Genomic DNA, 115,343 nt, shown 5'->3' with positions numbered 1-115,343 from the left:
GTGGGCTGCTTGCGGATGATCGCCGAGCCGGCCGGGTCGGTGAACTCACCCGAGGGGGACGCCTGGAGGCGGAGTTGTCCATCCGCGAGGAAGTCTGCCTTCGCCTTGAGTTCACCGGCTTCGATGGAGTAGCTGCCGTGGTCCCCGCCGAAGGAGGTCAGGTTCCCCGAGTCGGTCGTCTCCGGGAGATATGCCTTGCCGGTGAAGGAGTTGTCGGTGACGTCGTACGGCACGACGATCACGTGGTACGTACCGTCGGCCCGGGGGATCACCGTGGCCTCGGGGTCGGCCGTGCCCGCGCTGGAGGCGACCTGCTTGCCCGCGGAGTCGTAGATGTACATGTCGAAGTCCTCGGCGGGCTTCTGCCATTCGATGGAGATCGGTACACCGCCCTCCGGGTTGTCGTCCCAGTAGCCGTCGGGAGTCGACACGGTGAGGTCGAAGCGGTCGCAGACCTCGTTGTCCGGGTCCTCGGCGGCGGGCGGACAGTCGGTGGGGCCGCCGACCGTGCCCTTCGGGTAGACGGGGCTCTGCCATGTGACGCTCTTGTGGGCCTCGTCGAGCACGGCGCTCGCAGGGGTCGCGGCGTGCGCGGGTTCGGCGGGGGCGCCGAGCAGGGCGGCGGCCAGGGCGGTGGTGAGCCCCACTGCGGCGAGGGCGGGCCAACGGGAGCGGTGGTGAAGTCTTCGCACGGGATGCATCCCTTCGTACCAAGCACCGGATGTTTGCAGATGCTTGAACATGGGTCAGATCGAGCAACTTCTCGCGCGAGGATTCACCATTATGCAGGTGCATGTCAACGGTGGTTGCGGGGCCGGTGGGGGGTGTACCGAGGCGCACCTCGTGAGGGCGGGTCTCGCGCGGGTGGGCTCGGCGTGGGGGGTTCGCCCGCGCTTGTGATCAATCGTGATCGGTTGTCAGGTCTCAGTGGTCAACGATGTAACGAGAATGATCGTGATCAGCACCGGAAGATTCACCCGACATCCCTATAGTGGAGCCGCGTTGACCGTGGGAACACAACGCGAGTAGCCGCCGCCAAAGGAGTCAGCTCGATGACGCGCCCCTCACCCGCCGCGCCCGCGGAACCCCTCGGCGGTGGCTGTCCCGTCGGGCACGGCGCGACCGCCGTGCCCCTCAGTGGCCCCGAGTTCCACACCGAGCCCCAAGCGCTCTACCGCACCATGCGCCGCGATCACGGACCCGTCGTGCCCGTCGAACTGCCCGGCGGGTTCCCCGCCTGGCTGATCATCGGCTACCGGGAAGTGCACCAAGTCACCAGCGACGGCGAGCTGTTCCCCCGGGACGTCGGTCTGTGGAACCAGTGGGAGCACATTCCCGAGGACTGGCCCCTGCTCCCGATGGTCGGGCGGCCCATGCCGTCGATCTACTTCACGGCAGGCGCCGAGCACCTGCGCCATGCCGCGATGGTCGGGGCCGCCCTGGAGAGTTCCGACCCGTTCGAAATCCGCCGCCACTGCGAGGAGTTGGCCGACCGGATCATCGACGGCATCTGTACACGGGGTACGGCCGACCTTGTCGCCGAGTTCGCCGAGCCACTGCCCGTGCTGGTTCTCGCCCGGCTCGTCGGCTTCCCCGATGAGGAGGGAGCGGACATCGCCCGGGTGCTGAAGGACCTGGCCGACGGCGGCCCCGAGGCGCAGAGCGCGTACGGGCGGTTCGGGGAGCACATGCAGCGGCTGGTGGCGGCCAAGCGGGCGGCACCCGGGGACGACGTGACCTCGCGGATGATGGCGTACCACGAGCCCTTCACCGACGAGGAGTACGCCCTCGACCTGATGGCCATCACGGCTGCCGGACACCTCACCACAGCCGACTGGATCACCAACTCGCTACGGCTGATGCTCACCGACGACCAGTTCGCCGACTCGCTCTCCGGCGGCCGGCACAGCGTCGGCGAGGCGATGAACGAGGTCCTCTGGGAGGAGAGCCCGACGTCGATCCTCGCCGGCCGCTGGGCGGCCCGGGACACCCGGCTCGCCGGCCGGGACATCAAGGCCGGGGACATGCTGCTGCTCGGCCTGGGCGCGGCCAACTCCGACCCGCACGTGCGGCAGCATCTCTCCACCGGTCACCCCTCCGGCCAGGGCGGCAACAGTGCGCACCTGGCATTCAGCCACGGGGAGTACCGCTGCCCGTTCCCCGCCCAGGAGATCGCCGAGACCATCGCCCGTACCGGAATCGAGGTGCTCCTCGACCGGTTGCCCGATCTCGACCTGGCCGTGCCCGTGGAGACGCTCGTGCGGCGGCAGTCCGCCTTCCTGCGGGGGATGGAATCGCTCCCCGTCCTCTTCACCCCCGTACGTACGACAGGAGACGTCTCGTGAACTGCCCTCATGCCGCTGCCCACCAGGCCGCCGCGGCCGGTGAAACCGTCGTCATCGATCCGATGGTCCAGGACCTGGACGGCGAGACGGCGCGGCTGCGCGACGCCGGACCGCTCGCCAGGATCGAGCTACTCGGCGTTCCGGCCTGGTCCGTCACCCAGCACGCCGACGCCCGTCAACTGCTCGTCGATCCCCGCCTGGTGAAGGACATCGACGCATGGGGGCTCTGGCAGAGCGGAGAGGTGACCCATGCCTGGCCGCTGATCGGCATGATCGACGCCGGACGTTCCATGTTCACCGTGGACGGCGAGGAACACCGGCGTCTGCGCACCAAGACCTCCCAGGCGCTCACACCGCGCCGGCTCGAGGCGATACGTCCGCACATCGAGAAGTTCACCGAGGAACTGCTCGACGCTCTCGCCGAACAGGGCAAGGACGGCGTGGTCGACCTCAAGTCCGTGTTCGCGCAGCCGCTGCCGATGCGGGTGGTCGGCATGCTGATGGGCGTCGACGAAGCCGAGTACCCGATGCTGACGAAGAAGTACAAGGCCTTCTTCTCGATGCTCACTCCGCACGACGAACGTATGGCGCTGCTGGCCGAGTTGGACGTCTTCTATGCCGAACTGGTACGTGAGAAGACGGCGCGGCCGACGGACGACCTCACCAGCGCGCTCATCCTCGCCGAGGAAGGCGGGGACCCGCTCACCGAGGAAGAGGTGGTCGGCAACCTCAAGGCCATGGTGGCGGCCGGGCACGAGACGACCATCGGGCTGATCCTCAATGCGGTACGCGCGCTGCTCGCCCACCCGGACCAGCTGCGCAAGGTGCTCGACGGCGAGATCCCGTGGGAGACGGTGATCGAGGAGACGCTGCGCTGGGACACCCCCACCACCCATCTGCTCATGCGGTTCGCCACGGAGGACATTCAGGTCGGCGACGACGTGATCGCCAAGGGGGAGGGCGTGGTCATCTCCTACCGGGTCATCGGCCGTGACATCGAGCAGCACGGGCCCGATGCCGACGCCTTCGACGTCACCCGGCCGGCCCCGATCCGGCACATGACCTTCGGTCACGGCCCGCACATCTGCCCGGGAGCCGCGCTCTCGCGCGTGGAAGCGGGCGTCGCGCTTCCGGCGCTGTTCAGCCGCTTCCCCGGGCTGCAGCTCGCGGTGCCGGACAAGGAGATCCGCAAGCTGCCGGTGATGACACAGAACGACCTGGAGTCCTTCCCGGTTCTGCTGAACGGCTGAACGGCTGGATGACTGACCGGCGGCGAGGCCCCCGCCGTCCCGGCGGCGGCCTCGCACCGCCTTGCACGGGGCCCCGGCCGGGACATGGGGGTGCATGAGGGCCGTGGAGCCGGGCTTCGACCTCGTCGACCGGCTCCACGGCCTATCGTGTCAGTGCCGTCAGTACTGCGCCGGACATCGTGGAGGGCGTCCGGCGGTACCGCTCGCACGTGCCGTCCACAGGCAGTGTCGAAGCGCTTCGACACCAGCTCTGGACAGCATTTGCGAGCGGGTCTAGGCTCGCCATGTCCGTGCACGTCACAGACGGAAGAGTCGGATTCGAAGCGGATTCGAAGCGCTTCGCCCAGCCGGTCGACGAACTCCGGCAGCCGCCGTCTGCGTGCCGCCGAGCCGCTGTCGTCCTGTGATGGAGAGCCGAATGGTCACCCTTGCCGAGGTCGCCCAGCACGCCGGAGTCTCCGCAAGCACGGTGAGCTATGTCCTCAGCGGGAAGCGGTCCATCTCCCTGTCCACCCGGGAACGGGTGGAGCGAAGTATCGAACAGCTCGGGTACCACCCCAACGCGGGGGCCCGCGCGCTCGCGAGCAGCCGGACGAACATCATCGCGCTCATGGTGCCGCTGCGCACCGACATGTATGTGCCCGTGATGATGGAGATCGCCATCGCGGTGGCCACCACCGCACGCACGCACGGCTACGACGTGCTTCTCCTGACCGGGGAGGAAGGTCCGGCGGCTGTTCGGCGGATCGCGGGCAGCTCGCTCGCCGACGCCATGATCCTTATGGACGTGGAGCTGCACGACGAGCGGCTGCCGCTGCTGCGGGAGTCCGGACGGGCCGCTGTGCTGATCGGTCTGCCCGCCGACACCGACGGGCTGACGTGCGTGGACCTCGACTTCGAGGCGACCGGGGCGCTCTGCGTGGAGCACCTTGCCGGGCTGGGACACCGCGAGATCGCGGTGATCGGTGAGGCGGCCGCGGTGTACGAGCGGCACACCGGCTTCGCCGAGCGCACGGTGGACGGCGTGCGTGCGAAGGCGCAGCAGGCCGGGGTGCGGGTGCTGCACCGGCCCTGCGAGGGCGGGTACGCGGCGATGGACCGGACGCTGGCCCGGATCTACGACGAGCGGCCGGGCACCACCGGGTTCATCGTGCAGAACGAGTCGGCCGTCGAGCCGCTGCTCAACCTGCTGCGCCAGCAGGGACGAGCGGTGCCCGAGGACGTGTCGGTCGTCGCGATCTGCCCCGAGCAGGTGGCCTCCCAGGCCTCGGTGCGTCTCACCTCGGTGGCCATCCCGGCCCAGGAGATGGGGCGGCGCGCCGTCGAGCAGGTCGTCGCGAAGCTCGACGGTCGCGGGGTGGAGGAAGTCGTCCTGCTGGCACCGGAGTTGACGGTACGGGAGAGCAGCGGGCCGGCTCCGGGCTGACCGGTGCGGGGTAGGTGACCCGTTCGGGTGGCCGGTCCGCCGGAGTTGCGGGCCGCACAGGGGGCCTGTGGTGGAAAAGGAGGTCAACAGGCCTGGGAGCGAATCTGGTTGCTGCAGATTCGACGTGATAACTTCGCGATCAGTTGTGGAGGAGTACCGGCTCGGCGGGGGATGGTCGGTGGTGGCATACGTGCCGCAGAGGCCGGGCGAGGCCGATGCGTATCTGATCGGGGCACTGGTCAACGAATTATGCGCGCTGGACTGCGTGCGCGATCCTGACCAGTGCGTTCAATTCGTGGCATTCGTCGGGATGCAGCTCGGCGCGGAGATCACCTACCTGCGGAAGAGCCCGCGGGTCGACATGCTGTCTCTCGTCATGGACGTGCTGAAGCGCGACGGAGGTCTCGACGCGCTCGTCTTCGGCGTGAGCGTCGTCGCCGGCCCCGAGGACTCGGCCCGGTTGGCCCGGCTGACGGGGAGCGCATGGCCGGGTGAGCCCATTCCGGAACTGCCACCGGAATTCGACGACACCGCGGTGCAGGAGATCGGGCGGCTGCTCGCCGAGGTGCGGGGCGCCGACGACGGCCGTCTGCACGCGGTCCTCAACCACGAGCTGGGTGTCGACGTTCCCTACGGGCACTCCCCCTCCCAGTGCTTCAACTATTTGCGCGAGGTCAACACGCAGGCCGACGGATTACCCCCGGCCCTCGTCCTCGTCGAGATCCTCGCGGTCGAGCAGCAGCCGGCACTTCGCGAGAAGCTGAGGGAGTGGTCGGACCGGTGGGCGAGGGAGGCCGGCCCGGAGGCCATGAGGGCTCTGGACGCCCGCAGGCGCGCGATCGCGGCTCTACCGAGGACCGACCCGGAGGTGCCACGTTGTCTCGTCGTGATGGTGGAGCCCGCCGATGACGGTTCGGCCGATATCTACGTACGGCATTGGGTCAATGCGGCACCGGGCTACTGGGAGCCGGTCGCCGGAGATGTGGAACGCGCGACCACCGGCACCCTGGCGACGGCGGTCGAACGTGCCATCGGCCGCGGCGAGGCGCGCTGGGCAGATGTGGCGGAGATCGACAACGACGCGCCTGTGCAGGTCGAGTTCGTACTGCCGTTCCAGTTCCTCAATCACGACATGGCCCGGCTCGAACTGGGTACGCGGACTCGGGAGCCGCTGCCGATCGGTCTTCGTTACCATATTCACCTGCGGAGCCTCGAGCGCATGAGGACCCGTGACCCCGGGCAGCTGAGACGGTGGCGAGCCCGTTGGCGGCGGCTCAAAAAGGCCGGTGTAGCCGAGGCGTACCGCTGGCACGGCGAGGAGAGCGGGCAACTCGAGCGCTGGCGTGCCACGCTGGCATCGGAGCCACGTCTGACCGCGGTCATACTCGACGTTCCCGCACTGCCCGGCCACGGTCTGGAAGCACTCATCGCCGCAATCACCGAGGGAGTGGGCCTTGCAGCCTGGGACTGCAGACCGGACAGCCCCGACCTGTCGGGCGAGGTGCTGACCTTGCTGCTCGCCCACACACCGTCGCAACTGCCCGCGAAAGTAAGCCAGTTACGTAAGGAAGCTGAGGGAATGGATCGCGGCTCCCTGTTTGTGGGAAGACATCTTGCGTTTTTCTGGGACGACCCCAACCGCCTGGTCGACTGTGAGGAGTTGACGGCATGACCGAGCAGGACTCGGCATCGCGGCCGGCCACGCCGCCCTCCTGGAGGGTGTTCCACGCAACTGGGCGGGCCCCCGCAGGGGAGCTGCCGGATCTTCCGTCGCCGCCGCCCTGGAGAGTGTTCTCCGGGAGTCCTCTGCAGCAGGCCCCGCCCGACGACGCTCAGTCGGCGCTGCGCCGACTCGGTATCGTGCAGGAGGGCCCCCAGTTACGCGACGAGGAGGTCGACGCGGTCAACGCCGCGCTTCTGCTGCGTCGCCCGCTGCTGGTGACCGGGCCACCCGGGGTCGGCAAGTCGACCCTCGCCTACCTGGTCGCGCGGGAACTGGGGCTCGGCCGCGTGCTGCCCTGGAGCATCGTGAGCCGCACGACTCTGCGCGGCGGTCTGTACGAGTACGACGCCATCGGGCGGGCGCAGGCCATCGCGGCCTGGCGCGCCGGAGCGGACACGGCGGCGGACGCCCCGGGCAGTGCCCCCGAGCTCGGGGACTTCCTGACCCTCGGCCCACTGGGAACAGCGCTCCTCGCATATGCACGTCCCCGTGTCCTGCTCGTGGACGAGCTGGACAAGAGCGACATCGACCTGCCCAATGACCTGCTCCATGTGCTGGAGAACGGCAGTTACGAGATCCCGGAACTGGTACGGGCCGGTGCGGCAGACGTATCCGTCTTCACCGACGACCCCCACAGCCGGGCCGTTATCGAGTCCGGCCGGGTCGAGTGCGCGGAGTTCCCCGTCGTCGTGATCACAAGCAACGGTGAACGCGAATTCCCTGCCGCCTTCCGCCGACGCTGTCTGCCCCTGGAGATGCGGCCGCCCAGCCGCGAGCAGCTCGTCTCCATCGTCGTCAGCCATCTGCACCAACGGCCCGAAGGGATCGAAGACCTCGTGGACGACTTCGTCAGGCGCCTGGACGGCGGCGGCACGCAGTCGGTCGATCAGCTGCTGAACGCCGTGCAACTCACCACGGCTCACGGATTCCGGGCCGACAGCGACGGGCGTAAACTCATTGAGATGCTTCTTCGCGACCTCTCGAAAGGCCGCTGATGAACGGCTCGCCACGGGAACGCGCCCCGGACTCGACGGCCACGTCGAGTGGCATCGTCACCCCTGACACGGACGGCGACGCGAGCTGGCGGGACCTCGGCGACGGTCTCTGGCTGGCGGCGGCATGGCGCCGAGCGGGCCGGTCCTCCCACGGGGAGCCGGACAGCGCCTCGGAGCTCTTATCCGACGACGAGCTGCCCCTCCCCGATGTCGCGAGCGCTCCATCGGATCCGGGATCGCCGGAAGTCGTGCCCGCCGGGGGCATGGCCGGCGTGGACACCCGCGATCTCGTGCTGCGCACGATCGAGGAGACGCGGGCCGGCCTGCCGGAGGCTGTGCTCCCGAGAGGGGCGCATCCCGCGCGGCGTGTGGTGCCGCTGCACCTGGCCAAGGCCTTGCGCGGGCTCGGCCGGCGCGTCCCTTCGCGCCACCTGAGCCGTCTCGACGAGGCACGCACCGCCGAGTACGGCCTGATCGACGGATTGTGGATCCCCTACCTCGAGCCGGTCCAGGAGCGCGCCTTCGATCTGATGCTGCTCGTGGACAGCGCGCCCACCATGGCCGTATGGGGCAGTACCGTGAGCCGGCTGGCCGATGAGGCGGTGCGCAGCGGCGCGTTCCGGGACGTACGTACGGTCGATGTCTCGCTGCCCGGCGGAGCGTCGCCGGTCCTGCGCTGGCCGGGCAACCGGCAGGCCGACCCCGCGGAGCTGCTCGACGGCCGCGGGTCACGGCTCTTCCTTGTCGTCACCGACGGGCTGGCGTCCGGCTGGGCGGAGCGCGGGGCCGACGAACTGCTGGGAAGACTTTCGGCATCCGGCCCCACGGCACTCGTCCATCTGCTGCCCCCGTATCTGCGTCACCGGTCCTCGGTCTATCCCTTCCGGGCCCGGCTGGACGCAGCGGGATTCGGCGCCCTCAACCGGCATTTCCTGTGCCATCCGCCGCACGGCGTACCCGACCATGCCCGCACGCTGCCCGATACGGATGACGGATCCGTCGCCGTACCCGTCCTCAGCCTCCGCCCCGGTTCGTTCCGGGCCTGGGCCGATCTCGTCACCGGTGAACGCGGTGTACGGCGGGCGCTGCCGGTGGTCCTGGCCGGAGCCATGGCCAAGGGCGTGTCCGCACCCGGTCTGCGGGCCCCCAGGATCGACGGCCCCCGCGCGGCGGCGGACGCGGTACGGAGATTCGTCGCGCTGGCCAGTCCGCTCGCACGCCAGCTGGCCGTGCTGCTGGCCGTGGCCCCGATGCGCTTCGACGTCATCGAGGAGCTGCGTGACCGGGCCTTTCCCGAGTCCGGCCCCGACCATATGGCCGAGATCATGATGGGCGGCCTCATCGACTGGGAACGGGACGGCGAAGGCGGGCCCGACTTTGCCGACGGCGTACGCGAAGCGCTGCTGGCAACGAGCAACCGCACCCAACTCGCCCGAGCGGTAGGCCTGCTGGCGGAGTCGCGGGCCAGTCGGGCGCAGGGCATCCGGCTCCGGGCGGCCCTGCGGGACCCGGCGCAGGCGGCGCTGCCCGACCGCGAGGGCGGTCAGGCGTGGCTGCGCATCGAACTGGCCGTCCTGCGTGCACTGGGGGGTACCCCCTACCGGCGCCGGGCAGCGCGTCTGAACGGCGAGCTGCTGCACGGCGGCGCGGTCTCGGCAACGGAGGCGACAAGAGATGATAAAGAGGCATTTGATGTGAATGAGAATGCCCCCGCTCTTCGGTCGCATCCGACCGTTCCACCAGGAGGATCCGTGTCGCCCACGACACCCGTAACAGTTGACCAGGATGCCCGGAGGGCCGGCCAGAACATGGAAGTCACAGCACCGGAGCTACGATTCGTCCGCACCGGCCAGCCGAAGATCATGGGCAATGTGCCGCCCAAGAACCCCAACTTCACCGGTCGGGAGAGTCTTCTGGCGGCAGTCGAACGGCAGTTGCGGGAAGATGAGACCACAGCCGTCCTCCCGCACGCGCTGCACGGCATGGGTGGTGTCGGGAAGTCGCAGATCGCCGTGGAGTACGTCTACCGCCACAGCGGCGAGTTCAACGTCATCTGGTGGATCCCGGCGGAGCAGGAGAACCTGATCCTCGGCGCTCTTGCCGATCTGGCCCGCAGCCTGGGCCTGGAGGTGGGCCCGCAGGCCAACGCCGCGGTGCCGGCCGTGCGCGAGGCGCTCCGCACCGGCAAACCGTTCGACAACTGGCTGCTGGTCTTCGACAACGCCGAGGACATCGAGGCGGTACGGTCCTACTTTCCCAACGGCGGTCCCGGCAAGATCATCATCACCTCGCGCAACCGCGAGTGGGAACGCGTCGCCACGCCGCTGAGCGTCGACGTCTTCGACCGGGACGAGAGCGTCACCCTGCTGCAGCGCCGCGCCCGCGGCCTGAGTGCTGATGACGCGGGCCGTCTCGCCGAGGCGCTGGGCGACCTGCCGCTCGCGGTCGAGCAGGCAGGCGCCTGGCACGCCGCGACAGGTATGCCCGTGGACGAGTACCTCGCCCTGCTGGAGGAGCGCCGGCCCGAGATCTTGGAGCTCGACCCGTCCCCCGATTACCCGCTGCCGGTCGCAGCGGTCTGGGACATCTCGCTGGGACGTCTCTCGCAGGACAGTCCGGCGGCACGCCAACTCCTCGAGATCTGCGCCTGCATGGCGCCGGAACCCATCCCGCTCAACCTGTTCAGGGGCGGGCGCAACGTCGAGATCACCCCCGAGCTGGACCCCGTCCTGCGCGACCCGCTGCTGCTCGCCCGCGCCACGCGTGACCTCAGCAAACTGTCCCTGGTGAGACTGGACCACAAGACGGCCTCCCTGCAGATGCACCGGCTGATGCAGAACGTCATCGTGGCCAGGATGGATCCCGAGGAACGGGCCAGGATGACGCGGGCGGCCCACCTGCTGCTCACGACGGCCAAGCCCGGCGCCCCCGCCTCACCGGACCAGTGGCCCGCCTACCAGGCGATCCTGCCGCATGTGATCGCCTCCGGAGCGGTGGAGAGCTCCGACGCCTGGGTCCGTGACCTCATTTACGACATGGTGTTCTTCCTCTACTACTGGGGTGCGCACGAGTCGGGCGCGGCACAGACTCGACTGGCCTGGTCCGCGTGGCGGGCCCAGTCCGGGGACGAGGACCTGCACGTCATCAGGATCACCAAGCTCCTCGGCTTCTATCTGCGACTGATCGGGCGCCCCGACGAGGCGCTCGTGCACAACGAGCGCGCCCTGGCGATCTCGCGCGGTGCGCAGATCCCGGACGAGGAACTCATCGACTCCATGTGGCAGATGGCGGGTGCGCTGCGGTACAGGGGCGAAATCCAGGCGGCCTGCGATCTGGACGAGGAAGCCTTCACCCGGGCGAGTGACCTGTTCGGGCCCGAGGACCCTGCCACCCTGAGCGCGGCGAACGACTACTGTGTGTCGCTCCGGGTGGGCGGCCGGTTCGACGCTGCGAGGGCAGTCGACGAGGAGACGGCGCGCCAGCGCGAACTTCTGTACGGTCCGGTGAGCGGACTCACCCTCAACACGCTGAACGGACTGGCGATGGACATCCGCGAGGCGGGCGACTACCTCGGGGCGCGTGCGCTGCAGGAGTCCAATTACCAGGCCTATGTCAACCACTTCGGCGAGACCAACGCGTCCACCATGCGTGCAGCCCTCAATCTTGCCGTGTGCCGTCGGAGGGCGGGTGTGACCGAGGGGGGCGCCGCTCTGGCAGAGCAGACGCTGGAGCGGTTCACCACACGCTACGGTCTGAACAACACCGATGCCCTCTGCGCGGCGACCCACGCCATGGTCGAGCGACGCCTGAACGGCGACCTCGTGGGATCCCGAGAGCTGGGTGAGCGGACGCTTTCCGCGTATCGCTCGATGCTTGGTGATCACCACCCGAACACCCAGTTCGCCAGGGTGAATCTGGCTGCCACGCTGCGAGCCCAGGGAGACATCGACAAGGCCGAAGCCCTGGATGCCCAGGCGTCGCAGCTGTTGGAGAGCAACCTGGGCGAAAACCATCTCAGTACGCTCACCGCGTCCATGAGCCGGGCCAACAATCACTATGCCCGGCTGGACTTCGCGAAGGCCAGAGCTGCTGACGCGGCCATCCTTCCCAGGCTCATCGAGGCCGCGGGAGCTGACCACCCGCTCACCCTCGTCTGCACGGCCAATCTCGCACTGGACCAGCGAGGCCTGGGAGAGTCGGCAGAGGCCGACCGTCTCAACTCATCTGCAACCGAGGGGCTTTCACGCGTACTGCGGGATGGCCATCCCTGGCACACATCGGCCAGGCTGCACCAGCGCATCGAATGCGATATCGCACCGCTGCCGATCTGAATGGCAGGAGCGACGGAGGAAGAAGCCCTCGGCCCGGTCCGCAGCCTCTGGGAGGTGGTGGGCCGGCCGACGGCAACACGGCGACGGGGGCGCACACATGACCACGGTGGTCTTCACTCACGGCACAGGTGTGCGTGAACCACGCCTCACCACCCTGCTGGCACAGATCGCCTCGGGGCTTGCGACGACAGCGCCCGACGCGCACCTGGTCGCCTACCGGTGGGGTGAACAGTACGGAGCCAGGCTCGCTGCAGGTGGCCTCAGCATCCCGGAGGGACCCGGCGCCGGGACCGGCCGGAGCACCGAAGGCCCCGGCGAGCAGGGCGACGAGGCCGAGGAGTGGGCCCGGCTGTACGAGGACCCCCTGGCGGAACTGGCGACGGCGGCGGCCGGTGCGAGCGCAGGCGTCACACCGCCCGGCGCGGCCTTTCCGGATGAACGCCCCCGGGCCCTCCTCCTCGACCTTGCCGCACACGGTGAGCCCCGGGCCGAGCTGCTCGGACCGGGCTTCTCGGAAGCGGCGGCCGGGCTCGCGCGAAATCCCCTGCTACCGCCCGCTGCCGAGGCCTTGGATCAGGAGACGTTGGCGTGGGTGCTGGCCCGTGCGCTGACCGCCACCGTCATCGCCGCCGCCATCGAAGCCGACAGCCCCGTGCAGGGTGAGGGGGACGCCCGGGACGCCGCGGTTGCAGAGCTTGCCGGGCGCCTCGGCGCTGCTCCGGCAGGCACCGGCCGCGGCCCGCTGCTCCGCATGGCCGGCAAGCCGTTCGTACGCCTCGGCTCCCGCTACGTCGTGCGGCGGCGCCGTGCCCTCACCGACGCCGCCCATCCAGCTGCCGGTGACATCCTCAAGTACCTCGCCCGGGGGGAGGACATGCGCCAGGGGCTGCGGGATCTCGTCACGCGGCAGGAGCCGCCTGTGGTCCTGCTCGGCCACAGCCTCGGAGGCATCATCTCCCTCGACACCCTGATATCGGCCCCGCTGCCCGGCGTCGAACTGCTGGTCACCGTAGGTTCGCAGGGTCCCTTCCTGTACGAGACGGGCGCGCTGCCCGCGCTGGTCCACCCGGATCCGCTGCCCGCCCACGTCCCGTCGTGGCTGAATGTCTACGACCGCCGTGATCTGCTCGGCCACGCGGCGGAGCCGCTCTTCCCCGGCCGCGCCCAGGACGTCGCAACCGACAGCCGGCAGCCCTTTCCCGTCGCGCACAGCGCCTACTGGACCGATCCAGCCGTCTACCGTGCGATCGGGGAGCGCCTGCCGTGATCCGGAGACCCGTCGCACCCGACCGCGTCGTCGCCCTGGTCATCGGTATCGAGCAGTACGCGGCCGGCCCGGACTGGAACCTTCCCGGACCGGTGCGGGACGCACTGCGCTTTCGCGAATGGCTGCTCGCATGCGGCGTTCCGGACCCCAACATCCTGCTCCATCTCGCACCGCTGTCCGGCGCAGACCCGGAAGTCCCGTACCGGCCGGCCGACCACGACACGCTGCGGCGCGCCTTCGTCACCGACATCCCTGCCCGCAGTGGTGACGTGCTGTGGGTGTGGTGGGGCGGTCACGGCGTGCTGGACACGGACGAACACCTGCGGCTCTACTCGAGCGACGCCACCGTGTCCGACCGGCGCAACATCGATGTGGAATCCGCCCGCGGCGCACTCAGGAGCGACGCGGTGCGGGGCTTCGGGCGGCAGATGTGGATGATCGACGCATGTCAGACCTTCGACGAACGGCACAACTTCCCGCACTCACTGCCCGGCGAGCGGCTTCCCGCCGGGCAGAGGATCCAGGCGCACGAGCAGATCCTGATGTTCGCGGCCGGCCGGGGACAGCGGGCGGCCAACGATCCGGAGCGGCGGCTCGGAGTGTTCTCGGACATCGTTCTCAGCGAGCTTCCCGCTGATCCGCTGCCGGATCCCGATGCTCTTTTCGAGGCCGTACAGGCAAGGATGAACGCTCTGAGGACGGCGGGCCGCACCGATCAGGTACCCAGCCTCTTCCTGCACCGGCCGGGACGGACCGAGAACAGCCCGTCGCACCCGCCGGCCGCGCCCGGCCCCGGTGCCACCACGCCGGGCGGGTTGCTGGCTCGGCTCATCGAGTCACTGTTGGCGTATCCGCTGATGAGCGACCGTGACGAACGCCAGGCACTGGTCAACGAGTTGCCGGCCGCCGTCGTCGGGCGGATGCCGCGGCACACGATGCCACGTACGGATGTGATCGGGATCGTACGCACCATCCGAGCGCAGCCGGACAGGCTGTGGGAGTTGTACGACGCGGTGACACTGCTCGACGACGATCCCGGCCGGGCTGCCGAACTCAAGGCAGCTGTACAGGACTTCATTGCCGCACCCCGGCCGGAACAGTGATCAGCTGGCGTGATCACACGGGTTTCGGGAAGGGGTCTGAATCGTCATGATGGAGTAAACGGTGGCATCCTGTGTCACCGCTCGCGAAGGGGGAGCGCGCCTTGTACCAGCCGGTACCCGCCGACGACACACCTGATCACCTCGAGTCCGACCTCATGGATCTGGCCTCCGTGTGCGTCGCCGATCTGCGGCGCCTTGTTCCACTTGCAGGTCCGCGGCTGCTCGAAGAGCTACGTCGTGCCCGGACCAACGCCATGGGCAACCCCGAACCAGGACGGGCCGAATAGCTACCAGGGCCAGGAGAATCAGTCCACGACAGGAGCGATGTGTACGCCCCGATCCGTATGCCCGGCCCGTTGTTCGACGAGCTTGCCGCAGGTGGCGGCTCGCGCGAGGCTGTCGCATTTCTGGTCCGCGGGGAACGCACCCGCCGTCTCCTGTTGCTGCGTGAGCTCCTCCATCTGTTCGAATCGGATCCCGGCGTCCTCGGTCCGCTGGACGCAGGCACGGTCTGGTCCACGCTGGAGGCCGCGGCCGTGCAGGCGCCGGAGCCGGTCGAGGCTCTGCTGCTGAGCCCTCAGGTCGGCAGCTGGCTCGCCCATACCCTGCGCCGGCTGCACGGAACGGCATCCGGTCCGCCGCTGTGGGTCGACGCGGGACAGATCGCGGCCGTGGCCGCGACGGCGGCCGTGCACGCGGGTACGGACTCCGCGTTGCTCCTGCCCGCCCGGGGCGCGACCATCAGCCTGCCCGCGCTGGGGATGATCCGGCTGGCGGGCCCGGAGAACGAGGATTTCCACGCGGTACGAGCCGTGGTGTCAGGCGGGACGCTCACGGTTCGCGGTGCTCACGGGCCGGACGTGATGGTACGCCCTGTCACCGAGCCGGAGTCGGCACACTGGCTGCCGGTACACAGGCTGACCGTCGGGCCCGAAGCGCATGCCGTGCAGCTGGACGACCTCGATCCGTACCGCGATCTGGACGAACCGATCGCCCCCGGCCGTCTCGCCCCCGAGGAACTCCGTGCCTGGCAGCATCTGTTCGACGACGCCGTGTCCCTCCTGCGCCGGGGAGGCACGGGCCCCGGCGTTCTGCGGCCCGAGGAGATCAGCCGGATCGTGCCCTGGCGCGCCAAGGACGGTGGTGACGACCTCCCGGTGCCGCCCGCCGGACTGAGTGCCTCCACCGGCGACGCCTTCGCCTCCATGGTGATCGCGCGCCCCGACGACGGGCTCTCCCTCGCGGAAACCCTCGTCCATGAGTTCCAGCACAGCAAACTGGGCGCGTTGCTCCATCTCTTCCCCCTGCTCGACGACGACCGGTCCGAGCTCTACTACGCGCCGTGGCGCGCCGATCCGCGCCACCTGACCGGCCTCCTCCACGGTGCGTACGCCTTCGTCGGCGTCACCGGATTCTGGCGGGAGCGGATCGGTGACACCGCCCTCGACCCGGACGGGCGGGCGCCGTTCCTCTTTGCGCTGCGCCGACTTCAGACCCGCATGGTGCTCCGCACGCTGGCCACGCGGGCCCAGCTCACCTTGCCCGGACGACGGCTTGTCACCCGGCTGTCCGAGACCGTCGACGGCTGGCTGAGGGACGAGGTGGAGCCGGCGACCGACGCCCGGGCCCGAGCCTCGGCGGTCAGCCACCGGGTGGAATGGCGCCTGCGTAACCTGCGCTGCAGCGAGGACGAGAGGGACACGCTCATCAAGGCGCTGCGCTCGGGCGCCGACCCTGCGCCGGGTGGAGCACCGGTGGTCACCCCGCGCTCGAGCGGTGGGTACTGGCAGGACGACCGTGGCCGGCTCTACATGCTGCGTGAGCCCAGGACGGGTCCCGCGCCGACAGCCGACGAGTTGCTGGTCGCGGGTGATGCCGATGCGGCGCTCGCGAGGTACGCCGCGCAGTTGTGCGGCCCCGGCCCCGGCCCCGTCGACCGGCACGCGCTGGCGGGCTGGCTGCTGGCGTATACCGCGCTGCACCCGCAGGACCGGCGGTTGCTCGCCCGCCCCGAGCGGTTCGCTTCGCTGCTGGAGGCGTGCCGTCCGGACCGATGGGTGGAGGCCGCTCGGTGGCTGGCCGCCTCGCCGTCCCGGAGCGGTGGGCCCGGGGGCGTCTCCACCGTCGTTCCACGCTGAGGACGCGGTCCGTTCCGGCCGACGGGATCAGCCGTGCGGCGGAACGCGGGGAGTTCGCCGCCCGGCGTCGTGAACCTGATGGGTGTGGACCATGTTGGCGGAGGGTGGCTGCGCTACAAAGTCAGCCCTGAAAACTGCGCAGGGCGCGGCCCACCTACCAAGCACGCCGCGCCCCCCTCCACCTGCATGGAGGAACGCGGAATGGCACTACTGAACGCATTCATGGTCCGGAATCTCTCAGCTGAGAGCCCAGTGGCTCACACATCACCACTTCACGCGGTCGGAGTGGGCCGGTGCGCTGTGACGAGCGGACGACATGGCAGGGCTTGTTCCTTGACTCCGCTACCTCCGTCCGGCTCTACCCGATACAGACGGGCCTGAGGTGTGCGAGTCACCGAGTCCGTCAACCTGCCGCCCGTGAAGAGGGCACCGACGCCGTCCTCCACTGCCCAACCGGCCGGAAGTTCGCCGGTTGCGATGGCCGCCTGATAGGACGCTCGACGGCCCGGCTCACTGTCGTAATGGGGGCAGACCGAGCCGGACAGCAGGCCCAACCCGTCAGCGAGGTGGGTCAGCGGCCCGAAGGAGTCGGTATGCGAGCCCTCGGCCCAGCAGTTGGCGCCGGCACTGATACCGCAGAGCAGGGTCCCGCCGGCAAAGGCCTCGTGCAGTATGTGGTCAACGCCGTGCGTGCGCCACACCGCCAGCAGGTTCGCGGTGTTGCCCCCACCCACATAGACGATGTCCTGAGAGAGCAGGAACGTTCGCAGAGCGTCGTCATCGAGCTCCCGCCGGAACAACCGCAAGACACTGGGCTCGCAGGGACGTGACTGGTACGCCGCGAGAAATCGCTCGACGTAAGCGGGGGCGTCGCCACTGGCTGTCGGAACGAAGCAGACCTTGGGCCGAGGAGCACGCACCTGATCTAGCACCCAGTCATCCAGCAGGCCATCGTCATCGGTGGAGAAGCCACCTCCAAGGAGAGCCAGACGACGTTCCGGATCGACAGCCACGCGGATGCCTCCTCAGTTCATGATTCAGACGCGGACGACGCCCCGAACGATGTCAAGCCATCGGCTCCGTCCGCAATCGGATAGATCCGTCGTCCTGTCCACCCAGCACAGGACAGGGCTCACCCACGGACGGAGAACGGCTGCAGGGCGACCAGTTTCCGATCCAGTCCTTGGTCCGGAAAAAGACGGACAACACGAACGAGCCGGCCCCGAGCAGGGCCGGCTCCCTCCGTCAGCAGGTCAGCTGGACGAGACACTGAACCCGTTCGTCATGAAGTCCAGGCCGCCCGCCGACGAGGTGATCTCGTAGCCGAACTGGACGTCGCCGATGGTCTCGTTGCCCCACCAGCCCTTGGTGTCCTTGATCCACTTCAGGATCGGCAGGATGTTCACCGTGCCCGAGGTGGAGTCCGAGGTCCGCAGGAACGAGAAGACCTGGTTGGAGCCGTTGTCGCCCTTGTAGACGGTCCACGTGTGACCGCCGAGCGTCACCGTCCCCTGCGAGGTGCCGAGGGCGCCGACGGCGCCGTTGTAGTTGACCCAGAGCATCACCTCGTAGTCGTAGTCGGTGTCCCAGATGTCGTACGAGGTGTTGTAGTCACCGGCCGACGGGACGGTGACGTTGTAGTTGCTGGAGAGCGATGCCAGGGAGGTGATGGACTTGCCGACGACCTTCTTGGCGTTGGGGTAGGACTTGATGCCGCCCGTGTGCGGGTGGTCGGCCCATACGCCCCAGTTGCTGGAGGAGTTGGCCCAGATGGTCTGGGCGCCCGCGCCCGAACCCCAGATGTTGTTGTACAGGGTGTAGCCGTCGCTGGTGGTGTAGTTGCCCCACTGGTCCGAGGAGGACCAGATCGCGGCCTGGGCCGGAGCGGCGGCGAAGCCGATCAGGGCGGCCACCGCGGCCGCGGGTGCCAGTACGAACCTGCTGAGGGTGCGTCGTGCCATGGGTGTCCCTTCCATGGTGCGGGGGGGGGGTGGGTGGGGGGAAGTGCTACCGCGGTCTCAGAGCGAGGGTGCGGTCCACGCCGGCCGTCAGGTCCAGTAGAGCCACGGGAGTTCCGGCGGAGTTCTTGGTGGGGGGTTCGGTGGAGCGCCGTGTCACGGATTCGGAGAGCGTGAGCCCGTCGCCCGCGCGCACATCGACGCGGGCGTCACGGGTGGGGTGCAGGACGGCTGTGGCATGGCCGTCGTCGGACCAGGAAAGATCCAGACGGGCCCCGAACCTGGTCCGTACGCCGCGCAGTTCACCGGCCGGATATCCGGCGGGAAGAGCGGGCAGCAGGACGAGTCGGTCCGGTGCGGACTGGACGAGCATCTCGACGACCACCGCGGGCAGCGCATGGGCGGCATCCGCGTTGTAGACATTGCGGGCCGGATAGTGGGCGCTCATCAGCGAGGTGTGGAAGTAGTCGCCCGCCAGTACGGCTCCCAGCGCGTCCTGGACCCGCCGGCCGTCCCGGAGCCGGGCCGCGATCAGGGCCTGGTGCAGATGGCCGTGGGCGGAGTCGTTCTCCGATCCGCGCAGTTCAAGTGCGCGGTGTGCGGCGTGGGCCAGCTCCGGGGTGTCGTACGGGTTGATCGTGGTCAGCGGCCACACCGGGTAGAGGTGGCTGAGGTGGCGGTGGTCGTACGTCTCGTGCAGGCCGGGCCACGACCATTCGGCGAGGGCCCCGTCCTCGTTGACGAGAAACCGGGGGAGCCGGCCGGCGAGGGTGCGCCATCCGGTGGCGGCGGGGTGTCCGGGGGAGCGGTCGGCGGCTGTCGTCAGGGCGTGACGGGCTGCCGCGATGTCCATGGTGGCGTTGACCGTTCCCCAGCTCGCGTTGGCCGGGCGGTTCTCCGGTGAGTACGAGGGAACCACCACAAGGGCGCCGTCCGGGGTGTGCCGGGTGAGGAAGTCCTCGTAGAACTCGGCGACTTCGACCAGTGCATCGGTCAGAAGCGGGTCGGTGACGCCGGTGGTCTCCTCGTGTTCGAGGAGCGGTTGCAGCAGCCAGTCGGCACCCGCTGTCCACAGATGCAGCGGATAGGCGCGCTGGAAGTGGCGGGTGTGGCCGGACGCGCCGTCGGTGTGGGACGGGGCGACGATCCCCCTGGCGCCGAAGATCGCGCGCGCATTGTCCCGCCAGTCGTCCAACTGGCCGTGGACCAGACGGGCATGGGCTTCGGAGACCTCGGGAAGCGCAGCCGCTGCGGCCGATGCGATCTGCAGGTTGAGATTGGCGTTGGTGGTGAACGCGCCGGACCAGGCCGTGTCCCAGTCGCCGGTCCAGAGACCGGTCAGACGCGGTGGGAGCTCCCCGGAGGCGGAGAGCAGATGGTAGCGGCCCGCCGCGAACAGCCGCTCCAGAAGTGCGGGGCTTCCGGAGAGCCGGATCAGCTCGCTTCCGGGCAGCTCCCGTTGGCATGCGCCGGCATGCAGGGTGAGCGTGGTGCGCTCGTAGGCGGTGCGGTGCAGGGGCTGATGCCGGGCGAACAGCGTGGCGAAGTCGTCGTCCGGCAGCGCCGCCCATTCCTCGCTGAGGTCCAGGTCGCCCGCATGGCGTCGCACCCGGGTCAGCAGGAGCAGGCTCCGTGCCCCCTCGATACGGATGCCCTCGCCGGACACCGTCACCGTGCCGCTGTCCACCCGGGCCGTCGTGACGCCGGTGTAGGCGAGCTCGCTGTCCGGGTAGCCCACCCGGAGTGCCAACCGGGCACCGTCGGCGGTCAGTACGGTGCTGCGCCCGATGGCGAGATGCGGCGGTGCGCCGGGCAGCGCGTGGTCCAGGGTCACCTCCGCGGCCGGCCCGAAGCCGGCGATGCGCTGGACGACCACATCATCGGCCCGCGAGACGAAGACCTGGCTGCGCCAGTCGTCGTGCGACGCGCGGATCTCCCCGGTGGCGAAGTCGACGGTGCGGCGGTAGCGGGTCGCCCCCGCGTGGTGAGCGGCGGGGTAAGGAGTGCGGCGGACCCGGGTCTGGAACGCGGGGTGGAACGGCTGGACCCACAGCAGCGGGTGATCAGCCCCGAACCGCTCGGCCGCCGCCGTGTCCCCGGCCAGCAGAGCATCCTGCAGCTGCTTCAGCCCGTCGGCGAGCTCGGGCGGGCGGGCGTGCTCGCTGCCGTTGGGACGGACCAGGGTGTGGTGGTTGACGATGACCCGGTCGTCGACGGGATCCCCGTACACCATGGCGCCGTGCCGGCCGTTGCCGCCGAGGAAGGCGTCCTCCCAACGCACGGCGGGGCGTGGTTCCCACGTACCGTCGCGGCCCGGGACATCGGCCGCCGCACGGCTCCTCACGGTGTCGCGCCACGCAGTACGGCCACGCCGTAGCGGCCCAGCTCCACGTTGCCGTCGACGGTCTTCCCGGTCAGCAGGTCCACGTACGCGCCGGGAACCGGCACGGTGACGCTGCCACGGCCGTGGTGCAGCAGGAACAGCAGCTCGCCTCGGCGCACCGCCTCCACACCTTCGGGCAGCCCGGCCAGCACGGGCGCCGCCCCCGCCTCGGCCGCCACCCGGCCTAGCAGGGCACGCAGGGCCTGCGGCTCGGGGAGCGTGGACACGTAGTACGCGCGGTCCTTGCGCAGCACGGCGGGCAGTCCGTCCAGCTCGCCGCCCCGGTAGGCGGAGACGACCTCCGCACCCGGTTCCGCCTCCAGTTCCTCGGACCAGACCGTGGCCCGGAAGCCGTCGCACTCCACTGTCGTGTCCGCGTCGAGCGGCCACCACTCGTGGAGCGTGCGGATACCGAACAGCGTGCGCAGCCGCGCGTCCATGCCGCCCGGGCGGATCCGGTCGTCCGGGTCGGCGACCCCGGTGAAGAAGCCGCAGACCAGTGTCCCGCCGCCGCGTGCGTAGGAGACGAGGTTGTCGATCGCGGTGTCCGTCAGCAGATACAGCTGGGGTACGACCACCATCCGGAAGCGGGTCAAGTCGTCCTCGGGGCGGGCGAATCCGGTGGCGACACCGCTCTCCCACAGAGCCCGGTGCCAGCTCTGAACCGTCTGCGGGTAGTCGAGGAGGGAGGAGGGCCGACCCTCCTGGGAGCCCGCCCACCAGGAGTCCCAGTCGTGCAGGACCGCCACATCGTCCGGCACGTCCGTGCCGCTCACCGCTGTCCCTATCGTTGCCAGTTCGGCCCCGAGCTGCTTGATCTCCCGGAACGTGCGGCCGTGCTCGCCGGCGTGCGTGACCATTCCCGAGTGGAACTTCTCGGAGCCCTGACGGGACTGGCGCCACTGGAAGTAGCAGACGGCATCGGCGCCGCGCGCCACGGACTGGAGCGACCAGAGCCGGTTGAGGCCGGCCGGCTTGGGATGGTTGACGCCCCGCCAGTTCACCGCGCCCGCGGCCTGTTCCATCAGCATCCACGGCCCTGCGGCCTGCGAGCGCGTCATATCGGCGAGCATCGCGTTGTACTGGCCGCCCAACGGGTCCTTCGGGTCGGGATAGACGTCGACCGAGACGATGTCCTCCTGCGCGGACCACGCCCAGGCGTCCTGCCCCGACCACAACGGCATGAAGTTGGTCGTCACCGGAATGTGGGGGGTGTGCCGGGCCACGATGTCGCGCTCCGCCATGTAGCACTCCATCAGGGCGTCGGACGTGAACCGCTTGAAGTCCAGCACCTGCGCCGGGTTGTGCATGTACTGCGCCTTCCGCGGCGGCAGGATCTCCGCCCAGGTGTCGTAACGCTGACTCCAGAAGGCCGTTCCCCAGGCCTCGTTGAGCCCGTCGACGGAGTCGTAGCGGTCGCGCAGCCAGTCACGGAAGTGCGCGGCGGTCGCGTCGCACCAGCAGTGCGTGCAGTACTCGTTGTTGATGTGCCACACGGTCAGCGCCGGATGGCCGGCGTACCGTGCCGCCAGGTCCTCGGTGAGGGACGCCGCGTAACGCCGGTAGACCGGCGAACTCGCGCAGAACTGCTGCCGCGACCCGTACCAGACGATCGCCCCGTCCTCGGCGCGCGGCAGCGTCTCCGGGTGCTGCGCCCCCATCCACGGCGGCGGGGACGCGGTCGGTGTGGCGAGCACGACGCCGATGCCATGGGCGTGCAGCAGTTCCATCAGCCGGTCAAGCCAGCCGAACTCCCGTGCTCCGGGGCGTGGTTCGATCTTCGCCCACGAGAACACCCCGAGGGTGACGGAGTTGACCCCGGCCTCCTTCATCAGCCGGACGTCGTCCTCCCACACCTCCTCGGGCCACTGCTCGGGGTTGTAGTCGCCGCCGAAGAGAATGCGGCCACGGGCTGCGTCGCGCAGGGACGGCATGGACTTCTCGATCCTCATTCCGGGTCCGCGTACTGGATGCCGCGGCCGTTGGTGCCCAGGTAGACCCGGCCGTGGACACGGGGGTCGCCGGTGATCACTTCACCGGTCCAGCCCCACTGGTGGCTGTCGTCGTTGATCCGGACCCAGGTGACGCCCGCATCGTCCGAGCGCAGCACCGCCACCCCGTCGAAGGTTGCGGAGACCCGTCCGGTCTGGAAGACCGCCGGGTAGCAGGCGCGTGCCCCGCGGCCGGAGTGCCTGCCGGCGGCGGGCGCGGCCGCGCCGAAGCCGAGCGTGTGCGAGGCCTGGCAGCCCGGCACGGAGGTGAAGGTCATTCCGCCGTCCGTGGAGCGGAACAGGCCGTTGTCCTTCGCCGACAGCCACAGGTCGCCGCTGCGTCCGGGTGCGGCGGCGATTTTGAACTGGACGTCACCGGAAGGAAGGTGACTCGCACCCCGGGTGAAGGTGGCACCGGAGTCCGTGGAGCGGAAGACCGCGCCGGTGTCCGTGTCGTACACATAGAAGCGCGTCGGGTCGAGCGGATCGGCGACCGGTGTGCCTCCCTTGGGGAAGGTGGTCACCTCGGTCCATGTCGCGCCGTTGTCCGTGGAGCGGTGCGCCGGATACTTCGTGCCGTCCCAGTGGATGAACGACCAGAGCAGGGTGGCTCCGTCCGCCGCGACCGCGACCGGTCCGGGCGCCGAGGCCGCGATATCCGGCTGGGCGGCGAACGGCTGCCAGCTGCTGCCGCCGTCGTTCGAGTACGCTCCCGCCGCGGCCGAGCCGGACGGCCAGCCCGTCCGTACGACATAGGAGGGCTTGAGGGCGGCCAGAGCGAGACCGGTGGCCGTACCGAAGACCGGGTTCGACGCCATGCCGCGGGACGGGGACGCGGTCAGCGACTCGTGGTACATCACGCCGATGTCGCCCAGCCCGCTGAGCAGTCGGGCGCCGCCCGTCGGCGGGGCGATCAGGAACTTCACCGCGGACTCCTCCAGGCCGCGGATCTGCGGCGCCCAGTGGACGAGATCGCGGGTCCCGAAGACCGTGGCGCCGGTGCCGAACACGATGTGCCGCGAGTCGTACGGGTCGACGGCGACGGCCTGGATCCACCAGCCGAACTTGGCGGAGTCCCCGCCCCAGCGCAGATACGGCGTCTCCGACACATCCAGGACCGCCGTGTCCTTGAGGGACGTCCAGGTGGCGCCGCCGTCGGTGGAACGGAACACGGTGTCGATCTGCGACCACCGGTTGTTGGTGGTGACGACCACCGTGCCGGCCCGTCGGGCGTCGACGGCGACCCCGCCGTATCCGAAGCCGTCCCCGGAACCGGAGTCCGGCGCCACCGGAGTGACATCCGTCCAGCTGCCCGTCACTGTGTCGAGGCGGTGCACCGAGCCGTCGGACTGTCCGTTGGGTCCGGGCGCATCGGCGTACGTGACGTACAGGGCATGGGCCTTGGAGTCGTACGCCGCCCGGATCGGTACCCGGGACGCCGCGGCGCCACCGGACGGCTGACCGGGCACCGCCTCCCAGCCGCCGGAGGCATTCGTACGGTAGAGCGGGGTGCCGCCGTCGCCCCAGCCCGCGTACACCGTGCGGCCCGCGGCGACCAGGAACGTGATGCCCTGGCCGGTCGCCGACGGCGTGGCGGGGAAGTCCGCCGCCGCCCAGGTGGCACCCCGGTCCGTGGAGCGCAGCAGTCCGTCGTGACGCGTGCCGAGCCAGAGCTGCTCACTGTCGCGCGGGTCGACGAGCAGCCGCTCACCGGCGCCCCGGCCGTCCTCGTTCGCCCCGAGCCGTACGGTCAGGTCCGTGCGCACCCACGTCGTCCCCCGGTCCTCGGACCGCAGCACCGCACCCGGTCCGGCCCACGACTGGGCGTACGTACCGAGTGCGAGATACAGGCGATCGGGGTGGGCCGGGTCCACGGCCAGGGCCTCGACACCGAGCAGATTCCAGTCGTCCCAGCCCACCTGGTCGGTGAGCGGGATCCATCGGGCCTGCCGGTCGTCCCAGCGGTAGGCGCCGCCGATGTCGGTACGGGCGTACGCCAGGCCCCGGACCGTCGGGTGGAACAGCAGGCCGGTGACGAAGCCGGTGCCGCCGATCGCGGCCGTGCGCCACAGGTGGGCCTGAGCGCCCTCGGCCTTGTGCCGGTTCGCCGCAGCGGCGGGTGCCGCGACCGGCAGAGCCGCAGCCGCTGCGGCGACAGCTGCTCCGGCGAGCACGGTACGACGGCTGGGCGTGGGCGCGGACGAAACGCGCATGGCGGACACCTTCCGGTGGGGAGGGGGGAAGAGGGTGAGCTGTGCGATGCGGGGTCCGTGCTGCGGGTCAGCCCTTCACGGCGCCCGTGAGCATGCCCTTCTGGAAGTGCTTCTGGACGAACGGCGACAGCACCGCGACCGGGATCAGCGCCAGCACCATCACCGCCATCTGCACGGCAAGGCTGTTGATCTGCCCACTGCTGACCGCCGCACCCATGGCGCCCGGCGGCACCTGGTGCTGGAGGACGAGCTGACGCAGGATCATCTGGAGCGGGTACTTCTCGCTGTCCTGGATGTAGAGCATCGCGTTGAACCACTGGCTCCAGTAGCCGACCGCGTAGAAGAGCGAGATCACCGCGATCACCGCGCGGGACAGTGGCATGACGATCTGCAGCAGGATCCGCCACTCGCCCGCGCCGTCGATCCGGGCCGCGTCGATCAGTTCGGGTGCGGTGTCCATGAAGAAGCCGCGCAGCACCAGGATGTTGAAGACGCTGATCGCGCTGGGCAGGATCATCGACCAGTAGCTGTTGCTCAGTCCGATGCCCGTGACCAGCAGATAGGTGGGGATGAGCCCGGCGCCGAAGAACATCGTCGCCATCAGCGTCATCAGCAGCTTGCTGTGCGCGAAGGAGTCCCGCCGGCTCAGCCCGTAGGCGCAGAGCACCGAGATCACCATGCTGAACGCCGTACCGACGACGGTCAGGCCGACGCTCACCAGTGCGGCCCGGGTGACGGTGCCGCCGCCGAGCAGCTCCTTGTACGCGACGAAGGTGACGGTCTTCGGCCAGATGACCAGACCGCCCGCGTCGTTGATCGTCTTCGTGTCGGAGAGGCTGGTGACGATCACCACCCACAGGGGGATGAGCACCACCGCGCAGATCGCGACGAGACCGAAGCCCTTGAACGCGATGCCCGCCTTGGTGGGTTCCTCCTCCCACACGGGGCGGGGTTCGATCCGCAGCGCGCGTTGGAGGGGTGTCTCGGCGGGGGCCGTCGCGGGCCCTTCCGTACGGCCGCTGTTCTTGTCCGTTTCCAGGAGAGTCGTCATTTCTTGGAGTACACCCCCTGTTCGCCCAGCATGTGGGCGACCTTGTTCGCACCCAGCACCATGGCGACGCTGAAGAGTCCCTTGAAGATTCCGGCGGCGGCCGCGTAGCCGAAGTCGCCGGTCTTGATGCCCGTCCACCAGATGTAGGTGTCGAGGATTTCGGAGGCGCCCGGACCGACCTGGTCGCGCTGGAGCAGGATCTGTTCGAAGTCGAGATTGAGGGCGCTGCCGACCCTCAGGACGAGCAGCAGCGCGATGACCGGGCGCAGCGCGGGCAGCGTCACGTGCCACATGCGGCGCCAGCGTCCCGCACCGTCGACGGCCGCCGCCTCGTACAGATCGGTGTTGACGGCTGCGAGAGCGGCGAGGAAGACGATCACGCCCCAGCCCGCGTCCTTCCATACGGCCTGGGCGGTGACCAGGAACTTGAAGAAGCTCGCATTGGTCATCAGGTCGAAGCCCTCGTGGCCGTGTTCGCGCAGCCACTGGGCGACCAGGCCGGCCCCGCCGAACATCTGCTGGAAGACGGTGACGACGAGCACCCAGGAGAAGAAGTGCGGCAGATAGACGACGGCCTGCACCCAGGCCCGCACCCGCGCGCTCATGATCGTGTTGAGCAGCAGGGCGATGGCGATCGGGATGGGGAAGAAGAGGAGCAGCTGGGTCAGGAAGATGACCAGCGTGTTGATCAGGACTTCCCAGAAGCGGTAGTCCTGGAAGATCCGGGTGAAGTTGTCGATGCCGACGAAGGGGCTGCCGGTGATGCCCAGGTCGTACACGTCGTAGTCCTGGAAGGCCACGATGTTCCCGAGCAGCGGGATGTAGTTGAAGATCAGCAGCAGGGCGATGGCGGGCAGCGTCATCAGGATCAGGGTGCGGTCCCGGCGCAGCCGTTGCCGCCAGGTGATGCCGCCCGCGGGTGGAGTCCTCCCCGCGGCCCGCGACTTCCCTGCCTTGCCGCTCGTGGCGCCGATGTTGTCCCGGCTCCTGCTGTGCCCGCTTTCGCCGTCGCCGACCGGACCCGTCGCCCGGTCGGCCGCGCGGTCCGTTTCGGCCGCGACCATGGCCCGTGGCTTCACCGTGTGCTCCCCATGTCGTGCTCTCCGCCCTGGCCGCCGGGGATCCCTGTACCCGGCGGCCGTCCTGCTGTCGTACGTACCGGCCCGTGTCCGCCGTACGCTCAGTTGCCGGAGCCGTTCTTGTCGAGAATGTCCTGGTACCAGTCGCGCAGCTTGTCACCGCCGCTGTTCTTCCACGTCGTCACCGCGGCGTCGATGTCGCCGACCTTCTTGCGGCCGCGCCGGATGTCCTTCTGCAGGTCGTCGAAGGGCGTGTACAGGGAGGCGTACCGCTGCGGTTCGACGATCTGCATGCCGAAGAAGAGCGGCTTCTTGATGTACGGGGCCTGCCGCGCCATCCAGTCGGCGTAGTCCTTCACCAGCTGCGGCTCGTCGGGGTACGCGATGGAGGTCGGCGGCGAGGCAAGGAAGAGGAAGGTGGAGGGCTGAGCCTCCTGGACGCCCTGCGGGGTGAAGGTCGGCACCCCGTCCTTGATCGTGTAGTGGGTGTCCTGCACGCCGTAGTTGGTGAGCATGAACTCCTTGGTGCCGTATGGCGCCGCGGCGTAGTCGGCGATCGCGAGGAACTCCTCGATCTGCGCCTTGGACATCTTCTTGCTGAGGAAGGTGAAGATGCCCGCCGGGTCGTCCTGCCACAGGACCGGCTTTCCGCCGTCATGGTTGAAGAGGTCCAGCGCCTGCATGTCGAACTTCGGGTTGGCGGCGGCCTGTTCAGTGACCATTCCCTTCCAGCCGCCGGTGCCGTCGTTGTACATCAGGACGTGCCCGCCGGTGAATCGGATCTTGGAGTCGGCGTCCTTGCCGGCCTCGGCGTCCGGGTGGACATAGCCGCCATCGTGGAGCTTGCGTGCGAAGGCGAGGGCTTCCCGGTACTCCTGCGTCTCGATCTTGTGGACGAGCTTGCCGTTCTCCAGCTTCCAGTAGTGCGGGGCGTCGGGCAGCAGCCCGAAGATCTTCTGGATGCAGGTCCACAGGTCGTCGAAGGCCCAGACCTTCTTCTTCGCGTCCGTGTACTCCTTGCCGAAGGCCAGCAGATCGTCGGCGCTCGCAGGGAGGGCTCCGGAGCCGATCAGGTCCTTGCGGTAGAAGATCGCGTTGCCGATGATCGGCGTCGGCATGGGCAGACCGCGGAGCTTGCCGCCGAAGACGGAGTACTGCCAGGCGCCGGTCGGGATGTTCGCGAGGTTCGGGTACTTCTTGACCGCGTCACCCGCCAGATACGGGCTCAGGTCGGCGAACTTGGCCGTGATCGCATTACGGATCTGTCCCTGCATGTTCCAGCCGGGGATGGTCACGACATCCGGGATGTCGGAGCCGGCGAGCACCGCGCCGATCTTGTCCTGGTACGTGTTGCCGTCCTGCGGGTCGAAGTTCAGCGTCGCGCCGACCGCCTTGTTCACGGCCGTGTAGTACGGGTTGTTCTTCTTCGGGACGGTTCCCCACAGCGGGGTCATGATGCGGAACGTGGAGCCCTTGCCCGGTGTGGACTTGACCGAGGTGGCCAGCGGATCGGGCAGCTTGGTGAAGCCGGGGCTCGAACCGTTGACGCTCGCCACGTCGGGCTGGACCAGGTTCGACGGGGCGTAGTCCGGAAGGACCTTCTTGAGTGCCTTGCCCGTCGTCGTACCTTCCTTGCTCCCGGAACCGGAGCCACCGCCGCAGGCGGCGAGCAGCGGCATCCCGCCGGCCACGGCGACCGCGGCAACTGCGCCAGAGGCCAGGAAGCTTCGCCGGCTCGGGGCGGTGGAGGCGGGGGAGGAATTCGGCGTCATTGCGTCAACCCTTCGAGGCGCACCAGGACGACACGCGGCGGGCGACCGCCGTTCGGCTCCTGTGTCTGAGGTGGGGCGTTACTGGCTGGGGCCGGAGTGACCGGCGGAGCCGGACGGACCGGCCCCACCGGCCTGGACCGGCCGATGTGAAGCGGTTCAACAAGGAGGTGACACGGTGACAGGGGGTGTCGCCGTCCCGGTGATCAAGGGCGATCGGCGCCCCATCGAAACTCTGTCGAAGCGCTTCGATGTTGCAGCGAGATTAAGTGAAGGGTTCCGGAGGCACAAGACTCCGTTTCCAGATTCCTCCGACCTGTTTCCGAACCGTTTCCCGGGTCGATCAAGCCCAGTTGGCGGCGAATGGCGCCGAGCGCGGCCTTGACACCCACGGGGTTCGACGCGGAGCATCGAAGCGCTTCGAAAGATCTTCCGAGGGCTGGACGGATCCTCGGCAGGCCCCGAACAGCGCAAAACCTCCCACCTCTCCAAGGGGACCCGCACGTGACGGAACAACCGCAGCCCTTCCGCGACCCGCAACTGCCCTTCTCCCGACGCATCGACGACCTGCTGCAGCGGCTCACCCTCGACGAGCGGATCGCGATGCTGCACCAGTTCGCGCCCGCGGTGGACCGGCTCGGGATCGGCGCCTTCCGCACCGGTCAGGAGGCACTGCACGGCGTTGCCTGGATGGGCCCCGCGACCGTCTTCCCCCAGGCCGTGGGCCTGGGATCGACCTGGAACGACGAACTGGTCCGCCGGGTCGGCGAGGCCGTCGGCAACGAGGTCCGGGCCAAGCGGGCCAAGGACGACCGGGTCGGTCTCAACGTCTGGGCCCCGACCGTGAATCTGCTGCGCCATCCGCTGTGGGGGCGCGGCGAGGAGGGGTATGCGGAGGACACTGCCCTCACCTCCGCCCTGGCCGTCGCGTACACCCGGGGACTGCGCGGCGACCACCCGCACTACTGGCGTACCGCACCCGTGCTCAAGCACTGGCTCGCGCACAACAACGAGACGGACCGGGACATCTCCTCCTCGTCGGTGCGCCCCCGGGTGCTGCACGAGTACGACCTCCGGGCGTTCCGCGACGCCGTGCAGGCGGGCGCCGTGGCCGGCGTCATGCCCGCGTACAACCTGGTCAACGGGCGGCCCAACCATGTGTCCCCGCTCCTGTCCCAGCAGTTGCGGAGCTGGACCGAACAGTCGCTCGTGGTGTGCTCCGACGCCGGGGCGCCGTCCAATCTGGTCGACTCCGAGCACTACTTCGACACTCACGAACAGGCCACGGCCGCCGCCCTGAAGGCCGGAGTCGACAGTTTCACCGATCACGGCGAGGACTCCACCGTCATGATCGGCCGCATCCAGCGCGCGCTGGACCAGGGTCTGATCGACGAGACGGACATCGACACCGCTGTCCGCCGGCTGCTCGAACTGCGCTACTCGCTCGGTGAGTTCGACCCCGAACTCGACCCGTACGCCGGCACCGTCGCCTTCGACACCGCCGAACACCGGGCGCTCGCCCAGGAGGCCGCCGAACAGGCCGTCGTCCTGCTGAAGAACGACGGCCTGCTGCCGCTCGACCCCGGGGCGTCCGGGACGATCGCGGTCGTCGGCCTTCTCGCCGACTCCTGCAAACTCGACTGGTACAGCGGCACGCTGATCCACCGGTCCACCCCGCTCGACGGGCTGCGGGCACGGTTCGGCGCGGACCGTGTCACCTTCGCGGAGGGCGCCGACCTGGTCCGCCTGAAGTGCGCCGCGGGCTGGCTGCAGATCCCCGAGGCCGGCGACAGCACCGGCGCCGGGCGTGGTGCGGAAGGCGCCCTCGACCCGGCGCGGCTTGTCGGCCGCACCGACCTCCCGCCGCTGACCTGCGGCGACACCCCGTCCGAACTGGCACTTGTCGACTGGGGCGACGGCGTACTCACCCTGCGGGCCCCCGACGGCCGCTACCTGTCGGTCGCCGAGGACGGCTATGTACGCGCCTCCGCGGACGAGCCCGGCGGCTGGATCGTCCAGGAGACCTTCCGCTGGGAGGAGGTGGCAGGTCACGCCGGGGGGCACCGCCTTGTGCACATCGGAACGGGTGGGTACGTGTGTGTTGCCGCCGACGGCGTAAAGGTTGCCGCGGCGGACGAAAAAACTTCCAGCCACGGATCAGCGGGCGCCGCCACCGTCTTCGAGCAGGAGGTAGTCGAACGCGGCGAGGACGCCGTCGCCCGCGCGGCGGCCGCCGCCGACACCGTGATCGTCGTCGTCGGCAACGACCCGCACATCAACGGACGCGAGACCGAGGACCGCACCACTCTCGACCTGCCCGCCCACCAGGAACGCCTGTGGCGCGCCGCGCACGCCGCCAACCCGCGCACCGTGCTGGCGGTCACCTCCGCCTACCCGTACGCACTCACCGGCGCGGCGGCCGCACTCCCCGCCCTGCTCTGGACCGCGCACGGCGGACAGGCCGCCGGGACCGCGCTCGCCCGGATCCTGTCCGGTGACGTCTCTCCGGCCGGCCGGCTTCCGCAGACCTGGTACACCTCCGACGCCGAGCTGCCCGGCCTGCTCGACTACGACATCATCGGCTCACGGCAGACGTACCTCTACTACGACGGCACGCCGCTCTACCCGTTCGGCCACGGACTCTCGTACACCGCGTTCACGTACTCCGGACTGACGGCCGAGCGCGACGGCGACCTGCTGCGGGTGTCGGTGACCGTCACCAACGCGGGCGCCGTCGCCTCCGACGAGGTCGCCCAGCTGTACATACGCGCCGTGGCACCGTCCGTCGTCCGTCCGCTGCGCCGGCTCGTCGGCCACCGGCGCCTGCACCTGGCGCCCGGCGCCGGCCGGCGCGTCGACTTCGCGGTGCCGGTGAGCGAACTCGGTCACTGGGACGTGGCGCACGGCCGGTGGACGGTCGAGCCCGGGGCGTACGAAGTCCAGGTCGGAGCCTCCGCCGCGGACATCAGACTCATCGCCGGCGTCACGGTCGACGGCGAGCCGTCAGGGCCCCGCCCCGTCCTGGACCGCGGCCTCGAAGCGGCCGACTACGACGAGCAGTCGGCCACCGGGATCGTCGACCGTACGAAGACGGACGGCGACGCCGTCACCGCCACCGGCCCCGAGAACGCACTGCTCTTCCGGCACTGCGACTTCGCGGCCGGGGCACGTACGGTCACCCTGTCCGCGGCGGGCGAGGGCTCCGTGGAGATCACGGTCGACGGCCGCACGGCGGCCGTCGCCGTCCCCGCGACCGACGGGCCCTACGACTACCGCAGCCACGAGGCCCCGCTGACCGCCTCCGGTGTGCAGGACGTGCGCGTCACGCTGCGGGGCACGGTACGGCTCGCCCGGATCGACTTCACAGGAGTGACCGAGTGACTCCGCCGCGCACCCGTCCCGACCGTTGTCCCCGAACAGTTGTCCCTGGCAAGGAGTCCTCATGAAGTTCACCGACGGCTTCTGGCTGATGCGCGAGGGCGTCCGCGCCTGCTACGCGACCGAGATCCGTGATCTCCGGGTCGACACCGACCGGTTCACCGCCTACGCGGCGGTCAAGCAGGTCCACCAGCGCGGCGACACCCTCAACACCCCTCTCATCACCGTCGACTGCTTCTCCCCGGCGGAAGGGATCATCGGCGTACGCACCACCCATCACGCCGGCAGGGCCGGCCATGGACCGGACTTCGAGTTCCCCGGACTCGACACGGCGACCGCCGCCGCCCGCACCCGCAGGGACGGCGCGGTCACCGAACTGACCAGCGGTCCCCTGACGTTGCGCATGGACGGCGACGGGCCGTGGGGCATGACGTTCCTCGATGCCGAGGGCCACCGCCTGACGGGCGTGGACAGCAAGGGAACCGCCTTCGCCACCACCCCCGACGGCGCCCACCACATGATTGCCCAACTCGCCCTGGACGTCGGCGAGAACGTCTACGGGCTCGGCGAGCGGTTCACGCCGTACGTCAAGAACGGCCAGACCGTCGACATCTGGCAGGCGGACGGCGGCACGAGCAGCGAACAGGCCTACAAGAACATCCCGTTCTACCTCTCCTCGCGCGGCTACGGCGTCTTCGTCAACCACCCCGGCAAGGTGTCCTTCGAGATCGGCACGGAGTCGGTCGGCCAGGTGCAGTTCAGCGTCGAGGACCAGTCGCTGGAGTACTACATCGTCGCCGGCCCGACACCGAAGGAGATCCTCGCCCGCTACACCGCCCTCACCGGCCGGCCCGCGCTGCCGCCGGCTTGGTCGTTCGGACTCTGGCTGACCACGTCGTTCTGTACGTCGTACGACGAGGAGACGGTCACCTCGTTCGTCGACGGCATGGCCGAGCGGGACATCCCGCTGTCGGTCTTCCACTTCGACTGCTTCTGGATGCGCGAGTACCAGTGGTCCGACTTCCAGTGGGACCCTGACGTCTTCCCCGACCCGGTCGGCATGCTGGCCAGGCTCAAGGAACGCGGTCTGCGCATCAGCATGTGGATCAACCCGTACATCGCCCAGAAGTCGCCGCTCTTCGCCGAGGGCGCCGAGCACGGCTATCTGGTGCGACGCCCCAACGGCGACATCTGGCAGTGGGACCTGTGGCAGCCGGGCATGGCGCTCGTGGACTTCACCAACCCGGCGGCGCGCGAGTGGTACAACGCCAAACTGCGCGTCCTGCTCGACCAGGGCGTCGACTGTTTCAAGACGGACTTCGGCGAGCGGGTGCCGACGGACGTCGTCTGGCACGACGGCTCAGACCCGGAGCGGATGCACAACTACTACGCGCAGATCTACAACCGGACCGTCTTCGAACTCCTGGAGAAGGAGCGCGGACACGGCGAGGCGGTACTCTTCGCCCGCTCGGCGACGGCGGGCGGCCAGCAGTTCCCCGTCCACTGGGGCGGTGACTGCTTCGCGTCGTTCACCGCCATGGCCGAGTCGCTGCGCGGTGGCCTGTCTCTGTCGCTGTCCGGCTTCGGATTCTGGAGCCACGACATCGGAGGCTTCGAAGGCACTCCCGACCCCGCCGTGTTCAAGCGGTGGCTCGCCTTCGGCCTGCTCTCCTCGCACAGCCGGCTGCACGGCAACGTGTCGTACCGCGTGCCGTGGGCCTTCGGCGACGAGGCCGTGGACGTGGCCCGGAAGTTCACCCTCCTGAAGCACCGCCTCATGCCGTACCTGTACGGGGTGGCTGCCGAGGCCCACCGCACGGGCATCCCGATGATGCGACCGATGCTGCTGGAGTTCCCCGCGGACCCGACCACCCGGATGCTGGACCGCCAGTACATGCTCGGCCCGGACCTGCTGGTGGCCCCCGTCTTCACGGCGGATGGCCGGGTCGAGTACTACGTCCCCGAGGGCACCTGGACCCACCTCCTGACCGGCGAAACGGTCACCGGCCCGGCCTGGCGCCAGGAGACGCACGGCTTCGACAGCCTTCCGCTGCTGGTCCGCCCCGGCGCGGTGCTCCCGTGGGGCGCCGACGACCAGCGTCCGGACGGCGACTGGCTGGACGGGCTGACGCTTCGGGTGTTCGGCCCCGCGGCCGCGACGGCCGAAACGCCGGTCGTGGTGGTCGACCGGACCGGCGGCACTGCGGCGACCTTCCGGGTCGTACGGGACGGTGCCGCGGGCTCGATACGGGTGACGGCCGACGGTAGCGACCGTCCGTACCGCGTGATCGCTGAAGAGACCGGGGCGACGGGGGAGGGCACGGGGACGGTCGAGGTGCCGGTGGCCTGAGACGTGCGGTGCGCCGCCGGTGCGGACCCGGCCTCACCCCGTCCTACGGGTGCGCGGTGAGGCCGGCACACTCAGCCCAGCGCGGCCACCAGCGCCGAGTCCGCGGCGGCCGCCGACCCCAGCCACAGCGTGGTGACCGGCTCCCAGACGTGGATGCCCTGCGGCATGCCCACGGAGGCCGCCGTGAAGGTGACCCCGTAGTGCGACGGATCGGCTGACACGCTCACGCTGCCGACGAAATGCCCCTCCCTGCTCGCCGGGTCCGAGGTGCGGAAGGCGGCGTACGCCCGCTCGCCGCCGGCAAGGGTGTAGCGGCCGCTCCGGGCCGGCGGTACGGTCTGCGCGGAGCCGTCGAGCCCGGCGAAGGTGATCGTGGGCGTCCTGTCCAGGACACAGCTGCGACCGCCCTGATTCGTGACCCGGATGCGTACCTCGTTCTGCTGTTCGCCGGGCGACGCCGTCACGCTGAGGGCCTTCTCCTGACACGTACCGGGGTGGACGGCCGACGAGGCGTGTGCCGTGCCGGCCGTGGCGCAAGCGCCGGTGGCCGCCAGCATCACGGCGGTCGCGGCGGCGGCCGGGACGGTCCAGGCGGAGGTGGGTGTAAGGCGCAGGCGCATGGATCTCTCCGGGTGCTCGACGGCCTGTGGTCGGGGCTGGGGCTGGTGCGGCACGGACCTGATCAGTATCTGCCGCCCGGTTGCGACCTGCCCGTTGTGCGGGCCACGAACCTCGGGAGCACCGGCCGGCACCCGGATGGGCGCGTCGGCCGGTGCCCGCGTGACGCGTATCGGCCGACGCGCGCAGATCACCGACCGCCTCGGCGACCGGTGATCACTCCTTGTGACCGGTGATCGATCAGCGGCTGAACCGTGGCAGCCATTTCGCCTGGTAGTCGGGGTGCCCGGCGTCCTCCGCGGCCAGCTGCCGCACGACGAAGCCGAGTCCCACCGCGCGTCCGGAGGCGAAGTCGTGGTGGGGGCGGTCGGTGTCCAGGGCGGCGACCTCCTCGTACTCGTCCAGGAGGACCCTGCTCGTCTCGATGCGTCGCAGCGTGCGCGCGGGATCCTGCAGCGCGATGTGACGGTCGTAGCCATGCGTCCGCAGGCTGAACGCGATCGCGCCGGTCCGGTCGTGGATCTCGCCCGGCGATTCGGCCGGGCACCGCCACCTCTCGCCGCCGGCTGCTCGCGCGACCTGTTCCTCCTCGGCCAGGCGTGCCCGGACGAAGGCCACCATCTCGGAGTTTTCAGTCATCGGGTTCCGCATCCTCCGCCGTCAGGTCCTGATCGTTCGGCACGAGGATGCCGTACGGCGGAGGGCGACAGCACATCGCGACTGCACCCGTTCCGCCATACGGACATACGCCGGTGGGCTATCGGGCCCGCACCGTGGCCAGCACATCCCGGTCCGGCTGAAGTGTCAGCGTGGGCACGGGGTTGACGTCTCCCGGGTCCACCTCCAGTACGAACCGGCGTGCCAGCACCGCCAGGATCAGCACCGCCTCGACCATGGCGAACCGCGTGCCGAGGCAGACCCTCGGGCCGCCGCCGAACGGGAACCAGGCGTACTCCGCGATGTCGTCGCCGTTCTCGGCGTCCCAGCGTTCCGGGCGGAACGCCTCCGGTTCCGGGAACCACCGCTCATCGCGGTGCGTCGCCCACTGGCTGCTCCACACCCGGGTGCCCTCCGGCATGTCCACGCCGCCGATCCGGGCACCCTGCTTGGCGACCCCGGTCACCAGCCAGATCGTGGGGTAGAGCCGCAGCGTCTCCTTGACCACGGACTGGGCGTACGTGAGCCGCGCGTAGTCGTCGAACTCGGGTTCCCGGTCACCGAGGACACGGTCCAGCTCCTCGGTGAGTGCCGCGCGTGCCTGTGGATTGCGCGCCAGCAGATACCACGCCCAGACCAGCGTGGAGCTGGTGGTCTCGTGACCGCCGATGTAGAGGGTGACGGTCTCGTCGCGGATCTCCTTGTCCGTCAGCTGCGCGCCGTTCTCGTCCACCGCGGTCAGCAGCCGGCTCAGCAGGTCGGGACGCTCGTCGTCACCGTCACGGTGCCGGGCGACGACCCGGCCCACCTCGGCGTCGATGACCGCGGCGGCCTTCTTGATCCTGGCCCGGCCCGGCGTCGGCACCCAGTCGGGGAGCAGCGCACCGATACCGCTGAACTCCTTGCCGATCTCCTGCTGGGCGACATCCATCGCCCGGCCCATCGCCTCGGCGTCCGCCGGGGTGTCCACCCCGAAGATGGTGCGGACGGCGATCTTCTGCGTCAGCGCGGCCATCTCCCGCTTGATGTCGATGCGCTGACCGTCCGACCAGGTGTCCGCCAGCTTCACCGTGCTGCCGGCCATCGTCGCCGCGTAGGACCGGACCTGCTTCGGCCGTACCGACGGCTGCACCAGCGACCGCTTGCGCCGCCAGTCCGGACCGCGCGCCACCACCACACCGTTGCCCATCACGGTGCGGAACGCGATGCCCAGCGCCGGCTGGTCGAAGGTGCGTTCCGTCTCGGTGAGCAGCTCGCCTATGCACTCCGGATCGGCGATGAACACACAGGAGTTGGGTCCGAAGCGCCAGCGGACCATGTCCCCGTACCCGCGCAGCTTCTCGAAGAAGGCCAGCGGGTTCTTCCCGAACTGCGGCAGATTCCCGAGGAACGGCAATCCCCTGGGGCCCGGTACGGGCACGTGGCCGCTCGGCTCGGGATCGACGGCCGGGCCGGTCTCCGTGGACATGAAAGGTCTCCGCTCCCTCGTGGCGCACCCGGATCCGGTACGCGGCGACATGGCCGGACTCCACCGCCGGCCGATCGACCGTAGAACTCATCGGCCTTGTGGAGTACGTGAGTTGTCGAGGGTAACCGTGCTGAGTCACAGCTGTGCGGTCGGGCGTGCGCCGGACGTCCTACGCGGACTTCGCCGGCTGCAACCCCGCGTACACCCCGCCCCGTCCCACCAGTTCCTCATGGGTCCCCACCTCGGCTATCCGGCCCCCGTCCATCGCCACGATCCGGTCCGCCGCCCGGATCGTGGAGAGCCGGTGGGCGACGACGAAGACCGTGCGGCCATGGATCAGCCGGGCGAGTGCCTCCTGGACCAGCGCCTCCGAACGGGTGTCCAGGGCCGAGGTCGCCTCGTCCAGGATCAGTACCCGGGGGTTGCGGATCAGCGCACGGGCGATGGCCAGCCGCTGCTTCTGCCCGCCCGACAGGCGGGCCCCGCGCTCTCCGACGACCGTCGAAAGACCGTCGGGCAGGTCGTCGACGAAGCCGAGCGCGTTCGCGTCACGCAGTGCCTGACGGACCGTCTGCTCGTCCGTATCGCCCATGCCGTAGGTGACGTTGTCCCTGATCGTGCCCTCGAACAGGATGGACTCCTGCGGTACGACGGACAGGAACCTGCGGTAGCTGCGCAGATCGAGGGTGGCCATGTCGGTTCCGTCCAGCAGGATGCGGCCCGACGTCGGGCGGATGAAGCCGATCAGGAGGTTCAGCACCGTCGACTTGCCCGCCCCCGAGGCGCCGACCAGCGCGACCGTCTCGCCGGGGCGCGCCGACAGGGTGAAGTCTTCCACGGCAGGGCTGTCCACCCCCTCGTAGACGAAGCCGACCCGCTCGAAGTCGATGCGTCCCTGCACCTCGTCGACCAGGTCCTTGCCCGCGTTGCTCTCCAGGTCCGGGGCCTGAAGGACCTCGCCGGCCGACCGCACGGACTCCAGGCCCTTGCTGATGATCGGCGCGAGGCTGAGCAGTGTGGTCATCGAGCCGGTGAGCGTGGTGAAGAAGGCACTCAGCATGACCACGTCGCCCGCCGTGATCGGCAGCCAGCCGTGGTACGCGACCAGAGCCGATCCCGCCAGGCAGGCCACGCCGAGCGAGTTCAGCAGGATCCAGGCGAGCGCTCCGAAGCGGCCGTTGAGCAGATCGAGGCGCAGTCCGGCCGTGAAGACCTGACGCAGCGAGCCGTCGACGCGGCCGAGCGCGGTGCGTTCCAGGCCGTGGGCCCGGGTGATGGGAATCAGGCTGGTCATCTCGCTGACCCGGGCGGAGAGTTGCTCCACCTCCTGGCGGAAGGACTCGTTGTGGCTGCGCAGCCGCGCCCGCAGCCGCTTGACCAGCAGGGCGGCCGCCGGGACGACCACCAGGAACACCGGCAGGAACGAGGGAACACGGACGGCGATGACGGTGAGCCCGCCGATCAGCGTGATGACAGCGGCCAGCCCCATGTCGGCGGACTGCTGCACCATCTGCTCGACGCTCTCCACATCCCGGACCACCTTGGCCTGGAGCACGCCCGCGCTCGTCCGCGAGTGGTAGCCGATGGACAGCTGCTGCATGCGCCGGCAGAGCGCATCCCGCAGTGCGGTGCCCATGCGACGGACGCTGCCGCCGAGGCAGCGCACGTAGAGCAGATGCATCGGGTAGTTGAGGAGGAGCACGCACAGCAGCGCGCCCGCGTTGAACCAGAGCTCCCGTTCGGGGCGGTGCTGGACGACCACGTCGATGATGTTCGCCGTGATCAGCGGAAGCAGCCACACGGGGCTGTGCTTGACGACGAAGACGGCTGCGGCGGTCCCGATGCGCCGGCGGTCGGGGCGCAGGAGGTACCCGAGGGTGCGCACCGGGTGCTCGCCCCGGTACCGGTGATCGAGGGTGCCCGGTCGATGGGATGCGCGGTCGTACGCATGGTGGTGGGAAGACACCGTTCGCTGCATGGGATCAGCGAATCCCGGTGGACCACGCAGCACAAGCCCCTTTCCACCAGCTGGATCCGGACCGTCCCCGGGCTCGTCCGTGAGCCGGTGGAATCCTGGTCGTCCGGCCCACATGATGAGGGGCGTCCCGCCCGAGCCGACTTCCGGAGCACGTGATGCCGTCGCGCGGTCCTTCGAGGATCCTCGTCTTCACCCGTACCACCGCCTACCGGCACGACTCGATCCCCGACGCGGTCACCGCGTTCCGCGAACTGGGCGCCGAGCACGGCTTCGCCGTCGACGCGACGCAGACGCCGGACGTCTTCGAGAGCGGACTCGCGTCCTATGCCGCCGTGGTGTTCCTGTCCACCAGCGGTGACGTCCTCACCCCCGCCGGACGCACCGGACTTGAGGCGTACTGCGCGGCGGGTGGCGGGTTCATGGGCGTGCATGCCGCGGCGTGCACGGAGTACGGCTGGCCGTTCTACGGCGAACTCCTCGGCGCCAGGTTCGACCGCCATCCCGCCCTGCAGCCGGGCTCGGTGACCGTCGAGGACCACGACCACCCGGCGACCGCGCATCTGGGCGCCACCTGGGACTTCACCGACGAGTGGTACGACTTCCGCGAGAATCCGCGGGGCACCGTGCGGGTGCTCGCCTGTGCCGACGAGACCTCGTACGAAGGCGGCGGGATGGGGGCCGACCACCCCCTCGTCTGGACCCGTGAACACGCCGGCGCCCGGGTCTTCTACACCGCGCTCGGGCACAGCAGCGAGGCGTACCGGGATCCCGGATTCCGTGCGCATCTGCTCGGCGGGCTGCGCCACGTCGCCCGCATGCGCCACGGCGCCCCCGCCCCGGCGGCGGGGGACGGGGGCGCCGCGGACGGGCCCGGTGGGTGGCCGGAGGGCGGTCAGGCGCCCGGCGGGACCCTGGAAGGACGGCCGTTGCCGCGGGTCAGGGAGTAGCCGAACACGGCCGCGAGCGCGCCGAGGACGCCACCGCCGACGGTCCAGATCCAGCGGTCCGTCCACCAGCCGGAGGCCCAGCCGTCGTCCGGCTCGCTGCCGAGCGACACCCGGGTCGTGGCATCGTCGCCCGAGGCGGCGTCGTCCGACGTCTGCTGCACCGAGGACGCCCCGGGCACCAGCGGCTCGCCCAGCGTGCCGTCGACGTCGTGGGCGCCGCCCTTGTCCGCGGCCGTCACCTCCACCTCGGTCCGCACAGGCTGACCGAGGTCGGCCGCCGGCAGATCGACGACGGTGAGGCGTACGTAGTAGCTGCCGGGGAGCGGGTCGTCGGCCCACGGCTCGGACCAGGCACGGACGGTGCGCAGAACGCAGGAGAGCTCGACCGTCGACGAGTCCGCGGCGGCCTTCACGGTCTGGTGGCCGTACATGCAGGCCTGCCGGCGCCGCAGCCCGTCGTACACATCGACCTGCCAGGTCGACGCACCGTGCCGGGCGGAGTCCTCGGGCAGCGTGACCGTCGCCTTCACGGTGGGCCGCTGGCCGGCGTCGGCCGGGAACACCCAGTACAGGTAGTCGCCCGTGGACGCCCCGGCGGTGGCGCGCTGGTTCTGCTGGATCGCCGTCGCGGTCCGGAACGTGGTGCCCGCCTCGGTGGGACCCGTACTGCCGTCGGACGCGCTCGGGCTCGGGCTCGCCGACGGATCGTCGGCCGCGGCCGCCCCGGCCGAGGTCAGCAGCGCGAGCCCGGTCAGCAGGGCACCCGCGAGCACTCGTCTTGTACGCACCATCAGTTGGTCCTCCATACAGCGATGCGCCAGCGCGAGATCCAGCCGAAGAGCAGACCCGCGACCAGTCCGGTGAGGACCAGTACGCCGAGCAGCCACCAGCCACGGCCGAGACCGAACGCGGCGGCATCGGCCGCGTCGTCCGGCGCGGCCACCACGTCGACGGTCAGCTCGACCGGCATGCCCGGCGAGGTCTTGACGGAGGCGGGGGCCGAGAAGGAGTTGCTCAGCTGGAGGCAGACGGTCTCGGCGGCCGGCTGGTCCTCGCCGTCCGTGGCGTCCTGTTCGGGCTTGGGGTAGCGCAGGCCCGACGAGATCGCGTCGGTGCGACCGGTGCCGGACTCCGAGCCCCTGACGATTTCGCGGCCGTGCACGGTCACCGCGCGCAGCAGCACGCCGTAGTCGTTGTTGACGGCGCGGTCCGCCGACACGCTCACCGAGGCGCGCAGCTCCTGGCCCGGCAGCACATCCACCCGGTACCAGCGGTGTTCGCCGAACTTCTGGCGGTCCGTGTAGAGACCCGCCTTGAGCTGCGGGGCGGCGGAGCAGCTGTCCGCGCCCTCGGTCGCCACCGGGGTGACTACGGGTTCGGCCGCCCGGTCCACCAACTGGGTGACGCGGCCGGAGAGTTCATCGGTGTGCTGGACGGCCGTGTACGTGCCGCCGGTCGCCTCGGCGATACAGGTCAGCTGCTCGCGGATCTTCGCGTTCGGCACCAGGCCCAGCGTGTCGATGACGAGGTGGATGCCACGGGCCGCGATGTCGCGTGCCACCTCGCACGGGTCGAGCGGCCCGCAGGTGTCCTCGCCGTCACTGATCAGCACGATGCGGCGGGTGGAGTCGCCGCCCTCGAGGTCGTCGGCCGCGCCCAGCAGGGCGGGGCCGATCGGGGTCCAGCCGGTCGGGGCCAGGGTCGCGACCGCGGTCTTCGCCTCGGTGCGGTCGAGCGGGCCGACCGGGTAGAGCTGCTTGGTGTCCTTGCAGCCGACCTTCCGGTCGTCGCCCGGGTAGTCGGCGCCGAGGGTGCGGATGCCGAGCTGCACCTGCTCGGGCACGGCGTCCAGGACTTCGTTGAACGCCTGCTTCGCCGCGCTCATCCGGGACTGGCCGTCGATGTCACGGGTCCGCATGGAGCCGCTGACGTCGAGCACCAGCTCGACCTTGGGGGAGGCCTTGGTGGGGGATTCATCGGCGGCGGCGGGGAGGGCCGTGCCGAGCCCGGCGGTCAGGGTGGCAAGCAGGATGCCCACCCCGACCGTCAGCCTTCTTCTTATGATCATCGCCGGATACTAGTGAAGATCACATGGCATCCCCAAACCGGTGGCCGGGTCTGCCCGGTGATCCGAGGCCGCAACGCGGCCGGAGGCGGATCAATCCGGCGAACGAGCGTGCTCTCCGCGCTACTTGCCGCCGCCGAGCAGCGGCTCCGAGGCCTGCTCCAGCACCGAGACGACCCGCTCCCAGGTCTCCATGTCCCTGTCGACGGCGGGCAGCCGGGTGTCGTCGCCGGTGTTCCAGGCGGTCGCGATCGCGACCGGGTCCTCGCCGGTGGCGGCCGCCATGGCGAGCGCGGCCGCGCCCAGCGCCACCAGTTCACCGCTGCCGGGCACGATCACGGGCCGCCCGGAGAGCCGGCGAACCGTCTCCACCCAGACGTGCCCCTGTGCACCGCCGCCGATCAGCCGCAGCGGCCGGGCGGCGACCTCGGGGTCGGCCGGGTCGAGTCCGCAGGCCCGCAGCAGTTCGTCGAGGGCGCGCAGCACGGTGACGACCGCTCCTTCGTAGGCGGCGCCGAGGATCTGCTGCGGGGTGGTGTCGTGGCGGAGCCCGGTGAGCAGGCCCGAGGCCGTGGGCAGATCGGGGGTGCGCTCGCCGTCGAGATAGGGGAGCAGTACGGCCTGGCCGCCGGGTGCCGCGTCGTTGCGGTCCAGGCCGAGCAGGGTGGCGACCTTGTCCACGGCGAGCGTGCAGTTGAGCGTGCAGGCCAGCGGGAGGTACGTACCGTCCGCCGCGGCGAAGCCGGAGAGCGCCGCCGAGGCAGGCCGGGCCTGCGAGGAGGCGAAGACGGTGCCCGACGTGCCCAGGCTGAGCACGGGGTGGTCCAGCAGTCCGGCGCCGCCGAGACCGAGGCCGACCGCCGCGCTCATGTTGTCCCCGGTGCCCGCCGCCACGGCGATGCCGGCCGGCAGGCCCAGCGCCTGCGCCGCTTCATCGGTCAGTGAACCGGCCGGGGCCGCACCGGTCGTGGCCACCTCGGGCAGCAACGCGGCGTCCAGGCCCAGCAGTTCGAGCAGCTCGGGGTCGTACGCGCCGGTCGCGGTGGAGTACCAGCAGGTGCCCGAGGCGTCGCCGGGGTCGGTGACGGCCGTGCCGGTCAGCCGCTCGGTGAGGAAGTCGTGGGGGAGGCGGATCGCCGCGGTCGCGGCGGCCGTCTCCGGCTCGTTCTCCCGCAGCCACTGCCACTTCGACGCGGTCATGGCGGCCACCGGAACCGATCCGGTGCGGGCGGTCCACGCGTCGGGCCCTCCCAGCGCCGCGGTCAGGGCGGCGGCCTGCGGGGCGGAGCGGGTGTCGTTCCACAGCAGGGCGGGGCGCAGCGGGCGGCCGGCGGAGTCGAGGACGACCAGGCCGTGCTGCTGACCGGCCACCGCGATGCCGGTCACGGCCGAGGCCGGCACACCGGCCTCCTTAAGGCCGGCGGCGACGGCGGTGCGGAGCGCCTGCCACCACACCTCGGGGTCGCTCTCGCGGGCTCCGCCCTCACCCGTGACGACGTGCGGGGCACGTCCGACGGCGAGCAGCCGGCCGGTGGCGGCGTCGACGAAGGCCGCCTTGGTGGACTGGGTGGAGCTGTCCACGCCGATGACGACGGTACGCGGCGGCATGGGTTACCTCATTCTCGCGGGGTGTGCGGGGTGTACGGATGCACTGGTGTGCTGGTGGGCACGGGTGTGATCGATTTGGTCGTGCTGAAAACAAATTACGCGATCGCGTCGGTTCGGGCCAGGGGTGCCCCCCGATTCCCGGACGTGGGACGTGACGAAGGGTTACGCCGCCCAGGGAGTCCGTGCATCATTAATCATGACACTAAACAAATAGGGGTTCATGACACCTCGACCGTCGCGGGCCCCGCTGCACCGAAGGTGGTCAGACGATGACGGAACGCTTCACGCCCACCCCGGGAGACCGGTTCACTTTCGGCCTGTGGACGGTGGGCTGGCAGGGCCGCGACCCGTTCGGTGACGCGACCCGCGCGCCGCTCGACCCGGTCGAGAGCGTGCAGCGCCTCGCGGAGCTGGGTGCGTACGGTGTGACCTTCCACGACGACGACCTGATCCCCTTCGGATCCTCGGACACCGAGCGCGAAGGCCTCGTGAAGCGGTTCCGGCAGGCGCTGGACGCGACCGGCCTCGTCGTGCCCATGGCGACGACGAACCTGTTCACGCACCCCGTGTTCAAGGACGGCGCGTTCACCGCCAACGACCGCGACGTGCGTCGGTACGCGCTGCGCAAGGTCATCCGCAACATCGACCTCGCCGTCGAGCTCGGCGCCACCACCTATGTGGCGTGGGGCGGCCGGGAAGGGGCCGAGTCGGGCGCCGCGAAGGACGTGCGGGTGGCGCTGGACCGCATGAAGGAGGCCTTCGACCTCCTCGGTGAGTATGTCGTCGAGCAGGGTTACGACCTCCGGTTCGCGATCGAGCCGAAGCCGAACGAGCCCCGCGGCGACATCCTTCTGCCGACCGTCGGTCACGCTCTGGCGTTCATCGAGCGCCTGGAGCGCCCGGAGCTGTACGGCGTGAACCCCGAGGTCGGCCACGAGCAGATGGCCGGGCTGAACTTCCCGCACGGCATCGCGCAGGCGCTGTGGGCGGGCAAGCTCTTCCACATCGACCTCAACGGCCAGTCCGGCATCAAGTACGACCAGGACTTCCGCTTCGGGGCCGGCGACCTGCGCCAGGCGTTCTGGCTCGTCGACCTGCTGGAGAGCGCAGGGTACGAAGGCCCGCGCCACTTCGACTTCAAGCCGCCGCGGACCGAGGGCTACGACGGTGTGTGGGCCTCGGCCGCGGGATGCATGCGCAACTACCTGATCCTCAAGGAGCGCGCCGCCGCGTTCCGCGCCGACCCGGCCGTGCGGGAGGCGCTGCGCGCCTCCCGCCTCGACGAGCTCGCCCGGCCCACCGCCGAGGACGGCGTGGCGGGGCTGCTGGCCGACCGGTCGGCGTACGAGGAGTTCGATGTGACGGCGGCGGCGGAGCGCAGCATGGCGTTCGAGGCGCTGGACCAGCTGGCCCTGGACCATCTGCTCGGGGTCCGCTGACGCCGGGGGGCGGGACGGGGCCGGCGGACGGGTGACGGTGACCCGCCCGGCGGCCCCGCCTCCGGTTCAGCCCCCCGCGCCCTCGATCCGGCCCGTCCCTCGGGTTCAGCCGGCCGCCCGCGGTGCGTACGCCACCGGGTCGGCCAGCACGTCCTGCATCACCAGCGCCGCCGCGCCCCGCGCCGCGTCGCCCGCGACCGACGAGGCGCGCAGCCGCCCGCTGCCCGGCGACCAGAGCCCGGACACCACCCTGTCCGTCAGCTCCTCGTCGGCGGGCACCGACAACCACGGCATCAGACCCCGGTAGATCCCGCCGAGCACCACCGCGTCCGGGTCGAGCAGATTGACCGCCCCGGACAGCACCCGCCCCAGCATCCGGCCGGCCTCGGCCACCGCGGCCACCGCCCGCTCGTCGCCGGCCCGTGTGCGCCGGTCCAGCTCGGCCACCCCGATGCCGCGGCCGGTCTCCTCGATCCCGGCCGCCCGCAGGAGCGCCGCCTGGCCCGCGTACTGCTCCAGACAACCGTGCGAACCGCACCGGCACTCCGGCCCGTCCGGGTCCACCACCACATGGCCGATCTCGCCGGCGAACCCGTGCGCACCGCGCAGCAGTTCGCCGTTGATGACCAGGGCGCCGCCGACGCCGATCTCGCCGGTGAGGTACAGAAAGCTGCGGACCTCGTCGAGTCCGCCGAACCAGAGCTCGGCCAGTGCCGCCAGATTGGCCTCGTTCTCCGAACTCACGGGCAGCTGCGCACGGCCGGGGCGCAGCGCGGCGAGCGAGGCTGCGAAGAGCTCCTCGGCCGGCACCTGGTTCCAGCCCAGGTTGGGTGCCTGGCGCACCGCGCCGCCTGACACGAGACCGGGCAGCGCGAGCGCCACACCGACCGGGAACAGCTCCTGCTCGGCCGCCGAGTCCAGGGTTCGCGCCGCGATCCCTGCGGCCCGCGCCAGCACCTCGGCGGGCGGTGCGCCCCGGTTGTCGAGATGTTCGGTGAGCCGGACCCGTCCGGTGCCCGCCAGATCGACGACGCACACCGACACATAGTCGATGTTGACCTCCACGCCGAGCCCGGCGGGGCCGGTGCGCGCCACCTTGAGCGCCGTGCCGGGACGCCCGGCCTGGCCGCTGAAGGTCTTGCCGGACTCGGTCAGGAACCCGCTCTCGAGCAACTGCTCGACCAGTGAGGAGACGGCAGCCCGGGTCAGCCCCACACGCGCGGCCACCCCGGCCCTGGTCGCCTCGCGGTCGCCCTCGTCACGGACGGCCCGCAGCACCAGGCTGAGGTTGCTCCGTCGCACGGTGTCCTTGTCGGCCTTGGGCCCCAGCGTCGGGAGATTGCTCTTCATATCGTTGCTGAGCCTATGCGATGCCGTACGCCAGTACGGTCCGCGGCGGACGCCGGCCCGGGTGGCTGCAGCCCCGCCCGTACCGCATCGTCGCGCTTTCGACGCGTATGCGGAAGCTGTGGATGTGCCGGACGGGGGTTCCGTTGTCGGACCGGCGGGATAGTGTGCCCCGGTGACAACGCACTCGAACGTATCTGCGGGCTGGTATCCGGATCCGCACGGCGCGCCCCAGTTGCTGCGCTACTGGGACGGCTCCCAGTGGACCGAGCACACCAACCCGGCCGGCGGCGGGCAGCCCCAGGCGCCCGCCCAGGGGCAGGTGCCCCAGCAGCAGGTGGCCCCTCAGTATCAGCAGCAGGCCGCTCCCCAGCAGGCCGCCTTCCAGCAGGCTGCTCCCCAGCAGCAGATGGCGCAGCCTCAGCAGGGTGGCGTTCCCGGGGGCGCCTCGCTCTTCAACCAGCAGGTCCTGGTGGTGAACCAGAAGGCCAAGCTGATCGAGGTGACGAACGAGTACAGCGTCTTCGATCAGCACGGGAACACCATCGGCTCGGTCATCCAGGTCGGCCAGAGCGCGCTGCGCAAGGTTCTGCGGTTCGTCTCCAGCATCGACCAGTACCTCACCCACAAGCTCGAGATCCGTGACGCGTACGGCCAGCCGCAACTGCTCCTGACCCGCCCGGCGAAGTTCATCAAGTCCCGGGTCGTCGTGCAGCGCCCGGACGGCAGTCCGGTCGGCGAGATCGTGCAGCAGAACGCCATAGGCAAGATCAATTTCGCCATCATGGTCGACGGCCAGAAGGTCGGGGCCATCAAGGCGGAGAACTGGCGCGCCTGGAACTTCGCGATCGTCGACCACAACGACGCCGAGATCGCCCGGATCACCAAGACCTGGGAAGGCCTCGCGAAGACACTGTTCACGACGGCGGACAACTATGTGCTGCAGATCCACTACCAGCTGCCCGAGCCGCTGCTCAGCCTCGTCGTGGCGACGGCACTGACCGTGGACACGGCCCTCAAGCAGGACGCCCGCGGCCTCGGCTGACCCGGGAAACCCTTCCGCACGGCGATCCGCCCGCGCCCCCGTACCCACGTGTACGGGGGCGCGGCCCGTTCCGGTGGCGGGGCCGCGGCTGCGGGGACGGGCGGTGCCCCGGTGGGACGATGACCGGCATGCCCTACCTGGTGCCGCCCCACATTCCGTCCGGCCGTATCGCGGACGGCGCACAACCCGCTCTGACGGCCGACGGCGGTCTTTGCCTGAGACCGTGGGAGTACACGGACGCACCTGCCGTGCTCGCCGCCTTCTCGGACCCGGTGATCCAACGCTGGCACCTGCGACGGGCCGACTCCGAGGACGAGGCCCTCGACTGGATCGAGCAGTGGCAGGAAGCCTGGCTCGCCGAGACCGGTATCCACTGGGCGGTCGTCCGCCCGAAGGGCGGCACGTCCGACGGCGCCGAGCAACTGCTCGGCCGGGTCTCGCTCCGCTCGCTGATGCTCGGCACCGGCCAGGCGGAATGCGCGTACTGGACGCTGCCCGCCGCCCGTGGGCAGGGCGTCGCACCCCGGTCCGTGACCGCCGTGGCGCGCTGGGCCTTCGACGAGATCGGTTTCGAGCGTCTCGAGCTCGCCCACTCGGTCATGAACGCGGCGTCCTGCCGCGTCGCGGCCAAGTCGGGCTTTTCGCTGGAGGGCACCCGGCGGCGGGGCCATCTGCACGCCGACGGCTGGCACGACATGCACATCCACGCCCGGGTCAGGGACGACGAGGCGAGCTGCGTTCCCGTGGAGGGTGCCGGTCCTGGCGCGCCCTGACCGGCGGTCCGGGGGCGCCGAGGACGTGTCCTCGTACGGCTCGCGGCCGGTTCACCGCCGCAGACCGTGGGCGACCGCGACGGCCGGGCCCGGTGCACGGTGGTGCAGCGGGCCCGGCCGTCATCGGCGGTCCAGCGCGCGGCCCGTGAGGAGGCTCGCGGAGCCGGTGTACCGTGCCGGATCGGTCAGTTCGGCCAGATCCAGCCCGGCCAGCTCGGGCTCCTCGTGGAGGACGTCGACGAGCACATCGGACAGGTCCGTCGTCTCGGAGCGGGCCCGGGCCGCCGCGCCGACCAGGACCTCTCTGGCGCGGGCCCGGCCGATCCGGTCGGCGAACACGGCGACCAGCCGTTCCGAGACGATCAGGGCATCGGTGAGGTGCAGGTTCTCCAGCATGGCGTACGGGACGACCCGGAGCCCCGCCGCCAGGGCTGCGCCGTCGCGGGCGGCGCCGCCGACGAGCCGCAGCAGATCGCGCAGCGGTTCCCACTCGGCGTGCCACGCCCCGGCGGGCCGCTCGTCCTCGGCGGCCAGCGAGCCGTACAGCGGGGCCGCCAGACCGGGCGCGCGCCGGGCGGCCGCCGCGATCAGCGTGGCGCGTACCGGAATCGCCTTGTGCGGCATGGAGGACGAGCCACCCTCCTCCTCGACTTCGCCGATCTCGGTGCGCGACAGCGTGAGCACATCGGCGGCCATCTTGCCGAGGGCGCCCGCGGTGAACGCGAGCGCACCGGCGAGATCGGCGACCGGGGTACGCAGGGTGTGCCAGGGCAACAAGGGTTCCGCGAGGCCGAGTTCGCGGGCGTACGCGGCCATCAGCGCAGGCCCGTCGGCGGGGGCGTCGGCGGTGGCGGGGGCGAAGGCGGAGAAGGCCGCCAAGGTGCCCGCAGCGCCGCCCAGTTGAACCGGCAGCGAGTCCCGTACCGCAGTCAGCCGGTCCCGCGCGTCGAGGATCAGCGCACGCCACCCCGCGGCCTTCAGCCCGAAGGTGGTCGGCACGGCGTGCTGGGTGAGCATGCGGCCCGCCATCGGGGTGTCGCGGTGCGCCGCGGCGTGCCGTGCCACCTCGCCCGCCGTCCGTTCCAGATCGTCGAGCACCTCCGCCAGCGTCCGCGAGGCGACCAGCATCGTGGCCGTGTCCAGGATGTCCTGGCTCGTCGCGCCGCGGTGCACATACGGCCGGGCATCCTCCGGCACGGCCGCCGCGAGGTCCGCGATCAAGGGAATGACCGGGTTGCCGTCGGCGCGGGCCCGCAGCGCCAGATCCCGTACGTCGAAGCGGTCGGCGTCCGCCGCCTCCGTCACCGCAGGCCCGGCCCCGGCGGGGGCGAGTCCGCAGGCGGACTGGGCGCGGGTCAGTGCGGCCTCGGCATCGAGCATCGCCCGGAGGAAGGCGCTGTCGCCGGTGCTCGCCTCGGCAGGGGTGCCGGCCCGCCCGGGGGCGAGGAGGCCGGCATCGCTCTCGTACATCAGCTGAACTCCAGAAGGCCGTGTCGCCGGCGCCCTGCAGCGGATGCCGAACCGGTGGGTGCCCCGGTCCCCGGGCGCCGCGATCAGTCTGCCCGGCGCTCCGCGTCCAGCGACTCCACCGCGATCCTCCCGCGTGTCACCACCGGTCCCCGTCGGTGCCGGGACGTGCCGGGGTCCCCCTCGCTCCTGTTCGCGCCGGGACGGCTCAGCCCTCCTCGCCCGCCCGGTAGATGCCGAACACCGCTCCCTGCGGATCACGGACAACCGCGATCTGCCGGCCGCCCGGGAGGGTCGTCGGCGGCATGATCATTTCGCCGCCCGCACTTTGCGCGGTGGCCGCGGTCGTGTCGACGTCCGCGACGGCGAAATAGGGCAGCCAGTTCGGCGGCGCCTCGGGCGGGAGCATCTCGTCGCTCGCCGGCATGCCGCCGAAGGCGGTGCCGTTGACACCCCACTGGGGGTACGTGTTCGACGCGGTGACGGTCCAGCCGAAGACCGCCGGGTAGAAGGCGAGCGCGGGAGCGGCCTCCCGGGTGACGGGCTCGACCCAGCCGAGCGAGCCCGGGTCGTTGAGCAGGTCGGCGCCTGGGGAAATATTTTACAGGTGTAATACCTGTTAAGATGTTGGAGTGAGCGATACAACCCTCCGAACCCGGCAGCCCTCCGTCCGCAGACTCCCGCTGGTCGGCCCCTTGCGCCTGACCCGTCCCTCGGACACGTGGTTCAAGCCGGCGCTGAGCGTGGTCGTCGCCTCCGCCGTACCGAACGTGCTGCTGTACGGCTTCGACCGGCTCGACCTCGTCATGTACACCATGGCCGGTTCGCTCTGTGCGCTGTACGGCCACAGCCTCCCGTACGCCCGACGCGCCCGTGCCGTCGCCGCAGTCGTCGTCGGCATGCTCGTCGGCATGGCGATATCCCTGGTCACGGCGTCGCTCACCGACTCGACCGCCGTGCTGATCGCCGTCGGCGCACTGCTTGCCGCCGGGCAGAAAGCGCTCTGCGACGCCACCCGCATCGGACCGCCCGGACCGGTGATCTTCACCTTCGTCACCTCGGCCGCCCTCTTCGCGCCCCAGCACCTCGGGCAGGTGCCCGCGCACCTGGCGCTGACCCTGGCCGCGGGCGCGGTCTCCTGGCTGGTCACCGCCGGCCCCGCGCTGATCCGGCGGGAAGGGCCGGAGCGGCGCGCGACCGCCCGCGCCCTCAACGCCGCCGCCGCGTACGCGGACGCTCCCGGACACCGCACCCGGCGCGCCGCGGTCGCCGCCATTCACATGGCCTGGCAGGCACTGCTCGCCGCCGGGCGCCCCACCCCGGTACGCCGGGAACTGGAACGCCTTCTCGTCCACGCCGAGGCCACGCTCGCCCGGGGCGCCCTGGGCGCACACTCCGGCGGCCACGCGCGCACGACGGACCGCGACGGTGGCCTCGCCGCGGCGGCGGGCGACCATGCCGGTGCGGACGGCCGCACCGGCGACCCCGAAGCCGGCGTGAGCCACCCCGACCGGCTCCGCGCCTGGGCCCGGCAGACGCGGGCCCGCGGTCCCGTCCCCACCCCGCTGCCCGCCCCCGGCGCCGTCGAGGAGATCTTCGGGGCCGACGCCGAGCGGGCCGCCCACCGGACCGGAAGCCGCCGCGACGCCCGCCGGGCGCTGCTGCGTGCCCTGGCCCCCGGCTCCCCGCTCCTCCCCATCGCCGCCCGCGCCCTGATCGGCTGCGCGCTCGCCGGCTACGTCTCCATGGCCTTCGGCGTCGGACGCCCCTACTGGGCGATCGTCACCGCCGCCTCCCTCTACCAGGCCAATGTCACGCTCTCCTGGAACCGGACCCTGCAGCGCACCCTCGGCAATCTCCTCGGTGTGCTCGTCTTCGCCGCCGTCCTGCCGGTCTCCCGGACGAGCCCGCTGGCACTCATCGGCTGCTGCCTCTTCTTCAACTTCGCCGCCGAGGCCCTGATCACCCGCAACTACTGGCTCGGCTCCATCGCCGTGACCCCGATGGCCCTGCTCGTCATCGAGTTCGGCGGCACCCACCCGGCCGGCGAACTGATCGGCGACCGGGTCCTGGACACCGTCATCGGCGCCGCCGTCGGACTGCTCGCCGCCATGGCCGTCACCAACCGCCGGGCCACCGGACGCCTGGAACGGGCCCTCGCCGCCACCGAGCGGGCCCGCGCCCACGCCGTGCAGACCCTCGCCGCCGCGGCGCCCGCGCCCGCCGCCCTTGATGCAGCCCGTCGCAGGCTGACGGGATCGCTCGTCGAACTGCACGAGGCGGGCGACACGGCAGCGGGAGAATGGTGGCAGCGCGCCCTGCCCGAGGAGCAGCTTCTCGCGGCCGAGCAGGCCGGACACCGTACGCTCGCCGCGACAGCAACACGGCAGGGGCTGATCGCCCCCGCCCCGGAGAACGGAGCGGTGTGACCGACGACATCGTCGCCACGGTGGTACGCCAGTGGCAGGCAGTCAACCCGGAACTGGACACCGGACCGATGGAACTCATCGGCCGCATCAACCGCTGCGCCGCACTGCTCCAGCAGGCGGAGGACGCCCCGCTGCGCTCCGCCGGACTGACCCGCGCCGAGTTCGACCTGCTGGGCGCCGTACGGCGGACCGACCGCGAACTCACCCCCGGCGAACTGGCCCGTGAGACGTTCTCGTCCGGAGCCGCCGTCACCAAACGCCTCCGGGTCCTGCAGGAGCGCGGCCTGGTCGACCGCCGCAGCGACGCCCGGGACCGCCGCGTCGCCCACGTCCGTCTCACCGACGAAGGCCGCAGCCTGGTCGATCAGCTCCTGCCCCGGCAGCTGGCGTACGAACGCTCCGTGCTGTCCGGTCTCGACGACCGGACCCGTGGCGAACTCAGCTCCCAGCTCAGCGAGTTGCTGGTCCAGCTGGAGGGGCGCATCGGCGGGGGCCGGCGCTGACCCGTGCCGACGCGCCGACCGGGTCACGCACGGGGTCCGTCGGGCGGCTGCCGGGCGGACACCAGCTGTGCGGCGGACCGGTGCAGCTCGTCGGCGCGCCGGGCGAGCGCCGCCTCGTCGCCGCGGTCGGCAGGTGCCGACGCCGTGAGGGCGAGACGGTCGCGTGGGCAGGAGCCGGCCAGCGGTACGGCGACGGTGTTCACACCCCGCACCGACTCGCCCAGGCTCATCGCATGGCCGCGTTCACGGATGCCCTCCAGCTCCGCGAGCAGGGCGGCACGCGAGGTGAGGGTGCGCGGGGTGACCTCGGGCAGCCGCTCCTGCGGGTAGAGCGAGCAGAGCTGTTCCGTCGTCATCCGGGAGAGCAGCATCTTGCCGCCCGCGGTGGCGTGCGCAGGGTGCGTACGACCGGTCGTCAGCATCACCCGCACCGGATGTGACGACTCCCGCCCGTCGGTGACGATGATCTGATCGCCGATCAGGGTCACGCTCTGCACCGTCTCGCCGGTGCGTCGGGCTGCGTCGTCCAGTACGGGCCCGAGCCGTTCGCGGAAGGCCGTGCCGAATCCGGCCGGGTGGCCGAGCCGAACCAGTTCCGGGCCGGCCGCGTAGCCGTGCCCGGAGGAGTCCCGGACCACGAAGCCCCGCCCCTCCAGGGTGCTGAGCACGCGGTGGGCGGTGGAGCGTCCGACGGAGAGCAGCGCGGCGGCCTCCGAGACGGTGAGCGAGTCGTAGGTGCGGAACAGCTGCATCAGCTGTAATCCGGTGTCCAGTGATGCGATGGTGTAGCCGCTCGTCGATCCCATGGTGTGCTCGTCTCTCCCTCGATCGACGGTTCTTCTGCCGGTGCGTCCCGTTGACGGCCTGCCCGACCGGCTGCGACGGCCTGTCGGCCTGTGACGACGGTTGCGCCCTGCGAGGCTCAGGACGCCCCAGATCACCGTGCCGATCCTGCCCGCCACGCCCCTCACTGCGGTGACTTTGTCGCGCGCCCTTCCTGCGGTCAGGAATCCGCTCCCTTCGATCCACTTCGATCACACGTGCCTTCGTCCCGTAGGGCGGGACGGCATGACGTGCATGTGATCCATTCCTCTCGAAAACTCTGCAGGTGTCCCGCGGTGAGGTACGTGAAAAGCCGGGCCCGCCTCCTTCCCGACGCTCGTCACTCCTCGCGTACGGCCGGCGGCGGTGCGTGCAAAAACTCGTGAGTGTATTACCGCCCGAGCGCTCGCGCAGAGGGTTGGGTGAATATGCCGAACCAGTGTTTCGATCTGGCTAAGCTCACGCGCAGTGAAGTCGAGTTGATACGAACTTCGAGCGCTCGTTCTCGCGCGCCTTGGATGCGCGCACACCTCCGAATCAACCGCCAGAGGTCTTAGATGGTTCGAGTTGAATCACCGCCGATCGACCGAGAAGTCCCCCTTGCTCGCGCCGCGTTGCTTCCTGTGCTGGTGATGGCCGGCGCGACCGCCGGCGCCGCGGCACTGGTCTCCGAACCCGCGCGGATACCAGTCGTCTGGTGCGGTGCGGTCTCCACCGTCGTGGTCGCCCTGCTGACGGTCGCGCTCGCCCGCCGCTCCCGCGCGCTGCGTCGGCAGCGCGCCGAATACGAACGCCGCGTCGCCGTTCTGGAACACCGCCTCGCCATCCATGACGAAGAGGCCGTCCGGATCAACAAGGAGCTGCTGCCGGCCGCGATCCACCGCCTCCGGGTGGGCAACTCGCCCGACGAGGTGCTGCGCGACGTCGTCGACGGCGACGAGCAGTACCGCGACCTCCCCGACGCCCAACGTGCCCTCGTCCGCTCCGTGCTGGACATCATCGACAACGAGGAGGCCGCGCGCGACTCCGCACAGCGCGCCTTCGTCAACGTCGCCCGGCGCGTCCAGGCGATCGTCCACCGCCAGGCCAGCGAACTTCGGGAGATGGAGGAGCACCACGGGCGCAACCCCGACGTCTTCGACGACCTGCTCCGCATCGACCACGGCACCGCGCTGATCGGCCGCCTCGCCGACTCCATCGCCGTACTCGGCGGCGCCCGGCCCAGCCGCCAATGGCCCAAGCCCGTACCGCTGTTCAGCGTGTTGCGCGGCGCCATGTCCCGGATTCTCGAGTACCCGCGCGTCGATCTGCACTCGATCGCCAAGGTCGCCATCATCGGTACCGCGGTCGAGCCGCTCATCCACGCCTGCGCCGAGCTCCTCGACAACGCCACCCGCTATTCGCCGCCGCAGACCCGCGTGCACGTCACCGCGGTCGAGGTGCAGACCGGCATCGCGATCGAGATCGAGGACGGCGGAGTCAGCCTCAGCGAGGAGGCCCGTGCGCGGGCCGAGAACATGCTCGCCCGGGCCCAGGCCGGATCGAGCATGAACGACCTCGGCGAGTCCCCGCGCCTCGGCATGGCCGTCGTCGGCCGGCTCTCCCGGATGTACGACCTCCAGGTCTCACTGCGGCAGTCCGCGTACGGCGGGGTCCGCGCCGTGCTCATCGTGCCCCGCGCGATGATCACCACCGGTCCCGCCCCCGGTATCGCCCACGGCATCGGCGCCACGTCCAGGCCCACCAGCGATATCGACCTCGCCAACTTGAAGCACGTCGTGCCGCCGCGCAGCAAGCGACGCGAGCCGCTCCCGGTGGACTCCCGCCCCGCCACCGGCCCGGTCGCCTCCGACTCCCGGCCGGGACCCCGGTCGGCCACGGAGGACGACGTCCCCGTGGTGACCGAGTGGACGGCGGGCGGCCTCCCGCAGCGGCGCAGCCGTGGCCGCGCCCCGTTGGGATCGCACAACCTCCCCGCGCAGCCCTCCGCCCCCACCGCAGCACAGCGCAACGGTCACAGCAACGGCGGCGCCGGCAGCAAGGAACCGCCGCCCGGGCTCTGGCTGGAGGCATTCACCAACGCCGTCAACGGCGTGCCGCAGGAGCCGAAGACCGGCGAAGACTCTGACGATGCGCGGGACAAGGGAGACCTGAAGTGATCCAGCAGCGGGGCAACATGGACTGGATGCTCAAGGAACTGGCCGATGACGTTCCGGACATCCATCAGATCGTGGTCCTCTCCGCGGACGGCCTGCGCATCGCCCGGCACGGCGGCGATCCCGACGTCGCCGACCGGCTGGCGGCCGCTTGCGCAGGACTGCAGAGCCTGGCCGCCGCCGTCGCCTCCGAAATCCCTTACAGCGACGGACTGATGCGGCTCGTCGTCATCGAAGTCACCGGCGGGTTCTTCTACTTGATGGCCGCCGGAACCGGTGCCTACCTCGCCGTACTCGCCGGAGAGACGGTGGACGCGGGACTCGTCGGAGCACGGATGCGCGACATGGTCGTCCGGATCGGCGCCCATCTCACGAGCCCGCCCCGCCACGACGGGCAGGCCGGATGAGTTCTCCCCGACGAGAACGCCGATCGGCCGATCCGGCACTGAGCGATCCGGAACGGCTGTACGTGATCACCGGCGATCCCGACGGAAGTGAGCGGGCGCCGCTCGACCTGGTCACGATGGTCGTAGCGAAGGAACAGCCGACCCCGACGGTCCAGCCCGAACAGGCCGTGATCCTGCGGCTCTGTCAGGCGCCCTTATCCGTCGCCGAGATCTCGGCCTACCTCAGCCTGCCGTTCAGCGTGGTGACCTCGCTCCTCACCGATCTCCTCACAACCGAACTGATCGAATCGCGCGCGCCCATTGTCCGCGCCACTCTCCCGGACAGGTCTCTTCTCGAAGCGGTGATGCATGGACTTCAGAAACTCTGACACGATCACCGGTCCCAGGACCGAGGACATCCTTCCGACCACGGCCACGGCGGCCGTGAAGGTGGTGATCGTCGGTGGATTCGGGGTCGGCAAGACGACCATGGTCGGTTCCGTCAGCGAGATCCGGCCCCTCACCACCGAAGAGACCATGACCCAGGCCGGCGTCGGCGTGGACGACAACGTCGGAGTGGAGAGCAAGACCGCCACCACCGTCGCCATGGACTTCGGCCGGATCAGCATCAGCGAGGAGCTGATTCTCTATCTGTTCGGCACCCCGGGTCAGGAACGCTTCTGGTTCCTGTGGAACGGCCTCTTCGAGGGCGCCCTCGGCGCCGTCGTCCTCATCGACACCCGGCGCCTCGAGGTCAGCTTCGACGTGATCGGACGGCTCGAGGAGCGCGGAGTGCCGTTCGTCGTCGCCGTCAACACCTTCCCGGACGCACCGAAGCACCCCGTCGAGGCCCTGCGCAGTGCACTGGACCTGCCGGACGAGGTCCCGATGATCGACTGCGACGCGAGACTGCGCGCGTCCAGCCGCGATGTCCTGATGACCCTGATGCGGTACCTGCACAGCCTGGCCGTCCCGCTCGGCTGACCGCGACCGCGCCCCCGCCCGGCGCATCTGCTCCACCTCACCGGACACCCGCACGGCACCTGCTGAAGATCCGCTGAAAACCCGCCCGGTCCTTCGCCCGTCCTCATCCGACCTCGGCAGCCTTATCCCTGGAGCGATCGTGACATCCCCTTTCCACTACGAGCCCGGAGCGGCCACGGGGCCGGTTCCACCCCCCGAGTGCCCGGCCCATGGACTCGGCATCGGACCCGGCGGGCTGCGCCGTTACTACGGCCCCGAGGCCGAACGGGACCCCGCAGGGCTGTACGACAAGCTGCGCGCCGAACACGGCACGGTGGCACCGGTCCTGCTGCACGGAGACGTACCCGCCTGGCTGGTGCTCGGGCACAGCGAGAACCTGCACATGACCCGCACCCCCTCGCAGTTCTCCCGCGACTCCCGGCGCTGGCGGGCCCTTCAGGACGGCAGCGTCGCCCCGGACCACCCGCTGGCCCCGATCTTCACCTGGCAGCCGGTGTGCGTGTTCGCCGACGGCGCCGACCACGAGCGGCTGCGCGGCGCGGTCACCGACAGCATGGCGCGCATCGACCACCGCGGCGTCCGCCGCCACATCAACCGCTACAGCAACCGGCTCGTCAACGAGTTCTGCCAGGAGGGCCGCGTCGACCTGGTCAGCGGGTTCGCCGAGCGGCTGCCGATGATGGTGATGTGCGCGATCCTCGGCATGCCCGAGGAGTACAACGACCGGATGGTGCAGGCCGCCCGTGACATGACCCGGGGCACGGCGACCGCCGTCGCGAGCAACGCCTATGTGCTCGCCGCACTGAACCGGCTGGTCGCCCGGCGCCGCAAGGAGCCCGACACCGACTTCGCCACCTGGCTCGTCGAGCATCCCGCGGGCCTGACCGACACGGAGGTCGCCGAGCATCTGCGGCTGATCCTCATCGCCGCGTACGAGGCGACCGCCAACCTGATCGCCAACGTGCTGCGGATGGTGCTCACCGACCCGCGGTTCCGGGCCCGGCTCAGCGGCGGCCATATGACGGTGCCGGAGGCGGTCGAGCAGACGCTGTGGGACGAGCCGCCGTTCACCGCGGTGTTCGGCCGCTGGGCGGTCGGCGACACGGAGCTCGGCGGCCAGCGGATCAAGGCGGGCGACGCGCTGATCGTCGGCATCGCACCCGCCAACACGGACCCGGTGGTACGCCCCGACCTCGCCGCCAACATGGAGGGCAACCGCGCCCACCTCGCGTTCAGTGGCGGCCCGCACGAATGCCCCGGCCAGGACATCGGGCGCGCGATCGCGGATGTCGGTGTCGACGCCCTGCTGATGCGCCTGCCGGACCTCGAACTGGCCGTCGAGGAGAACGAGCTGGAGTGGGTCGGGAACATCATGTCCCGGCACCTGGTACGGCTGCCCGCGGAGTTCGCCGTCCGCGAGCCGCAGGACGACGACGAGCCGCCGACGCCGACGCCGGCGCGGCGCAACGCGGCGCGCGACGACTGGGAGGTGCAGTCGCCGGGCCGGCACACGCCGCCGGCGCCCTCGCGGGCTCCTGCCGGTGCGGGTGCGGTCCATGGGGCAGGGGTGCAGACCGAGACCGCGCCCGACGGCACGTACACCGGGGAGCCGACCGCCGGCCGGATCCCGCAGCAGCGCAGGCCTGCCGCCCCGGCGAGGCTGTGGCGCGCGGTGACGCGCTGGTGGAACGGATACTGACCCGGCTGTTCGCACCACACCCCGGCACAGCCGTCGTCACGGGCCGGTGGCGCAGGACCTCGGAGTCCGTCGCCACCGGCCCGCGCGTTGCCGTCGTGCCGGTGGCGGGCACAGGACGAAGGAGCGATGCCCCGTACCATGCGGAAGCGTGAAGCTGACAATTCTGGGCGGCGGCGGATTCCGGGTTCCTCTGGTGTACGGGGCGCTGCTCGCCGACCGTGCCGAGGGCCGCGTCACCGCGGTCACCCTCTACGACACGGACGCCGACCGGCTCACCGCCGTTGCCCGCGTCCTCGCCGATCAGGCCGAGGGGGTGCCGGACGCACCCACTGTCCTCGCCACCACCGAGCTCGACGAGGCACTGCGCGGCGCCGACTTCATCTTCTCCGCCATCCGCGTCGGCGGCCTCGAAGGCCGTGCCGCCGACGAACGGGTGGCCCTCGACGAAGGCGTGCTCGGCCAGGAGACGGTCGGCGCGGGCGGCATCGCGTACGGGCTGCGCACCGTCCCCGTCGCCGTCGCCCTCGCCCGGCGCATCGCCGCCGTCGCCCCTGACGCCTGGGTCATCAACTTCACCAACCCGGCAGGTCTGGTCACCGAGGCCATGTCACGCCACCTCGGCGACCGGGTCATCGGCATCTGCGACTCACCGGTGGGCCTCGGCCGCCGTATCGCCCGGCTCCTGGGCGCCGACCCCGGCCGGGCGTGGATCGACTACGCCGGTCTCAACCACCTGGGCTGGGTGCGCGGTCTGTACATCGACGGTCGCGACGAACTGCCGCGCCTGCTCGCCGACCCGGAGCTGCTGGGCTCGTTCGAGGAGGGGAAGCTCTTCGGCGCCGAGCTGCTGCGCTCGCTCGGCGCGATCCCCAACGAGTACCTCCACTACTACTACTTCAACCGGGAAGCCGTCCGCGCCTACCAGGACGCCGAGCAGACTCGCGGCGCCTTCCTCCGCGACCAGCAGGAGGGCTTCTACGCCCGGATGAGAGACCCCGCCACCCCCGCCCTGACGGCCTGGGACCGCACCCGCGCCGAACGCGAGGCCACGTACATGTCGGAGAACAGGGATGTCGCCGGGGCCGGCGAACGTGCGGAGAGCGATCTGGAGTCCGGCGGGTACGAACAGGTCGCCCTCGCCCTCATGCGGGCCGTCGCCCGCAACGAACGGACCTCCCTCATCCTCAACGTCCGCAACCGCACCACGCTGTCCGTGCTCGACGCGGACGCCGTCATCGAGGTGCCCTGCCTCGTCGACGCGAACGGCGCCCACCCCGTAGCCGTCGCCCCCCTCCCGTATCACGCCGTCGGCCTGGTGACCGCCGTCAAGGCCGTCGAACGCGCAGTCCTGGACGCGGCGGCAACCGGTTCACGCGCCACCGCCGTACAGGCCTTCGCCCTGCATCCGCTGGTCGACTCGGTGGCGGTCGCCCGCCGGCTCGTCGACGGGTATACGAAGGCCCACCCCGGACTCGCCTATCTGAACCGGGCCTGACCGGGACACGGTTGCTCACCCCGGAGCGAGCGTCATCAGCTTTCGGCGGCCCGCAGCTCGCTGCTGACCAGGAGGTGGAGCTGGGCCTCCAGCCAGGAGGCGGTCCGCCCGCTCTCCGACTGCCCGTCCAGCGCGTTCAGGAACGCCCGCAGCAATCCCGCCGCGCGGACCAGCCCGGTCCGGGACAGGGCGGTCGCCGTTGCGTCGATACGGGACCGGACCGGGGCGGTCGGACGGGACAGCCCGCTGTGGGCCGCGGCGGCGAGAGCGGATATCGTCTCGTCCAGCGCTGCGGTGAGCGGATCCGGTGAGCGGTTCCCGGCCGCCGTCAGGGCGGCGGAACCGTCGCCGGGGGCCAGGTCGGGCACCGTCACGCCGTCCGGGGTGAGCACCGCGATCGGGTCGATGACGATCCCGCCGCCCGAGCGGTGCACCGCACCGCTGATATGCGTGGCGCCACTCCCCAACGCGTCGGCCAGAGCATCCAGCGCCCCCGGGCACTCCGGGCGATTCGAGCTCCTTCGTGGCCCGTTTGACCAGGCCGCGGTTGGCGAGCGCGGCGGGCGTGTCGGGGGACAGGGCCAGCAGATCGGCGCGGGGCGCGGGCCCGGTGGTCGTGTTGGTCATCGGCCCAGCCTCTCGGCGACGAATTCGGCGAGCCGGCCCGGTGCCATCGCGCCGACGCGTACTCCTTGCTCTGCGTGCGCCCGTCGCTTCCGCACCGTCCGTACCGCACCGTCACCACTGCGCCGTCGGTCCCGGTCTCCCAGAACTTCGACGCACTGCCCTCGACGTACTCCCAGCGCCGCACCGGACCGCCCCCTCCACACCCCGGACAGCCCGCTCCCGGCGGCCTTCTCGATCAGTGCTGCCACCCTAGATCGCGCCACTGACAACGCAGCGTGACGGTGACCGAGCGAGAGGAACCCCAGGTCAGGGTCGGAACGAAAGGAGTTGGGGCTCAGCCTGCGGGTACCGCGGGGGGGCCATCGGCCGACGCCGCCCAGGACGGCGCCACCCCGGTGATCTGGCACACCATCAGGAAGAGCGGAATGGGCGGGGTGTAGGGGGTGCGGCTGTCGGGTGCGTGGATCAGCCGGGGCCGCACCGCGGAGACATAGGCGCCCCTGGCGTACGCGACCTGAGCCGGCCAGCCCAGATCCTGGTCCGAGCCCGCCGGTACGATCCACCACCAGCGCTCGGCGTCCGCGAAGACGCAACCGGTGCGCGGAAGGTGGGACATCAGCCGGAAGCCGTACCCGGCCGGGACCCCCACGGCGTCGCAGCCCAGACTCGCCGACAGCGCGGGCGGCACGGGGAGCTGCACCCCGCCGTCACCGGCGCCGGGCGGCTGGGGCTCACGGGAGCGGCGCGTTCCGAGCAACTGTGACATCGCGTTCCTCAACATGACTGCTCCGTGCTGTGCGGCAATTCGGCCCAGACGATGCGGCCCGAGCCGTCACCGGCGTCGCGGGATCCCCAGGCGCTGCTCATCGCGTCGACGAGCCGCAGGCCGCGTCCGTGTTCGTCATCGGCGGTACGGCACAGCTTCGGGCCGCCGGGCTGGTGTCCTTGGTCCTGTACGGCTATGCGCAGCCGTCTTTCGAGGCAGCGCAGCTCGCACACGACGCGTGCGCTCGCGGTGTGCACCACTGCGTTGGTGACCAGCTCCGAGACGATCAGAACCGCTGCTTCGTGGGCATCCGCGTCCAGCCGCCACTCGTCCAGCCGGGTTCGCGTCAGCCGCCGCGCGCCTGCCACCGACTCCGGTCGGGCGGGCAGCGCGAAGCAGTACCGGAGCGCTTCCGTCCCGGGGCTGAGGTCGATGTGCCGGGGGATGAGCGCACTGCCAGGTGCCACGACCGATTCCTCACAGTGGGGGGAACGTCACGCTTCGCGTCTCGGGGGAGAGAGCGGGCATGAGCAAGTGAACTGCTTCACTCACCAACTCTCCCCCTGTCACGGACACTTGGCAAGGGGCACTCTGAAAATTCCAGAGTGGCTGTGTCTTTGACAGCATACGCATGGCACACTGCTCGCAAACAGCGCATCGGGAGGTCTGAAGTGAGCGAACCGCGGTCCGCCCCGACCGTGGGTCAGGTCGTTCTCGGCAAGCGCCTGCAGGATCTGCGGGAGCGTGTCGGCCTGAGCCGTGAGCAGGCTGCCAAGGTGCTGCGGGTAGCTCCTGCGACGATTCGCCGGATGGAGACCGCGGAGGTCGCGCTCAAGATCCCTTATGTGCAACTGCTCCTGAAGGCCTACGGGATCGCCGACGAGGAGGCAGACTCCTTCGTCGAGCTCGCCGAGGAGGCCAACAAGCCCGGCTGGTGGCAGCGGTTCCACGACGTCCTGCCCGACTGGTTCAGCATGTACGTCAGTCTGGAGGGCGCCGCGAGCCTTCTGCGCATGTACGAACCGCACTTCATCCCCGGACTCCTGCAGACCGAGGACTACGCACGTTCGGTGATGCGCACCGGAGCCATCGGCCAGACCCGGCCCGAGGACATCGAGCGCCATGTGGCGCTGCGGATGGAACGCCAGGCCCTGCTGACGCGGCCGGACGCGCCGAGGCTGTGGGTGGTGATGGACGAGACGGTCCTGCGCCGGCCCGTCGGCAGCGCCGACGCCATGCGCGAGCAGACCGACCGGCTGCTCCAGGCGACCGAGATGCCCAATGTGACGCTGCAGATCGCGGAGTTCGCTACCGGCCACCACCCGGGCACCTACGGTCCGTTCGTCCTCTTCCGCTTCGCCGTCCCCGAACTGCCCGACATGGTGTTCAGCGAGTACCTGACCGGTGCCGTCTACTTCGACGCGCGCCCCGAGGTGGCCTCCTACCTCGAAGTCATGGACCGCATGGCGGCCCAGGCCGCAACTGCACAACGCACGAAGGAAATCCTCCGGGACTTCCGCAAGGAGCTGTGATGATGGAACCCATATACAACGGCATGCCGGCCGCCGAACTCGGCTCCGAAGGCTGGTACAAGCCGTGGAGCGGCGGTAATGGTGGCAACTGCGTCGAGGCCATGAAGCTGGCCGACGGCAGAGTCGCTGTACGCCAGTCCGCGGATCCCGACGGCCCCGCCCTGATCTACACCCCCCGTGAGATCGCCGCATTCATCCAGGGCGCCAAGGCCGGTCAGGCGGACTTCCTCCTGACCGGAACCTGACGCGCACACCGGACACCGAAGAGCCGGCGCCTGTCCGCGCCGGCAGCCTCTGTTCGCCGATCCACGGACCCAAGGAGCGCGCTATGACCGGGCACGACCCGCAGCCGATCGAGATCGACACCAGCAAGCCGCATCCCGCCCGGATGTACGACTGGTTCCTCGGCGGCAAGGACAACTACCCGGTCGACGAACAGATGGCCCAGCAGCTCCTCGCCCTCGACTCACGGGGCCGCGACATGGCACGGGTGAACCGGGCGTTCATGCACCGTGCCACGCGCTGGCTCGCCGGGCAGGGCGTACGCCAGTTCCTCGACATCGGCACCGGCATCCCCACGGAGCCGAACCTCCACCAGATCGCCCAGCAGACCGCCCCGGACGCGCGCATCGTCTACTGCGACAACGACCCGATCGTCCTCGCGCACGCGGCCGCCCTGCTGCGCTCCACCCCCGAGGGCGCCACCGAGTACATCCAGGTCGACGCCCGCGAACCGGAGGCCATCCTCGAGCAGGCGGGCAAGGTCCTCGACTTCAGCCGTCCCATCGCGCTGTCCCTGCTGGCCCTGCTGCACTTCCTCGACGACGAGGACGGTGCGGCCGAGCTCGTCGACCGGCTCGTGGCGCAGCTCCCCTCGGGCAGCTATCTGGTGCTCTCGCACACCACCGGGGACTTCAACCCCGAGGGTGCGGCTCAGGCGTCCGCCATGTACAAGGCCCGCGGAATGACGCTGCGTCCGCGCTCGCACGCCGAACTCAGTGCGTTCTTCGGCGGGCTCGAGCTCGTCGAACCGGGTGTCACCCTCTCCTCGGACTGGCACGCGGAGCTCGGCGAGGCCATCGACGTCCGGGGCGACGAGCCGATCCCGGGGTACGCGGGAGTGGCCCGCAAGCCGTGACCCCGGCCCGGCGAGGCCGCGGCGGGGTCACTGCCGGCTGACCGACCGGGTGATGCCCGCGGCGATCGTCGTCGCGAGCAGCCACCCGGTCACGATCAGCAGGTACGACAGCCCCTGGTACCAGCCCTGCGGATTGAACGCCTTCTCCTGTCCGAAGTCGATGATCGGCAGCAGCAGGTCCAGCGTGTAGAACAGCGCGCTGAACGGCGGCGCCTCGTCCGCCTTCAGCGGCGGCGGATGATGCAGTCCGTAGGCCAGTGACCCCGCCAGCAGCAGCGAGAAGAGCCAGGCGGCGGCCCGTACCGGCCGGAAGCCGTATCCGACGGTGACATCCTGGAGGTACCCCCACACCCGGGCGTACCCGGGCAGTGTGGCGCGGTGTCTGCGCTGCTTGGCGAGCAGCACCGTACGCGCGGCGTCGTCGTCGCCGATCCTCCGGTACGCCGCCGTCAACTGCTCGTACGCGTACGGCACATAGCCCTCCGCGTCCCGTTCGAGCAGGGGCAGCCGCTGACCGGCCGGCAGATGGGGGAGCAGGACCGTGTAGGTCAGCCCGTCCAGCTGGGCCGACTGCGGCCAGACCGCCGGGTCGGCGTGGATGAGATCGACCTTTGCCCGGCGCAGATTCATTCCGCCGCTGACCGGGGTGGCCTCCCGCAGCCACAGCTCGCCGATCGTGGCACCGCTGGCACGCAGCGCCATGCCGCCGGGATTGGACAGCCGGGCGTACGCGAAATTGAGCTGCCCCGGTATCCGGGCGCCGCGCAGATCGACCCGCCCCTGGATACGGATCCGCATCCCGTGGACGTCGGAACCGACACCGAGGTTCTCGGCCTGCAGCGCGGTTGCCCCGGGGTGGTGCAGTTCGGCGTCGTCGAGCCGGATCTGCCCGCTGACGGCGACTCCGTCGAGCCGGACCTCACCGTGCACCACTAGCCCCGGCCACCACAGGTCGTCCTCGACGACCGCGTGGTTCAGCTGCAGAACGGCCTCGTCATTGAGGGCCGTCGTGCCGTTCGCGTCCACCCCGATGCGGGCCCGGTCGAAGAACAGCGCCTGGGTGATCTTCGAGCCGCCGAGCCGGACCGGACCGGAGATCCGGCAGTCGGTCAGCCGCAGCACTCCGTCGATCCGGACGGTCGCGGCCGTCAGCCCCGGCAGCACCGAATTGCTCAGATTGAGCTGGCGCAGCTGCGCGCCGTACAGATTCGGGGTCTCCTCGAAATGACATCCGGCCAGCAGCACCGCGCACTCGGCGATCACGTACCGCACATGGAGCGCGCCCGTGATCCGTGCCCCCAGGATGCGCAGGGCGGGCACCTGGCCGTCCTCCCGCGCGCCGCAGACCAGCAGGGCCCTCAGTACGTCGGCGCGCACGGTGCGCTCAGGGCCCCAGCCCTGCCCGGTCTCCGGGTCGTCCTCGGCTTCCACTCCGGTACGGAAATCGACAGTGGCACCGCGCGGGAACGCGTCCCGGACACGGCGCTCGGCGGGGGTCAGCGCGGTGATCTCCATCGGCGGGACTCTGACCCGTGGCCCGACAGAGTGTCAAGCCCTGCCTTTCCCGGCTTTGCCGGGGCGCGGCTGCGCCGCCGCGCGGGGCTCGGGCCCACCGAATGCCGCCGCCTCACGGGGACGCGGTGACACGCCGGTCCCGTACAGCTGCGTCCACCCGGGCCCGCCGGCCCGATCCCGCCGCAGGCCACAATGGATCCATGTCCCGACGCAGCTCACGCCCCCGGCAGACCGCCGCCGCACGCACCCGCACCGCCCCGGCCACCGCGATCACGCCGGCCTCGCCATGCCCGTGCGGCCTGCCCGCCACGTACGCCGACTGCTGCGGACGGCTGCACGCCGGGAACGCCGCCGCGCCGACCTGCGAGGCGCTGATGCGTTCGCGGTACGCCGCCTTCGTGGTCCAGGACGCGGCGTATCTGCTCCGCACCTGGCACCCGGACACCCGGCCGCCCGCCATCGACTTCGATCCGGGCATGCGCTGGGTGCGACTGGAGATCCTCGCGGCCACGGACGGCAGCGCCTTCCACACCACTGGCACGGTCACCTTCCGGGCCCATTACACGGACCGCGGCCGAGCGGACTCGCTGCACGAGCAGAGCCGGTTCGTCCGGTACGAGGGTGCCTGGGTCTACACGGAACCGGTCTTCGTCGACTGATCTGCGGATGACGGCGCCCGGCTCAGGCCGGGACACGTACCCGGGTCGCCCCGTCCGTGCCCGCCGGGGACAGCTCCTGCTCCAGGTCCTCCGCCAGCAGCCGTTTGGCGATCACATCGACCGCGGCCCGCAGCTGCCTGTCGTCGGGGCGTGTGCCGTCGCGGTCCAGCTGCCCACCCAGCCAGTCGGCCCAGGCGCGGGAGATCGCCGCCGACTCACGGCGGCCCGCCTCGGTCTGCGTGAAGAGATGGCCGTCCCCGCTGAGATACCCCTCCTCGATCATCCGGTCGAAGACCGGCACCAGCACCTCGGGCGGAATCCGGTGCCGGGTCGCGATCAGACCGAGGCCCGCATGGCCGACCATCCTGGTGAACAGTTCGACCTGCATCACCGCCCAGGCGCCCGCCATGTCGAGCCGGGTGTCCGAGGCGGTGACGATCCGCCGGGCCGTGTCCGGGCCCATACCCCGCACGATCTTCGCCACCGAGAACTCGAGCAGCTTCGCCGAGTCCCCGTCGCTCGGGGAGGCGAACCCCTCGCCCATGTCGGTCGAGCCGGCCCGTGCGGTGTCCCGCAGTTTCACCTCTTTCAGGCCGAGGGCCACGACGAATCCGAGCAGCGCGACCGGCACGGTCCACAGGAACACGGTGTGGAGCGTGTCGGTATACGCCTGGATCAGTGGCGCGGACTGCCCGGGCGGCAGGCTGTGCAGTCCTTTCGGGTTCTGCGCCGCCTGGGCCAGAACCGCGGGATCGCCACCCGCCCGCGCGGCGGCGGCGACCCCCTCGGTCAGGTTCGGCCCCAGCGTGTTGGCGTAGATCGTGCCGAAGACGGCGGTACCGAAGGAACTGCCGAGCGTACGGAAGAACGTCACGCCGGACGTCGCCGTGCCGAGGTCCGCGTAGTCGACAGTGTTCTGCACGGCGATCGTCAGCACCTGCATGGACAGCCCGATGCCGATACCGAGCACGAGCATGTACACCGACTCCAGCCAGACCCCGCTGTCCGGCCCCATCCGGGACAGCAGAAACAGCCCCGCCGCCATGATCAGCGAACCGACGATGGGGAAGATCCGGTACCTGCCGGTCTTGCTGACGACATTGCCGCTGAAGATCGAGGCGACGAGCAGAGCGATGATGAGCGGTAGCGTCCGCACGCCCGACAGGGTCGCCGAGTTCCCGTCCACGAACTGCAGATACGTGGGCAGGAAGATCATCGCACCGAGCAGCGCGAAGCCCACGATGAAGCTGAGCACCGAGCAGACGGTGAAGACCGGGTTCCGGAACAGCCGCATCGGCAGCATCGGTTCCTTCGCCCGGAGCTCCACCAGGCAGAAGAGGGCGAGCGCGACGACACCGCCGGCGAAGAGACCGATGATGACGGGCGACGACCAGGGGTACTGATTGCCGCCCCAGCTGGTCGCCAGGATCAGGGCGCTCGCACCGACCGTGACCATGGTGATGCCCAGATAGTCGATGACCGGCCGTCCGGACGCCTTGACCGCCGGGATCGTCCGGGCGGCGGCGATCACCACCACGATCGCGATCGGCACATTGACGTAGAACGCCCAGCGCCATGAGAGATGGTCGGTGAACAGCCCGCCGAGCAGCGGCCCGACCACCGTGGCCAACCCGAAGACCGCTCCCATCGCGCCCTGGTACTTGCCGCGTTCGCGCAACGGGATCACATCGGCGATCAGCGCCATCGAGGTGACCATCAGTCCGCCCGCGCCGATGCCCTGCAGCCCTCGCCAGATGATCAGCATCGTCATGTTGGTCGCGAGACCGCACAGGAACGACCCGGTGACGAAGATGATCGCCGAGACCTGGAAGACGATCTTCCGGCCGAAGAGATCACCGAACTTGCCGACCAGGACCGTCGACACGGTCTCGGCGAGCAGATACGCGGTGACCACCCAGGACATATGGGCGGCGCCGCCCAGATCCGAGACGATCGTGGGCAGCGCCGTGCCCACGATCGTCTGGTCCAGAGCGGCCAGCAGAATCCCCAGCACGATCGTGGTGAAGACGATGTTCCGGCGACGCGGGTCGAGCACGGGCGGCGCGACGGCACTCTGCGCGGCGGATGCGGTCTCGCTGGCAGTGGTCACGCTTGCACCCTCACACCGGCCCCGGCACCCCGCATGCGGGGGACGGCCGGACGGGTCAGCGGATCAGCTCGCGTACCGATGCCTTCATCCGGGTCACGAACGCCTCCCGTACCGGCTCGGCCACCCGGTCGAGCGAGAGATACGGATTGAGGTCCTCCAGCTCGACGAGCAGCAGCTCGCCGTCAGCCGTTCGGCAGGCGTCGACCCGCTGGATGCCGTGCGCGAGGTCGTTCCACTCCACGAACCGCCGGGCGAATTCCAGATCCTCCGCCGTCGGCTCGTACGGCTCCAGCACCCAGCGCCGGTGGGTGTGCGGTGCGTACAGCGCGTACTGGAAGTCCCTGTCGATGAAGTAGAAGGACACCTCGTAGCGGAAGTCGATCTTCGGCTGCACGAGCACGGTGCCGTCCGGTTCGGCGCCGACCTCGGCCGCGAGCCGGTCCGGCGCGACGAACCGCAGCCCGACCGAGTCCGCGCCCAGCTTCGGCTTGATCACGTACTCCGCCGCCTCGGGCAACAGGCCCAGGTCGCCGGCCCGGTCCACGGTCGCGATCACCGGGTACTTCGCGGCGCTCAGGTCGACCAGATACTGCTTGCCCGCCATGTCACCGCGCCCGGTCAGCGGGTTGTACACCGCCACGTTCCGCTCGCGTGCGCGGGCACAGAACACGTCGTACGCCTCCTGGTAGTGCAGCACCGGGCCGCTGTTGCGTACGACGACGGCATCGAAGCCGTCCAGCAGCTCGGCGGCGTCCCGCGGATGGCAGAGTGCGACATCGAATTCCTCGCGAAGCCGCGACGTCAGGAAGATGTCCTCGTCACAGTAGCGTCGCCCGCGCGCCTCGTAGGCAAGATCGGTGACGAAGAGGACGGACGGGCGCGGACCGGCGGGCATGGCGTTTCCCAGGGGGTGTGTGCGAACAGTGGATCGGCAGCTTTGCCGCCGTCCATTGTCTCGTGGCCCGTTGCACCCCGATCACCGCGGTCCGGCGCGGTCACCAGGAGCTTCCGGCGCGCACCGCCAGCCCGGGGTGGTGCGCGGCAAGGATCTTGTTGGCCCGTGCCAGCTCGGACAGGGCCTGCTCGCGGTCGGCCTGGTCCTCGATCCCGAGCAGGGGCCCTCGGAACCGGCGGATCTCACGGGCGGCGCACGCGGCGTCGATCTCCGCCTGCAGGATGTGCGGCGGGATGCAGGACCCGATCAGCGCGGCGACCCGGTCCGGGATCGGCACCGGGACGAGGAGGTGCGAGGCAGTCATGGGGATTCCCTCTCGGATGGTTGACCAGGAGGTGGTGCTGGGCGGCCGCCGGGTGGGCGGTCGCCTCCTCCCTATGTAACGGGACGCAGTTCCAGGTTTCTTGTTGAGTACGTCTCCGTCTGGCAACCGTTCAGGAGTGACCGGCTATTTCCCCTTACTCGTAAGTAAGTTGACTCCTTGTGGGGTACGTGCTCGTGTCGGGATCCGCTCTGCACCGCGTCGCTCAGAGCGGATCTTCGCCGCCTCGGACGCGTAACTGCATCGCGCGGAGTACGGCCTCGGTCGAGAACCGGGACTCGGGATCGACGAGCTGGTCGCCGAAGATGGTCTCCAGATTGCGCATACGGTAGCGGACGGTCTGTGGGTGTACGGCGAGCAGCGCGCCCATCTGGGCGGCGGTTCCCCGGGTGTCGAGCCAGATCCGCAGCGTCTCGATGAGCCGTTCGCGCCGGCCGGCACCGATTTTAGCGATCGGGGCGAGCTCGCGCCGGGCGAGCTGGTCGAGGAGGACCGGGTCGGAGAGAAGCCACAGGGTGATGAGGTGGTCCTCGCAGAGGACGATCGGAGCGTCGTCGATGATGCCGGAGGCGATGAGCTCGAGTACATGGCGGGCCCAGCGGATCGAGTCGGACGCGAGGGCGGTCGGAACGGTCAGGCCGATGGCGGCGTGGGTACCCGGGAGCGCGTGGTCGAGCATGCGTCTTCGCACGTCGGTGAGCGGTCCCGAACAGTAAGTGTGGCTGCGGGTCGGTGAAGTCGGCCAGGATGTCGCGGTCCGCGGTGAGCCGTTCGAGGCCCGCAGGTCCGCGCACCGCGGCCAGCGTCACCTGTTCGGGCAGTACCCAACCGGTCTGTTCGCACAGTTCGGCAATGGCGGTACGGGGCACCGGCGGGCCGGCGAGCAGCAGATGCAGCAGGCGCCGCCGCAGAGTGTCCGTGTGGTCGACGGAGGCGGCCCTGACCTCCAGGTAACCCTCACGGGACAGGGCTTCGAGCTCGTCGACGTAGGTGAACAGCGCGTCGGCGAAGCTGAGCACCATGGTGGGGGAGAGGTTGTAACGCCGGCCGACCTTCTTGGCCCGACGCAGCGAGATCCTGGCGCCGAGCCGGTACGCGCCCTGCAACTGGTCCAGGCTCCGGCCCTCGTACGCCTCGAACCGGCCGAACCTCCGGCACATTTCGTCGCGCAGCGGGGAAGGCGCCGCGGGTTCGGCGACCTGGTCGACGAAGACGGAAATGCTCTGCTCCACGCCGATGCGAATCCCCTGTCCGTACGGCCCTTCGAGCAGTCGCGCGTACTCCGGGTAGGCGCGTGTCACCTCCAGCCCGATCTCCTTGATCAGACTGGGAAGTTCGGGCCGCACGAGCGCGGCGAACTCCTGCGGCAGTGGTCCCAGTGGTTCTCCGATGTCGGAGGGTCGTGCAACGCCTGGCATACCTGTGCCCCCTTGCTCTCCGGCGCCCGATGGGAGATGGGCCATGGGAGAGCGCTCCCATGCGCCGTCAGGTGCGTACCAGCGTGGGCTGTTGAAGATAGTCCAAGGCGGGGCCCCTGCACACAGGCGTGACAGGACGAAATGCATGGGGCATGTATCGCCGGGCCGAGGCCGGGCCGCTGCCGCGCCGGGTTCCGGCGGACGGGAGCGGGCGCGTCGGCAGGAGCATCATGCGATGGCAAGAATTTCCGGATTGTCGGGGAAAACCTGGGCTGCCGTCACCCGCAAGGGAAAGTGTCGCAGTCGGTATTCCGGTGGTAATTCGACTGCGTGGGCGCGGTGAAGTCGAGGGGCGCTGCTGCGGGCGGCTGCGCTGCCCGTGCTCCGGGACCGGCGCCGCCTTCCGGCAGGGGCTGTGACGTGGGGAGTTGCCGAGACTTCGGTCGCCGATCGGTCGATCCGGCTGGGGGGCCGCATGACGCCCCGGGCCGGAACTGCTCACTTCTGGATAAGAATCCACGGAACGATACTCGCCCCGGAACAATTTATCGGTCGGTGAGCGCGCTTTCGCGAATTCTTCGCCCGAGTATCGCGAAGCAGAGTTACTCGCCCGTAGCGTCATCGCCGAACGCAAGCGGTCGCGCAGTCGTCAGGTCGGACTGCCACTTCTCTGTCCTGTGACCCCGTCCGGGAGATCCGCCTGAACCGGCCGGAGGCGAGTCCCCGAACCCGGGTCACACATCCTGAGGCGTCGCCCTGGAAGATCAACGCCATCGGGCAGAACGCCAACCCCAGCTGGGTCGACGGCAGCGTGAGCCTCTGATGCCGACGGCACTCTCGAGACGGGTTCAGGACTTCAAGAGGCAGAAACCGGTTTCATCGACGATCTCAAATCCAATGCCTGTGATGTGGTCGGTGCGGAAATTCAAGGGATGTCATCGGAACGGCACCGTCCGCCGACTCCGAAGCAGAACAGAAGGCTGGATTCATGGCTCGCGTCCGAGGGCGCCTGCACCGTCAGCCGATGGTCCGTCTTCCCGGTGCGCAGAACTATGGTGGTACACGGGACACGTAAGAGCGCCCCGGAGGGGCCATGCGCGGACACCGCACCACCCACGCCGACAACACCCACGCCGACAACACCCAGGAAGCCCTGCTCACCCTCGGGCGTCTTGTCGACCAGGCGCTGGAGCGGATCAGGATCCAGCGTGCCCGAGTGGAACTGGCCATGGCCCTGCAGCGTCATCTGCTCCCGCCCCGGCTTCCCCAGCTGCCCGGACTGGCCATCGCCGCCCGCTACGCTCCCTCGCGCGACGGCCTCGACGTGGGGGGCGACTGGTACGACGCCTTTCCGATGGCGAACGAGTCGGTCGGGATCGCCATCGGTGACGTACAGGGCCATGACGTGGAGGCGATCGCGTTCATGGGGCAGGCCCGCACCAGCCTGCGGGCCGTCGCCAGTTCCACGACCGACCCGGGCGAGGTGCTGAGCCGCGCCAATGATCTGCTCATCTCCATGAGCTGCGGCCTCTTCGCCACGTGCTGCTTCATGAACTTCGACCCGGCGACCGGCGCGCTCGCCGTCTCCCGGGCAGGGCACGTTCCGATGGTCTGGGCCAACTCCACCGGCCGCTCCGGCATCGTGCTCGCACAAGGTGGCCCACCCCTCGGCATCCTGGCCGGGGAGACCTATCCGGTGACCCGGCGATGGCTGACGCAGTCGGGATCGCTGGTCCTGGTCACCGACGGGGTGGTGGAGGGGCCGTCCTGCCCCATCGAGGAGGGGCTGAAAGCGGTGGCCCGGCTGGTGCGCAAGGGGTACGACAGGGATCCCGACCAGCTGGCCGGCGACGTGATCGAGGTGGCCGACCTGACGGGCCACTCGGATGACGCCGCCGTGCTCGTAGTCCGATATGCCGGTCTCCCCGGGCACTGCAAGGATTGAGTACGCCCGTTTCCTCTCCGGCGCGTCCTCGCTGGGAGGGCCCTTCCAGGTGGTGTCTGATGGCTGCCGTGGTGACCGATCGGAATCTCCGGCACAGCGCGGCCGTGACCCTACTGATCCTCGCCGTCGCCGCCGTCTACTACGGTGCTGCCCGGCTGGGCCTGCTCGAGCAACTGGTGCGCGGACAGGTCACACCGCTCTGGCCCCCGACCGGCATCGCACTGGCCGGCCTGCTCGTCTTCGGACTCCGGGTCTGGCCGGGTATCGCGCTCGGCGCCTTTCTCGCCAATGTCGCCATCGGTCCGACGGCTCTCACCGTCCTGGCCATCGCGGCGGGCAACACGCTTGCGCCGGTCTGCTCCTACTTGCTGCTGCGGCGTGCGGGGTTCCACAACGACCTGGACCGGCTGCGCGACGCGCTGGCACTGGTCTTCCTGGGCGCCCTGGGCGGGATGCTCGTCAGCTCCTCCGTCGGCAGCAGCGTGCTCGTGCTCTCCGGCGCCGTGCCCGCGGGCGACTTCTGGCCCACCTGGTCGGTGTGGTGGACGGGGGACGCCATGGGCGTACTGGTCGTCGCGCCGTTTCTGCTCGTCCTGCGCGAGGCGCGGTGGCCACGGGGTGTGGCACTCCGGCGGTGGGCCGAAGCGGCGGCCCTGCTGATCGGTACCCTTGCCGTCACGCTCCTGGCGACCGGCAGCCGCAGCGCCTCCTTGCTCTTCCTCGTCTTCCCGTTCCTGATCTGGGCCGCGTTCGGCTTCGAGCGCGCCGGTGCTGCGTCGTGCGCACTGGGGGTCTCCACACTGGCGATCCTGGCCGCCAACCGCGGGGAGGGCCCGTTCGCCCATGAGGACCTCTTGACCAACATGGTCACGCTTCAGGCCTTCAACGGGGCCACCGCGCTGACCGCGCTTCTGCTCGCGGCGGTCATCACCGAGCGGAACCGCACCCACGAGCAGATCAAGCGGCTCTGCGCGCGGCTCAACGACGTGGTGGCAGCCCTGCCGGACCGTGTGGTCAGCGACCAGTGGCAGACGTCCGACGACCCCGACGGCCCCGAGGACCCGTGCGGCTCGACCGACGACGGTCAGCCGTAGCCCCGGCCGCAGCGCAGGAGGTTCCCGTTCCGCGCTGGGTACGCACGCCCTGATGGGGTCACCTCCACCAGGAGCCTGGCCCCACCATGCCTTCCGTGACGCACCCGGCAGTGGCTACTGGGCCGCCGAGTGCCAGTACTGCGACAGCAGTCTGCCCGCGTCGGGGGCGGCGCTGCCAGGGTCGTTGATCGTCGTCACGTAAGTCTGGGCGTCGTTCAGCACCACATTGGAGCTCTCGCTGACCGGCTCCGCCTCGCCGGACCCGAGCACCTCCACCGACCCGGGCAGCCCCGACCCGACCGAGAGCGGTTCGGCGGATCCGGACCCGACCGAGAGCGGTTCGGCCGATCCCGACCCCGGGACGACCCCCGATCCCGACCCCAGCACCTCGGAACCCGACCCCGGTACGGACCCCGGCTGCCCCACGGACACCCCGTCGCCCGACCCGGCAGGTGCCACGGACTCGCCGTCGCCGGACCCCAGCCCGGGAGACGACCCCTGTGCCACACCGACGGAGCCGGCGTCAGCGGGCTGACAGCACCTCGGCCAGGTCGTACCGCACCACCTCTTCCAGCTGCGCGTACGTGCAGCCGCCGGGGGCGCGGTCCGGCCGCCACCGGCGGAACTGGGCGGTGTGCCGGAACCGGTCGCCCTCCATATGGTCGTACGCCACCTCGCACACCCGCTCCGGACGCAGCGCCACCCAGGACTGGTCCTTCTTCCCGGACCAGCGGCTCTGCGCACCGGGCAGCCGGGCGCTCTCGTGCGCGGTGGTGTCGGCCCAGGCCGCCCACGGGTGGTCGGCGAAATCGGTCCGCACCGGCTCCAGCTCCGCCACCAGCTCCTCGCGGCGCTTCATCGGGAAGGCGGCGCACACCCCGACGTGCTGCAGGGCGCCCCCGGAGTCGTACAGGCCGAGCAGTAGCGAGCCGACGATCGGGCCGCTCTTGTGGTAGCGGTAGCCCGCCACCACACAGTCGGCGGTCCGCTCGTGCTTGATTTTGTACATGACGCGGGCGTCGGGGCGGTACGGCAGATCGAGCGGTTTGGCGACGACACCGTCGAGCCCGGCCCCTTCGTACCGCTCGAACCACTGCTGGGCGACGGCCGGGTCCGTGGTCGCGGGGGCGAGATGGACGGGGGCCGAGGCACCGGACAACGCCGCTTCCAGCACCGCGCGCCGGTCCGCCTGCCGGGTACTCAGCAGGGAGTCGTCGCCCACCGCGAGGATGTCGAAGGCGACCAGGCTGGCCGGGGTCTGTTCGGCCAGCAGCCGCACCCGTGAATCGGCCGGGTGGATGCGCTCGCTGAGCCGGTCGAAGTCCAGCCGTCCCTCGTGCACGACGACGATCTCCCCGTCGATCACACAGCGCGGCGGCAGATTCTCCCGAACTGCCGTGATCAGCTCGGGGAAGTAGCGGGTGAGCGGCTTGCCGGTGCGGCTGCCGATCACCACCTCGTCGCCGTCGCGGTGCACGATCGCCCGGAAGCCGTCCCATTTGGCCTCGTACTGCATTCCGGGCGGGATCTTGGACACGGACTTGGCGAGCATCGGCTTCACGGGCGGCATCACCGGCAGATCCATGCAGCGATTCTTACCCGGATATCTCCATGAGGCTTCCGATATGCGGCATATGTGAGCCCGGCCTAGCGTGGCCCCATGGGCGCAGCGGGAACAGCGGTGGAACTGGATGCGGGCGGGCGGGCGGTACGGCTGTCCAGCCCTGACAAGGTGTACTTCCCGGAGAAGGGCTACACGAAGAGGGACGTCGCCGAGTACTTCCTCTCCGTGGGCGGCGGGATCACCCGCGCCCTGCGCGACAGGCCGACCACCCTCCAGCGCTTCGTGGACGGCCTCGACGGCGACTTCTTCTACCAGAAGCGCGCCCCGAAGAACCTTCCCGACTGGATCCCCACCGCCCGGATCACGTTCCCCAGCGGCCGGCCCGCCGACGAGGTCTGCCCCACCGAACTCGCCGCCGTCCTGTGGGCGGCCAACCTCGGCACGCTCACCTTCCACCCCTGGCCGGTACGGAGCGCCGACACCGACCACCCCGACGAGCTGCGCATCGACCTCGATCCGCAGCCCGGCACGGACTACGCGGACGCGGTCACCGCCGCCCACGAGCTGCGGGCCGTCCTCGACGAACACGGGCTGCGCGGCTGGCCCAAAACGTCCGGCGGCCGCGGCATCCATGTCTTCGTACCGATCGAACCCCGCTGGACGTTCACCGAGGTCCGCCGAGCCGCCATCGCCGCCGGACGCGAACTGGAACGCCGGATGCCGGACCGGGTGACCACCGCCTGGTGGAAGGAGGAGCGCGGCGAACGCATCTTCGTCGACTTCAACCAGACGGCCCGCGACCGGACGATCGCCTCCGCCTACTCCGTACGGCCCAGCCCGCATGCCCCGGTCTCCGCACCCCTGCGCTGGGACGAGATCGACGACGCCGAACCGCGCGACTTCGACATCAGGACCATGCCGAAACGCTACGCGGACGTGGGTGATGTGCACGCGGACATGGACGACCACGCGTTCCGGCTCGACGGTCTGCTGGAACTGGCGGACCGCGACGAGCAGGAGCGCGGGCTCGGCGACATGCCCTACCCGCCGGAGTACCCGAAGATGCCCGGCGAACCGAAGCGGGTCCAGCCGAGCCGCGCCCGGCACGACGAGGACGGGGAGGAATGAGCGCGCCCGACCTGGAGCCCGTCACCCCGCACGGGGAACGTGGCCGGCCCCCGGCCCGCGGTGACCGGTGGGCGGAGTTCAAGGCGTCCCCGTATCTTCCGGCTGTCGTACTCCTGTTCATCATCGCGGCCGCCGCCGGGCTCTTCGCCGGCTCCTACACGTACGCGATGGCCAACCCGACCCCGCGCAACATTCCGGCCGCCGCGGTCGGCGACCTCGACACCGCGCGGGCCAAGCTCTTCCTCGGCCGCCTGGAGGACGTGCTGGATACCTCGCTGGTGCTCCATGAGTACGCCACCGAAGCAGAAGCACGCACCGCACTGGAGGAGCAGAAGGTCTTCGCCATCCTGCGGTCCGAGAACGGCGGGGTCGGCCTGGACATCGCGAGTGCGTCCGGGGCCTCCGTCGCCCAGCTGCTCGCCGAGTCCAGCCTGAAAGTGGGGGAAGCGGCCCATGTGCAGGTCAAGGTCACGGACGTGAAGCCGCTGCAGCGGGGCGACCCGCGCGGCCTCGCCCTCTTCTACATCTCGCTCGCCGCGGTGATCATCGGATTCCTCGGCGCCATCCAGCTGAGTGTGCACGCCAAGGCGCTGCCGCCCCTGGACCGGATGGGGTTCACCGCCGCCTACGCCCTGCTCGGCGGGTTCGCGATCACCGCCGTGGTGGACTGGCTGCTCAGCTCCGTCAAGCTGCCGTTCCTCCAGTCGTGGATGATCCTCTCCCTCACCATGTTCACCACCGGCATGGTCTTCACCATGTTCAACGCCCTGATGGGGCGCTGGGCGATGATTCCCACCTGGGGACTGATGGTGCTGCTGGGCAACCCGTCCTCGGGCGGTGCGGTGTCCTGGCCGCTCCTGCCGTCGGTTCTCGGCTTCATCGGCCGCTGGCTCCCCCCGGGCGCCTCGGTCAACGCCCAGCACGCCGCCGTCTACTACCACGGTCACCAGCGGGTCTTCCCGTACCTGGTGCTCGCCGGATGGTCGCTGGTCTCCTGCACCGTGTTCCTGGTGTGGTGCCACCGGCACCCGCAGGACCGCGATCACATGCCTCAGCATGCGGCCGCGGCCACCTGACTCCGCCTGAGCGGCTACAGCTCCTTGACCCGGATGCCGCGGTACGAGATCACGTCCGAGGTGCTGTGGACCTGGAGTCCGATGTAGCCGGACGAGTAACGCCGGCCGTCGGTGCCCGGGTCGTCGCCCCGCGGCGGTTCGAAGACCTGTCCGCCGTTGTTGTCGAACTCGTTCAGCAGGACACCGTTGCGGTAGATCGAGTAGTGCTGGTCCACCACCCCGTACCTCGCGTACGCGGACACAGTCATCATCCCGGTCGGGGCGGACGGCATCCACAACCTGATGGACTGGAAGTTCGCCCCGGACGGTTCTTCAGGGGCTTGGGTCGGCATGCCGCCCTTGCCGATCGTCTTCGGGTCGGTGAGCACGGCGTGCCGCGGCTGCGTGTCGTCGTAGAAGTCACCGACGAACCACTTGCCGTCCCAGTACGAGGGCCACTTGTCGGCGCTGGTGCTTGCCGCGTCGTACCGGTACACCGGCCCGTTCATCGTGGCCTGGCCGCCGCCCTTGAGCCGCGGCAGCAGCTGCTTCTGCTCCTCCACCTTGTAGCTCGGGATTCCGTCGGCGTCACGCGGGTGGTCCACGCCACCGCCCTGCGGCGAGTACCAGATGGTGTTGGACGTGATCGGCGGCAGATTCACCAGGCCGTCGTTGTTCGGGGACTCGTTCCTGGGACGGTCGCAGTCGTACCAGCCGAGCGGCTTGCTCGGGTCCGGCAGATTGCGGTGCCGGTACGGCTGCTTGATCACTGCAACAGCCGATGAAGCTAGACCTCTTTTCGCGACTCGCCAACGGCTATGGCGCCAATGGCGCGAACTTCGTCCTTAGTGTGGATAAACGAAAGTCCCCGGGCTACGGCGTGGCCCGTGCCGGGGGTCACCTGGGTCCCGACGGTCTCAGAGAGACTCCACAACACCCGTCTGACAGTGGGGAGTTCGACATGGATCGCAGGAGCTTCAACCGCCGGTTCCTGGTGGGAGGCGGGGTTGCGGCGGCGACCGGCGTGACATCGTTGTCGCTCGGAACGGTCGAAGCCAGCTCGGCGGAACCCTGGCCGAGTACCGCACCGGCGGGCGGGGTGGTGCGCCATCTGAAGCTGTATGCGGAGAAGTTGGCCGATGGCCGAATGGGGTACGGCTTCGAGAAGGGCAAGGCGACGGTCCCGGGACCGCTCATCGAACTCAACGAGGGCGACACCCTGCACATCGAGTTCGAGAACACCATGGACATGGCCGCAAGCCTCCATGCGCACGGCGTCGACTACGACATCGCGAGCGACGGCACGCGGATGAACAACAGCATCGTCGAACCGGGCGGCACCCGTACGTACACCTGGCGCACCCACGCGCCGGGCCGCAGGGCGGACGGCACCTGGCAGCCGGGCAGTGCGGGCTACTGGCACTACCACGACCATGTCGTCGGGACGGACCACGGCTCGGGCGGCATCCGCAAGGGGCTGTACGGTCCGGTGATCGTCCGGCGCAAGGGTGACATCCTGCCGGACAAGACGATCGCGATCGTCTTCAACGACATGACGATCAACAACGCACCGGCCGGTCAGAGCCCCAACTTCGAGGCCACGGTGGGCGACCGGCTCGAAGTCATCATGATCACGCACGGCGAGTACTACCACACGTTCCATGTCCACGGTCACCGCTGGGCCGACAACCGCACCGGCCTGCTCACCGGCCCCGACGATCCCAGCCGGGTCATCGACACGAAGATCGTCGGCCCGGCGGACTCGTTCGGCTTCCAGGTCATCGCGGGCGAACACGTGGGCGCGGGCGCCTGGATGTACCACTGCCACGTGCAGAGTCACTCCGACATGGGCATGGCCGGGTTGCTGCTGGTCGCCAAGCCGGACGGCACGGTCCCGGGCTACGATCCGCACGACGGGCATGACATGCACGACATGAAGGCGGACCCGCCGAAGGCCGCGACATCCTGAGGGTCAGCCTTCCGTCGCGCGCGTCGTGAGGCGCAGCTGTTCCTCCTCGACGATCTGCCGGGCCAGGCTCCCCTCCGACACGTCCACGGCGTCCGGCGTCGTCTCGGCGACGTCGCTGCGCCGTGCGTACGCGTCGAACAGCCGCTCCTTGCGGGCCAGGATGTCCAGCATCCGCTGGTCGACGCTGTCCGCCGCGAGCAGCCGGTGCACCTGGACCGTACGTATCTGTCCCATCCGATGGGCACGGGCCACGGCCTGGTGCTCCATCGTCGGCTTGATCTGCGGCTCGCAGAGGATGACGACGGACGCGGCCTGCATGTTCAGGCCGACGCCCCCGGCCTGGATCTGGCTCAGCAGCACCGCATGGCCGTCGACCGCACTGAACTCGTCGATCAGTTCCTGCCGCCGGACGGCCGGAACGCTCCCGGAGACCGGACCGAACACGCCTTCGCCCAGGGCCTCCCGGACCGTTGCGAGCACCTCGCGGAAGTACGAGAAGACCACGACCTTGAGCCCGCTGCCGGCCGCCTCCGTGACCAGTTCGCGCAGCCGGTTCAGCTTCGCCGACGTCTCCGGGCGGGCGTACGCGGCCCGGCGCATCCGCATGAACTGCCCGGCGGTCACCGCCTCGCGGTAGACGTCGAGGTCGGCCGCGCTGAACTCCTCCCACTCGTCGACCTGCACCAGCGCCGGGAGTTCGGTCAGCACGTCCTCCTGGTTGCGGCGCAGATAGGCCGGCGCGACGGCCCTGCGGAACGCGTGCGATCCGGCGACACCGTGGGTGGTGGTGATCGACGGGGCCAGTTCGGGCTGGAGGTGGCGGACGAGGCTGCGGAACTCCTCGACCCGGTTCTCCATCGGCGTACCCGTCAGGAAGAGCACCCGGTCCGTGCGCCCCGCCCAGCCGGACACCGCGCGCGAACGGCGCGTGGCCGGGTTCTTGACGTAGTGGGCCTCGTCGACGACCAGCATGCCGGGCCGCTTCCCGCCGTCCCGGGCGGCCGGCAGGGTGTGCAGCGCGTCGAACGTGGTGAGGGCGACCCCGCCGCGCTCGTGCCACTCGGCGAACGCCTCCTGCCGCTCGGGGCCGTGCACCGGCAGGACCCGCAGCGTGGAACGGGACCGGACCTCCCGCGTCCAGTTGATCAGTACGCTGGCCGGACACACCACCAGGAAGTGCGTCTCGCCCCGTGCCGCGAGGTGGGCGAGCGCGGCAATGGCCTGCACGGTCTTGCCGAGCCCCATCTCGTCGCCGAGGATCACCCGCTTCTGCGCGAGTGCGAAACGGGCGCCGAACGACTGGTAGCCGCGCAGGGAGACCCGCAGGTGCGCGTCGTCGAGCCGCAGGCCCCGCACCCGGTCCGCGATCCTGGCCGGGAGGAACCCCTCGGCGGCGTCCCGGTCGGGGCGGGTGCCCGACATCTCGGCGAGCAGGCTGTAGTACTCGGCGGAGCGCAGCTCGAAGTCGACCCAGGCCGCGAGGTCCGACTCCGGAGCCCGCAGCAGATCGACCGATACCTGCCCGAACAGCAGCGGAAGTCCGCGCTCCGTCGCCTCCGCGACGACGGCACGCACGGAGGCGACGGCGGCGAGCGCCGTAGCGCGGGCCTGCCGTCCGGTGAACACCATGCGCAGCCGCCCGCGCGCCGGTGCGGCCTCCGCCAGCAGGGGCTCCAGCCCGCCGACGAGCCGCCGCGCCGCGTCCACCGCCCGCCGCACGTCCGGGCCTGCCTCGACCAGCCGGTGCAGGGCCGTGATCAGGTCGGTGGCGGACTCGTCCGGCGCCTCCACATCGATCCGGACGGCGACCGTGTCCCGCACCGCGTGGGCGATCTGGCCCGCGGCGGCGAGCGCCTGGTCGGCGGTCTGCGCACCGACACCGGGGATCTGACGGAGCTCGTACCGGTTGGCCTCGTGGACCTGGCCGACGGTGGTGTAACCGGCCTGCTCGACGGCGCCGATCCGCAACCGGCCCTCGGTGACGTCCTTGAGCCGGGAGACCGGGATGGCAGCCAGCTCGCGGCGGATCAGCGAGTCGAGGACCGGGGCGAGAGCGGCGTGTACGGCGTCGACGGCGCGGGTGTGATCGGCCAGCACCGCACGCGCCGAGCCGAGCAGTTGCCCGGCCTGCGCGAGCAGCTCCCGGGCGGCCTTCCCCTTCGGAGCCCCGGTACCCGTCTCCCCGGCCTCTTTCATGTACGTACGATCCTCTGTCCGCGCAGCCCTGCTGCCGCCTTGCCCGACAGCTGCCCGAGTGAGACATATCGTGCCATGGGCCGATGACAGCGACGGCCGCCCGGGGCGCGGGCGGACGGCGTCGGACCGGGTGCAGCAGGCCGCGGCGGACGTTCCCGCACGCGCTGGGAACGCTCCGGCAGCTGCGCCGGCGCGGCGTGCGGGCGCGGTCATGAGGGCCGTACGTGCCAGGACGGGGCTCCCGGCACGCACGAGCCCGCATTGATGCATCGTTGATCAGTCGTTTATCGCGACCGGGCACTGTGTGCGCCATGCTGATCAACACCGTGACCGACCCCGCACTCGCCTGGCAGGAGACTGCGCTCTGCGCGCAAGCGGGACCCGAGTTCTTCTTTCCTGCCCCCGGCAGCTCCACGCGCGAGGCGAAGCAGTTGTGCAACGCCTGCGAGGGCCGGGTGGCCTGCCTGGAGTACGCCCTCGACAACGACGAGCGGTTCGGCGTCTGGGGCGGACTGTCGGAGAAGGAGCGGGAGCGGCTGCGCCGAGTTGAGCGCAACCGGGGCTGAAGTCCCTCTGTGCGTGCCACAATTCGGCCCTGCGCGATCCTGAGTCCACAGCCCCAGGAGGAGCCGAGTTGAGCGAGTACGACTACATCGTCGTCGGGGCGGGATCGGCCGGCTGTGTGCTGGCCGCGCGGCTCTCCGAGGACCCCACCGTCCGGGTCGCGCTCGTCGAGTCGGGCGGGCGTGACCGAAAGCCGGAGATCCGGATCCCGGCAGCCTTCCCGAAGCTGTTCAAGACCGCGTACGACTGGGACTTCAGTACGGTGGAGCAACCGGCCCTCGGCGGCCGCGAGCTGTACTGGCCCCGAGGCCACACCCTCGGCGGATGCTCGTCGATCAACGCCATGATGTGGGTGCGCGGCCACCGCGACGACTACGACACGTGGGCCGGGTCCGCCGGGCCGGACTGGTCCCACGAGGCGCTCGTACCTTACTTCCGCCGTGCGGAGCGGTGGACGGGCCCGACGGGCCATGGCACGGTGTACGGCACCGAGGGGCCCCTCTACATCTCGCCGCCCCGCGCCCCCAGCGCGCTGACGGCGGCCTTCCTCGACGCCTGCTCACTCGACGGTCTGCCGTTCCTTCCCGAGCTGAACGCCCCCGACCACAGCGGCTGTGCCGCCACCCCGGTCAGCATCCGTCGGGGCCGCCGCTGGAGCGCCGCCGACGGCTACCTCGGGCCCGCACGCCGCCGGGCCAACCTCGACATCCTCACCGGCACGCGCATCCAAGGCCTGGCCTTCGACGACGACTCCACGCGCGTGACCGGAGTCGTCACCGGACGCGGCCCCGGTGCGGCCACGCTCAAGGCCCGCCGTGAGGTCGTACTGAGCGCCGGAGCCATCGGATCACCGCAGCTGCTCCTGCGCTCCGGCATCGGCGACCCCGATCAGCTGAACCGGGCCGGCATCGACGTACGGGTCGCGTCCCCGGACGTGGGCCGCCATCTCCAGGACCATCTCTCCTTCGCCGTGACCGTGCACTGCCCGCAGCCGGTGACCATGACCGGAGCCGACAGTCTCGCCAATGTCGGGCGCTTCCTGCTGGCGCGACGCGGACCGCTCACCTCGAACCTCGCCGAAGCCGTCGCGTTCATCCGGTCCACCCCGGAACTCGCCGCCCCCGACCTGGAGTTGATCTTCGCGCCGGCGCCTTTCATCGACCACGGCCTGACCCCGCCCACCGAACACGGCATCACCATCGGCGTGGTCCTGCTCCAACCCGAGAGCTCCGGCCGGATCACGCTGGACCCCGACACCTCCGGCAGCGGCTCGGGGCTCCGCATCGACCCCGGCTATCTGACCGCCGACGCGGACCTGCAGCGCATGATCGCCGGAGTCCGCCGTGCCGAGGCCCTGTTCGCCGCCGCGCCCCTGTCCGCGCACACCTCGGGTCCGATGGGCCCGTACCCCGGCCCGGTCGACGACGCCCGCCTCGCCGAGGCGATCCGTACCGGCGCCGAGACGCTCTACCATCCGGTCGGCACCTGCAGGATGGGCGAGGACGCGGAGTCCGTGACCGACCCCCGGCTGCGGGTGCGCGGCGTGGCAGGCCTGCGGGTGGTCGACGCCTCGGTGATGCCGCGCATCACCCGCGGCCACACCCATGCGCCCACCGTGGCCATCGCCGAGCGAGCGGCCGAAATGATCCGTGAGGACGCACGGGTGACGGCCCACGAGTGAACGGGAGACGGCCCACGAGTGAGCGGGCTCGTGGGCCGTCGGGAACCTGCGGGGAGGGGTGGGTCAGGCGTTCGCGCGGGCCGCCATCCGTGCCTTGCGCGCGGCCAGCTTCTCGTCGAACTTGGCCGCCTCGCTGTCGAGGCCGCCCATGTACAGCCCCAGCTCCTCCTGCGCCTTCAGGCCGTCCGGGCCCAGCCCGTCGATGTCCAGGACCTTGAGGTAGCGCAGCACGGGCTGGATCACGTCGTCGTGGTGGATCCGCATGTTGTAGATCTCGCCGATCGCCATCTGCGCGGCCGCGCGCTCGAAGCCGGGCATGCCGTGGCCGGGCATCCGGAAGTTGACCACGACATCGCGCACGGCCTGCATCGTCAGGTCCGGGGCGAGCTCGAAGGCCGCGCCGAGCAGATTGCGGTAGAAGACCATGTGCAGGTTCTCGTCGGTGGCGATGCGCGCCAGCATGCGGTCGCAGACCGGGTCGCCCGACTGGTGACCGGTGTTGCGGTGCGAGACGCGGGTCGCGAGCTCCTGGAAGGCGACGTACGCCACCGAGTGCAGCATCGAGTGGCGGTTGTCGGACTCGAAGCCCTCCGCCATGTGCGCCATCCGGAACTGCTCCAGCTTGTCCGGGTCGACCGCGCGCGAGGTGAGCAGGTAGTCGCGCATCACGATGCCGTGCCGGCCCTCCTCGGCGGTCCAGCGGTGCACCCAGGTGCCCCAGGCACCGTCACGGCCGAAGAGGGAGGCGATCTCGTGGTGGTAGCTCGGAAGGTTGTCCTCGGTCAGCAGGTTCACGACCAGCGCGATCCTGCCGATGTCGGTGACCTTCGACTGGTCGGCCTGCCAGGCCTCGCCGTCCTCGAAGATTCCCGGGAAGTTCCGGCCGTCGGAGAAGGGGACGTACTCGTGGGGCATCCAGTCCTTGGCGACCTTGAGATGGCGGTTGAGCTCCTTCTCCACCACCTCTTCCAGGGCGTACAGCAGCTGGGCGTCGGTCCACGCCTGTGAACTGCCGAGGTGGGGAGAAGTGATCGTCACGGGGGCTCCTGGGGACGGGAGATTTACCTACGGCCTCGTAGGTTACGAGAGCGTAGGTTAAAGCGCGAGTAAGGCCCCCGCCAACCCCGTCTGCCCGAAGTCCGATTACGTACCGTTATGTGTGCAGGCCGCAAGAGGCGTGCTGGTGTACGGAGAGGCATCTCGCGGAACCCGTCGAGCTTGGCGTACTCACCGATGTGGGGCAAGGGGGTGGGGCCCGGCCCCCACCCCCATTCCTGCTCAGCGCCCGGCGCGTACCTCCTCCACCGATGTGTCGCGCAGATCGCCGTCGAGCAGCAGCCAGCGCGTGATCCCGAGCGACTCGAGGAACGGCACATCGTGGCTCGCCACGATCAATGCCCCCTCGTACGAGGCCAGGGCCTCTGTCAGGCGGCGCACGCTCGCCATGTCCAGATTGTTGGTCGGCTCGTCCAGCATCAGCAGCCGGGGCGCCGGCTCGGCCAGCAGCAGTGCGGCCAGCGTCGCCCGGAAGCGCTCCCCGCCCGACAGGGTGCCCGCGGGCCGGTCCGCCCGCGCCCCTTTGAAGAGGAAGTGCGCCAGTTTCGCCCTGATGCGGTTGCCCGTGGCGTCCGGTGCGAACCGTGCCACGTTCTCCACCACGCTCAGTCCGTCGTCGAGCACATCCAGCCGCTGAGGAAGAAAACGCAGCGGCAGGTGGGCGGTCGCCTCACCGGACACGGGCGCCAGTTCACCCGCGACGGTCCGCAGCAGCGTCGTCTTGCCCGCACCATTGCGGCCCACCAGGGCGATCCGCTCGGGTCCGCGCAGTTCGAACTCGCCGCGCACCCGCGCCCCGTACGCCAGTTCCAGATCGCGCAGCACCAGCACACCCTGGCCCGGATGGACCTTGGTGTTCGGCAACTCGACCCGGATCTCGTCGTCCTCCCGCACCGCCTCGACGGCGTCGTCGAGACGTTCCTTCGCCTCCGCCAGCTTCCCGGCGTGCAGGATGCGGTGCTTGCCCGCAGACACCTGGGCGGCCCGCTTGCGTGTGCTCATGACCGCCTTCGGTTCGCGCTTGGTGTCCCACATCTTCTGCCCGTAGCGCCTTCGCCGGGCCAATTTCATCTGGGCCTCGGCCAGGTCACGCTTCTGCCGGTGCACGTCGGCCTCGGCGACCCGCACCATCCGCTCCGCTGCCTCCTGTTCGACGGAGAGCGCCTCCTCGTACGCTGTGAGGTTTCCGCCGTACCAGGTGACCGAGCCGTCCCGCAGGTCCGCGATCTGGTCGACGCGATCCAGGAGTTCGCGGTCGTGGCTGACGACGACCAGGACACCCGTCCACGCGTCGATCGCCTCGTAGAGCCGCCCGCGGGCGGACAGATCGAGATTGTTCGTCGGCTCGTCCAGCAGCAGCACCCCGGGACGGGCCAGCAGAAGTGCGGCGAGGCGCAGCAGCACGCACTCGCCGCCCGACATCTCACCGATCGTGCGGTCGAGGCCGATGTGAGCGAGGCCGAGCTGATCGAGAGTGGCGCGGGCGCGCTCCTCCACGTCCCAGTCGTCACCCACCGCCGCGAACCGCTCCTCGCGGACGTCACCCGCCTCGATGGCGTGCAGCGCGGCCCGGGCGGCGGCGATGCCGAGGGCCGCATCGACCGGCAGCGCCGTGTCCAGAACGAGGTTCTGCGGCAGGTAGCCGATCTCTCCCAGGGTCCGGACACGGCCCTCGGTGGGGGCGAGTTCACCGGCGATCAGCCGCAACAGCGTGGACTTTCCCGAGCCGTTGACACCGATGAGCCCGGTCCTGCCGGGTCCCACGGACAGGTGGAAGTCGTCGAAGACCTCACTGCCGTCCGGCCAGGCGAAAGCGAGCGATGAACAGGCGATGTGGGTCATGGATGTAGACATGAGGATCTCCCGGTTGCGACGGCGGATGGGCGGCAACGGGTGAGACACCGGTCAGGGCGTTCCACGGGCACGGCGCACGGCGCACGGCCAACGGGGAGCCCCGGTCGCGGAGGACGGCTCGAAGAGCTGAGGTCATACTCCGGCGCGCAGGCACGACGGACCTGACAGACCTGAACGGGCCTGCAGCGTCCGGACACGGCGAGCGACGCGGTGTCTCACGACCTCAGAAGAGCAACGTCCTTCTCCGATCAGACGACAACAAGGACGTCACGAACGGTAGGACGGGGCCTCGCGGCACGGCAACCGATTTACGTTGGTCCGGCCGCGCCGGTGCGTGCGGCAGGACGGGGGCGGACGATGACAGGTCACCGGACGGGCAGAGCCCTGAGGGCGCTCACGGTGCTCTGCGCCGGCGCGGTGCTCACCGGCTGCTTCGCACCGCAGCCACCGAGGTTCGGGGACGGCGTGTCCGTCCCCGCCGAGCAACGGCGCATTCCGCTGACCGTCCCGCCGGGGCCGGACGGCAGTTGGTCGCTGCTGGAGGCCCGTGAGGGGCTCATCGGCGAGGGGCGCAAGCTCGCCCGGATCCCGCAGGAGGCGGAGGAGGGAGTGCACGGCCCGGTGAAGGGCTGGACGGCTACGCTCCCTGCCGAGTTCGCGATCACCTCGCGGCTGCCGGGCCGGCCGCACTCGGCGGTCGGTCTCCTCCAGGGCATCGTGCTGATCGGCGGACGCACCGGCCGGACGGATCCGACCGCCGTCGCCCTCGCCGAGCCCAGCAGCGGCGTCCTCCTCTGGAGGCACCCGCTGCCCCCGGACAGCAGGGTTCTGCTGCTGCCCGGCACCACCGGGCCGACGATCGGGGCGGCCACCTGCTCCGCGGCCGGATGCCGGTTCACCGCCTGGGACATGTACCGGGGGACGCGGCAGTGGAGCAGCAGCATTCCGGGGGCGTACCGGGTACGGACCCCGTGCGGCGCGGATGCGCTGGGCGGTCGCGATGCGGCCCCGGGGCTGTGCGGGCCGCTGGTCATCGGCAAGGACCGGGTCGGCACCTTGGACGAGGAGACGCACCGCCCGGTGTGGATACCCGGCCTGCGCCCTCCGGCCGGGACCGTCGACCGGGTCGCCCAGGCCAACTACCGGACCTTCCTGGTCACCGCGCCGGCCAAGGGGAGTTGCCGCGCGACCGTCCTGGCAGCTGCGCCGCCGGGAGACGAACACAAGGGGTGGCGTTACGACTTCGTCTGGGACCAGCCGCAGGCCGCACGCGATCCGCACACCGGCTGCCGCTGGAACCCCGGTCTGCCGCTGAAGACCGCCTTCGACCTCGTGCTGCCCGTGCGGGGCGGAGCCCTGGTCGTCGACCCGTACTTCGGCCCGGAGCATCAACCCCGCCGGCTCGCCGAAGGGGCGTACGCGGTCGCGGCGGACGGCAGGGGCTCGCCGGACCTGATCCGCGCCCCCGGCCGCCCCGACCGTCCGCTCGACCCCGCGCTCGCCGACCGCAGGCGGACCGAGGCGCTGGGGGCGGGGGCCCGGCAGGTGAGCGGCGACCTCTTCCAGTACGGGCGGAAACTTCTGCTGGTCGGCTACGACGGCACGGTGCGCTGGCGCGGGACGTCGGACTGCATCCCGTTCTCCGCGGTGACGCCCGGCGAGGTGACGTACTGCGACGGCCGGAACCTGGTGGAGATCAAAGCGGTGAAGAAGGACTGACCGGGCCTCGGGTCTTTCGTTTGGATCAGGCTGGATCAGGGAGCGGGGTCGGGTTCGTGCAGCTGCAGCGCGGAGGACGGAGCCGACGCGGAGCGTCGGGATCCGGTCGCCGGACTCCGCTCAGCGCGGCCCGCCGAACAGGTCCGCCAGACTCCGGTCGAGGTCCAGGAACCGGTGCTCCTGCCCGGACGGGACCAGTTCCTGCGCCCGTTCGAGGAAGTGACGCAACTCCGCCGTGCGGACATGCACCATCGCGATGCCCTCGGCGGCATGGAACTCCAGAACCGTGCGGTCGTAACCGAACGGCCTGATCCGTACGTCCCCGACACCGGCCGCCGCGTCCATGCCCTCGGCCAGCAGTTCGCGGGAGAACTCCCAGGAGACCTCCGTACCCTCCAGCGTCGCCGGGGCGGGGAACGCCATACGGACGGCGAACGGGTCCCTGCGGTCGTACTGCAGCGTGGCCGGCAGCGTCTCCATCCGCGGCGCGGATGCGACCATGCGCGCCTGCACGGACTGTTCGATAACGGTGGACAAGACCTGCTCCCTCTCGCGGCCGCGGACGGTACCCGGCATCGACTGAGACGACGGAAGCCTCTGATCCGTGCACCGGAGGTGACGTGAGCTTCGTCACCGCCGGCACCCGGGACTGCACGGCTTCCTGTCCGGCGGCGCACCCTGGACGGCGTTCTGTCGGTGCGTTAGCTTCCTGCGCCATGAGGCCCAAGGGGAAGACGATACGACTGATGTCATGGGGACTGTGCGGGGCGGCACTGACCGCAGCACTGGTCACACCGTCGGCAGCGCAGGCGGCGCCGGGGGAGCCGGGGCCCGGCCACCGCCCCGCGTGGACGCTCACACAGACGGGGACCGACGCCCGTTTCCGCGGCCTTTCCGCCGTCAGCAGCCGCACCGCGTGGGCCGCGGGCTCGAAGGGCACGGTCCTGCGCACCACCGACGGCGGCCGCCACTGGCACGACGTCTCGCCGCCCGGCGCGACGGAGGAGGCCCTGGAGTTCCGGGACATCGAGGCCTTCGACGCGCGGCGTGCGGTGGTACTGGCCATCGGGGAGGGCGAGGCCTCCCGCGTGTTCCGTACGGACGACGGCGGGGCCACCTGGACCGAGTCCTTCCGCAACACCGACTCCCGCGCCTTCTACGACTGTCTTACCTTCTTCGACAGTCGGCACGGGCTCGCCATGAGCGATCCGGTCGACGGCAGATTCCGCATCCTGTCCACCGCCGACGGAGGCCGCAGCTGGACGCTGCTGCCCACGGCCGGGATGCCGGTGGCGCAGACGGGCGAGGCGGGCTTCGCCGCCGGCGGTCAGTGCCTGGTCAGTTCGGGGCCGAAGGACGTCTGGCTGGCGACGGGCGGCGCGGCCACCGCGCGGGTACTGCACTCCGCCGACCGCGGACTGAACTGGACGGTGACCGCATCGACCATCCCGGCCGGGGACCCGGCCCGTGGCGTCTTCGGGCTCGCCTTCCGCGACCGTACCCACGGCATCGCGGTGGGCGGCGACTACCGCGCCGATCAGCCGTCGCCGGACGCAGCGGCCGTCACAGGCGACGCAGGCCGCAGCTGGCAGCGGTCCACCACCCCGCCGGCCGCCTACCGTTCCGGTGTCGCCTGGATCCCGCACGCCCGCGCCACGGCACTCGCCGTCGGACCGACCGGGACGGATCTGACGACCGACGGCGGACGCACCTGGCACACGGTCGACACCGGTTCGTACGACACCGTGGACTGCACACACGACGGCGGCTGCTGGGCCGCGGGCGAGAAGGGACGGATCGCCCGGCTGCACTGACACCTGGTCATCGTCGTCAGGGGCCCGTCGAAGGACGGGGCTCAGGACAACCGCCGTCGGTGCGGGGCGGGTCCGTCCGAAGTCTTCGTCGCGATGAACTCCGTGATCCGGTACGCGCACACGCCCCGGTGACGAAGGGGTCGGCCGCCGCGCTCTCCCGAACTGCGCGCGGTCGTCCCCGACGGCGAGGGTCACCCTTCCTCGCGCGGGTTCCTGCGGCCGGACGCGAGGAGGACTCCGGCCACATACCGCGCGTCCGGCCGGGCGACATGCACCTCCAGCAGCGCGTCGCCCCGCTCGACGGGGGCGGTACATGCCCACGCGAGTGCGCGCATGAACGGCACACCGCCAACGGCCCGTTCCGGCGGGACTTCTAAGCTGGCCGGCACCATGACGACGTTCCGCATGCCCGCCGACGCAGCCGAAGCCCGCGCCATCCAGGACACCCTGCGTGCCCGGGTGGTGCTCGACGAGCCGGGGCCGCCGCCCGGCGCGGGACGGGTGACCGGAGTGGACGTCGCCTACGACGACGAGCGCGATGTCGTCGTGGCGGCGGCGGTCGTGCTCGACGCGGCGACGCTGGACGTGATCGCGGAGGCCACCGCCATCGGCCGGGTCACCTTCCCGTACATCCCGGGACTGCTCGCCTTCCGGGAGATCCCGACCGTGCTGGATGCGCTGGAGGCACTTCCGGTCGACCCCGGACTCGTCGTCTGTGACGGCTACGGCAGGGCCCACCCGCGCCGCTTCGGGCTCGCCAGTCATCTGGGCGTGCTCACCGGGCTCCCCGTCTTCGGCGTCGCCAAGAACCCGTTCACCTTCACCTACGAACAGCCGGGCCCCCGGCGCGGCGACTCCTCCCCGCTCCTCGACGGGGACGAGGAGGTGGGCCGGGCGCTGCGCACCCAGGACGGCACCAAACCGGTGTACGTATCCGTCGGACACCGGACCGGTCTGGACAACGCCTGCGCGCACACGCTCCGGCTGGCCAGGGACTTCCGCCAGCCGGAGACCACCCGAAGGGCCGACGCGCTCTGCAGACGGGCTCTCAGGGAAGCGACCGCCTGAGGGCTGCGGAAACGCGCCCACGAGTGCCCGCGGGCCCCGCATCTGAGTATGTGTACGGATATCGCTCGTCGATCATGACCGGCATTCTGGTGCGCATGACCGATCATCGAACGACCACACGTCCCGGAACCGTCTATGTCGCCCAGCGGCGCCTCGCCATCGGCATGACCCTGGGTGTCCTCGCGGGAGTGGTGTGGACCGTCTCGATGATCTGCACGCTCGTGTCCTGGGCGCTCTGATCCCCGGATCGGCCCACCCGCCCCGGCGCCGGTCCGCTCAGCGGACCGCCGCGACCCGGAAGCGCAGCCCCGCCCCGCGCAGCCGCTCCAGCAGCGCGTCGCCCATCGCGACAGCCGTGGTGACCTGCCCGGACGTCGGTGGAAGTTCGTCCAGAGCGAGGCAGAGCGCGGACTGTGCGAGCATCTTCGCCGTCTCGCCGTAGCCGGGGTCACCGCCGGACACCTCGGTGAAGACGCGACGGCCGCCGCCCTCGCCGACGAAGCGGACCGTGAACCAGCTCCGCCTGCGACGCTCCGCGTCCGGGCCCTCGCCCGGCTGGTACCGGTCCATCAGCCAGTTCCGCGCGGCCGGCAGCTGCGCCGCACCCAGCAGAGCGGCGATCGCCGCCGTTCCGCCGAGTGCCACCGGCAGGCTCTTCACCGAGGCGAAATGGCGGTAGCGGAAGTCGGGACCGTACCGCGCGAGCCCGCGCGCCGAGCGTTCGACGACCTGTGGGTCCAGTGTCGGCAGGGGCAGTGCCCAGGTGCCGGTCTCCCCACTGAAGTGCGGGGTGCCGAGCGGGGCGCGGGCGCGGCGGCCGACCAGGCGCGGTTCGTGCAGCCGGCGCTCGTGGGCGGTGCGCAGCATCTGCGGGCCGCGGCCCATCGCGGTGAGCGCGGAGGCGAACGTGCCGCCGGAGAAGACGGCATTGCTGCGGACGAACCCGTCGATCGTCAGCGGCACGTCCTGCGGCAGTTGCTGGACGGTGAAGTACACCCCGAGGTCGTGCGGTACGGAGTCGAAGCCGCAGGCGTGCACGAGCCGTGCCCCGGTCTCACGGGCCCGGGCGTCGTGCTCCAGGAACATCCGGTCGACGAACTCCGCCTCGCCGGTCAGGTCCGCGTAGTCCGTACCGGCCTCGGCGCAGGCGGCCACGAGCTTCTCGCCGTGCCAGACGTACGGGCCGACCGTCGAGGCCACCACGTGCGCCGATTCGGCGAGTTCGCGCAGCGCGTCGGGGTCGTCGGCGTCCGCGCGCAGCAGGGGCAGCTCCGCGCAGCGCGGATCGACGGCGGTCAGATGCTCCCGCAGCTTCTCCAGCTTGGCCGGGCTGCGGCCCGCCAGCGCCCAGCGGCAGCCGTCGGGAGCGTTCGCGGCGAGATATTCGGCGGTGAGCGCACCCACAAAGCCGGTGGCGCCGAAGAGGACTATGTCATAAGGGCGTTCTGCCCCGTTCTGCCTGTTCACGAGTGCCTCCGCAGGGCGCCGCCGCCGATGTAGCAGGCAGAGGGTAGCCGAGGGGGTCGTGGCGGTGTGCAACCGGGCGGCGCTCGTGGGGGAGGATCGGGAAGAGGAACTAAGCGCTTGCTCGGTCCAAGGGGTTGTGCGGAGCGCGGCGTCTTCTTAGCATCATCGCTGTTACATCAGTTGTGTCACACCGCTGGGGGCTTGATGGCAACGACAGAGCGCGGCCCACTGGCGGGCGTACGCGTGGTGGAGATGGCGGGCATCGGCCCCGGTCCGTTCGCGGCGATGCTCCTCGCCGACCTCGGCGCCGACGTCGTCAGGGTCGACCGGCCCGGAGGCCCGGGGCTGGGCATCGACCCCTCCTGCGACCTCACCAACCGCAACAAACGCTCCGTGCTCGTCGACCTCAAGGCCGAGGACGGCCCGGGCCGGGTCCTCGACCTGGTCGAACGCGCCGACATCCTGATCGAGGGCTACCGTCCGGGCGTCGCCGAACGGCTCGGCGTCGGTCCCGACGCCTGTCTGGCCCGTAACCCGCAGCTCGTCTACGGGCGGATGACCGGCTGGGGCCAGGACGGGCCGCTCGCCGAACGGGCCGGACACGACATCGCGTACATCGCCCTCACCGGCACGCTCTCCATGATCGGCAAGCCCGGCGAGCCGCCCACGGTCCCCGCCAATCTGGTCGGCGACTACGCGGGCGGCTCGCTCTACCTCGTCGTCGGCGTCCTCGCCGCCCTCCAGCACGCGCGGACCCCCGGCGGCACGGGTCAGGTCGTGGACGCGGCGATCGTCGACGGCGCCGCCCACCTCGCCACGATGATCCACGGGATGCTGGCGGCCGGCGGCTGGCAGGACCGGCGCGGCTCCAACCTCCTGGACGGCGGCTGTCCGTTCTACGGCTCGTACGAGACGGCCGACGGCCAGTACATGGCGGTCGGCCCGCTGGAGCAGCAGTTCTACGACGAGTTCACCAAGCTCCTCGGCATCGAGGACCAGGTCCCGGACCGCAAGGACGTCACCCGCTGGGAGGAGCTGCGCACGGTCGTCGCCGACCGGTTCAGGACCCGGACGCGCGCGGAGTGGACCGAGGTCTTCGAAGCCACGGACGCCTGTGTGGCGCCGGTCCTCTCGCTCCGCGAGGCCCCGCACCACCCGCACCTCGCCGCCCGCTCCACCTTCGTCGAGCACAGCGGCCTCACCCAGCCGGCCCCCGCGCCACGCTTCTCCGCCACCCCCGTCTCCGTACGCAGCGGACCCGCGCAGCCCGGCGCGGACACCGAGGACGTCGCCCGCGACTGGGACGTACCGAGCATGCACCGGCCCCGGAAGGACACCGCCCACTGATGGAACTCTCCCTGCCGCTGAACTACGCGGGCGACCCGCGCGAGGCCTGCGACCAGGTCGCCGCGCTGGAGTCCGCCGGACTCGACGCCGTCTGGGTCGCCGAGGCGTACGGCTTCGACTCGCCCACCCTCATGGGCTATCTGGCCGCCCGCACCCAGCACATGAAGATCGGTGCGGCGATCCTCAACGTCTACTCCCGCACCCCTGCCCTGATCGCCCAGACCGGCGCCGGACTCGATGCGATCTCCGGCGGCCGGGCACTGCTCGGGCTCGGCGCGTCCGGGCCGCAGGTCGTCGAGGGCTGGCACGGCAAGGCGTACGGCAAGCCGCTCGGCAGGACCCGCGAGACCGTGGAACTGTGCCGCCGGATCTGGCGGCGCGAGGTCATCGACCACCACGGCATCACCGATATGCCGCTGCCCGAGGAGAAGGGCGGGCGCCTCGGTAAGCCGCTGAAGATCCTCACCCGTCCCGTGCGTGAGGAGATCCCGCTCTACATCGCCTCGCTGGGTCCCGCCAACGTCCGGCTGACCGCAGAGATCGCCGACGGCTGGCTGCCCACCCTCTACCTCCCGGAGAAGGCCCAGCAGGTGTGGGGCGCGGCCCTCGCCGAAGGCGCAGCCCGGCGCGACCCGGCGCGCGGACCGCTGCAGACCGTCGCCGGCGGACTGCTCGCCATCGGCGACGACGCTGCCGCACTCAGGGACCTCGCCCGCCCGCAGATCGCGCTGTACGTCGGCGGCATGGGCGCCAAGGGCAAGAACTTCTACAACGACCTCGCCGTCGCGTACGGGTACGAGAAGGAAGCCGCGCTCATCCAGGAGCTCTACCTCTCCGGGAAGAAGAAGGAGGCGGAGGCCGCCGTCCCGGACGAATTCTGTGAGCTCATGTCGCTGTGCGGGCCCGAGGGTTATGTGCGCGACCGCATCGAGGCGTTCCGCGAGTCGGGCGTCACCATGCTCAACGTCATCCCGGTCGGGTCCGATCCGGCCCGGCTGATCTCCACCGTCAAGAACTGGCTCTAGGAGGCCCGCCGTGGAGCGGCAGATCTTCACCGAGGAACACGAAGCGTTCCGCGAGACCGTCCGCACCTTCCTGACCAAGGAAGTCCTCCCGTACTACGAGCAGTGGGAGAAGGACGGCATCGTCTCGCGCGAGGCCTGGCTCGCGGCCGGCCGGCAGGGACTGCTCGGCCTCGCCGTTCCCGAGGAGTACGGGGGCGGCGGCACCACCGACTTCCGCTACAGCGCCGTCCTCTCCGAGGAATTCACCCGGGCCGGGGCCCCCGGGCTCGCGCTCGGCCTGCACAACGACATCATCGGCCCCTACCTGACCGGCCTCGCCACCGACGAGCAGAAGCGGCGCTGGCTGCCCGGCTTCTGCAGCGGCGAGATCATCACCGCCATCGCGATGACCGAACCCGGCGCGGGCTCCGACCTCCAGGGCATCCGCACCACCGCCGAGGACAAGGGCGACCACTGGCTGCTGAACGGCTCCAAGACGTTCATCTCCAACGGCATCCTCGCCGATCTGGTCGTCGTCGTCGCGAAGACCACCCCGGAGGGCGGTGCGAAGGGGCTCTCGCTGATCGTCGTCGAACGCGGTACGGAGGGCTTCGAGCGGGGCCGCAACCTCGACAAGATCGGCCAGAAGTCGCAGGACACGGCCGAACTGTTCTTCAACGACGTCCGCGTCCCCAAGGAGAACCTGCTCGGGAAGCGCGACGGCGCGTTCATTCATTTGATGACCAACCTGGCCCAGGAGCGGATGGGCATAGCGGTCGCCGGGATCGCCGCCGCCGAGTACCTCCTGGAGATCACCACCCAGTACGTCAAGGAGCGCGAGGCCTTCGGGCGGCCGCTCTCCAAGCTCCAGCACATCCGGTTCGAGATCGCCGAGATGGCCACCGAGTGCGCCGTCACCCGGACCTTCGTCGACCGGTGCATCGTCGATCACTCGGACGGGAAGCTGGACGCCGTACACGCCTCGATGGCCAAGTGGTGGGCCACCGAACTGCAAAAGCGCGTCGCCGACCGCTGCCTCCAGCTCCACGGCGGCTACGGCTACATGACGGAGTACCGGGTCGCCAAGGCGTTCACCGACGGCCGCATCCAGACCATCTACGGCGGAACGACCGAGATCATGAAGGAGATCATCGGCCGCTCGCTGCTCGCCTGACCCCGACGATCGACCACCCCCGAAAGGCTGCTGTCTTGAGTACCGAAGCATTTGTCTACGACGCGATCCGCACCCCGCGCGGCCGCGGCAAGGCCAATGGCGCCCTGCACGGCACCAAGCCGATCGACCTCGTCGTCGGCCTCATCCACGAAATCCGCAACCGGTTCCCGGGCCTGGACCCGGCCGCCATCGACGACATCGTCCTCGGCGTGGTCAGCCCGCTCGGCGACCAGGGCTCCGACATCGCCCGGATCGCCGCGATCGCCGCCGGACTCCCGGACTCGGTGGCCGGCGTCCAGGAGAACCGCTTCTGCGCCTCCGGTCTGGAAGCCGTCAACCTGGCTGCCGCCAAGGTCCGTTCCGGCTGGGAGGACCTGATCCTCGCGGGCGGCGTCGAGTCCATGTCCCGCGTGCCCATGGGTTCAGACGGCGGCGCCTGGGCGATGGACCCGATGACCAACTACGAGACCGGCTTCGCCCCGCAGGGGGTCGGCGCCGACCTCATCGCCACCATCGAGGGCTTCTCGCGGCGCGACGTCGACGAGTTCGCCGCGCTCTCCCAGGAGCGGGCCGCCGAGGCGTGGAAGGACGGCCGCTTCGCGCGCTCCGTCGTCCCGGTCAAGGACCGCAACGGCCTCGTCGTCCTCGACCACGACGAGCACATGCGCCCCGGCACCACCGCCGACTCGCTGGCCGCGCTCAAGCCCTCGTTCGCCACCATCGGCGAGCTGGGCGGCTTCGACGCCGTGGCGCTGCAGAAGTACCACTGGGTCGAGAAGATCGACCACGTCCATCACGCGGGCAACTCCTCCGGCATCGTGGACGGCGCCGCACTCGTCGCCATCGGCAACAAGGAGACCGGCGAGCGGTACGGCCTCACGCCGCGCGCCCGGATCGTCTCCGCCGCGGTCTCCGGCTCCGAGCCGACCATCATGCTGACCGGCCCCGCCCCCGCCACCCGCAAGGCACTCGCGAAGGCCGGACTCACCATCGACGACATCGACCTCGTCGAGATCAACGAGGCGTTCGCCGGTGTCGTGCTGCGCTTCGCCCGGGACATGGGGCTCTCCCTCGACAAGATCAACGTCAACGGCGGCGCCATCGCGCTCGGACACCCGCTCGGTGCCACCGGCGCGATGATCCTCGGCACGCTCATCGACGAACTGGAGCGCCAGGACAAGCGGTACGGCCTCGCCACCCTCTGCGTCGGCGGCGGCATGGGCATCGCCACCGTCATCGAGCGTCTCTGACCGCCCCGGCCACCCCTTGCTTACGGAGAACACCGCAATGACCGAGAGCACGACCATCCGCTGGGAACAGGACGAGACCGGCGTCGTCACCCTCGTACTCGACGACCCCAACCAGTCCGCCAACACGATGAACCAGGCCTTCAAGGACTCCATCGCGGCCATCGCCGACCGCGCGGAAGCCGAGAAGGACTCCCTCCGCGGCATCATCTTCACCTCCGCCAAGAAGACCTTCTTCGCGGGCGGCGACCTCAAGGACATGATCAAGGTCGGTCCCGAGAACGCGCAGGACGCCTTCGATGTCGGCACCGCCATCAAGCATTCGCTGCGCCGCATCGAGACCCTCGGCATCCCCGTCGTCGCCGCCATCAACGGAGCGGCCCTCGGCGGCGGTTACGAGATCGCGCTCGCCTCCCACCACCGCGTCGCCCTCGACGCGCCCGGCTCCCGCATCGGCCTGCCCGAGGTCACCCTCGGCCTGCTGCCCGCGGGCGGCGGTGTCACCCGCACCGTACGCCTCATGGGCGTCGCCGACGCGCTGCTGAAGGTCCTCCTCCAGGGCACCCAGTACACCCCGCGGCGCGCCCTGGAGAACGGCCTCGTCCACGAGGTCGCTGCCACGCCCGAGGAGATGCTGGACAAGGCCCGCGCGTTCATCGACGCCCACCCCGAGTCCCAGCAGCCCTGGGACGTCAAGGGCTACAAGATCCCCGGCGGCACTCCGTCCCACCCGAAGTTCGCCGCCAACCTGCCCGCCTTCCCGGCCAACCTGAAGAAGCAGCTCGCAGGCGCCCCCATGCCTGCCCCGCGCAACATTCTGGCCGCCGCCGTCGAGGGCTCCCAGGTCGACTTCGAGACCGCGCTGACCATCGAGGCCCGGTACTTCACCGAGCTCGTCACCGGCCAGATCTCGAAGAACATGATCCAGGCGTTCTTCTTCGACCTCCAGGCCGTCAACTCCGGCGCCAACCGCCCCAAGGGCATCGAGGAGCGCCAGGTCAGGAAGGTCGCCGTCCTCGGCGCCGGGATGATGGGCGCCGGCATCGCGTACTCCTGCGCCCGCGCCGGTATCGAGGTCGTCCTGAAGGACGTCTCCACCGAGGCGGCCGCCAAGGGCAAGGCCTACAGCGAGAAGCTGCTCGCCAAGGCGCTCTCCCGGGGCCGTACGACCGAGGCGAAGCGCGACGAGCTGCTGTCCCGCATCACCCCGACCGGCGACCCCGCCGATCTGGCGGGCTGCGACGCCGTCATCGAGGCGGTCTTCGAGGACACCGCGCTCAAGCACAAGGTGTTCCAGGAGATCCAGGACATCATCGAGCCCGACGCACTGCTCTGCTCCAACACCTCGACCCTGCCGATCACGGTCCTCGCCAAAGGGGTCACGCGCCCCGCCGACTTCATCGGCCTGCACTTCTTCTCGCCCGTCGACAAGATGCCGCTGGTCGAGATCATCAAGGGCGAGCAGACCGGCGACGAGGCCCTGGCGCGCGCCTTCGACCTGGTCCGCCGGATCCAGAAGACGCCGATCGTCGTCAACGACTCGCGCGGCTTCTTCACCTCGCGTGTCATCGGCCAGTTCATCAACGAGGGTGTCGCCATGGTCGGCGAGGGCGTCGAGCCCGCGTCGGTCGAGCAGGCCGCGGCGCAGTCCGGCTACCCGGCGAAGGTCCTGTCGCTGATGGACGAGCTGACGCTGACCCTGCCGCGCAAGATCCGCAACGAGACGAAGCGCGCGGTCGAGGAAGCGGGCGGCACCTGGGCCGGGCACCCTGCGGACGCCGTCATCGACCGGATGGTCGACGAGTTCGGACGCACCGGACGCAGCGGTGGCGCGGGCTTCTACGCGTACGACGAGGACGGCAAGCGGGCCGGGCTGTGGCCGGGGCTGCGCGAGCACTTCGCCAAGCCGGACGCCGACGTCCCGTTCGAGGACATGAAGGAGCGGATGCTCTTCTCCGAGGCGCTGGACAGCGTCCGCTGCCTGGAGGAGAACGTCCTCATCTCGGTCGCCGACGCCAACATCGGCTCCATCATGGGCATCGGCTTCCCGCCGTGGACCGGAGGCGTGCTCCAGTACATCAACGGGTACGAGGGCGGCCTGCCCGGCTTCGTGGCGCGCGCCCGGGAACTCGCCGAGAAGTACGGCGACCGGTTCCTGCCGCCCGCGCTGCTGGTGGAGAAGGCCGAGAAGGGCGAGACCTTCCACGACTGACCGACGTCCCCAGCGGGACACGAACCGGCCGGCGGCTGCGGTATCCGCACCCTCCGGCCGGAAAATGCCGGGTGGACAGCGGGACACCCTGCTAGCGTCAGCGCCATGAAGCGCGCTGCCATGACGACGACGCCGGAGAGTGTCCCGGCGCGCTGACAGATGTCTCAGTCCGAAGCCCCGGGGCGAGTGCCCCGGGGCTTCGGCACGGGGTCCCTCACCGCTCGAGCGAAGCCGAGAGTGTGGGGGAGGTCACTCGCCCGATGACCGCGAGGAGACCGCCATGCACGACCACCGCAAGCTCGGCCGCGAACTGGCCCTGTTCGACACCGACCCGCTGATCGGCGCGGGCCTTCCGTACTGGCTGCCCGACGGCGCGACCGTGCGGCACACCCTGGAGGAGTACATCCGCAGCGCCGAGCGGCGGGCCGGCTACCGGCACGTCTACTCGCCGGTGCTCGGCAAGCGGGAGCTGTACGAGATCTCCGGGCACTGGTCGCACTACAGCGACGACATGTTCCCGCCCATGGACCTGGGATCGGAGCAGGTCGTCCTGCGGCCCAGTCTCTGTCCCCACCACGCGGTGATCTACCGCTCCCGCTCCCACAGCTACCGCGAACTGCCGCTGCGCATGGCCGAACTGGGCGGTATGTACCGCTCCGAACTCTCCGGCGTGCTCGGCGGACTGACCCGCGTCCGGGCCATCCAGCTGAACGACGCGCACATCTTCTGCACCCTGGACCAGGTCGCCGACGAGGCGCGGGCGGCACTGGACATGATCCGCGAGGCGTTCGAGGCGCTGGGCATCCGCCCGACCCGCTACCGGCTCTCCCTCCCCGGCCCGGGCGGGAAGTACGTGGCCGCCCCGGAGATGTGGCAGCGGTCCACCGCCCTGCTGACCGAGGTGCTCGACCGCTCCGGGCTGCCCTACGACCCGGCGGAGGGCGAGGCCGCGTTCTACGGCCCGAAGATCGACGTCCAGGTCACCGACGGCGCGGGCAGGGAATCCACCCTGTCCACCGTCCAGGTCGACTTCCACCAGCCCGAACAGTTCGATCTGCACTACATCGGCGCGGACGGCGCGAAGCACCGGCCCGTCATGGTCCACCGCAGCATCATCGGCAGCGTGGAACGGGCCGTCGCCCATCTTATCGAACAGCACGGCGGAGCCTTCCCCGCCTGGCTCGCCCCGACCCAGCTGGCGATCCTCCCGATCTCCGAGGCGGAACTGCCGAACGCCGTGGCGCTCGCCCGGCGCTGCACCGACCGCGGACTGCGGGCCGAGATCGCCGGGCCGGAACGCGGCAGTCTGGGCGCCCGCATCCGGGAGGACCGTCTGGTGCCGTACCAGGCCGTGATCGGGGCGAAGGAAGCCGTCGACGACCACGTCGCCGTACGGCTGCGCGACGGACGCCGCCTCGACCCACAGCCGGCCGACGCCTTCCTCGACCGCATCGGCGCACTCACCGACGCCCGCACCACCGCGCTGTGGGACGACGCCGCCTCGTGACGGACCACGCTCCGGGAGGCGCTGCGGCCGCCGGCGGCGGTCTCACTCCGCCGTGAACGCGGCCCGCAGCTCCTCCTTGAGCGACCGCTGGAAGGCGGTGACCAGCGCCTGCAGCACGAGCGGCTGCATATGGGCCGACAGCGACTTCATCGTCGCCACGTGCTCCGGGTCCGACTCCCTCTCCCGGTACGGACCCCACACCTCGTCCCTGAACAGCCGCGTCAGTTCCTGCGCGGCGGACCGGGCGTGCTCCAGCAGTACCGTGCGCGACGAAAGGATCGTCTCGTGCGCGATCGGCACATCGAGCAGCTCGACCCCGAGCCGCAGCAGCCCCGGATCCACCCGGTAGGTGTCGTCCGCCGACTCGGCGTGCTCCAGCACCCCCATCGCGGCCAGCCGGTCGATGTCCGCCTCGCTCAGCGCCCGTCCGGCGCGCCGTTCCAGCTCGGCCCGGGTCGCGTCCTCGGCCGAATCCGGAGCCCAGGACGCCACCACCGCCCGGTGGATCGCCAGGTCGTGCGCGCTCAGGTCGGGTGGCAACTGCTCCAGGTAGCGTTCGATCGCGGCGAGCGTCATGCCCTGGTGCTGAAGCTCCTCGATCAGCGCCAGCCGGGAGAGATGGTCGTGCCCGTAGTGCCCGACGCGGCGCGGCCCGATCACCGGCGGCGGCAGCAGGCCGCGGGTGCTGTAGAAACGCACCGTGCGTACGGTGACTCCGGCACGCGCCGCCAGCTCGTCGACGGTGAGCCTCAGCTCCTCGGTCCCGGTCGCCATATCTGCTCCTCGCTGCTGACCGCGGGACACGGCTGTCCGTGGCCACTGCAGTGCCTGTGCACCATCCATCCGGTTCAACAGTATTGCTGTCTCACCAGTGTTGTGAAAGTCTCCGGCCGCGTCGATGCGCCGCCGTCCTTCGTTCGGTTGTCAGTGGTGGTCCGTACGGTGGTGTCATGCCGGAGATCACGTATGTACGGGGGGACGCCACCGCCCCGCACGGCAAGGGCGTCAAGCTGATCGCGCATGTCTGCAACGACCTGGGCGGCTGGGGCAAGGGCTTCGTCCTCGCCCTATCGCACCGCTGGCCCGAACCCGAAGCCGCGTACCGACGCTGGCACCGGGATCGCGCGGGCAATGACTTCGGCCTGGGCGCGGCGCAGTTCGTCCAGGTGGGGCCGTATGTGTGGGTGGCGAACATGGTGGGGCAACGCGGCATCCGTACGGGCAGCAAGGGCGTACCCGTGCGGTACGAGGCGATGGACGCGGCACTGGAGTCGGTGGCCGAACGGGCCGTCGAACTGGGCGCGTCGGTTCACATGCCCCGGATCGGGTGCGGCCTGGCGGGCGGGACGTGGTCCCGGGTCGAGCCGTTGATCGAGCGGCGTCTGCTGAGCCGGGGGGTTGCCGTGACGGTGTACGACTACGGGTAACCGCCCCTGCCCGTGATCGCATACTGGAACTCATACCGCCGGGCACCGGCCCGCACGCCGCCGACCGCTGGGAGCACCCGCATGAGCAGCGAAGGACCCCGGGGCAGAGACAGGGACAGGGGCAGGGAGAGGGATCCCGGGCCGCCACCGCCCGGGGGCGTGCTCTGGAGCCTGTCCGGAGACGTCCGCGCTCTGCTCATGCTTCCTGCCGCTCTCACACTCCAGGTCGCCCACCCGGCGGTCGGCGCGGGCGTCGACGACCATTCGGTGTTCCGCACGGACCCGTGGGGGCGCGGCGAGCGGTCGCTGCGCTCGCTGCAGCTCTGGGTGTACGGGGGTGAGCAGGCCGCCGAGGAGGGGCGCAGGCTCCGGAACCTGCACCGCACCATTCAGGGAACCGACGGCCGAGGACGGCGCTACCACGCGCTCACCCCTGCGAACTATGCGTGGGTGCACGCCACGGGCTTCCCCATCTACCGGCACGGCACGCGGTATCTCGTCCGTCCGCTGACGGAGGCGCAGGAGCAGGCCCTGTACCGGGAGTGGCTGCAGGTCGGCCGGATTCTGGGCATCCGCGACCGGGACATGCCGCAGTCGATCGAGGAGTTCTGGCCGTACTACCGCAAGGTGCTGGCCGACGAGATAGAGGCGACCGTCGTCGTCGAGGAGCTGGTCGCCACCGACCGGCCCGTACCGCCGCCGAACCGGGGCCCGCTGCCGGTGAGGTTCCTGCTCAAGGCCCTGTGGCCGGTCCTGTTGCCGCCGCTGGCCCGGTTCCGCAGGTTCATCACCATCGGGCTGATGCCGCCGGACGCGCGCGAGGCGATCGGTCTGGAGTGGACGGACACGCAGGAGCGGAGGCTGCGGCGGTTCTGCGGTGTCGTCCGCGTCGTGGTGCCCGCGCTGCCTGAGCGGCTGCGCTATCTGCCGTACGCCCGCCAGGCGCGGGCGGAGCACCGCAGGGCCGTCCGGGGTCCTTCGCGCTGACTCGTCCCCGGGCTTCGCGCCGACCGCCGCGGGAGGCTCACGCCGATGCCGCCGATGCCGCCGATGCCGCCGATGCCGCCGATGCCGCCGATGCCGCCGATGCCGCCGACCGCGACGGGCGGCGTGGTCGGCGCCGCCCGTCAGCCTCGCAAGGAGGTGTCCCGATCAGGGCTTGCGACCGACTCCGCTGGCCGCGTGGCCCAGCGAGGCGTCGTCCAGGGCCTGGCCGGGTTCGGGCCGCCAGGCAGCCGTCCTGACGACCCCGGGGTCGAGCAGTTCCAGGCCATGGAAGTAGGCGGCGATCCGCTCCGGGCTGCGCAGGTGGTACGAGCTGGCCGAGTGCGCGTTGTACGTCCTGATGGCCTCGTTCAGCGTCTCGCTCGTGTCCGTGCCGTCGCTCAGTGCCAGGTAACTGCCCGAGGGCAGCGCCGCCACGAGCCGCTCGACGATGGCCTGCGGCCCGTCCTCGTCAGGCAGCTGGCCCATGATCCCCAGCATCGTCAGACCGATCGGCCGGCTGAAATCCAGTGTCTTGGCGGCCTGTTCGAGGATCGTGTCGACGTCCCGCACATCGGCGTCGATGTACGCGCACTCTCCCTCCGGGGTGCCGGCGAGCAGTGCGCGGGCGTGGGTGAGTACGAGAGGGTCGTTGTCGACGTACACCACCCGGCTTTCCGGTGCCAGTCGCTGGGCCACCTCATGGGTGTTGTCGGCGGTGGGCAGACCGGTGCCGATGTCGAGGAACTGGCGTATGCCCGCTTCCGCGGTCAGGTGGTGCACGGCGCGGGCAAGGAACGCCCGTTGCAGCCGGGCGATTTGGGCGAAGTCGGGAAACGCCTGCAGAATCATGTCGCCGGATTCGGCATCGACGGGGTAGTTGTCCTTGCCCCCGAGAAGGTAGTTCCATACCCGGGCCGAGTGCGGCCGGTCCGTCTGCAGCCTGTCGGACAGTGCGCGAGAGGGATTATCCATGATCCGAGTTTTCCACATGGACATGCTTTTTCAGGCCGATGCCCGCCGGATGAGCCGAGTCGGTGTGATCACCGAGTCGGGTTCCGTCCCGTCGCCGTTCAGCCTCTGCATCAGCAGCTGAACCATCAACCGCCCCATTCCTTCCACATCCTGACGAATCGTCGTCAACGGCGGGTCCGTCACATCGGCGACCTGCGCCATGTCGTCGAAGCCGACCAGGGCCACGTCCTCCGGTACCCGGCGGCCGTGCCGGCCCAGCACGCGCAGCGCGCCCGAGGCCATCAGGTCGTTGGCGGCGAAGACGGCGTCGAGGTCGGGGTGGTGCTCCAGCAGGTGCGCCATGGCCCGGGCGCCGCCCTCGACGGTGAAGTCGCCGTCCACGACCAGTGACGGATCGGCTTCGGGCAGCACATCGCGGTAGCCGTCGATCCGGTCGAGTGACGACGTCTGGTCGCGGGGCCCCGCGATGTGCCCGATCCGCTGCCTGCCGAGCGAGACCAGGTGGCGCACGGCTTCGCGGGCCCCGCCGCGGTTGTCGCAATCGACGTAGGGGACGGCGTGTTCCGAGGCGTCCCCGGAGCTACCGGGGCGGCCTCCGTAGACGGTGGGGACCCGGAACCGGCTGATGACGGCGGGCAGTTCGTCGTCGGTGTGCAGGGAGAACGCCAGTACCCCGTCCACATGGCCACCGGCGAGATAGCGGGTGACCCGGTCGAAGTCCCCGCTGCCCTCCACCAGGAGGAGCACCAACTGGGCGTCGTGTGCGTTGAGTTCTCGGCTGATGCCGCGAATCTGCCGGGAGAAGAACGGATCGGAGAAGATCCTGAACTCCGGCTCGTCGATGATCACGGCGACCGCGCCGTTGCGCCGGGTGACCAGGGTCCGCGCCGCATGGTTCGGTATGTACCCGAGTTCCTCGACCGCCTTGCGGACCTGCTCCACCAGCGGCTGCCGCACCCCCGCCCCGCCGTTCACGACCCGGGAGGCCGTCGCCCGGGAGACTCCGGCACGGGCCGCCACGGCCTCCAGCGTGGGGCGGGCATCACGGGAGGAATCGGGGGTCGGACCGGACAAGGGACGCTCCTCGTACGCACGGGAACCGGCAGGAACCGGCCAGGACTGGCGGAACAGCACGAACCCCGCCACCCTAACCGGCGCCCTCGTCCGACGGCCGGGCGCCGCCGCCCCCGCCGGGGAGAGGCCAGGTCTTCGACTCCATGGCGAAGCGCCGGAGCCATGCGGCGCTCGATGCCAATTCGATTGCGGCCCCGTCTGCGCCCCGGGTACGGTCCGCCTATGACCGCCACGCCCCGTGTTTCTTAGCTCGGACACCAGCTTCGACGCCACCCCTGTGTCCTAGAGCTATTACGGAGCGTAACTACTGTGCATACTCTTCGTCGTCCCGGCCTGCTTCGGAACCGGGACTTCTCGCTGCTGCTGAGCGGTCAGCTGATCTCCGCCATCGGCGACCAGGCGCACTTCATGGCCTTGCCGCTGATCGTGCTGGCCCTCACCGGGTCGGCCACTCAGGCCGGGTTCGTACTCGGCCTCGGCACCTTTTCCTTCCTGGCGTTCGGGCTGGTCGCGGGCGCGCTTGCCGACCGGTGGGACCGCAGGGCCACCATGATCTGGTGCGAACTCGGCCGGACCGTGCTCACTGCCGGTGTCGCCGCCGCGCTGTGGCTGGACGAGCTCACGCTGCCGCAGCTGTACGCGACGGCCCTGCTCACCGGGATCCTGACGACCCTCTTCCAGGTCGCAAGCACCGCAGCACTGCCCAACGTCGTCGATCCCCGGCAGCTGTCCACCGCGCTCGGCTACCAGCAGTCCGCCACCGGCGCGGTGAATGTCTTCGGGGCTCCGCTCGCCGGTGCGCTCTACGCCGCCGGGCGGACCGTCCCGTTCGCCGTCAACGCGGTCTCCTTCGCCGTGTCCGCGGCGTCGCTGCGGCTGATGCGCGCCCGGTTCCAGACGGACCGTCAGGATGTGCGCACGACGGCCGGGTTCACCACCGAGATCCGGGAGGGGCTCGGCTGGCTCTGGCGGCAGCCCGTCATCCGCTTCCTCACGCTGGTATCGGCCGCCGACAAAGTGCGGTACGGCGCCGGATATCTGTTGATCATCACCCTCGCCCAGCGGCTCGGCTCCTCACCGCTGTGGATAGGCGTCATCTTCAGCGGCGCGGCCGTCGGTGCGATGACGGGGGCGCTGGTCTCGGACCGGGTCACGCGCCGATTCCCGCTCGGACGGATTGCCTTGGTCATGCTGTGGCTGGAGGCGCTGATGTTCCCGCTGTACGCGCTGGCGCCCAACCCGATGCTGCTGGCGGCGGTTGCGGCCGCCGAGTCGCTGGTGGCCCCGGTGTACGCGGTGGCCATGTCGACCCACCAGTTGGCCATCACCCCCGATGAACTGCGGGGCCGGGCGACGAGTGCGGTCGCGACGCTCACCACGGGGGCCCTGTCGATCGGCACGCTCGCGGGCGGCGTGCTGATCACCGCGCTGGGTGCCGAGCCTCTCGTCTGGCTCTGCGCTGCATGGCTGCTCGCGCTGGCCCTCCTCACCACGGCCAACCGGGCCGTGCGACAGGCACCGCCGGCAGGCGCGATCCCCTCGCACGAACCCAGCGGCGCCGCCGAGTCCGCAGACACGGCCGGGTAGGGGCTGCGGCCGCCGCCGTCGGGGCGGATGACCTTCCGACCGGTCTCTTCGGGACCGTGGAGCGTCATCCGTCCCGGGCGTGCCCATGGCCACTGCGGTCACCCGGTCGCCATTCGGCCGACATGGCATCTTGACTGCCGAACGGTCACGTTGGTGAGCGATCGCCCCCTGTTGCACAGGAGTTGACCGGGGTACCTTCCGCAGATGCCGATACGTGTGCGGGGCACCCGCTTGACGTACAGATCGCTGACGGCCGCGGCCGCGGCGCTCGCCGTGCCGCTGGTCACGGTGCCGGCCGAGGCCGCGCACACTCCGCCCCGTACCGGCTTCGAGATCAGCAACGGGGCCCACTGGACCGGTCAGCCCGAGGAACAGTCGTTCCTCGCCGCCGTCGACCGGGGCAGCGACCGTGTCTCCATCGACCGGATCGGTACGACGAAACAGGGCCGTCCGCTCCAGCTCGTCCGCATCGGCAACCACCGCCCCACGGCCGGCACCGTGCTGCTGGTCTGCAGCCAGCACGGCAACGAACCGTCCGGCCGCGAGGCCTGCCTGACCACCGTCCGCGATCTCGCCTACGCCGAGGACCGGGCGACCCGCGCCTTTCTCTCCCGTACCGACGTCCTCGTCGTCCCCACCGCCAACCCCGACGGGCGCGCCGCGAACACCCGCGGCAACTCCGACGGCGTCGACATCAACCGTGACCACATCGCCCTGCAGACCGCCGAGGCCCGGGCCATGGCCGCGGTCATCCGCGACCGCAAGCCCGATGTGATCTACGACCTGCACGAGTACGGTGCCACGCCGCTGTACTACGACAAGGACCTGTTCGTCCTCTGGCCCCGCAACCTCAACGCCGACGACCGGGTGCACAGCGAATCGCAGACGCTGTCCGAGCGGTACGTGCGGCCCACCGCGCATGACGCCGGTTACAGCAGCGGCCTCTACGGAATCTGGACCGACCCGGTCACCGGCGACCCGATCAAGCAGACCGCGGGCGACGGACAGGAGCGCATCCTGCGCAACACCGCCGGAATCAAGCACGCGGTCGGCCTGCTCATCGAGTCCCGGGTCGACGCGCTCACCGACGCCGAGAAGGCAGATCCGGCACTCAACAGCCGGCGTCGTGTCGACTCGCAACTCGCCGCGCTCGACGGGCTGCTCAGCTTCGCCGACGAGCGACGCGGGCGCATCGGGGCCGCCACGGCCGCGTCCCGTGCGGCAGGGTACGCCGACCGCGGTCCCGTCTACCTGGGTGGTGCGGACAACGAGGCGGCCGAGCCCGCGGAGATCCTGCAGGACCCGCCCTGCGGCTACCGGCTGACCGCCGCCCAGTTCGCCGACGTCAAGGACGAACTCGCCCTGCACGGTGTCACTTCACGGCGTGACGGCGACGGGGCGTACGTACCGCTGCGTCAGCCGGCCCGGAACCTGATCCCGCTCCTTCTCGACGAGCGCGCGACCTATCACCTCACCGGCGGGCAGGCCGATAACGCTTGTTGATCCCGTGTGGTTGATCCCATGAACAGGGGGCGCGGCCGCCGGCCCGCAGCCGGCCTAGCTCAGCCGACGAGGTCGGCTGCCGCCTCGGCGCAGCCCAGAGCCACCGTCACCCCCGCGCCCCCGTGCCCGTAGTTGTGCACCAACCGCCCCCCACCGGGCAGCGGTTCGGCCTCGATGCGCACCCCCGCGTCGCGGGCCGGCCGCAGCCCCACCCGGTGTCCGATGATCCGGGCCCGCGCGATCTCCGGCCGGACCCGCGCACACCTCGCCACGATCTGCTCGGCCGTACCGGGATCCGGCTCCGCGTTCCAGTCGTCCGTCTCCGCCGTACCGCCGAGGACCAGCCTCCCGGGCTGCGGGAAGAAGTACGTCGACGCCTCCGACACCGGGTCCGTCTCGGTGAACCACTCCTCGATGCCCGGGTTCTCCACCAGCACCAACTGCCCGCGCACCGGCCGCATCCCGGTGTCCGGCACCAGCTCCCGGGCGCCGAGACCGGTGCAGTTGACCACGACCGGGGCCTGCGCCGCGGCCTCGTCGAGCGAGGTGACCGTACGCTGCTCGATCGCGCCCCCGGCCGCGGCGAGCCGCCGCTCCAGCCGGCTCAGATGCACCGGCATGTCGATCAGCGGGAGCCGGGCCCGTAGCCCCTCCTCGACCTGGACCAGGTCCGTCAGCTTCGCCGCCCACGGCCCCAGGGCCGCGAGCCGCTCGCCCCGGTGCACGCCGGCGACCAGCCGGACACCGGTCTCGTCCGGGCGTTCGGCCAGCTCCTCGTACCACCGCAGCGTGCGCAGCGCCCAGTCGCCGACCAGCTCCTCGGGCTCGATCCGGTACGGCCACCAGAGCGCCCCCGCCACCGCCGAGGTCGTCGACGCGGCCGCCTCCCGTGACCAGACCCGCACCCGGTGGCCGCGTCCGGCCAGCACCAGTGCCGTGGTCAGCCCACTGACCCCACCGCCCACCACAATCACGTCCGACTCGTCCGTACGCCCCGTCACAGCTGCCCTTGCTTCGCTCATGGGCGGACGCTAACGGAAATGCCCGATGCGGTGCTCACAACAGGTGCGCGAAGGGAATACTCGGGACATGTCTGCCGAGTACGCGACTTTCGGCCTGGCGCCGGCGATGCGAGCCGGTGGAGTCCTCGCCCATGGCGACTACCAGGTGCACCGGGACTTCATGGATTTCCTCGTGGACGGCCGTCCGCTGCTGTTCCAGCTCTCCGACCTCGACGCCGTGTCCCCGCTCGCCTCCGACGTACCGCCCGCGATCTTCACCACCCATGTGCGACGTCTGCTGCTCGAAGCGGACGCCCCGCTGGGCGGCGGCCGCTACGTGATCTACGGCTGCCCCGAGTGCGAGAGCCTCGAATGCGGGGCGGTCACCGCCGTCATCGAACGGGACGGCACCGACATCGTCTGGCGTGACTTCGCCTGGCAGACCTACGAGACCGTCGACCTGGCGCGGAGCGGCTACCACGGCATAGGGCCGTTCCGCTTCGACGGCGACCAGTACCGGCAGGAACTGGAACGTCTGCTCCCGGCCGCGGTGGCGGACGGCGGGGCCCGGCCGGGACCGGACGCGCCGACCGGGCGCCGCGTCCTGCTGATCGGCGCCCGCGTCGCCGTGCTCGCCAAGCTCGCCGCCGCTCTGCGCGCCATCGGCATCGGTGCCGACGTCACCGCCGACGTCGCGCAGGTGTCGCCCGAGGAGCTCCGCGGCTACCGTGCCGTGGCCTTCGGCCGGGCGATCACCGAGGACGAACGCGCCGCGGCACGGCGGGCATTCACCCGGGCCGGTGCGGACGTCGCCTATGTGGACGGCCTCGCCCCGGTGGTCCCCGTGCTGCTCGCCCAGATCGAGCACGCCCTGGACCGCAGCGCACCCGCCCAGCGCCGGCTGGTCGGGCTGACGGCGGCGGACGGCACGGCCGGCGTCGACGTCACCTCGACCTGCCGGGTCACCCTGGTCGCGTACCGTCTCGACCGGCTGTACCGCACCCATGCGCAGGAGGTCTTCGACGGCGTACTGGAATCCGGGGAGCACCGCATCGCGCTGGACGCACGGGCCGTGAAGGGCCAGTCCTTCCTGGTGGCACGCACCGCGGGGAGCGTCCTGGTCGCACCGATGGTGCACCACTGAGGTGCCGGACCCGGCGAGGAAGGCACCGGTCGCCGATTAGGATCGGGATCCTGATGACTGCCACTCTCGTCGCCAAGGACCTCGCCGCCGGACACGGCGACCGCACACTCTTCGCCGGACTCGACCTCGTCGTCGCGCCCGGTGACGTGATCGGTCTCGTCGGAGTCAACGGAGCCGGAAAATCGTCCCTGCTCCGGCTGCTCGCCGGGCTCGACCGGCCGGAGGAGGGCGAGCTGCGGCTCTCCCCGCCCACGGCCACCGTCGGTCACCTCCCGCAGGAGCCGGAACGCCGGCCCGGGGAGACCGTGCGGGAGTTCCTGGCCCGCAGGACCGGCGTCGCCGGCGCCCAGCAGGCGATGGACGCCGCCACCCAGGCCCTCGTCGACGGGGCACCGGGCGCGGACGACGCCTACTCCGAGACCCTGGAACGCTGGCTGGCCCTCGGCGGCGCCGACCTGGACGAGCGCGCCGACGAGGTCGCCGCAGACCTCGGCCTGACCGTCGGCCTCGACCTGCCGATGAGCGCGCTCTCCGGCGGTCAGGCCGCCCGCGCCGGACTCGCCTCGCTGCTCCTGTCGCGGTACGACATCTTCCTGCTCGACGAGCCGACCAACGATCTCGACCTGGACGGCCTGGAGCGCCTGGAGCGGTACGTCTCCGGGCTGCGCGCCGGCACCGTCGTCATCAGCCACGACCGCGAGTTCCTGATGCGCACGGTCACCAAGGTCCTCGAACTGGACCTCGCCCAGCAGCAGATCAACCTGTACGGCGGCGGCTACGCGGCCTACCTGGAGGAGCGCGACCGCGCCCGCCGGCATGCCCGCGAGGAGTTCGAGGAGTACGCCGACAAGCGCTCCGCCCTCGAAGGGCGGGCGCAGATGCAGCGCGGCTGGATGGACAAGGGCGTCAAGAACGCCCGCCGCAAGGCCACCGACTCCGACAAGATCGGCCGCAAGTTCCGCAGTGAGGCCAGCGAGAAGCAGGCCGCGAAGGCCCGGCAGACGCAGCGCATGATCGAACGGCTCGACGTCGTCGAGGAGCCGCGCAAGGAGTGGGAGCTGCGGATGGAGATCGCGACGGCCCCGCGTTCCGGTTCCGTCGTCGCCACGCTGCGCGACGCGGAGGTGGTGCGCGGCGACTTCGCGTTCGGTCCGGCGTCGCTGCAGATCGACTGGGCGGACCGGGTGGCCATCACCGGCGCCAACGGGGCGGGCAAGTCCACCCTCCTCGCGGCGCTGCTCGGCCGCCTGCCGCTGGACTCGGGCCATGCCACGCTCGGCTCGGGCGTCGTGGTCGGCGAGGTCGACCAGGCACGGAGGCTGTTCCACGGATCGGAGACCTTGCTGGAGGCGTTCTGCGCCGCCGTCCCCGAGACCGAACCGGCCGAAGTCCGCACGCTGCTCGCCAAGTTCGGGCTGCGTGCCGACCATGTGATGCGTCCCGCGACGACCCTCTCCCCGGGCGAGCGCACCAGGGCGGCGCTCGCCCTGCTCCAGGGCCGGGGAGTGAACCTCCTGGTCCTGGACGAGCCCACGAACCACCTCGACCTGCCCGCGATCGAGCAGCTGGAGTCGGCGCTCGACTCGTACACCGGGACGTTGCTGCTGGTCACGCACGACCGGCGGATGCTCGATGTCGTCCGTACCACGCGCATGCTGCGGGTGGACGGGGGCAAGGTCACCGAGAGCTGACGTCCTGGGGAGCAGGAGGGAGCCCGCTCCCTCCTGCTCCCCAGGACGTGAGGGCTCAGCGGGCGCGGACGCCGTCCAGGGCGATCTCCAGGACGCGGTCGCGCTGTTCGGTCGTGGGGTACGACGCCCCGGTGACGCCCGCGACCATGCGGATCAGGTCGTCGAAGGACATGTCGAGGCGGATCGCTCCGGCATCCTGGGCGCGCGTGAACAGCGGGGAGCCTGCCTCGTACATCGAGGCGCGGCAGGAGACGAACACGTCGGACTCGCTGTCCACCGCTTCGCGGATGGCCCGCTTGGTGACCATGTACTCGACGAAGCGGCGCAGCCAGACGGTCAGCGCCTGCCACGGAGGTTCGTCCGCGACCTCGTCGGCGACCCGGCACAGGGCGTCGACCTCGTCCGCGTAGACGACCTCGAAGAGCTGGAGGCGGGTCGGGAAATTGCGGTACAGCGTGCCGATCCCGACGCCCGCGCGGCGCGCGATGTCCTCCAGGGAGGCGTCGGCGCCCTGCGCGGCGAAGGTCTCACGGGCGGCCTTCAGCAGCGCGTCGTAGTTGCGCCGGGCGTCGGCGCGGCGCGGACGCCGGGCCTCGACGATCTCGCCCACCGGGGTGTGCGCCACGTTGTGCCTCCCTGACTTGAACCGGAGGGTCGCCTCCGCTAATCTGGAGGTGTTCCTCCACTTTACCAGTGGAGAAGCTTCCGGCGTCGGCTGTGCCCGACGGCTTCCATCCTTCCAGACGCGGCAGCGAGGCCGCGCCCCGTGTCCGTGCCCCAGGGCACCCCGCACTCCCCACCGGGACGACACCCGTAATGCGCCGTTCCGCAGAGCGCGCATGCCCGCATACCCGAGAGAGAAGCCGACTTTGTCCGCTCCATCCCGACCGCGTTCCTCGAACCGGGTCACCTTCGCCGTCCTCGCGACCGGTGCGGGTGTGTTCTCCCTCCTCCAGTCGCTGATCGCTCCGGCCCTGCCCACCGTCCAGCACGCCATGCACACCTCGCAGGCGACGGTGACCTGGGTGATGACGGCCTACCTCCTCTCCGCCTCGATCTTCACGCCGATCCTCGGCCGCGTCGGCGACCTGATCGGCAAGAAGCGCACGCTCGTCGCCTCGCTGGTCGCGGTACTCGTCGGCTGCCTGCTGGCCGCGCTCGCGCCCAACATCGGGATCCTGATCGTCGCGCGGGTCGTCCAGGGCATCGGCGGCGCCCTCTTCCCCCTGTCCTTCGGCATCATCCGGGACGAGTTCGACGCCTCCCGGGTCGGCGCCAGTATCAGCAACCTGTCCGCGGTCATCGCCGCGGGCGGCGGCCTCGGCATGGTGCTCGCCGGGCCCATCGTCGCCACGCTCGACTACCGCTGGCTGTTCTGGCTGCCGGTGATCGTCGTCGCGCTGACCGCCGCCATCGCCTTCCGGCACGTGCCCGAGTCGCCACGGCGCGCCGAGGGCCGGGTCAACTGGGCCGGCGCGTTCCTGCTCTCCGGATGGCTGGTGGCGCTGCTGCTGCCGCTCAGCCAGGCGAGCTCGTGGGGCTGGGGCTCGGCGCGGGTCCTCGGGCTGTTCGGCGTCGCCGTCGTGCTGTTCGCCGCGTGGCTGTTCGCCGAGC

91 protein-coding genes and 3 pseudogenes (2 of these 94 cut by a window edge) are annotated in these 115,343 nt (G+C 70.5%); 52 read left to right on the top strand and 42 right to left on the bottom strand.

Annotated elements, in window-relative coordinates; genetic code table 11:
* A protein-coding gene (locus LRD69_RS30595) for a TIM-barrel domain-containing protein (RefSeq protein WP_277330095.1) crosses the window boundary here: on the bottom strand, positions 1–692 show its start. 1,402 nt of this gene lie to the left of the window's left edge; the window shows 692 of its 2,094 coding nt (coding positions 1–692); it begins with the start codon at positions 690–692; its stop codon lies off the left edge, out of view.
* 360 nt (positions 693–1,052) lie between these two features.
* Here LRD69_RS30595 and LRD69_RS30590 point away from each other — a divergent pair, with 360 nt between their 5' ends.
* The 10 genes from LRD69_RS30590 to LRD69_RS30545 all read left to right on the top strand — a co-directional run bounded on the left by LRD69_RS30590 (position 1,053) and on the right by LRD69_RS30545 (position 16,578).
* A complete protein-coding gene (locus LRD69_RS30590; RefSeq protein WP_277330094.1) occupies positions 1,053–2,345 on the top strand; it encodes a cytochrome P450 in 1,293 nt (430 codons plus the stop codon).
* Between the two features lie 62 nt (positions 2,346–2,407).
* Entirely contained in the window at positions 2,408–3,595 is a 1,188-nt protein-coding gene (locus LRD69_RS30585; RefSeq protein ID WP_277330174.1) for a cytochrome P450, read from the top strand.
* Positions 3,596–4,013: 418 nt separating this feature from the next.
* Positions 4,014–5,021 (top strand): LacI family DNA-binding transcriptional regulator, encoded by a 1,008-nt coding sequence (locus LRD69_RS30580; protein WP_277330093.1) that lies wholly within the window; start codon positions 4,014–4,016, stop codon positions 5,019–5,021.
* 178 nt (positions 5,022–5,199) lie between these two features.
* Positions 5,200–6,693, top strand: a complete 1,494-nt coding sequence (locus tag LRD69_RS30575; RefSeq protein ID WP_277330092.1) for a hypothetical protein — start codon at positions 5,200–5,202, stop codon at positions 6,691–6,693.
* Positions 6,690–7,739, top strand: a complete 1,050-nt coding sequence (locus LRD69_RS30570; protein ID WP_277330091.1) for an AAA family ATPase — start codon at positions 6,690–6,692, stop codon at positions 7,737–7,739. The genes LRD69_RS30575 and LRD69_RS30570 overlap by 4 nt, the downstream gene beginning before the upstream one ends.
* A complete protein-coding gene (gene fxsT, locus LRD69_RS30565; RefSeq protein ID WP_277330090.1) occupies positions 7,739–12,070 on the top strand; it encodes an FxSxx-COOH system tetratricopeptide repeat protein in 4,332 nt (1,443 codons plus the stop codon). The genes LRD69_RS30570 and fxsT overlap by 1 nt, the downstream gene beginning before the upstream one ends.
* Positions 12,071–12,167: 97 nt before the next feature.
* Entirely contained in the window at positions 12,168–13,337 is a 1,170-nt protein-coding gene (locus LRD69_RS30560; protein ID WP_277330089.1) for a hypothetical protein, read from the top strand.
* On the top strand, positions 13,334–14,440 hold the full coding sequence (locus tag LRD69_RS30555) for a caspase family protein (protein WP_277330088.1): 1,107 nt from the start codon (positions 13,334–13,336) through the stop codon (positions 14,438–14,440). Before LRD69_RS30560 ends, LRD69_RS30555 begins: the two co-directional genes overlap by 4 nt.
* 101 nt (positions 14,441–14,541) lie before the next feature.
* Entirely contained in the window at positions 14,542–14,727 is a 186-nt protein-coding gene (locus LRD69_RS30550) for an aldo/keto reductase (protein ID WP_277330087.1), read from the top strand.
* 39 nt (positions 14,728–14,766) lie between these two features.
* A complete protein-coding gene (locus tag LRD69_RS30545) occupies positions 14,767–16,578 on the top strand; it encodes an HEXXH motif domain-containing protein (protein WP_277330086.1) in 1,812 nt (603 codons plus the stop codon).
* Positions 16,579–16,850: 272 nt separating this feature from the next.
* Here LRD69_RS30545 and LRD69_RS30540 read toward each other — a convergent pair whose 3' ends face one another.
* The 8 genes from LRD69_RS30540 to LRD69_RS30505 form a co-directional block, all read right to left on the bottom strand.
* Positions 16,851–17,591 carry a peptidase E gene (locus LRD69_RS30540; RefSeq protein ID WP_277330085.1) on the bottom strand — a complete coding sequence of 247 codons (741 nt, stop codon included), beginning with the start codon at positions 17,589–17,591 and terminating at the stop codon, positions 16,851–16,853.
* A 240-nt stretch (positions 17,592–17,831) separates the two neighbouring features.
* Positions 17,832–18,539 (bottom strand): hypothetical protein, encoded by a 708-nt coding sequence (locus tag LRD69_RS30535; RefSeq protein ID WP_277330084.1) that lies wholly within the window; start codon positions 18,537–18,539, stop codon positions 17,832–17,834.
* 46 nt (positions 18,540–18,585) lie between these two features.
* Positions 18,586–20,880, bottom strand: coding sequence for a glycoside hydrolase N-terminal domain-containing protein (locus tag LRD69_RS30530; RefSeq protein WP_277330083.1), 2,295 nt, complete (start codon positions 20,878–20,880; stop codon positions 18,586–18,588).
* Positions 20,877–22,853: a beta-galactosidase gene (locus LRD69_RS30525; protein ID WP_277330173.1), complete on the bottom strand. Its 1,977-nt coding sequence runs from the start codon at positions 22,851–22,853 to the stop codon at positions 20,877–20,879. Before LRD69_RS30525 ends, LRD69_RS30530 begins: the two co-directional genes overlap by 4 nt.
* 14 nt (positions 22,854–22,867) lie before the next feature.
* Positions 22,868–25,123: a 1,4-beta-glucanase gene (locus LRD69_RS30520; RefSeq protein WP_277330082.1), complete on the bottom strand. Its 2,256-nt coding sequence runs from the start codon at positions 25,121–25,123 to the stop codon at positions 22,868–22,870.
* A 67-nt stretch (positions 25,124–25,190) separates the two neighbouring features.
* A complete protein-coding gene (locus LRD69_RS30515; protein ID WP_277330081.1) occupies positions 25,191–26,174 on the bottom strand; it encodes a carbohydrate ABC transporter permease in 984 nt (327 codons plus the stop codon).
* The gene (locus tag LRD69_RS30510) at positions 26,171–27,253 is read right to left on the bottom strand and encodes an ABC transporter permease subunit (RefSeq protein ID WP_277330080.1); all 1,083 of its coding nucleotides are present in this window, start codon (positions 27,251–27,253) and stop codon (positions 26,171–26,173) included. Before LRD69_RS30510 ends, LRD69_RS30515 begins: the two co-directional genes overlap by 4 nt.
* Positions 27,254–27,354: 101 nt before the next feature.
* Positions 27,355–29,025: an extracellular solute-binding protein gene (locus LRD69_RS30505; RefSeq protein ID WP_277330079.1), complete on the bottom strand. Its 1,671-nt coding sequence runs from the start codon at positions 29,023–29,025 to the stop codon at positions 27,355–27,357.
* A gap of 501 nt (positions 29,026–29,526) precedes the next feature.
* Between LRD69_RS30505 and LRD69_RS30500 the strand changes: the two genes are divergently transcribed.
* Positions 29,527–32,403, top strand: a complete 2,877-nt coding sequence (locus LRD69_RS30500) for a glycoside hydrolase family 3 C-terminal domain-containing protein (protein WP_277330078.1) — start codon at positions 29,527–29,529, stop codon at positions 32,401–32,403.
* A 61-nt stretch (positions 32,404–32,464) separates the two neighbouring features.
* Positions 32,465–34,750: an alpha-xylosidase gene (gene yicI / locus LRD69_RS30495; protein WP_277330077.1), complete on the top strand. Its 2,286-nt coding sequence runs from the start codon at positions 32,465–32,467 to the stop codon at positions 34,748–34,750.
* Between the two features lie 71 nt (positions 34,751–34,821).
* Here yicI and LRD69_RS30490 read toward each other — a convergent pair whose 3' ends face one another.
* The 4 genes from LRD69_RS30490 to LRD69_RS30475 form a co-directional block, all read right to left on the bottom strand.
* Positions 34,822–35,370, bottom strand: a complete 549-nt coding sequence (locus LRD69_RS30490; protein ID WP_277330076.1) for a DUF4232 domain-containing protein — start codon at positions 35,368–35,370, stop codon at positions 34,822–34,824.
* Positions 35,371–35,608: 238 nt separating this feature from the next.
* Entirely contained in the window at positions 35,609–36,007 is a 399-nt protein-coding gene (locus LRD69_RS30485; RefSeq protein WP_277330075.1) for a DUF6221 family protein, read from the bottom strand.
* A 118-nt stretch (positions 36,008–36,125) separates the two neighbouring features.
* Positions 36,126–37,493 (bottom strand): cytochrome P450, encoded by a 1,368-nt coding sequence (locus LRD69_RS30480; RefSeq protein WP_277330074.1) that lies wholly within the window; start codon positions 37,491–37,493, stop codon positions 36,126–36,128.
* A gap of 169 nt (positions 37,494–37,662) precedes the next feature.
* Complete coding sequence (locus LRD69_RS30475; protein ID WP_277330073.1) at positions 37,663–39,471, bottom strand: ABC transporter ATP-binding protein; 1,809 nt, start codon at positions 39,469–39,471, stop codon at positions 37,663–37,665.
* A gap of 155 nt (positions 39,472–39,626) precedes the next feature.
* Between LRD69_RS30475 and LRD69_RS30470 the strand changes: the two are divergent.
* Positions 39,627–40,292 (top strand): annotated as a pseudogene (locus LRD69_RS30470) (ThuA domain-containing protein); the annotation flags it as partial.
* Positions 40,293–40,363: 71 nt separating this feature from the next.
* Here the strand turns inward: LRD69_RS30470 and LRD69_RS30465 are convergent.
* The 3 genes from LRD69_RS30465 to xylB form a co-directional block, all read right to left on the bottom strand.
* The gene (locus LRD69_RS30465) at positions 40,364–41,209 is read right to left on the bottom strand and encodes a hypothetical protein (protein ID WP_277330072.1); all 846 of its coding nucleotides are present in this window, start codon (positions 41,207–41,209) and stop codon (positions 40,364–40,366) included.
* Positions 41,209–42,486: a VWA domain-containing protein gene (locus tag LRD69_RS30460; protein WP_277330071.1), complete on the bottom strand. Its 1,278-nt coding sequence runs from the start codon at positions 42,484–42,486 to the stop codon at positions 41,209–41,211. The genes LRD69_RS30465 and LRD69_RS30460 overlap by 1 nt, the downstream gene beginning before the upstream one ends.
* A gap of 120 nt (positions 42,487–42,606) precedes the next feature.
* Positions 42,607–44,091 (bottom strand): xylulokinase, encoded by a 1,485-nt coding sequence (gene xylB / locus LRD69_RS30455; RefSeq protein WP_277330070.1) that lies wholly within the window; start codon positions 44,089–44,091, stop codon positions 42,607–42,609.
* Between the two features lie 269 nt (positions 44,092–44,360).
* On the opposite strand from xylB, the gene xylA reads away from it, so the two are divergent.
* Positions 44,361–45,530: a xylose isomerase gene (xylA, locus tag LRD69_RS30450; RefSeq protein ID WP_277330069.1), complete on the top strand. Its 1,170-nt coding sequence runs from the start codon at positions 44,361–44,363 to the stop codon at positions 45,528–45,530.
* 105 nt (positions 45,531–45,635) lie between these two features.
* Here xylA and LRD69_RS30445 read toward each other — a convergent pair whose 3' ends face one another.
* Positions 45,636–46,880: an ROK family protein gene (locus tag LRD69_RS30445; protein ID WP_277330068.1), complete on the bottom strand. Its 1,245-nt coding sequence runs from the start codon at positions 46,878–46,880 to the stop codon at positions 45,636–45,638.
* A 172-nt stretch (positions 46,881–47,052) separates the two neighbouring features.
* On the opposite strand from LRD69_RS30445, the gene LRD69_RS30440 reads away from it, so the two are divergent.
* Positions 47,053–47,922 carry a phospholipid scramblase-related protein gene (locus LRD69_RS30440; RefSeq protein WP_277330067.1) on the top strand — a complete coding sequence of 290 codons (870 nt, stop codon included), beginning with the start codon at positions 47,053–47,055 and terminating at the stop codon, positions 47,920–47,922.
* A 128-nt stretch (positions 47,923–48,050) separates the two neighbouring features.
* Positions 48,051–48,695: a GNAT family N-acetyltransferase gene (locus LRD69_RS30435; RefSeq protein ID WP_277330066.1), complete on the top strand. Its 645-nt coding sequence runs from the start codon at positions 48,051–48,053 to the stop codon at positions 48,693–48,695.
* A 120-nt stretch (positions 48,696–48,815) separates the two neighbouring features.
* Here LRD69_RS30435 and pcaB read toward each other — a convergent pair whose 3' ends face one another.
* Positions 48,816–50,165 carry a 3-carboxy-cis,cis-muconate cycloisomerase gene (gene pcaB, locus LRD69_RS30430; RefSeq protein WP_277330065.1) on the bottom strand — a complete coding sequence of 450 codons (1,350 nt, stop codon included), beginning with the start codon at positions 50,163–50,165 and terminating at the stop codon, positions 48,816–48,818.
* 205 nt (positions 50,166–50,370) lie between these two features.
* Positions 50,371–50,742: a VOC family protein gene (locus LRD69_RS30425; protein WP_346771945.1), complete on the bottom strand. Its 372-nt coding sequence runs from the start codon at positions 50,740–50,742 to the stop codon at positions 50,371–50,373.
* A 52-nt stretch (positions 50,743–50,794) separates the two neighbouring features.
* Here LRD69_RS30425 and LRD69_RS30420 point away from each other — a divergent pair, with 52 nt between their 5' ends.
* Positions 50,795–52,591 carry an FUSC family protein gene (locus tag LRD69_RS30420; RefSeq protein ID WP_277330064.1) on the top strand — a complete coding sequence of 599 codons (1,797 nt, stop codon included), beginning with the start codon at positions 50,795–50,797 and terminating at the stop codon, positions 52,589–52,591.
* Positions 52,588–53,094: a MarR family transcriptional regulator gene (locus tag LRD69_RS30415; RefSeq protein WP_277330063.1), complete on the top strand. Its 507-nt coding sequence runs from the start codon at positions 52,588–52,590 to the stop codon at positions 53,092–53,094. The genes LRD69_RS30420 and LRD69_RS30415 overlap by 4 nt, the downstream gene beginning before the upstream one ends.
* A gap of 23 nt (positions 53,095–53,117) precedes the next feature.
* Here the strand turns inward: LRD69_RS30415 and LRD69_RS30410 are convergent, their stop codons facing one another.
* The gene (locus LRD69_RS30410) at positions 53,118–53,900 is read right to left on the bottom strand and encodes an IclR family transcriptional regulator (protein ID WP_277330062.1); all 783 of its coding nucleotides are present in this window, start codon (positions 53,898–53,900) and stop codon (positions 53,118–53,120) included.
* A gap of 573 nt (positions 53,901–54,473) precedes the next feature.
* Here LRD69_RS30410 and LRD69_RS30405 point away from each other — a divergent pair.
* The 6 genes from LRD69_RS30405 (at position 54,474) to LRD69_RS30380 (ending at position 60,636) form a co-directional block, all read left to right on the top strand.
* Positions 54,474–56,075 (top strand): ATP-binding protein, encoded by a 1,602-nt coding sequence (locus LRD69_RS30405; RefSeq protein ID WP_277330061.1) that lies wholly within the window; start codon positions 54,474–54,476, stop codon positions 56,073–56,075.
* Positions 56,072–56,479 (top strand): roadblock/LC7 domain-containing protein, encoded by a 408-nt coding sequence (locus tag LRD69_RS30400; protein ID WP_037698641.1) that lies wholly within the window; start codon positions 56,072–56,074, stop codon positions 56,477–56,479. The genes LRD69_RS30405 and LRD69_RS30400 overlap by 4 nt, the downstream gene beginning before the upstream one ends.
* Positions 56,476–56,847, top strand: a complete 372-nt coding sequence (locus LRD69_RS30395; protein WP_277330060.1) for a DUF742 domain-containing protein — start codon at positions 56,476–56,478, stop codon at positions 56,845–56,847. Before LRD69_RS30400 ends, LRD69_RS30395 begins: the two co-directional genes overlap by 4 nt.
* Complete coding sequence (locus LRD69_RS30390) at positions 56,828–57,442, top strand: ATP/GTP-binding protein (RefSeq protein WP_277330059.1); 615 nt, start codon at positions 56,828–56,830, stop codon at positions 57,440–57,442. The genes LRD69_RS30395 and LRD69_RS30390 overlap by 20 nt, the downstream gene beginning before the upstream one ends.
* Positions 57,443–57,581: 139 nt before the next feature.
* Positions 57,582–59,141, top strand: a complete 1,560-nt coding sequence (locus LRD69_RS30385; protein WP_277330058.1) for a cytochrome P450 — start codon at positions 57,582–57,584, stop codon at positions 59,139–59,141.
* A 148-nt stretch (positions 59,142–59,289) separates the two neighbouring features.
* Positions 59,290–60,636, top strand: coding sequence for a 6-phospho-beta-glucosidase (locus tag LRD69_RS30380; protein ID WP_277330057.1), 1,347 nt, complete (start codon positions 59,290–59,292; stop codon positions 60,634–60,636).
* Between the two features lie 35 nt (positions 60,637–60,671).
* Here LRD69_RS30380 and LRD69_RS30375 read toward each other — a convergent pair whose 3' ends face one another.
* The 3 genes from LRD69_RS30375 to LRD69_RS30365 form a co-directional block, all read right to left on the bottom strand.
* Complete coding sequence (locus LRD69_RS30375) at positions 60,672–61,070, bottom strand: hypothetical protein (RefSeq protein WP_277330056.1); 399 nt, start codon at positions 61,068–61,070, stop codon at positions 60,672–60,674.
* 527 nt (positions 61,071–61,597) lie between these two features.
* Positions 61,598–62,044 carry a hypothetical protein gene (locus tag LRD69_RS30370; protein ID WP_277330055.1) on the bottom strand — a complete coding sequence of 149 codons (447 nt, stop codon included), beginning with the start codon at positions 62,042–62,044 and terminating at the stop codon, positions 61,598–61,600.
* Complete coding sequence (locus tag LRD69_RS30365) at positions 62,038–62,496, bottom strand: ATP-binding protein (protein ID WP_277330054.1); 459 nt, start codon at positions 62,494–62,496, stop codon at positions 62,038–62,040. Before LRD69_RS30365 ends, LRD69_RS30370 begins: the two co-directional genes overlap by 7 nt.
* 204 nt (positions 62,497–62,700) lie before the next feature.
* On the opposite strand from LRD69_RS30365, the gene LRD69_RS30360 reads away from it, so the two are divergent.
* The 3 genes from LRD69_RS30360 (at position 62,701) to LRD69_RS30350 (ending at position 64,699) form a co-directional block, all read left to right on the top strand.
* Entirely contained in the window at positions 62,701–63,561 is an 861-nt protein-coding gene (locus LRD69_RS30360; RefSeq protein ID WP_277330053.1) for a helix-turn-helix transcriptional regulator, read from the top strand.
* A 2-nt stretch (positions 63,562–63,563) separates the two neighbouring features.
* Complete coding sequence (locus LRD69_RS30355; RefSeq protein ID WP_277330172.1) at positions 63,564–63,806, top strand: DUF397 domain-containing protein; 243 nt, start codon at positions 63,564–63,566, stop codon at positions 63,804–63,806.
* 83 nt (positions 63,807–63,889) lie between these two features.
* The gene (locus tag LRD69_RS30350; RefSeq protein ID WP_277330052.1) at positions 63,890–64,699 is read left to right on the top strand and encodes an SAM-dependent methyltransferase; all 810 of its coding nucleotides are present in this window, start codon (positions 63,890–63,892) and stop codon (positions 64,697–64,699) included.
* Between the two features lie 27 nt (positions 64,700–64,726).
* Here LRD69_RS30350 and LRD69_RS30345 read toward each other — a convergent pair whose 3' ends face one another.
* Positions 64,727–66,214, bottom strand: a complete 1,488-nt coding sequence (locus LRD69_RS30345) for a membrane-associated oxidoreductase (RefSeq protein ID WP_277330051.1) — start codon at positions 66,212–66,214, stop codon at positions 64,727–64,729.
* A gap of 200 nt (positions 66,215–66,414) precedes the next feature.
* On the opposite strand from LRD69_RS30345, the gene LRD69_RS30340 reads away from it, so the two are divergent.
* A complete protein-coding gene (locus LRD69_RS30340) occupies positions 66,415–66,873 on the top strand; it encodes a YchJ family metal-binding protein (RefSeq protein WP_277330050.1) in 459 nt (152 codons plus the stop codon).
* A 22-nt stretch (positions 66,874–66,895) separates the two neighbouring features.
* On the opposite strand, the gene LRD69_RS30335 is transcribed toward LRD69_RS30340, so the two are convergent.
* The 4 genes and pseudogenes from LRD69_RS30335 to LRD69_RS30320 form a co-directional block, all read right to left on the bottom strand.
* The gene (locus LRD69_RS30335; protein ID WP_277330049.1) at positions 66,896–68,983 is read right to left on the bottom strand and encodes an MDR family MFS transporter; all 2,088 of its coding nucleotides are present in this window, start codon (positions 68,981–68,983) and stop codon (positions 66,896–66,898) included.
* A 55-nt stretch (positions 68,984–69,038) separates the two neighbouring features.
* A complete protein-coding gene (locus LRD69_RS30330; protein ID WP_277330048.1) occupies positions 69,039–69,878 on the bottom strand; it encodes a hypothetical protein in 840 nt (279 codons plus the stop codon).
* A 100-nt stretch (positions 69,879–69,978) separates the two neighbouring features.
* Complete coding sequence (locus LRD69_RS30325; RefSeq protein ID WP_277330047.1) at positions 69,979–70,242, bottom strand: hypothetical protein; 264 nt, start codon at positions 70,240–70,242, stop codon at positions 69,979–69,981.
* Between the two features lie 223 nt (positions 70,243–70,465).
* Positions 70,466–71,678, bottom strand: a pseudogene (locus LRD69_RS30320) (helix-turn-helix domain-containing protein).
* 1,093 nt (positions 71,679–72,771) lie between these two features.
* Here LRD69_RS30320 and LRD69_RS30315 point away from each other — a divergent pair.
* Together LRD69_RS30315 and LRD69_RS30310 are read left to right on the top strand one after the other, a co-directional pair.
* Entirely contained in the window at positions 72,772–73,623 is an 852-nt protein-coding gene (locus tag LRD69_RS30315) for a PP2C family protein-serine/threonine phosphatase (protein ID WP_277330046.1), read from the top strand.
* A 59-nt stretch (positions 73,624–73,682) separates the two neighbouring features.
* Positions 73,683–74,717: an MASE1 domain-containing protein gene (locus LRD69_RS30310; protein WP_277330045.1), complete on the top strand. Its 1,035-nt coding sequence runs from the start codon at positions 73,683–73,685 to the stop codon at positions 74,715–74,717.
* Between the two features lie 114 nt (positions 74,718–74,831).
* On the opposite strand, the gene LRD69_RS30305 is transcribed toward LRD69_RS30310, so the two are convergent.
* Positions 74,832–75,143, bottom strand: coding sequence for a hypothetical protein (locus tag LRD69_RS30305; protein ID WP_277330044.1), 312 nt, complete (start codon positions 75,141–75,143; stop codon positions 74,832–74,834).
* Between the two features lie 97 nt (positions 75,144–75,240).
* Positions 75,241–76,302 (bottom strand): ATP-dependent DNA ligase, encoded by a 1,062-nt coding sequence (locus LRD69_RS30300; RefSeq protein ID WP_277330043.1) that lies wholly within the window; start codon positions 76,300–76,302, stop codon positions 75,241–75,243.
* A gap of 96 nt (positions 76,303–76,398) precedes the next feature.
* Between LRD69_RS30300 and ligD the strand changes: the two genes are divergently transcribed.
* Together ligD and LRD69_RS30290 are read left to right on the top strand one after the other, a co-directional pair.
* On the top strand, positions 76,399–77,409 hold the full coding sequence (gene ligD / locus LRD69_RS30295) for a non-homologous end-joining DNA ligase (protein ID WP_277330171.1): 1,011 nt from the start codon (positions 76,399–76,401) through the stop codon (positions 77,407–77,409).
* A complete protein-coding gene (locus LRD69_RS30290; protein WP_277330042.1) occupies positions 77,406–78,485 on the top strand; it encodes an ABC transporter permease in 1,080 nt (359 codons plus the stop codon). The genes ligD and LRD69_RS30290 overlap by 4 nt, the downstream gene beginning before the upstream one ends.
* 323 nt (positions 78,486–78,808) lie before the next feature.
* Here the strand turns inward: LRD69_RS30290 and LRD69_RS30285 are convergent.
* A pseudogene (locus LRD69_RS30285) lies at positions 78,809–79,225 on the bottom strand (ThuA domain-containing protein); the annotation flags it as partial.
* Positions 79,226–79,425: 200 nt separating this feature from the next.
* Here LRD69_RS30285 and LRD69_RS30280 point away from each other — a divergent pair.
* Entirely contained in the window at positions 79,426–80,433 is a 1,008-nt protein-coding gene (locus tag LRD69_RS30280; protein ID WP_277330041.1) for a multicopper oxidase domain-containing protein, read from the top strand.
* 3 nt (positions 80,434–80,436) lie between these two features.
* On the opposite strand, the gene LRD69_RS30275 is transcribed toward LRD69_RS30280, so the two are convergent.
* Complete coding sequence (locus LRD69_RS30275; RefSeq protein WP_277330040.1) at positions 80,437–82,629, bottom strand: DEAD/DEAH box helicase; 2,193 nt, start codon at positions 82,627–82,629, stop codon at positions 80,437–80,439.
* Between the two features lie 311 nt (positions 82,630–82,940).
* Between LRD69_RS30275 and LRD69_RS30270 the strand changes: the two genes are divergently transcribed.
* Positions 82,941–83,195 carry a WhiB family transcriptional regulator gene (locus LRD69_RS30270; protein ID WP_277330039.1) on the top strand — a complete coding sequence of 85 codons (255 nt, stop codon included), beginning with the start codon at positions 82,941–82,943 and terminating at the stop codon, positions 83,193–83,195.
* A gap of 68 nt (positions 83,196–83,263) precedes the next feature.
* Entirely contained in the window at positions 83,264–84,874 is a 1,611-nt protein-coding gene (locus tag LRD69_RS30265; protein ID WP_277330038.1) for a GMC family oxidoreductase N-terminal domain-containing protein, read from the top strand.
* 63 nt (positions 84,875–84,937) lie between these two features.
* Here the strand turns inward: LRD69_RS30265 and LRD69_RS30260 are convergent, their stop codons facing one another.
* On the bottom strand, positions 84,938–85,912 hold the full coding sequence (locus LRD69_RS30260; RefSeq protein ID WP_277330037.1) for an acyl-ACP desaturase: 975 nt from the start codon (positions 85,910–85,912) through the stop codon (positions 84,938–84,940).
* A gap of 240 nt (positions 85,913–86,152) precedes the next feature.
* Entirely contained in the window at positions 86,153–87,784 is a 1,632-nt protein-coding gene (locus LRD69_RS30255; protein ID WP_277330036.1) for an ATP-binding cassette domain-containing protein, read from the bottom strand.
* 357 nt (positions 87,785–88,141) lie between these two features.
* On the opposite strand from LRD69_RS30255, the gene LRD69_RS30250 reads away from it, so the two are divergent.
* Positions 88,142–89,503 (top strand): hypothetical protein, encoded by a 1,362-nt coding sequence (locus tag LRD69_RS30250; RefSeq protein WP_277330035.1) that lies wholly within the window; start codon positions 88,142–88,144, stop codon positions 89,501–89,503.
* 120 nt (positions 89,504–89,623) lie between these two features.
* Here LRD69_RS30250 and LRD69_RS30245 read toward each other — a convergent pair whose 3' ends face one another.
* Complete coding sequence (locus tag LRD69_RS30245; protein WP_277330034.1) at positions 89,624–90,040, bottom strand: SsgA family sporulation/cell division regulator; 417 nt, start codon at positions 90,038–90,040, stop codon at positions 89,624–89,626.
* A gap of 179 nt (positions 90,041–90,219) precedes the next feature.
* Here LRD69_RS30245 and LRD69_RS30240 point away from each other — a divergent pair, with 179 nt between their 5' ends.
* A complete protein-coding gene (locus LRD69_RS30240) occupies positions 90,220–91,317 on the top strand; it encodes an oxidoreductase (protein WP_277330033.1) in 1,098 nt (365 codons plus the stop codon).
* Positions 91,318–91,508: 191 nt separating this feature from the next.
* Here LRD69_RS30240 and LRD69_RS31120 read toward each other — a convergent pair whose 3' ends face one another.
* Positions 91,509–91,652: a hypothetical protein gene (locus LRD69_RS31120; protein ID WP_346771943.1), complete on the bottom strand. Its 144-nt coding sequence runs from the start codon at positions 91,650–91,652 to the stop codon at positions 91,509–91,511.
* A 55-nt stretch (positions 91,653–91,707) separates the two neighbouring features.
* Between LRD69_RS31120 and LRD69_RS30230 the strand changes: the two genes are divergently transcribed.
* Positions 91,708–92,385, top strand: coding sequence for an endonuclease V (locus LRD69_RS30230; protein WP_277330032.1), 678 nt, complete (start codon positions 91,708–91,710; stop codon positions 92,383–92,385).
* Between the two features lie 95 nt (positions 92,386–92,480).
* On the top strand, positions 92,481–92,624 hold the full coding sequence (locus LRD69_RS30225) for a hypothetical protein (protein WP_277330031.1): 144 nt from the start codon (positions 92,481–92,483) through the stop codon (positions 92,622–92,624).
* 37 nt (positions 92,625–92,661) lie between these two features.
* On the opposite strand, the gene LRD69_RS30220 is transcribed toward LRD69_RS30225, so the two are convergent.
* Entirely contained in the window at positions 92,662–93,852 is a 1,191-nt protein-coding gene (locus LRD69_RS30220) for a saccharopine dehydrogenase NADP-binding domain-containing protein (protein WP_277330030.1), read from the bottom strand.
* 204 nt (positions 93,853–94,056) lie between these two features.
* On the opposite strand from LRD69_RS30220, the gene LRD69_RS30215 reads away from it, so the two are divergent.
* The 6 genes from LRD69_RS30215 (at position 94,057) to thrS (ending at position 102,343) form a co-directional block, all read left to right on the top strand.
* The gene (locus LRD69_RS30215; RefSeq protein WP_277330028.1) at positions 94,057–95,199 is read left to right on the top strand and encodes a CaiB/BaiF CoA-transferase family protein; all 1,143 of its coding nucleotides are present in this window, start codon (positions 94,057–94,059) and stop codon (positions 95,197–95,199) included.
* A complete protein-coding gene (locus LRD69_RS30210) occupies positions 95,199–96,224 on the top strand; it encodes an LLM class F420-dependent oxidoreductase (protein ID WP_277330027.1) in 1,026 nt (341 codons plus the stop codon). The genes LRD69_RS30215 and LRD69_RS30210 overlap by 1 nt, the downstream gene beginning before the upstream one ends.
* Before the next feature lie 10 nt (positions 96,225–96,234).
* Entirely contained in the window at positions 96,235–97,377 is a 1,143-nt protein-coding gene (locus LRD69_RS30205; protein ID WP_277330026.1) for an acyl-CoA dehydrogenase family protein, read from the top strand.
* A 35-nt stretch (positions 97,378–97,412) separates the two neighbouring features.
* The gene (locus LRD69_RS30200) at positions 97,413–98,627 is read left to right on the top strand and encodes an acetyl-CoA C-acetyltransferase (protein WP_266999679.1); all 1,215 of its coding nucleotides are present in this window, start codon (positions 97,413–97,415) and stop codon (positions 98,625–98,627) included.
* A gap of 37 nt (positions 98,628–98,664) precedes the next feature.
* Complete coding sequence (locus tag LRD69_RS30195) at positions 98,665–100,836, top strand: 3-hydroxyacyl-CoA dehydrogenase NAD-binding domain-containing protein (protein WP_277330025.1); 2,172 nt, start codon at positions 98,665–98,667, stop codon at positions 100,834–100,836.
* Positions 100,837–100,975: 139 nt separating this feature from the next.
* On the top strand, positions 100,976–102,343 hold the full coding sequence (gene thrS, locus LRD69_RS30190; protein WP_277330024.1) for a threonine--tRNA ligase: 1,368 nt from the start codon (positions 100,976–100,978) through the stop codon (positions 102,341–102,343).
* Between the two features lie 42 nt (positions 102,344–102,385).
* Here the strand turns inward: thrS and LRD69_RS30185 are convergent, their stop codons facing one another.
* Positions 102,386–103,117, bottom strand: a complete 732-nt coding sequence (locus LRD69_RS30185; RefSeq protein ID WP_277330023.1) for a MerR family transcriptional regulator — start codon at positions 103,115–103,117, stop codon at positions 102,386–102,388.
* 176 nt (positions 103,118–103,293) lie between these two features.
* On the opposite strand from LRD69_RS30185, the gene LRD69_RS30180 reads away from it, so the two are divergent.
* On the top strand, positions 103,294–103,770 hold the full coding sequence (locus tag LRD69_RS30180; RefSeq protein WP_277330022.1) for a macro domain-containing protein: 477 nt from the start codon (positions 103,294–103,296) through the stop codon (positions 103,768–103,770).
* Positions 103,771–103,851: 81 nt separating this feature from the next.
* Complete coding sequence (locus LRD69_RS30175) at positions 103,852–104,757, top strand: oxygenase MpaB family protein (protein ID WP_277330021.1); 906 nt, start codon at positions 103,852–103,854, stop codon at positions 104,755–104,757.
* A gap of 165 nt (positions 104,758–104,922) precedes the next feature.
* Here the strand turns inward: LRD69_RS30175 and LRD69_RS30170 are convergent, their stop codons facing one another.
* Positions 104,923–105,729, bottom strand: coding sequence for an SAM-dependent methyltransferase (locus LRD69_RS30170; protein ID WP_277330020.1), 807 nt, complete (start codon positions 105,727–105,729; stop codon positions 104,923–104,925).
* Between the two features lie 30 nt (positions 105,730–105,759).
* Positions 105,760–106,803: a LacI family DNA-binding transcriptional regulator gene (locus LRD69_RS30165; protein ID WP_277330019.1), complete on the bottom strand. Its 1,044-nt coding sequence runs from the start codon at positions 106,801–106,803 to the stop codon at positions 105,760–105,762.
* Between the two features lie 309 nt (positions 106,804–107,112).
* Here LRD69_RS30165 and LRD69_RS30160 point away from each other — a divergent pair, with 309 nt between their 5' ends.
* Together LRD69_RS30160 and LRD69_RS30155 are read left to right on the top strand one after the other, a co-directional pair.
* The gene (locus LRD69_RS30160) at positions 107,113–108,390 is read left to right on the top strand and encodes an MFS transporter (protein WP_277330018.1); all 1,278 of its coding nucleotides are present in this window, start codon (positions 107,113–107,115) and stop codon (positions 108,388–108,390) included.
* 204 nt (positions 108,391–108,594) lie between these two features.
* On the top strand, positions 108,595–109,893 hold the full coding sequence (locus tag LRD69_RS30155; protein ID WP_277330017.1) for a M14 family metallocarboxypeptidase: 1,299 nt from the start codon (positions 108,595–108,597) through the stop codon (positions 109,891–109,893).
* Between the two features lie 59 nt (positions 109,894–109,952).
* On the opposite strand, the gene LRD69_RS30150 is transcribed toward LRD69_RS30155, so the two are convergent.
* A complete protein-coding gene (locus LRD69_RS30150; RefSeq protein WP_277330016.1) occupies positions 109,953–110,915 on the bottom strand; it encodes an FAD-dependent oxidoreductase in 963 nt (320 codons plus the stop codon).
* Positions 110,916–110,982: 67 nt separating this feature from the next.
* Here LRD69_RS30150 and LRD69_RS30145 point away from each other — a divergent pair, with 67 nt between their 5' ends.
* Together LRD69_RS30145 and LRD69_RS30140 are read left to right on the top strand one after the other, a co-directional pair.
* The gene (locus LRD69_RS30145) at positions 110,983–112,038 is read left to right on the top strand and encodes an oxidoreductase (protein WP_277330015.1); all 1,056 of its coding nucleotides are present in this window, start codon (positions 110,983–110,985) and stop codon (positions 112,036–112,038) included.
* 53 nt (positions 112,039–112,091) lie between these two features.
* A complete protein-coding gene (locus tag LRD69_RS30140) occupies positions 112,092–113,729 on the top strand; it encodes an ABC-F family ATP-binding cassette domain-containing protein (RefSeq protein ID WP_277330014.1) in 1,638 nt (545 codons plus the stop codon).
* Positions 113,730–113,784: 55 nt separating this feature from the next.
* Here LRD69_RS30140 and LRD69_RS30135 read toward each other — a convergent pair whose 3' ends face one another.
* Entirely contained in the window at positions 113,785–114,354 is a 570-nt protein-coding gene (locus LRD69_RS30135; protein WP_277330013.1) for a helix-turn-helix domain-containing protein, read from the bottom strand.
* Between the two features lie 244 nt (positions 114,355–114,598).
* Between LRD69_RS30135 and LRD69_RS30130 the strand changes: the two genes are divergently transcribed.
* Positions 114,599–115,343 carry the 5' portion of an MFS transporter gene (locus tag LRD69_RS30130; RefSeq protein WP_277330012.1) on the top strand. The gene runs 707 nt beyond the window's last position, so the window shows 745 of its 1,452 coding nt (coding positions 1–745); the start codon lies at positions 114,599–114,601; the stop codon falls past the right edge of the window.

This window comes from Streptomyces sp. JH14 (assembly GCF_029428675.1).
In the GTDB taxonomy this organism is placed as follows: domain Bacteria; phylum Actinomycetota; class Actinomycetes; order Streptomycetales; family Streptomycetaceae; genus Streptomyces.
This window is presented reverse-complemented; position numbering and strand designations above follow the sequence as displayed.

Coding starts and splice junctions, on each gene's coding strand:
- LRD69_RS30590 (WP_277330094.1), top strand. CDS start 1,053: ATGACGCGCCCCTCACCCGCCGCGCCCGCGGAACCCCTCGGCGGTGGC.
- LRD69_RS30585 (WP_277330174.1), top strand. CDS start 2,408: ATGGTCCAGGACCTGGACGGCGAGACGGCGCGGCTGCGCGACGCCGGA.
- LRD69_RS30580 (WP_277330093.1), top strand. CDS start 4,014: ATGGTCACCCTTGCCGAGGTCGCCCAGCACGCCGGAGTCTCCGCAAGC.
- LRD69_RS30570 (WP_277330091.1), top strand. CDS start 6,690: ATGACCGAGCAGGACTCGGCATCGCGGCCGGCCACGCCGCCCTCCTGG.
- fxsT (WP_277330090.1), top strand. CDS start 7,739: ATGAACGGCTCGCCACGGGAACGCGCCCCGGACTCGACGGCCACGTCG.
- LRD69_RS30560 (WP_277330089.1), top strand. CDS start 12,168: ATGACCACGGTGGTCTTCACTCACGGCACAGGTGTGCGTGAACCACGC.
- LRD69_RS30535 (WP_277330084.1), bottom strand. CDS start 18,539: ATGGCACGACGCACCCTCAGCAGGTTCGTACTGGCACCCGCGGCCGCG.
- LRD69_RS30525 (WP_277330173.1), bottom strand. CDS start 22,853: ATGCCGTCCCTGCGCGACGCAGCCCGTGGCCGCATTCTCTTCGGCGGC.
- LRD69_RS30520 (WP_277330082.1), bottom strand. CDS start 25,123: ATGCGCGTTTCGTCCGCGCCCACGCCCAGCCGTCGTACCGTGCTCGCC.
- LRD69_RS30515 (WP_277330081.1), bottom strand. CDS start 26,174: ATGACGACTCTCCTGGAAACGGACAAGAACAGCGGCCGTACGGAAGGG.
- LRD69_RS30505 (WP_277330079.1), bottom strand. CDS start 29,025: ATGACGCCGAATTCCTCCCCCGCCTCCACCGCCCCGAGCCGGCGAAGC.
- yicI (WP_277330077.1), top strand. CDS start 32,465: ATGAAGTTCACCGACGGCTTCTGGCTGATGCGCGAGGGCGTCCGCGCC.
- LRD69_RS30490 (WP_277330076.1), bottom strand. CDS start 35,370: ATGCGCCTGCGCCTTACACCCACCTCCGCCTGGACCGTCCCGGCCGCC.
- LRD69_RS30485 (WP_277330075.1), bottom strand. CDS start 36,007: ATGACTGAAAACTCCGAGATGGTGGCCTTCGTCCGGGCACGCCTGGCC.
- LRD69_RS30480 (WP_277330074.1), bottom strand. CDS start 37,493: ATGTCCACGGAGACCGGCCCGGCCGTCGATCCCGAGCCGAGCGGCCAC.
- LRD69_RS30475 (WP_277330073.1), bottom strand. CDS start 39,471: ATGCAGCGAACGGTGTCTTCCCACCACCATGCGTACGACCGCGCATCC.
- LRD69_RS30465 (WP_277330072.1), bottom strand. CDS start 41,209: ATGGTGCGTACAAGACGAGTGCTCGCGGGTGCCCTGCTGACCGGGCTC.
- LRD69_RS30460 (WP_277330071.1), bottom strand. CDS start 42,486: ATGATCATAAGAAGAAGGCTGACGGTCGGGGTGGGCATCCTGCTTGCC.
- xylB (WP_277330070.1), bottom strand. CDS start 44,091: ATGCCGCCGCGTACCGTCGTCATCGGCGTGGACAGCTCCACCCAGTCC.
- xylA (WP_277330069.1), top strand. CDS start 44,361: ATGACGGAACGCTTCACGCCCACCCCGGGAGACCGGTTCACTTTCGGC.
- LRD69_RS30445 (WP_277330068.1), bottom strand. CDS start 46,880: ATGAAGAGCAATCTCCCGACGCTGGGGCCCAAGGCCGACAAGGACACC.
- LRD69_RS30435 (WP_277330066.1), top strand. CDS start 48,051: ATGCCCTACCTGGTGCCGCCCCACATTCCGTCCGGCCGTATCGCGGAC.
- pcaB (WP_277330065.1), bottom strand. CDS start 50,165: ATGTACGAGAGCGATGCCGGCCTCCTCGCCCCCGGGCGGGCCGGCACC.
- LRD69_RS30410 (WP_277330062.1), bottom strand. CDS start 53,900: ATGGGATCGACGAGCGGCTACACCATCGCATCACTGGACACCGGATTA.
- LRD69_RS30405 (WP_277330061.1), top strand. CDS start 54,474: ATGGTTCGAGTTGAATCACCGCCGATCGACCGAGAAGTCCCCCTTGCT.
- LRD69_RS30395 (WP_277330060.1), top strand. CDS start 56,476: ATGAGTTCTCCCCGACGAGAACGCCGATCGGCCGATCCGGCACTGAGC.
- LRD69_RS30390 (WP_277330059.1), top strand. CDS start 56,828: ATGGACTTCAGAAACTCTGACACGATCACCGGTCCCAGGACCGAGGAC.
- LRD69_RS30370 (WP_277330055.1), bottom strand. CDS start 62,044: ATGTTGAGGAACGCGATGTCACAGTTGCTCGGAACGCGCCGCTCCCGT.
- LRD69_RS30355 (WP_277330172.1), top strand. CDS start 63,564: ATGGAACCCATATACAACGGCATGCCGGCCGCCGAACTCGGCTCCGAA.
- LRD69_RS30350 (WP_277330052.1), top strand. CDS start 63,890: ATGACCGGGCACGACCCGCAGCCGATCGAGATCGACACCAGCAAGCCG.
- LRD69_RS30345 (WP_277330051.1), bottom strand. CDS start 66,214: ATGGAGATCACCGCGCTGACCCCCGCCGAGCGCCGTGTCCGGGACGCG.
- LRD69_RS30340 (WP_277330050.1), top strand. CDS start 66,415: ATGTCCCGACGCAGCTCACGCCCCCGGCAGACCGCCGCCGCACGCACC.
- LRD69_RS30330 (WP_277330048.1), bottom strand. CDS start 69,878: ATGCCCGCCGGTCCGCGCCCGTCCGTCCTCTTCGTCACCGATCTTGCC.
- LRD69_RS30325 (WP_277330047.1), bottom strand. CDS start 70,242: ATGACTGCCTCGCACCTCCTCGTCCCGGTGCCGATCCCGGACCGGGTC.
- LRD69_RS30315 (WP_277330046.1), top strand. CDS start 72,772: ATGCGCGGACACCGCACCACCCACGCCGACAACACCCACGCCGACAAC.
- LRD69_RS30310 (WP_277330045.1), top strand. CDS start 73,683: ATGGCTGCCGTGGTGACCGATCGGAATCTCCGGCACAGCGCGGCCGTG.
- LRD69_RS30300 (WP_277330043.1), bottom strand. CDS start 76,302: ATGGATCTGCCGGTGATGCCGCCCGTGAAGCCGATGCTCGCCAAGTCC.
- LRD69_RS30290 (WP_277330042.1), top strand. CDS start 77,406: ATGAGCGCGCCCGACCTGGAGCCCGTCACCCCGCACGGGGAACGTGGC.
- LRD69_RS30280 (WP_277330041.1), top strand. CDS start 79,426: ATGGATCGCAGGAGCTTCAACCGCCGGTTCCTGGTGGGAGGCGGGGTT.
- LRD69_RS30275 (WP_277330040.1), bottom strand. CDS start 82,629: ATGAAAGAGGCCGGGGAGACGGGTACCGGGGCTCCGAAGGGGAAGGCC.
- LRD69_RS30270 (WP_277330039.1), top strand. CDS start 82,941: ATGCTGATCAACACCGTGACCGACCCCGCACTCGCCTGGCAGGAGACT.
- LRD69_RS30255 (WP_277330036.1), bottom strand. CDS start 87,784: ATGTCTACATCCATGACCCACATCGCCTGTTCATCGCTCGCTTTCGCC.
- LRD69_RS30250 (WP_277330035.1), top strand. CDS start 88,142: ATGACAGGTCACCGGACGGGCAGAGCCCTGAGGGCGCTCACGGTGCTC.
- LRD69_RS30240 (WP_277330033.1), top strand. CDS start 90,220: ATGAGGCCCAAGGGGAAGACGATACGACTGATGTCATGGGGACTGTGC.
- LRD69_RS31120 (WP_346771943.1), bottom strand. CDS start 91,652: ATGCGCGCACTCGCGTGGGCATGTACCGCCCCCGTCGAGCGGGGCGAC.
- LRD69_RS30230 (WP_277330032.1), top strand. CDS start 91,708: ATGACGACGTTCCGCATGCCCGCCGACGCAGCCGAAGCCCGCGCCATC.
- LRD69_RS30225 (WP_277330031.1), top strand. CDS start 92,481: ATGACCGATCATCGAACGACCACACGTCCCGGAACCGTCTATGTCGCC.
- LRD69_RS30215 (WP_277330028.1), top strand. CDS start 94,057: ATGGCAACGACAGAGCGCGGCCCACTGGCGGGCGTACGCGTGGTGGAG.
- LRD69_RS30210 (WP_277330027.1), top strand. CDS start 95,199: ATGGAACTCTCCCTGCCGCTGAACTACGCGGGCGACCCGCGCGAGGCC.
- LRD69_RS30195 (WP_277330025.1), top strand. CDS start 98,665: ATGACCGAGAGCACGACCATCCGCTGGGAACAGGACGAGACCGGCGTC.
- LRD69_RS30185 (WP_277330023.1), bottom strand. CDS start 103,117: ATGGCGACCGGGACCGAGGAGCTGAGGCTCACCGTCGACGAGCTGGCG.
- LRD69_RS30180 (WP_277330022.1), top strand. CDS start 103,294: ATGCCGGAGATCACGTATGTACGGGGGGACGCCACCGCCCCGCACGGC.
- LRD69_RS30175 (WP_277330021.1), top strand. CDS start 103,852: ATGAGCAGCGAAGGACCCCGGGGCAGAGACAGGGACAGGGGCAGGGAG.
- LRD69_RS30170 (WP_277330020.1), bottom strand. CDS start 105,729: ATGGATAATCCCTCTCGCGCACTGTCCGACAGGCTGCAGACGGACCGG.
- LRD69_RS30155 (WP_277330017.1), top strand. CDS start 108,595: ATGCCGATACGTGTGCGGGGCACCCGCTTGACGTACAGATCGCTGACG.
- LRD69_RS30150 (WP_277330016.1), bottom strand. CDS start 110,915: ATGAGCGAAGCAAGGGCAGCTGTGACGGGGCGTACGGACGAGTCGGAC.
- LRD69_RS30145 (WP_277330015.1), top strand. CDS start 110,983: ATGTCTGCCGAGTACGCGACTTTCGGCCTGGCGCCGGCGATGCGAGCC.
- LRD69_RS30140 (WP_277330014.1), top strand. CDS start 112,092: ATGACTGCCACTCTCGTCGCCAAGGACCTCGCCGCCGGACACGGCGAC.